Annotated in this window: 101 protein-coding genes, 1 tRNA gene and 1 pseudogene (2 of these 103 cut by a window edge); 35 read left to right on the top strand and 68 right to left on the bottom strand. The window is 62.4% G+C overall.

Translation table 11 applies throughout. The features are described from left to right. The 19 genes from ACN9MX_RS19460 to ACN9MX_RS19370 all read right to left on the bottom strand — a co-directional run. Nucleotides 1-326, bottom strand: partial view of an MFS transporter gene (locus tag ACN9MX_RS19460; RefSeq protein WP_363830366.1) — the 5' portion only. 1,414 nt of this gene lie to the left of the window's left edge; only the first 326 of its 1,740 coding nucleotides appear in the window; its start codon is at nucleotides 324-326; its stop codon lies off the left edge, out of view. Then, on the bottom strand, nucleotides 326-1,078 hold the full coding sequence (locus tag ACN9MX_RS19455; RefSeq protein ID WP_363737024.1) for an FkbM family methyltransferase: 753 nt from the start codon (nucleotides 1,076-1,078) through the stop codon (nucleotides 326-328). Before ACN9MX_RS19455 ends, ACN9MX_RS19460 begins: the two co-directional genes overlap by 1 nt. Then, nucleotides 1,075-2,214: a glycosyltransferase family 4 protein gene (locus ACN9MX_RS19450; protein WP_363830364.1), complete on the bottom strand. Its 1,140-nt coding sequence runs from the start codon at nucleotides 2,212-2,214 to the stop codon at nucleotides 1,075-1,077. Before ACN9MX_RS19450 ends, ACN9MX_RS19455 begins: the two co-directional genes overlap by 4 nt. After that, complete coding sequence (locus ACN9MX_RS19445) at nucleotides 2,211-3,524, bottom strand: hypothetical protein (protein ID WP_363830462.1); 1,314 nt, start codon at nucleotides 3,522-3,524, stop codon at nucleotides 2,211-2,213. Before ACN9MX_RS19445 ends, ACN9MX_RS19450 begins: the two co-directional genes overlap by 4 nt. Nucleotides 3,525-3,526: 2 nt before the next feature. Beyond that, nucleotides 3,527-4,279 (bottom strand): class I SAM-dependent methyltransferase, encoded by a 753-nt coding sequence (locus ACN9MX_RS19440; RefSeq protein WP_363830361.1) that lies wholly within the window; start codon nucleotides 4,277-4,279, stop codon nucleotides 3,527-3,529. 134 nt (nucleotides 4,280-4,413) lie between these two features. Continuing rightward, complete coding sequence (locus ACN9MX_RS19435) at nucleotides 4,414-5,547, bottom strand: glycosyltransferase (protein WP_363830358.1); 1,134 nt, start codon at nucleotides 5,545-5,547, stop codon at nucleotides 4,414-4,416. Nucleotides 5,548-5,562: 15 nt separating this feature from the next. Beyond that, nucleotides 5,563-6,852, bottom strand: coding sequence for a sugar transferase (locus tag ACN9MX_RS19430; RefSeq protein ID WP_414714657.1), 1,290 nt, complete (start codon nucleotides 6,850-6,852; stop codon nucleotides 5,563-5,565). A gap of 175 nt (nucleotides 6,853-7,027) precedes the next feature. Then, nucleotides 7,028-8,923, bottom strand: coding sequence for an XrtA/PEP-CTERM system amidotransferase (locus ACN9MX_RS19425; protein WP_363830352.1), 1,896 nt, complete (start codon nucleotides 8,921-8,923; stop codon nucleotides 7,028-7,030). Between the two features lie 10 nt (nucleotides 8,924-8,933). Next, on the bottom strand, nucleotides 8,934-10,454 hold the full coding sequence (xrtA, locus tag ACN9MX_RS19420; RefSeq protein WP_363830349.1) for an exosortase A: 1,521 nt from the start codon (nucleotides 10,452-10,454) through the stop codon (nucleotides 8,934-8,936). Beyond that, a complete protein-coding gene (locus tag ACN9MX_RS19415) occupies nucleotides 10,454-11,683 on the bottom strand; it encodes a TIGR03087 family PEP-CTERM/XrtA system glycosyltransferase (RefSeq protein WP_363830346.1) in 1,230 nt (409 codons plus the stop codon). Before ACN9MX_RS19415 ends, xrtA begins: the two co-directional genes overlap by 1 nt. After that, complete coding sequence (locus ACN9MX_RS19410; protein WP_363830343.1) at nucleotides 11,680-12,741, bottom strand: FemAB family XrtA/PEP-CTERM system-associated protein; 1,062 nt, start codon at nucleotides 12,739-12,741, stop codon at nucleotides 11,680-11,682. The genes ACN9MX_RS19415 and ACN9MX_RS19410 overlap by 4 nt, the downstream gene beginning before the upstream one ends. Then, nucleotides 12,738-13,583 carry an XrtA system polysaccharide deacetylase gene (locus ACN9MX_RS19405; protein ID WP_363830341.1) on the bottom strand — a complete coding sequence of 282 codons (846 nt, stop codon included), beginning with the start codon at nucleotides 13,581-13,583 and terminating at the stop codon, nucleotides 12,738-12,740. The genes ACN9MX_RS19410 and ACN9MX_RS19405 overlap by 4 nt, the downstream gene beginning before the upstream one ends. Nucleotides 13,584-13,591: 8 nt before the next feature. Continuing rightward, nucleotides 13,592-14,827 (bottom strand): XrtA/PEP-CTERM system-associated ATPase, encoded by a 1,236-nt coding sequence (locus ACN9MX_RS19400; protein ID WP_363830339.1) that lies wholly within the window; start codon nucleotides 14,825-14,827, stop codon nucleotides 13,592-13,594. A gap of 30 nt (nucleotides 14,828-14,857) precedes the next feature. Then, a complete protein-coding gene (locus ACN9MX_RS19395; protein ID WP_363830336.1) occupies nucleotides 14,858-16,444 on the bottom strand; it encodes a hypothetical protein in 1,587 nt (528 codons plus the stop codon). Beyond that, nucleotides 16,441-17,376, bottom strand: coding sequence for a P-loop NTPase (locus ACN9MX_RS19390; protein ID WP_363756379.1), 936 nt, complete (start codon nucleotides 17,374-17,376; stop codon nucleotides 16,441-16,443). Before ACN9MX_RS19390 ends, ACN9MX_RS19395 begins: the two co-directional genes overlap by 4 nt. 13 nt (nucleotides 17,377-17,389) lie before the next feature. Further along, on the bottom strand, nucleotides 17,390-18,901 hold the full coding sequence (locus ACN9MX_RS19385; protein WP_363830334.1) for an XrtA system polysaccharide chain length determinant: 1,512 nt from the start codon (nucleotides 18,899-18,901) through the stop codon (nucleotides 17,390-17,392). Between the two features lies 1 nt (nucleotide 18,902). After that, nucleotides 18,903-19,547, bottom strand: coding sequence for an XrtA/PEP-CTERM system exopolysaccharide export protein (locus ACN9MX_RS19380; protein ID WP_133654088.1), 645 nt, complete (start codon nucleotides 19,545-19,547; stop codon nucleotides 18,903-18,905). Nucleotides 19,548-19,693: 146 nt separating this feature from the next. After that, a complete protein-coding gene (locus tag ACN9MX_RS19375; RefSeq protein ID WP_363830331.1) occupies nucleotides 19,694-20,926 on the bottom strand; it encodes a pyridoxal-dependent decarboxylase, exosortase A system-associated in 1,233 nt (410 codons plus the stop codon). Beyond that, complete coding sequence (locus ACN9MX_RS19370; RefSeq protein ID WP_363830328.1) at nucleotides 20,923-22,473, bottom strand: acyl-CoA ligase (AMP-forming), exosortase A system-associated; 1,551 nt, start codon at nucleotides 22,471-22,473, stop codon at nucleotides 20,923-20,925. Before ACN9MX_RS19370 ends, ACN9MX_RS19375 begins: the two co-directional genes overlap by 4 nt. 49 nt (nucleotides 22,474-22,522) lie before the next feature. On the opposite strand from ACN9MX_RS19370, the gene ACN9MX_RS19365 reads away from it, so the two are divergent. Together ACN9MX_RS19365 and ACN9MX_RS19360 are read left to right on the top strand one after the other, a co-directional pair. Next, a complete protein-coding gene (locus ACN9MX_RS19365) occupies nucleotides 22,523-23,530 on the top strand; it encodes a GNAT family N-acetyltransferase (protein WP_363830327.1) in 1,008 nt (335 codons plus the stop codon). Between the two features lie 28 nt (nucleotides 23,531-23,558). Continuing rightward, nucleotides 23,559-23,849: an acyl carrier protein gene (locus ACN9MX_RS19360; protein WP_363830324.1), complete on the top strand. Its 291-nt coding sequence runs from the start codon at nucleotides 23,559-23,561 to the stop codon at nucleotides 23,847-23,849. Nucleotides 23,850-24,064: 215 nt separating this feature from the next. Here the strand turns inward: ACN9MX_RS19360 and trxB are convergent, their stop codons facing one another. The 23 genes from trxB to ACN9MX_RS19245 form a co-directional block, all read right to left on the bottom strand. Beyond that, on the bottom strand, nucleotides 24,065-25,027 hold the full coding sequence (trxB, locus tag ACN9MX_RS19355; RefSeq protein WP_363737045.1) for a thioredoxin-disulfide reductase: 963 nt from the start codon (nucleotides 25,025-25,027) through the stop codon (nucleotides 24,065-24,067). A 117-nt stretch (nucleotides 25,028-25,144) separates the two neighbouring features. Then, nucleotides 25,145-25,882, bottom strand: coding sequence for a peptidase (locus tag ACN9MX_RS19350; RefSeq protein ID WP_363737046.1), 738 nt, complete (start codon nucleotides 25,880-25,882; stop codon nucleotides 25,145-25,147). 24 nt (nucleotides 25,883-25,906) lie between these two features. Next, nucleotides 25,907-26,776, bottom strand: a complete 870-nt coding sequence (locus tag ACN9MX_RS19345) for a transglutaminase family protein (RefSeq protein ID WP_363737047.1) — start codon at nucleotides 26,774-26,776, stop codon at nucleotides 25,907-25,909. Nucleotides 26,777-26,789: 13 nt separating this feature from the next. Further along, nucleotides 26,790-27,722, bottom strand: a complete 933-nt coding sequence (locus ACN9MX_RS19340) for an alpha-E domain-containing protein (protein WP_363737048.1) — start codon at nucleotides 27,720-27,722, stop codon at nucleotides 26,790-26,792. A gap of 43 nt (nucleotides 27,723-27,765) precedes the next feature. Further along, complete coding sequence (locus tag ACN9MX_RS19335; RefSeq protein ID WP_363737049.1) at nucleotides 27,766-29,175, bottom strand: circularly permuted type 2 ATP-grasp protein; 1,410 nt, start codon at nucleotides 29,173-29,175, stop codon at nucleotides 27,766-27,768. 113 nt (nucleotides 29,176-29,288) lie between these two features. Next, a tRNA-Met gene (locus tag ACN9MX_RS19330) sits at nucleotides 29,289-29,365 on the bottom strand. Nucleotides 29,366-29,471: 106 nt separating this feature from the next. Further along, nucleotides 29,472-30,233, bottom strand: a complete 762-nt coding sequence (locus tag ACN9MX_RS19325) for a prepilin peptidase (RefSeq protein ID WP_363830321.1) — start codon at nucleotides 30,231-30,233, stop codon at nucleotides 29,472-29,474. Next, entirely contained in the window at nucleotides 30,230-30,952 is a 723-nt protein-coding gene (gene gspN, locus ACN9MX_RS19320) for a type II secretion system protein N (protein ID WP_363830319.1), read from the bottom strand. Before gspN ends, ACN9MX_RS19325 begins: the two co-directional genes overlap by 4 nt. Further along, on the bottom strand, nucleotides 30,949-31,434 hold the full coding sequence (locus ACN9MX_RS19315) for a type II secretion system protein M (RefSeq protein WP_363737052.1): 486 nt from the start codon (nucleotides 31,432-31,434) through the stop codon (nucleotides 30,949-30,951). The genes gspN and ACN9MX_RS19315 overlap by 4 nt, the downstream gene beginning before the upstream one ends. Continuing rightward, a complete protein-coding gene (gspL, locus tag ACN9MX_RS19310; protein ID WP_363756371.1) occupies nucleotides 31,431-32,543 on the bottom strand; it encodes a type II secretion system protein GspL in 1,113 nt (370 codons plus the stop codon). The genes ACN9MX_RS19315 and gspL overlap by 4 nt, the downstream gene beginning before the upstream one ends. Then, nucleotides 32,540-33,529, bottom strand: a complete 990-nt coding sequence (gspK, locus tag ACN9MX_RS19305) for a type II secretion system minor pseudopilin GspK (RefSeq protein WP_363830316.1) — start codon at nucleotides 33,527-33,529, stop codon at nucleotides 32,540-32,542. Before gspK ends, gspL begins: the two co-directional genes overlap by 4 nt. After that, on the bottom strand, nucleotides 33,522-34,259 hold the full coding sequence (gene gspJ / locus ACN9MX_RS19300) for a type II secretion system minor pseudopilin GspJ (protein WP_363830313.1): 738 nt from the start codon (nucleotides 34,257-34,259) through the stop codon (nucleotides 33,522-33,524). Before gspJ ends, gspK begins: the two co-directional genes overlap by 8 nt. After that, nucleotides 34,256-34,648 carry a type II secretion system minor pseudopilin GspI gene (gene gspI, locus ACN9MX_RS19295; RefSeq protein WP_363737056.1) on the bottom strand — a complete coding sequence of 131 codons (393 nt, stop codon included), beginning with the start codon at nucleotides 34,646-34,648 and terminating at the stop codon, nucleotides 34,256-34,258. The genes gspJ and gspI overlap by 4 nt, the downstream gene beginning before the upstream one ends. Beyond that, a complete protein-coding gene (locus ACN9MX_RS19290) occupies nucleotides 34,641-35,090 on the bottom strand; it encodes a GspH/FimT family pseudopilin (protein WP_414714654.1) in 450 nt (149 codons plus the stop codon). Before ACN9MX_RS19290 ends, gspI begins: the two co-directional genes overlap by 8 nt. A gap of 25 nt (nucleotides 35,091-35,115) precedes the next feature. Continuing rightward, the gene (gene gspG, locus ACN9MX_RS19285; protein ID WP_363830461.1) at nucleotides 35,116-35,667 is read right to left on the bottom strand and encodes a type II secretion system major pseudopilin GspG; all 552 of its coding nucleotides are present in this window, start codon (nucleotides 35,665-35,667) and stop codon (nucleotides 35,116-35,118) included. Nucleotides 35,668-35,707: 40 nt separating this feature from the next. Next, the gene (gene gspF / locus ACN9MX_RS19280; RefSeq protein WP_363830308.1) at nucleotides 35,708-36,925 is read right to left on the bottom strand and encodes a type II secretion system inner membrane protein GspF; all 1,218 of its coding nucleotides are present in this window, start codon (nucleotides 36,923-36,925) and stop codon (nucleotides 35,708-35,710) included. After that, the gene (gene gspE / locus ACN9MX_RS19275) at nucleotides 36,918-38,462 is read right to left on the bottom strand and encodes a type II secretion system ATPase GspE (protein ID WP_363737059.1); all 1,545 of its coding nucleotides are present in this window, start codon (nucleotides 38,460-38,462) and stop codon (nucleotides 36,918-36,920) included. Before gspE ends, gspF begins: the two co-directional genes overlap by 8 nt. Before the next feature lie 24 nt (nucleotides 38,463-38,486). After that, nucleotides 38,487-40,661 carry a type II secretion system secretin GspD gene (gene gspD / locus ACN9MX_RS19270; RefSeq protein ID WP_363830305.1) on the bottom strand — a complete coding sequence of 725 codons (2,175 nt, stop codon included), beginning with the start codon at nucleotides 40,659-40,661 and terminating at the stop codon, nucleotides 38,487-38,489. Next, nucleotides 40,658-41,488, bottom strand: coding sequence for a type II secretion system protein N (locus ACN9MX_RS19265; RefSeq protein WP_363830303.1), 831 nt, complete (start codon nucleotides 41,486-41,488; stop codon nucleotides 40,658-40,660). The genes gspD and ACN9MX_RS19265 overlap by 4 nt, the downstream gene beginning before the upstream one ends. A 235-nt stretch (nucleotides 41,489-41,723) precedes the next feature. Next, nucleotides 41,724-43,106, bottom strand: a complete 1,383-nt coding sequence (locus ACN9MX_RS19260; protein ID WP_363737062.1) for a sensor histidine kinase — start codon at nucleotides 43,104-43,106, stop codon at nucleotides 41,724-41,726. Next, nucleotides 43,106-44,203: a hypothetical protein gene (locus ACN9MX_RS19255; RefSeq protein ID WP_363830300.1), complete on the bottom strand. Its 1,098-nt coding sequence runs from the start codon at nucleotides 44,201-44,203 to the stop codon at nucleotides 43,106-43,108. The genes ACN9MX_RS19260 and ACN9MX_RS19255 overlap by 1 nt, the downstream gene beginning before the upstream one ends. 46 nt (nucleotides 44,204-44,249) lie before the next feature. Then, nucleotides 44,250-45,416: a hypothetical protein gene (locus ACN9MX_RS19250; protein WP_363830298.1), complete on the bottom strand. Its 1,167-nt coding sequence runs from the start codon at nucleotides 45,414-45,416 to the stop codon at nucleotides 44,250-44,252. A gap of 78 nt (nucleotides 45,417-45,494) precedes the next feature. Next, on the bottom strand, nucleotides 45,495-45,797 hold the full coding sequence (locus ACN9MX_RS19245; protein WP_133653981.1) for an Hpt domain-containing protein: 303 nt from the start codon (nucleotides 45,795-45,797) through the stop codon (nucleotides 45,495-45,497). Between the two features lie 80 nt (nucleotides 45,798-45,877). Here ACN9MX_RS19245 and ACN9MX_RS19240 point away from each other — a divergent pair, with 80 nt between their 5' ends. Continuing rightward, a complete protein-coding gene (locus ACN9MX_RS19240; protein ID WP_426387683.1) occupies nucleotides 45,878-48,550 on the top strand; it encodes a hypothetical protein in 2,673 nt (890 codons plus the stop codon). 72 nt (nucleotides 48,551-48,622) lie between these two features. On the opposite strand, the gene ACN9MX_RS19235 is transcribed toward ACN9MX_RS19240, so the two are convergent. The 3 genes from ACN9MX_RS19235 to ACN9MX_RS19225 form a co-directional block, all read right to left on the bottom strand. Continuing rightward, nucleotides 48,623-48,895 carry a DUF4242 domain-containing protein gene (locus ACN9MX_RS19235; protein ID WP_363830292.1) on the bottom strand — a complete coding sequence of 91 codons (273 nt, stop codon included), beginning with the start codon at nucleotides 48,893-48,895 and terminating at the stop codon, nucleotides 48,623-48,625. Nucleotides 48,896-48,986: 91 nt separating this feature from the next. Then, the gene (locus ACN9MX_RS19230) at nucleotides 48,987-49,712 is read right to left on the bottom strand and encodes an extensin family protein (protein WP_363830290.1); all 726 of its coding nucleotides are present in this window, start codon (nucleotides 49,710-49,712) and stop codon (nucleotides 48,987-48,989) included. Nucleotides 49,713-49,715: 3 nt separating this feature from the next. Further along, entirely contained in the window at nucleotides 49,716-50,477 is a 762-nt protein-coding gene (locus tag ACN9MX_RS19225; RefSeq protein WP_363737432.1) for an NUDIX hydrolase, read from the bottom strand. 249 nt (nucleotides 50,478-50,726) lie between these two features. On the opposite strand from ACN9MX_RS19225, the pseudogene ACN9MX_RS19220 reads away from it, so the two are divergent. The 6 genes and pseudogenes from ACN9MX_RS19220 to ACN9MX_RS19195 form a co-directional block, all read left to right on the top strand. Further along, nucleotides 50,727-50,873 (top strand): annotated as a pseudogene (locus tag ACN9MX_RS19220) (IS110 family transposase); the annotation flags it as partial. Between the two features lie 200 nt (nucleotides 50,874-51,073). Then, nucleotides 51,074-52,513 carry a CHAD domain-containing protein gene (locus tag ACN9MX_RS19215; protein ID WP_363830288.1) on the top strand — a complete coding sequence of 480 codons (1,440 nt, stop codon included), beginning with the start codon at nucleotides 51,074-51,076 and terminating at the stop codon, nucleotides 52,511-52,513. Between the two features lie 137 nt (nucleotides 52,514-52,650). After that, complete coding sequence (locus tag ACN9MX_RS19210) at nucleotides 52,651-53,760, top strand: endonuclease/exonuclease/phosphatase family protein (protein ID WP_363830285.1); 1,110 nt, start codon at nucleotides 52,651-52,653, stop codon at nucleotides 53,758-53,760. A 308-nt stretch (nucleotides 53,761-54,068) separates the two neighbouring features. After that, nucleotides 54,069-54,923 carry a hypothetical protein gene (locus ACN9MX_RS19205; protein ID WP_363830282.1) on the top strand — a complete coding sequence of 285 codons (855 nt, stop codon included), beginning with the start codon at nucleotides 54,069-54,071 and terminating at the stop codon, nucleotides 54,921-54,923. A gap of 46 nt (nucleotides 54,924-54,969) precedes the next feature. Next, nucleotides 54,970-55,770 carry a YncE family protein gene (locus ACN9MX_RS19200; protein ID WP_363830280.1) on the top strand — a complete coding sequence of 267 codons (801 nt, stop codon included), beginning with the start codon at nucleotides 54,970-54,972 and terminating at the stop codon, nucleotides 55,768-55,770. 134 nt (nucleotides 55,771-55,904) lie between these two features. Next, complete coding sequence (locus ACN9MX_RS19195) at nucleotides 55,905-56,309, top strand: DUF5110 domain-containing protein (protein WP_363830278.1); 405 nt, start codon at nucleotides 55,905-55,907, stop codon at nucleotides 56,307-56,309. 204 nt (nucleotides 56,310-56,513) lie between these two features. Here the strand turns inward: ACN9MX_RS19195 and ACN9MX_RS19190 are convergent, their stop codons facing one another. From ACN9MX_RS19190 to ACN9MX_RS19175, 4 genes are read right to left on the bottom strand one after another with little or no spacing between them, the layout of a single operon-like run. Then, nucleotides 56,514-56,951, bottom strand: a complete 438-nt coding sequence (locus ACN9MX_RS19190; protein ID WP_363830275.1) for a hypothetical protein — start codon at nucleotides 56,949-56,951, stop codon at nucleotides 56,514-56,516. Continuing rightward, nucleotides 56,908-57,876 (bottom strand): glycoside hydrolase family 32 protein, encoded by a 969-nt coding sequence (locus ACN9MX_RS19185; protein WP_414714653.1) that lies wholly within the window; start codon nucleotides 57,874-57,876, stop codon nucleotides 56,908-56,910. The genes ACN9MX_RS19190 and ACN9MX_RS19185 overlap by 44 nt, the downstream gene beginning before the upstream one ends. Next, the gene (locus ACN9MX_RS19180) at nucleotides 57,873-59,261 is read right to left on the bottom strand and encodes a sugar porter family MFS transporter (RefSeq protein WP_363830272.1); all 1,389 of its coding nucleotides are present in this window, start codon (nucleotides 59,259-59,261) and stop codon (nucleotides 57,873-57,875) included. Before ACN9MX_RS19180 ends, ACN9MX_RS19185 begins: the two co-directional genes overlap by 4 nt. Continuing rightward, entirely contained in the window at nucleotides 59,254-60,234 is a 981-nt protein-coding gene (locus tag ACN9MX_RS19175; RefSeq protein WP_363830269.1) for an ROK family protein, read from the bottom strand. Before ACN9MX_RS19175 ends, ACN9MX_RS19180 begins: the two co-directional genes overlap by 8 nt. Before the next feature lie 676 nt (nucleotides 60,235-60,910). On the opposite strand from ACN9MX_RS19175, the gene ACN9MX_RS19170 reads away from it, so the two are divergent. After that, nucleotides 60,911-62,059, top strand: a complete 1,149-nt coding sequence (locus tag ACN9MX_RS19170; protein ID WP_363830266.1) for an ROK family transcriptional regulator — start codon at nucleotides 60,911-60,913, stop codon at nucleotides 62,057-62,059. Nucleotides 62,060-62,364: 305 nt separating this feature from the next. On the opposite strand, the gene ACN9MX_RS19165 is transcribed toward ACN9MX_RS19170, so the two are convergent. The 4 genes from ACN9MX_RS19165 to ptsP are packed head-to-tail and all read right to left on the bottom strand — an operon-like array spanning nucleotide 62,365 to nucleotide 68,893. Next, nucleotides 62,365-63,714 carry a carbohydrate porin gene (locus tag ACN9MX_RS19165; protein ID WP_363830263.1) on the bottom strand — a complete coding sequence of 450 codons (1,350 nt, stop codon included), beginning with the start codon at nucleotides 63,712-63,714 and terminating at the stop codon, nucleotides 62,365-62,367. Between the two features lie 42 nt (nucleotides 63,715-63,756). Next, a complete protein-coding gene (locus ACN9MX_RS19160; protein ID WP_363737080.1) occupies nucleotides 63,757-65,436 on the bottom strand; it encodes a PTS fructose transporter subunit IIC in 1,680 nt (559 codons plus the stop codon). Then, complete coding sequence (locus ACN9MX_RS19155) at nucleotides 65,433-66,380, bottom strand: 1-phosphofructokinase family hexose kinase (RefSeq protein WP_363830260.1); 948 nt, start codon at nucleotides 66,378-66,380, stop codon at nucleotides 65,433-65,435. Before ACN9MX_RS19155 ends, ACN9MX_RS19160 begins: the two co-directional genes overlap by 4 nt. Then, entirely contained in the window at nucleotides 66,380-68,893 is a 2,514-nt protein-coding gene (ptsP, locus tag ACN9MX_RS19150; RefSeq protein ID WP_363830257.1) for a phosphoenolpyruvate--protein phosphotransferase, read from the bottom strand. Before ptsP ends, ACN9MX_RS19155 begins: the two co-directional genes overlap by 1 nt. Nucleotides 68,894-69,026: 133 nt before the next feature. Here ptsP and ACN9MX_RS19145 point away from each other — a divergent pair, with 133 nt between their 5' ends. The 4 genes from ACN9MX_RS19145 (at nucleotide 69,027) to ACN9MX_RS19130 (ending at nucleotide 73,872) form a co-directional block, all read left to right on the top strand. Continuing rightward, the gene (locus tag ACN9MX_RS19145) at nucleotides 69,027-70,034 is read left to right on the top strand and encodes a LacI family DNA-binding transcriptional regulator (protein ID WP_363830254.1); all 1,008 of its coding nucleotides are present in this window, start codon (nucleotides 69,027-69,029) and stop codon (nucleotides 70,032-70,034) included. A gap of 4 nt (nucleotides 70,035-70,038) precedes the next feature. Next, nucleotides 70,039-70,878: a shikimate 5-dehydrogenase gene (locus ACN9MX_RS19140; protein ID WP_363737084.1), complete on the top strand. Its 840-nt coding sequence runs from the start codon at nucleotides 70,039-70,041 to the stop codon at nucleotides 70,876-70,878. Nucleotides 70,879-70,911: 33 nt separating this feature from the next. Then, nucleotides 70,912-71,922 carry a class 1 fructose-bisphosphatase gene (locus ACN9MX_RS19135; RefSeq protein ID WP_363830251.1) on the top strand — a complete coding sequence of 337 codons (1,011 nt, stop codon included), beginning with the start codon at nucleotides 70,912-70,914 and terminating at the stop codon, nucleotides 71,920-71,922. Nucleotides 71,923-72,255: 333 nt separating this feature from the next. Further along, the gene (locus tag ACN9MX_RS19130; RefSeq protein WP_363830248.1) at nucleotides 72,256-73,872 is read left to right on the top strand and encodes a glycoside hydrolase family 32 protein; all 1,617 of its coding nucleotides are present in this window, start codon (nucleotides 72,256-72,258) and stop codon (nucleotides 73,870-73,872) included. A gap of 268 nt (nucleotides 73,873-74,140) precedes the next feature. On the opposite strand, the gene ACN9MX_RS19125 is transcribed toward ACN9MX_RS19130, so the two are convergent. Continuing rightward, a complete protein-coding gene (locus ACN9MX_RS19125) occupies nucleotides 74,141-75,151 on the bottom strand; it encodes a GlxA family transcriptional regulator (protein WP_363830245.1) in 1,011 nt (336 codons plus the stop codon). 138 nt (nucleotides 75,152-75,289) lie between these two features. On the opposite strand from ACN9MX_RS19125, the gene ACN9MX_RS19120 reads away from it, so the two are divergent. The 4 genes from ACN9MX_RS19120 (at nucleotide 75,290) to ACN9MX_RS19105 (ending at nucleotide 77,826) form a co-directional block, all read left to right on the top strand. Further along, nucleotides 75,290-76,117, top strand: a complete 828-nt coding sequence (locus tag ACN9MX_RS19120) for an alpha/beta fold hydrolase (protein WP_363737087.1) — start codon at nucleotides 75,290-75,292, stop codon at nucleotides 76,115-76,117. A 110-nt stretch (nucleotides 76,118-76,227) separates the two neighbouring features. Beyond that, a complete protein-coding gene (locus ACN9MX_RS19115) occupies nucleotides 76,228-76,947 on the top strand; it encodes an SDR family NAD(P)-dependent oxidoreductase (protein WP_363830242.1) in 720 nt (239 codons plus the stop codon). A gap of 12 nt (nucleotides 76,948-76,959) precedes the next feature. Then, on the top strand, nucleotides 76,960-77,463 hold the full coding sequence (locus tag ACN9MX_RS19110; protein ID WP_363830239.1) for a hypothetical protein: 504 nt from the start codon (nucleotides 76,960-76,962) through the stop codon (nucleotides 77,461-77,463). A gap of 21 nt (nucleotides 77,464-77,484) precedes the next feature. After that, nucleotides 77,485-77,826, top strand: a complete 342-nt coding sequence (locus ACN9MX_RS19105; RefSeq protein ID WP_363830236.1) for a transposase — start codon at nucleotides 77,485-77,487, stop codon at nucleotides 77,824-77,826. 94 nt (nucleotides 77,827-77,920) lie between these two features. Here the strand turns inward: ACN9MX_RS19105 and ACN9MX_RS19100 are convergent, their stop codons facing one another. The 4 genes from ACN9MX_RS19100 to ACN9MX_RS19085 form a co-directional block, all read right to left on the bottom strand. Beyond that, nucleotides 77,921-79,528, bottom strand: a complete 1,608-nt coding sequence (locus tag ACN9MX_RS19100; RefSeq protein ID WP_363830233.1) for an alpha/beta hydrolase domain-containing protein — start codon at nucleotides 79,526-79,528, stop codon at nucleotides 77,921-77,923. A gap of 115 nt (nucleotides 79,529-79,643) precedes the next feature. Beyond that, complete coding sequence (locus tag ACN9MX_RS19095; RefSeq protein WP_426387681.1) at nucleotides 79,644-81,893, bottom strand: TonB-dependent receptor; 2,250 nt, start codon at nucleotides 81,891-81,893, stop codon at nucleotides 79,644-79,646. A gap of 805 nt (nucleotides 81,894-82,698) precedes the next feature. Beyond that, a complete protein-coding gene (locus ACN9MX_RS19090) occupies nucleotides 82,699-83,739 on the bottom strand; it encodes a WD40/YVTN/BNR-like repeat-containing protein (protein ID WP_363830227.1) in 1,041 nt (346 codons plus the stop codon). A gap of 117 nt (nucleotides 83,740-83,856) precedes the next feature. Next, nucleotides 83,857-84,372 carry a hypothetical protein gene (locus tag ACN9MX_RS19085; RefSeq protein WP_363830224.1) on the bottom strand — a complete coding sequence of 172 codons (516 nt, stop codon included), beginning with the start codon at nucleotides 84,370-84,372 and terminating at the stop codon, nucleotides 83,857-83,859. Between the two features lie 594 nt (nucleotides 84,373-84,966). On the opposite strand from ACN9MX_RS19085, the gene ACN9MX_RS19080 reads away from it, so the two are divergent. Together ACN9MX_RS19080 and ACN9MX_RS19075 are read left to right on the top strand one after the other, a co-directional pair. Further along, nucleotides 84,967-85,227, top strand: coding sequence for a hypothetical protein (locus ACN9MX_RS19080; protein ID WP_363830222.1), 261 nt, complete (start codon nucleotides 84,967-84,969; stop codon nucleotides 85,225-85,227). Nucleotides 85,228-85,447: 220 nt separating this feature from the next. Beyond that, nucleotides 85,448-85,891, top strand: a complete 444-nt coding sequence (locus ACN9MX_RS19075; RefSeq protein WP_363737096.1) for a hypothetical protein — start codon at nucleotides 85,448-85,450, stop codon at nucleotides 85,889-85,891. A gap of 50 nt (nucleotides 85,892-85,941) precedes the next feature. Here ACN9MX_RS19075 and ACN9MX_RS19070 read toward each other — a convergent pair whose 3' ends face one another. Next, entirely contained in the window at nucleotides 85,942-88,215 is a 2,274-nt protein-coding gene (locus ACN9MX_RS19070; RefSeq protein WP_363830219.1) for a TonB-dependent receptor, read from the bottom strand. Nucleotides 88,216-88,785: 570 nt separating this feature from the next. Continuing rightward, on the bottom strand, nucleotides 88,786-89,160 hold the full coding sequence (locus ACN9MX_RS19065; protein ID WP_363830218.1) for a DUF6152 family protein: 375 nt from the start codon (nucleotides 89,158-89,160) through the stop codon (nucleotides 88,786-88,788). Nucleotides 89,161-89,982: 822 nt separating this feature from the next. On the opposite strand from ACN9MX_RS19065, the gene ACN9MX_RS19060 reads away from it, so the two are divergent. From ACN9MX_RS19060 to ACN9MX_RS19045, 4 genes are all read left to right on the top strand, one after another. Then, the gene (locus ACN9MX_RS19060) at nucleotides 89,983-90,471 is read left to right on the top strand and encodes a DUF6644 family protein (protein WP_363737099.1); all 489 of its coding nucleotides are present in this window, start codon (nucleotides 89,983-89,985) and stop codon (nucleotides 90,469-90,471) included. A gap of 40 nt (nucleotides 90,472-90,511) precedes the next feature. After that, nucleotides 90,512-91,000: a DUF6644 family protein gene (locus ACN9MX_RS19055; RefSeq protein ID WP_363737100.1), complete on the top strand. Its 489-nt coding sequence runs from the start codon at nucleotides 90,512-90,514 to the stop codon at nucleotides 90,998-91,000. Nucleotides 91,001-91,248: 248 nt separating this feature from the next. Next, nucleotides 91,249-92,619 (top strand): aminotransferase, encoded by a 1,371-nt coding sequence (locus ACN9MX_RS19050; protein WP_363737101.1) that lies wholly within the window; start codon nucleotides 91,249-91,251, stop codon nucleotides 92,617-92,619. Between the two features lie 93 nt (nucleotides 92,620-92,712). Next, nucleotides 92,713-93,867, top strand: a complete 1,155-nt coding sequence (locus ACN9MX_RS19045; RefSeq protein ID WP_363830215.1) for an MFS transporter — start codon at nucleotides 92,713-92,715, stop codon at nucleotides 93,865-93,867. Nucleotides 93,868-94,091: 224 nt separating this feature from the next. On the opposite strand, the gene ACN9MX_RS19040 is transcribed toward ACN9MX_RS19045, so the two are convergent. Together ACN9MX_RS19040 and ACN9MX_RS19035 are read right to left on the bottom strand one after the other, a co-directional pair. Next, the gene (locus tag ACN9MX_RS19040) at nucleotides 94,092-94,895 is read right to left on the bottom strand and encodes an SDR family NAD(P)-dependent oxidoreductase (protein ID WP_363756310.1); all 804 of its coding nucleotides are present in this window, start codon (nucleotides 94,893-94,895) and stop codon (nucleotides 94,092-94,094) included. Beyond that, on the bottom strand, nucleotides 94,892-95,683 hold the full coding sequence (locus tag ACN9MX_RS19035) for a 2-keto-4-pentenoate hydratase (protein ID WP_363830212.1): 792 nt from the start codon (nucleotides 95,681-95,683) through the stop codon (nucleotides 94,892-94,894). The genes ACN9MX_RS19040 and ACN9MX_RS19035 overlap by 4 nt, the downstream gene beginning before the upstream one ends. Before the next feature lie 167 nt (nucleotides 95,684-95,850). Between ACN9MX_RS19035 and ACN9MX_RS19030 the strand changes: the two genes are divergently transcribed. The 7 genes from ACN9MX_RS19030 (at nucleotide 95,851) to ACN9MX_RS19000 (ending at nucleotide 102,573) form a co-directional block, all read left to right on the top strand. After that, nucleotides 95,851-97,368, top strand: coding sequence for an aldehyde dehydrogenase family protein (locus ACN9MX_RS19030; protein ID WP_363830209.1), 1,518 nt, complete (start codon nucleotides 95,851-95,853; stop codon nucleotides 97,366-97,368). A 34-nt stretch (nucleotides 97,369-97,402) separates the two neighbouring features. Continuing rightward, entirely contained in the window at nucleotides 97,403-97,885 is a 483-nt protein-coding gene (locus tag ACN9MX_RS19025; protein WP_363830206.1) for a VOC family protein, read from the top strand. Between the two features lie 128 nt (nucleotides 97,886-98,013). After that, nucleotides 98,014-98,622, top strand: coding sequence for an amino acid synthesis family protein (locus ACN9MX_RS19020; RefSeq protein ID WP_363737105.1), 609 nt, complete (start codon nucleotides 98,014-98,016; stop codon nucleotides 98,620-98,622). A 29-nt stretch (nucleotides 98,623-98,651) separates the two neighbouring features. Further along, the gene (locus ACN9MX_RS19015) at nucleotides 98,652-99,539 is read left to right on the top strand and encodes an alpha/beta fold hydrolase (protein WP_363737106.1); all 888 of its coding nucleotides are present in this window, start codon (nucleotides 98,652-98,654) and stop codon (nucleotides 99,537-99,539) included. A 73-nt stretch (nucleotides 99,540-99,612) separates the two neighbouring features. After that, nucleotides 99,613-101,169, top strand: coding sequence for an acetolactate synthase large subunit (locus tag ACN9MX_RS19010; RefSeq protein WP_363830203.1), 1,557 nt, complete (start codon nucleotides 99,613-99,615; stop codon nucleotides 101,167-101,169). After that, nucleotides 101,166-101,966, top strand: a complete 801-nt coding sequence (locus ACN9MX_RS19005; RefSeq protein ID WP_363830200.1) for an SDR family NAD(P)-dependent oxidoreductase — start codon at nucleotides 101,166-101,168, stop codon at nucleotides 101,964-101,966. The genes ACN9MX_RS19010 and ACN9MX_RS19005 overlap by 4 nt, the downstream gene beginning before the upstream one ends. A gap of 28 nt (nucleotides 101,967-101,994) precedes the next feature. After that, a complete protein-coding gene (locus tag ACN9MX_RS19000) occupies nucleotides 101,995-102,573 on the top strand; it encodes a cytochrome b (protein WP_363830198.1) in 579 nt (192 codons plus the stop codon). A 104-nt stretch (nucleotides 102,574-102,677) separates the two neighbouring features. Here ACN9MX_RS19000 and ACN9MX_RS18995 read toward each other — a convergent pair whose 3' ends face one another. Beyond that, nucleotides 102,678-103,052 (bottom strand): hypothetical protein, encoded by a 375-nt coding sequence (locus tag ACN9MX_RS18995; RefSeq protein WP_363737110.1) that lies wholly within the window; start codon nucleotides 103,050-103,052, stop codon nucleotides 102,678-102,680. Nucleotides 103,053-103,097: 45 nt separating this feature from the next. Further along, nucleotides 103,098-104,333 carry a helix-turn-helix domain-containing protein gene (locus ACN9MX_RS18990; protein ID WP_426387679.1) on the bottom strand — a complete coding sequence of 412 codons (1,236 nt, stop codon included), beginning with the start codon at nucleotides 104,331-104,333 and terminating at the stop codon, nucleotides 103,098-103,100. A 508-nt stretch (nucleotides 104,334-104,841) separates the two neighbouring features. On the opposite strand from ACN9MX_RS18990, the gene ACN9MX_RS18985 reads away from it, so the two are divergent. Then, nucleotides 104,842-106,050 carry an acyl-CoA dehydrogenase family protein gene (locus ACN9MX_RS18985; RefSeq protein WP_363756294.1) on the top strand — a complete coding sequence of 403 codons (1,209 nt, stop codon included), beginning with the start codon at nucleotides 104,842-104,844 and terminating at the stop codon, nucleotides 106,048-106,050. Between the two features lie 60 nt (nucleotides 106,051-106,110). Next, nucleotides 106,111-107,607, top strand: coding sequence for an NAD-dependent succinate-semialdehyde dehydrogenase (locus tag ACN9MX_RS18980; RefSeq protein WP_363830192.1), 1,497 nt, complete (start codon nucleotides 106,111-106,113; stop codon nucleotides 107,605-107,607). 237 nt (nucleotides 107,608-107,844) lie between these two features. On the opposite strand, the gene ACN9MX_RS18975 is transcribed toward ACN9MX_RS18980, so the two are convergent. Then, nucleotides 107,845-109,914 (bottom strand): TonB-dependent receptor, encoded by a 2,070-nt coding sequence (locus ACN9MX_RS18975; protein WP_414714652.1) that lies wholly within the window; start codon nucleotides 109,912-109,914, stop codon nucleotides 107,845-107,847. A gap of 445 nt (nucleotides 109,915-110,359) precedes the next feature. On the opposite strand from ACN9MX_RS18975, the gene ACN9MX_RS18970 reads away from it, so the two are divergent. Continuing rightward, nucleotides 110,360-111,310 (top strand): LysR family transcriptional regulator, encoded by a 951-nt coding sequence (locus ACN9MX_RS18970; protein ID WP_363830190.1) that lies wholly within the window; start codon nucleotides 110,360-110,362, stop codon nucleotides 111,308-111,310. 183 nt (nucleotides 111,311-111,493) lie between these two features. Next, complete coding sequence (locus tag ACN9MX_RS18965) at nucleotides 111,494-112,801, top strand: hypothetical protein (RefSeq protein ID WP_363830188.1); 1,308 nt, start codon at nucleotides 111,494-111,496, stop codon at nucleotides 112,799-112,801. Between the two features lie 102 nt (nucleotides 112,802-112,903). On the opposite strand, the gene ACN9MX_RS18960 is transcribed toward ACN9MX_RS18965, so the two are convergent. The 3 genes from ACN9MX_RS18960 to ACN9MX_RS18950 form a co-directional block, all read right to left on the bottom strand. Beyond that, the gene (locus ACN9MX_RS18960) at nucleotides 112,904-114,178 is read right to left on the bottom strand and encodes a hypothetical protein (RefSeq protein WP_363737117.1); all 1,275 of its coding nucleotides are present in this window, start codon (nucleotides 114,176-114,178) and stop codon (nucleotides 112,904-112,906) included. A gap of 82 nt (nucleotides 114,179-114,260) precedes the next feature. Further along, nucleotides 114,261-115,112, bottom strand: coding sequence for a hypothetical protein (locus ACN9MX_RS18955; protein WP_363737118.1), 852 nt, complete (start codon nucleotides 115,110-115,112; stop codon nucleotides 114,261-114,263). After that, nucleotides 115,102-115,343, bottom strand: the 3' portion of a protein-coding gene (locus ACN9MX_RS18950; protein ID WP_363737119.1) for a DUF6152 family protein. The gene runs 124 nt beyond the window's last position; 242 of the gene's 366 nt are visible here — the last part of the coding sequence; the start codon falls outside the window, past its right edge; it ends in the stop codon at nucleotides 115,102-115,104. The genes ACN9MX_RS18955 and ACN9MX_RS18950 overlap by 11 nt, the downstream gene beginning before the upstream one ends.

Genomic DNA, 115,343 nt, shown 5'->3' with positions numbered 1-115,343 from the left:
CGGGAAATGGAATAGTCCTGGAACAGCCAGTAATGGCCCGCCCATGCCACCAGACCGAATACCAGCACCAGCGGCACCATTGTCCGGGCGCGCGGCAGTGGCAGGCGCCAGCCCAGACCCTCCGCAAAGGGCGCGGCCAGCGTCAGCAGCAGCAACGCGCCAAGAAGCGCCGGAAAATCCTGGTCGAGGAACAGGATGACCGCCAGGCTGATCCCCTGCCTGTAGGTCACATGCCAGAGGAAGGTTGCGCCCAGCCAAAGCGTCAGCCCGATCGCCCCCGCAAGGAGCAGGCGAGTGGCACTGACCGGGCGCGCGGGAACGACCATCAGCCTTCCCGCGGCAACAGCGCCTGATTGACGAAAATCCCGTCCATCTCGACCAGAAGGGGAAAATGCCCCTTGTTGTTGGCGAAGAAGGCGGAGGGGAGGAAGCCGCGCTCCGCCACCCAGTCGATCATCGCGCGATAGCTGGTGCCACCCTCATAGATCGGCCGGACGCCGAGTTCCGTCTGCACGCCAGCCATGTCGCGAAGCACTTCGCCCGCACCTTCGCAGACGGACAGGTCATGCCCCTGGGTATCCATCTTCAGAAAGGGTCGGGCAAAGCCATGGGCGCGTTTCAGTTCCGGCAGCAGGCTTTCCAACCGGCGGCATTGCATGTCGACCGTGCGCGTCACCCTGTTGCGGTCGGCGAAAATGGCGTCCTGTTCCCCCGCCGGCTTCCTGAGCGAACTGAACTGGTCGGCCGCCATGATGTTGAAGCTGGCCATGCCATCGAAATCCGACAGGGCCATGTTGAACACATGCCATTGTCGGTCGGATGACGCATTCCGCTCCAGTTCGGAAAATATCTCGGGATTGGGCTCAAAGGACAATATCGTGCCACCGAAGCCCGCATCCTTGCGCAGCATCGTGGCATATTGACCGCGATTGGCGCCCACGTCGAACACGCAATCCACGGCAAAGGCGCCCAGGAAACGGCGCAGCGCCTGAATTTCCGGATATTGATGCACCCGCCCTGCCAGCGCCAGCCGCACCGCCAGCGCCCGATCACGCAGTTCCCGGATATAGCGGCTCATTTCCCGGTCACGCTGCGGTAGATGGCGATGGTGGCCAGGGCCATGTCCTTCCAATTGCCCATTGAATCTCCATAGGTCTGCGCCTGCGCGCCCAAAGCCTGCCTGATGGTCGCGCTTTCTACGAGGGGCAAGAGGGCTTGCGCAAGGGCGCGCGCATTGCCGGCCGGGCTTCTGACGGCCACTTCCTCCGGCAAGCTGGCGAACATGCCGACGTCGGACGTGACCATCGCCTTGCCATGGTGCAGGGCCGACAGGAAAGCGCCGCTGCTGTCGATATGTCGATAGGGGAAGACCAATATGTCCGCCTTTTTCATATGCGCGTCGAGCCGCTGTTCGGCAAGAAAGCCGAGATCGAGGATCAGTCGGTCGCCAAAGCCCGCAGCGTGGACGCTGTCCAGCAATGGGGCGATGTCCATGAAGGGCTTGCCCGCCAGAACCAGTTCGAAACCATGCCCTGCGCGCCAGAGCGACAGGCACGCCTCCAGCAGCAGGTCGACGCCTTTATACGGCCGGATAGTCCCGAAAAAGAGCAGGCGCGGCAGAACCGGGTCCGGTACTTGCGCCAGATCCTGCGGCCCGGCCGTTGCCAGTCGCATCGGCGGGTGCGGCGTCATATGGATGCGTCGGGGATCGACACCTTGACGTTCCAGCGCCTCCCTGGTCGTTCCCCCGTGCACGATCAGTGCATCGAACATGTCGAGCAGGCCGTGATACCCCCTGCCCTGCACCCCGGCATCGGCATGATAGGCATCGGCATTATGCACGGTGTGAACCAGTGCCGTGCCACCCTTCAACCGCCGCAGCATGATCCGGTCGGCAGGCGCGAGCGGCAGCCATTGCATATGCGCGACATCCGCACGCGTCAGCGGCGTCAGGTCGCCCAGCATGCAGCTCAGCCCATATTCCGCCGCCTTGAGCAGGCGGAAGGCCTGCCCTTCCCCCATGCGCAGGCGCAGAGCTTCGCTCCGACGGAAAAAGCGCGGCTCGTAACGATAGCCGTTCGGCGCAATCGCATCCGTGGCCCGCATCGGACGGCCAAGGAGGGCTACGTGCATGCCAGCCGCCGCCAGCGCCGCGCAAAGACTGTCGTCATAGCGTCCAGTGAAAAGCGACGGATCGCACATCGCGACCTTCATGCGCTCTTCCCTAGCAGATGCCGCAGGGAAAGGCCGTGGATGAACGCGGCGACAAACAGGGTCAGCGTGTAGAGGATCAGGAACAGCAGGTCGAACCGTTCCGGCGCGAATATCCTGGCCAACGGCACGCTGAGCAGCGAACCAGCGAGGAAGGGCAAGGACCGGCCAAGCAACAGCGTGAACCGTCCCAGCGCGCCTTGCACATAGACAGACACGCAGATCAGGGCTAGCGCCAGCAGCGCGCCGCCGATCAGCAGCAGTTCGACCCGGTCGATCGACGCGCGGCCATCGAACAGCTTTGCGAACAACCATTCGCCCAACAGGAGCAAGGCCGCCGAAGCACCGAACGCAAAGAAGAATGCCACCCCGAGCGCTCGCACCATCAACTGTCGCAGGCGACCTGTCTCCCCCGCATGAAAGGCGCGGGTGATGCGAGGTAATGCGGCCTCCACGGTCGCCCTGACCAGCATGGAAAGGGAACGCGACATCTTGAAGAAGAAGTCGAAGACCAGCATCGGCCGTGCATCAAGGGTTGCGGCGGCGATGGTGAAATAAGGCGCGTTATAGGCGAGGATTTCGGAAATGGTGAAGGCGGCCGAGGCGCCGATGTCCCGCAGATAATGGCGCCTGACATGGCCGCCACCGACCCCGAAGGACAGCCAGTGCCGCGTCTCCATGCCGAGGCGTCGATGCACCAGGGCGATGGCATAGCCGATCACCACCATACTGACGCAAAGTTGCAGAGCAACAGAGGCACGCGGGTCCAGTCCTTGCAGGATGAACAGCAGCAGCGCGATGGTCATCACCCGGCGCAGGCAATCCAGCGCTTCCCAGAGGAAATTGCCGTCCACCGCCGCAAGCGCCCTTTTGGCGAGCAGCGCGGGCAGGTTGAGACAGGCCGACAGGAAGAAGAGCAGGAAAAGCAGCGGCATGCCCGTGTGCAATCCGCCGATCGCCAGCGCGACCAGCAAAATCGCGAAACCGCCGAGGATCAGCAGGCCGAGGAAAAGGAACAGGACGCCCATTTCCTCCAGGCGGAAGCCCCCCGCCTCATCCTGACCCAAGCCCAGCCAATGCCGGCGCAGGCGGGCATAGATGATGCTGGTGAGGCCGAACTCGGCGGAAATGGTGAAATTGCCGAACGCGACCAGCAGCAGGAAGGACTGGAACTCACGCAGAGGCAGGGCGCGCACGAAGACATAGGTGACGGCAAAGCCCCAGACCAGCGTCAGCCCGACATTGGCCAGCTTGATAAGGGCAAGGATGCGCGCCGACCCCTCCATCCGGGCGAGCGCGCTGCCGGGCGGCATGCTCACCGGGCGCCGGTCGCGAGCGGCTTGCGGGCGCGGAACAGCCGGTCGTCCAGTGCATAAAAATACCGCGTATCAGCATCGATGGCGCTGGCGTCGATCTCCTCCAGATCAAAGCCCGCGCCCCGGATGCGGTCGGCAAAATCCAGGCCATATTGCCGCACATGGTCCCACTGGCCAAAACGCCGCTCGCGTTCGCGCGGCGGCATGTCGAAGCTGCCGTCCTCGGTCGGCCTGTCCCATAATGGCACGATCAACCAGGCTTCTCCACCGGGCTTCAGCGCGCGATGGATGTTGCGCAGCACGGCATGATCGTCGGGAACATGCTCCATCACATGGCTGGCGTAGAAGAGGTCGTAGCGATCGCTGGCATCAAGCGCCATCAGGTCGACGCGCTGCATGTTCGGCACATGGTAGCGGCCGGGATCGAGATCCGCGGGCGTATAATCGGCGGCGGTGGAAAAGCGGCGTACCAGACTGCCTTCATTCGGCGCCATGTGCAGCACAGCGCCCTGTTCCGGCACGGTCAGCACATGGCCCGCGATCAGATGGTTCATCAGCCGTTCGCGCGGGGAAGCGCCGCAGTTCGGACATCCCCATTCGGCATTGTCACCATAACGGAAAAATCCCACCACCGCCTGCCCGCAGGCCGGGCAGCCCCGGTTCGCCCGCGCGCCCAGAGCCCTGCGCACGGCCAACAGGCTGCGGGTCAGATGCTTGCCGGCGGCTTTCGCCACCCGCTGGAAAGTGATCACGCCTTGGCTCCAAAAAGCAGTTGGCACCGGCCTATACAATATGCCGCCATTTTGGCGAGCGATTCATTCCGTGCGCTGCTGATCCTTTGGCCCGTCGTCCACGCAGGGCGCACCAATGGGCGGGGAAGCACCGATCAGCGCGACTTGGCTGGATTCCAGATCGTCACGGTACGCCCCGTCATCGCCTTCACGACGCCCTGCAATGTCGCGAAATAGGCGATCACGATATCCACTATCGCCGCAAACGGTCCGCCCCTGGAACGCAGCCCCCGCCACAGGATGAACACGCCAGCCAGACCGCAGACCATGTAGAGCGTCGGCGAAATCCGCATCGCCAACGTTCCCGCCGCAACGATGCCCGTCAGGATAAAGATCCCGCCAAACCACCGCACGATCTTGCGCGAGGCATATTTGAATCTGTCGATCGCGCGCATCCGTCGCAACTGCGGCCGCAAATGGCTGTGGGTATGCCAGGCGCGGGCTGCAATGCGGACCTTACGGCGATATTCGTCACCGCGCGCCGCCACCAGCCTTTCGCGGGCGATCACGTCCTTCGCTTTCACCAGCCGCTTGCCCGCGAAGACGACCGCCATCGACACGGTCAGATCGTCCAGCACGCTGTCAGGGAATTCCGGATAAAGCGTGCGCCTGATGGAGAAGATCGAGCCGTCGGCCCCCAGCACATTGCCGGTGCGCGATTCCTCGTCTTTCAACCATTCCTCGATCCGCCAGTAGAGCGACCCGACCGAAGCTGTGGCGCTGTCCCCATCGCCCATATAGTGCAGCGACCCCAGCACGCCACCGATCTCCGGATCGGCATAACGCGCCAGCAGATTCTCAATCGCATCGGCGTCCAGCGTCACATTGGCGTCGGTGAAGATCAGCACATTGCCCTTCGCCCGCGCCGCCAGCAGCTTCATGCCATGCGCCTTGCCGCTGCGGCCCGGACCGCGCAGCAACGTCACCAGATCGCCCTGCGCCGCGATCAGCGCGGCAGTCTCATCCGAGGAACCATCGTCGAAGGCGAGAATTTCAAGCTTTGGGTAGCGCGCCTTCAGCATCGCCAGATTGGCCAGCTTTTCCGGCATCGCCCCTGCCTCATTATAGGCGCAGAAAAGCAGCGAGGCGGACGGCGCCGGCCCTGCCACCGGCTTTTCCGGCCGGGTGGGCAGCAGGCGCAGAACCAGCGGATAGAAGAGGAACGGCCATGCCACCGCCGTCAGAGACAACAGCAGCGCCAGGGTCGCGATCAGATCGGTCCGGTCCATCAATAGGCCCACCTCTCAATAAGCCTTGTGATGCACGAGCACGCCAATGGTCGCGACGATGATGCGCAGGTCACGCCAGATCGACCATTTGGTGACATATTCCAGGTCCGACTGAAGCCGGTCGATCAGATCCTGATGATCATCGGTAGAACCGCGATGACCGCGCACCTGCGCCAGCCCGGTCATGCCCGGCTTGATGCAATGCCGCTCCCAATAGCGCTCGTCCACTTCCCAATAGAGGCTGTCACCGGCCTTGGCGGCGGCGGCGTGAGGGCGCGGGCCGACGATGCTCATGTCGCCGCGCAGGACATTGAACAGTTGCGGCAGCTCATCGATGCTGGTCTTGCGCAGAAAACGGCCCACGGCCGTCACCCTATCGTCGTCGCGCGTGGTCAACTTGTCGGCCTTCCGGTCGCTTGCCTCCGTCCGCATCGAACGGAATTTGTAGATGTTGAACGGCCGGGCATCCCGCCCGATCCGCGGCTGGCGGAAGATGACCGGACCGGGACTGGTCAGTTTCACGGCCAGCGCAGCGGCGATCAGCACCGGGGACAGCGCAATGGTTGCCGCCGTCGCGACGATGATGTCGAAGAATCGTTTGATGAGGCGGTCGCGAAACTGGAACGGCCCGCCCGCGACGATGATCGTCGGCTGGCCGTCGAACTCATCCACCCGCGCGGGGGCAAAACGCAGCAGTTCCGGCACCACTATCTCGCCCCGCGCGGACAGGGACTTCAGGGCCACCGACCAGTCGTCCATTCGATCCATCGGGCAGGCGACGATCACCCGTTCCGCCATGCCGACGGCGGCGGCCAGCCTGGCGGCCATGTCGGCATCATGCCCCTTTGGATGCAGGCCGGCAGCGGCGGCCTCGATCAAATGCATGTGCGGACCGGTATCGATCGCCACCCCGTCCATGATGACCACGGTCAGATGCGGCACCTCACCCAGCAGATGGGCGCTCAGCCGCCCGATGGCGAGCCGCACGGTCGCCACGCCGGCCGCCGATATCCCCAACCCGACGATGAAGGTCAGACGCGAAAGCTGCTCCGCGATCTTGCCCAGATAGACGATCAACAGCATCAGCATCGCCGCCTGCGCCAAGGCCATCAACCCCTGGAAAATGCCGCGCCGCAGGTTTTCCAGCATATGGATGCCATAGGCGCCGCCCTGCACCCCCAGCAGCACATAGATCGGCGCGATCATCGCGAACATGACGATGCCGTGCGGCTTGCCCGGTTCGCCCAGCCATGCGCCCAGCACCAGATAATTGGCGAGCAGGAAGGACAGGAAAAGTCCCGCCATGTCCCCCAGCAGACACAGCAGGTACAGGCGCACCCGCAATATTTCCTTGGAGACTGTCACTTATGGACCCTGATCAGCTTGGCGTGTCCGTCCCGTTGGCACTGCTTCGCACGGCTTGCAAGGATTTGATCGGCCACCCGCCCGGCGCGCAGCCCCGTCATAGGGCGATCCCGCATCAGAGGCTGAACAATCGCATCAAAGCCTTGTCCAGCATCAGCAATTGCCACAGCAGCCGCCCATGATCGGCCAGCCCTGATTTATGGTCCGCCGCCGCCTTCCCCAGCACCCGCGGATCGAACCACCCCGTCCGGGCCAGAGCGGAGCCGCCCGCGATCGCCGTCGCTTCACCCGCCAGCGGGCCGCGAAACCATGCGCTGATCGGGGTCACGAAGCCCATTTTCGGGCGATAGAGTATGTCCTGCGGCAGGAAGGGCTCCATCGCCTTCTTCATCAGATATTTGCCGCTGTTCCCGCGAATCCTTTGCGCCACGGGCAGGCGGGCGGCGAACTCGACCAGCCGGTGATCCAGCAGGGGCTCCCGCGCTTCCAGGCTGACGGCCATGCTCATCCGGTCGGTCTTGGTCAGGATGTCGCCGGGCAGCCAGATGCGCATGTCCGCATATTGCGCGCGGTCGAGCGGATCGCGTGCCGGCGCCTGCGCCATCGTCCTGATATAGCGATCCTCCGCCCGATAGGCGCCGAGGCGGGTCTTCATATCCTGGCTGAACAGTCGCTGCCGCAGGGCATGGGGCGTCACCCCGACTGACGCGGCATAGGCTTCCCCGCCCTCCCCCGCCAGTTCGAGCAGGGTCGATTTGGCCCGCAGGGGCCGGGGAGCCCAGTCCGCCTTGGGATACCAGCGCCCCAGGGTTCCGAACAAGGGCTGCCGCACCGAAGCGGGGATCAGACCGCGCAGTCGCTCCCCCTGCATCTGGAAACGATGCCGCCGATAGCCGGCAAAGGCCTCATCCGCACCATCTCCGGAAAGGGCCACCGTCACCTTCTCTCGCGCCAGTTCACACACCCGATAGGTCGGCAGCGCCGAGGCATCGGCGAAGGGTTCGTCGAAATGGAGCGCCAATGTGTCGATCAGCCCATAATCATCCGGCGACACGATGCGGGTGCGATGATCGGTGGCAAAGCGCCGCGCAACCCTGTCGGCATAGGCGGTTTCATCCAGTTCCTTGACGTCGAAGCCGATGGTGCAGGTCCTGACCGCCTGTTTCGACGCCTCCGCCATCAGCGCGACGACGCTGCTGCTGTCCACCCCACCCGAGAGGAAGGCGCCCAGCGGCACGTCCGCCACCATGCGGGATCGCACCGCCTGCCGCATCAGCGCGACCAGTTCCTCCTCCAGCGCCTCCGGCTTCGCGCTGCTGCGATCGGCAAAGCTGATGTCCCAGTAGCGCTGCGGTTGCGGCAGGGGCCGGCCACGCACGATGCGGAGCGTCTCGCCCGCGCCCAGCTTCCGCACGCCGGCCACCATGCAGGCGTCATCGGGCACATAGCCAAAAGCAAGATAATCCTCGACCGCAGACAGGTCCGGAGCGCGCCGCAAAAGCGGATGGGCGAGCAGGCTCTTGAGTTCCGATCCGAAGATCAGGCTGCCGTCCGACAGCAGCGCATAATGGAGCGGCTTCACGCCAAGCCTGTCGCGCACCAGCCAGAGCGCCTGCGCCCGCGCATCGAACAGGGCGAAGGCGAACATGCCATTGAACTTCTCGACGCAGGCCTCGCCCCATTGGCGATAGCCGTGCAGGATGACTTCCGTATCGCTATGCGTGCGGAAGACATGGCCCTTGGCCTCCAGTTCGGCGCGCACCTCCCGGAAATTGTAGATTTCGCCGTTGAAGACGACGGCCAAGCTGTCATCCTCCGTCAGCATAGGTTGCGCGCCGCTGCCCAGGTCGATGATCGAGAGGCGCAGATGGCCCAGCCCAATGCCCGGCGCGGTCCAGATGCCGCTGTCGTCCGGTCCGCGCCAGGGCATGGCATCCAGCATCAGCCCGACCCGCGCCGGATCGACCGGCTTGGCTGTTTCAAGATGGAAAATGCCCGCTATTCCGCACATTCGACGGGTCTTAGCGGGTTCGGAGGCTGCGGTCAGCCAAATCCTTCACATCGCCCAAATCATGAAGGAAGGAGGCGATGGCGGCATCCGAAGGGCGCCCGGCCCGTTCCTCCGCCGAAACCAGCACCGCGGCGGCGCGCTGGTCGCGACCCAGGATGCGCGCCTTCATCGTCTCCAGCTTGACCAGATGAGCGCTTCCCGTGGGCTGGCCGTTGCCCACGACATAGAAGCTGACCACATGGCGCACCGTCCGGCCGGGCCCGGTGATCTGCTCACCCCGCGCGCCGTCGGGCGCCGCGGCGGGCTGCGACCAGGTCCATCCGCTATCTGCTCCGGCGGCGCCCTGACCGAAACCGACCAGTTCGCGCCCCTCATCCTGCCGGTCGAAGGTCGCGATGGCGAGATCGACGACCTGCCCTACCGCGTTGCCATATCTTGCCATCGCCAGATAATCGGCGCCATCGAAGCGCGGCCGCCATGAAGAAAGCGGCGGCTCATCGACCCGCGTCCAGCCCTTCACGTCCGGCATGACGGGCGGACTGGCAAGCGGCGCGCCGGCCATGCCGCTCGTCGCCAGCCATAGCGGCGCGGCCACGATCATGGCCAGCGCGCCGCCGGCGAGGATGCCGGGCGAAGAATGGCCTTCACCGCGCAATCGTTCGGGATCGAACCAGGGATCGCCGGGCTGCCGGTCGAAAAATGGCCAGGCGGCTGCCATCACGATCGTCATGATGATGGCGAAGAACAGCCAGCCATAAACCACATGATCGAAACCGGCCGCCGCATCGATGGTGGTCACTTCAGCGACGAAGATGGTGGCGAAGGCACGCACCCCGTTGGCCAATATGGACAGGGAGAGCGCGCCCGCCATGAAAATGATCCGTCGCCGCCAGCTGGTGAAGCAGACATTGCAGACCAATAGGCCATAGGCCGTCATGGCGATCACGAATTTCGCGCCGGAGCAGGCCTCCGCCACCTCGAAATAGCCATTGGGCGTGGTGATGAAGATGCCCTGCATCTGCGCCGGAACGCCGGTCAGATGGAGCAGGACCATGCTGATATGCGCGGTCAGCAATTGGAGAGGGGCGACGATTTCCTCACCGAAGGGGACCATGAAAAAGGCGTAGAACAGCGGAAAGAGCAACGCCCGCGTCACGGCGGGGCCCAGCAAGGCGATCACCGAACCCTGCAACATCAGGATCAGCGCGCCGTGGCGCACCACGGCCACGCCCGCCGCAGCGCCCAGCATCCAGGAAAATACGCCCAGCCCCAGCCAGAGCAGCCCCGGCGCCCAGGCCGACGGCTCCAGCCGGCGCAGGCCCGGCAAACGCTGCTGCACCAGCCATGCGACCAGGATGGGGATGAACAGGCAATGCCCGTAGGTCGATGCGGTCCACCAGATCGCCATCATGCCCAGCAGGTCGCGGTGGAACAACGCCAGGATCGTGCCGGCAATGATGGCAAGCGCGGTCAGATGACCACGCCAGCCTGACAGCTTTACCTCCCGCCGTATTTGAAGCGCGTCTTCCATCACGCGGCCCTCGCGTCGTCGGCTTCCGACGATCCGAACAGCAGGTCCGGCAGATTCGCCAGCGTCGCGGACCAGCGGTAGCGCTCCTCCATCCGCGATCGTGCCGCACGGCCGAGGCGCGCGGCATGGGCCGGATCGGCGAGCAGAGCAAGGATCTTCCCCGCTTCCTGCGCGGGGTCAGCGGCAATCAGCAGATGCTCGCCATCGCGGGCGTCAATCCCTTCGGCAGCCTGGGGCGACGCGAGGACGGGCCGCGCCATGGCCATCGCCTCCAGCACCTTGTTCTGGATACCCCGCGCGATCCGCAGCGGCGCCACCACCACGTCGGCCGCCGCCAGCCAGCCGCGAACATCAGGCACGGCGCCGGTCACGATCACGCCGGGCAAAGCCGCCAGCGCCTGCACCGATTTCGTCGGATTGCGGCCGACAATGACGAAAATCGCTTCCGGACAGCGGGCACGGATCGCGGGCAGGGTTTCGCGGGCGAAGCTCTCCACCGCCTCCACATTGGGACGATAGTCCATCTGGCCGGTGAAGACGAGCAGCCGCCCCTCGGGCCGATCGACGGCGGGGAAATCCGCTGCGGGATCGAAGAAATCCAGCGCGACGCCATTATCGATGCCGACGATGCGATCCGGCCCCAGACCGCTTGCACGCCGGAACAGCTCCGCCTCCGCCTCGCTCACAAAGGCGCAGAGGTCGGCGCGCTCCGCCACCTGCCGCTCGAAGTTCAGCAGCATGCGTCCTTCGCGCCGGTTGATCCACGCCATGGGACCGGAGCCTTGTGCGCCATAAGCGGCATATTTGGCCGAATCGAGATCCACGAAATCCATGACGAAGCGCACGCCGTCCGCCAGCACCGGCACGAAATGCGCCATCTGCGCCGAATAGGTAACCACCGCCGCGATAGGCCGCTCCGCCAGCGTCGTCGCGACCCATCGATGCAGGTCGGGATGATCGAACAATGAAACCAGCAGGGGCTGGCGCTGCACCAGCCCCTTGAGGCCAGCCAGGATGCGCGAGCGGTCGCGCATCAGCACATATTGGCTGGCGGCGATCTTCGCCATGTCGGCGGCAAAGCCCATGTCCCGCGCATCGTCGGCAAAGCAGCCGACGTGGACGGGCGCGACCTCCGCCATCCGCTTGAGCAGATGAAAGGACCGAATCTTGTCGCCCCGGTCCGGCGGGAAGGGGATGCGATGGCAGAGGAAGAGAATGTCTCCCCTCATCCCAACCCTCGCGCGATAAGCGGCCCGATGAGGTTGGCGACCGGCAAGGGCAGCTTCTTCCAGAGGTCGACCCGCCGCTGATTGTGCGGGCTGTTGGGATTGATGTCCCGCCGCTCGCCCGTGGACGACCAGCTATGATAGGAAAGCGGAACAGGGTCGAAGCCGAAGCTCTTCTTCCAGGCCGCCTGGCCGCTGCCTGTCTTGGAACGGCCGAAGTCGAAGATGCGCATGCCCCGCGCGCGGCCATGGCCCATCAGTCGGTAATACATGAGTTCGTTCGATCGCAGCCGCCGCGCGTCCGCGATACCCCCGCCCCAGAAGGGCATGACCCGCCCCTGATGATAGAGGGTCAGCACCGCCGAAACCGGCCGATCGCCGTCATGAACGACCAATATATCGGCATCCTCGCCAAAGGCCGCCAGCACCTCGCGGAACAGCCGCGCCGGGAAGACCGGTGTGCCGAGATTGCGCACGCTTTCCGAATAGACCCGGTAATGCGCCTGCCGATGTCGCGCTTCCCGCCCGATCTCGACGCGCAGCGCATCGTTGGCGAGCGCCTTGCGCAGTTCCGCCCGATGCTTGCGCGGCACGGCGAGCAGTTCCGCCTCATCGTCCGCCGCGATAGGCCGCGCAAAGCCAAGATGGCTGTCCTCATGCAGCGTCCAGTCACTGCCCGGCACCGGTCCGCCGCGAATTTCGACCGAGGCGATGCCGCCGTCCCGCGCCATGCCCTCGCAGGCTGCCGCCAGCGCAGGCACTGCCGCCGGGTCGCTGGCGAGAATCCCTCCATCGACGGCAAAGCCCGAAGACACCAGGGCCTGGCCGAACAGGGCGCTCTTCACATGATGCAGCGGCAGCAGCCCGACCACCTCCCCGGAAGGAGCCACGGCGGCCAGCATATGTGCCCGATTGCCCGTCCCCCGCTCCACGCCCGTCAACCAGGCGGGCCGGTGAAAGGGCGTCCCCGCCGGATGCGCCATCACGAAGTCATCCGCTGCCGCCCGCTGCGCCGGATCGGCGAGATTCAACGTCGTGACGAGCATCTCCCCCGCCATCATGCTGCCCGCTCCACTTCCTGCGCCGCCAGCGCATCCACGCGGGTCCAGGAAAAGTCCCGCGTCAGGCGGCGCAGCTTGGCCGCCATGACCGACAGATTGCTGTAATGCCGCACCCGCGAGCGCAAGGGCGCGCCGTCGACGCGCGGCTGGTCAGGGTCGATTTCCCAGGGATGAAAATAGATGATCGCCGGTCGACCTTCCCGCTGGTTCACCTGCCGGATAGCCCAGCGCGAAAAACCATAGGGTAGCAGCCGGAAGAAGCCGCCGCCGCCAGCCGCCAGCGTCCGACCGGCAAACTTCGCGGTGGTCACGGGCAATTCGACGAGCGGCGATCCCTTGACCGGCCTCCAGGCGAAGCGGGGCGATTCGGGCCAGCCATAATGATCATGCCGGATCGGCGCGACGCTGCTGGAATAAGTATAGCCTTCCTCCGCCAGCACCTCATGGGCCCAGGGGTTGCGCCGGTCGATGGAAAAGCTGGGCGCGCGATAACCGGTCACCGCCTGACCGGTCGCATCCTCCAATATCGCCCGCGACCTGCGCAGATCAGCGCGGAATTGCGCTCCGTCGAAGGTGAAGACCCGCTTATGGTCATAGCCATGGCTGGCGACCTCATGCCCCGCCGTGACAATGCGCCGCATCAGCGCCGGATAGCGCTCCGCCACCCAGCCGAGCGTGAAGAAGGTCGCGTGGACCCCTGCCTCCTCGAACAGCGCCAGCACCGCATCGGTATTGTGCTCGACCCGATGGGCCAGACTGGCCCAATCCTCGCGCCGGATCGTATGCTCAAAGGCGCCGACCTGGAACCAGTCCTCGACGTCGACGGATAGGGCGTTCCGCATGAGTCCGGTCAGGCGGCGGCGCTTTGCTGCGCCTCGCCCAGCCTTTCCTCGCGCTCGACCCACTCGACGAGCAGCGTCAGTACCCGGCGCAGTGCCGTGTCCTGTTCCGTCACCCGGAATTCCAGCGTGGAAAGCCGTTCCTCGACGAGGGCGAAGCAATCCTTGAGCGCTTCGGGATCGACGCTCGGCGCGCTGCGGGCAAAGTCGTTCTCAGCCCGAAGCGTGTCGATCTCGGCTCGCAGAGAGGCGATCTCGTCCAGCAGGTGCATGGACGGATCGGGCCGGGCGGCGCGCAGCGCGTCGACCTCTGCGCGCAAGGCCGCGACCTCCTCGGACACGATCGGATCGGCCGCAACAGGCGCAGCGGCAGGCATGTCCGCCAGCTCCTCCGCCTCGTCCAGCACGTTGCGCGCCATCGGTTCGGGGGTCACGTCCGTGTCCGCACCCATGTCATTCACCACCGCATATACCACCTCAGCATCGATCACCGAAAGCTGGTCGAGCGCGCCCAGCAGCAAAACGCGGCTGACCAGCACGTTGATCCGGCGAGGCACGCCGCCCGTTGCGGCATAGATGGCGGCGAAAGCCTCCGCCGTGAATTGCGGGTCGCCCTGCCATCCGGCCAGCGACAGGCGATGCAGGATATAGGGTTCGACCTCCCGCCGCATCATCGGTTCCAGATGATGGGTGGCGATCACGCGCTGGCGAAGCTGCTCCAGTTCCGATGATTTCAGCAGATCGCGAAATTCCGGCTGGCCCAGCAGGAAAATCTGCAACAGCGACTGCCCACCCAATTGGAAATTGGAGAGCATCCGCAATTCCTCAATGGCCGAGATTGGCAGATTCTGCGCTTCGTCCACGATCAGCAGCGACCGCTTGCCGGCCCGTGCCTGCGCATGGAGAAAAGCCTCGATCTGCCTCAGTATCTGCGCCTTGGGCATGCCGTCCACGCCCAGGCCGAAGCTCTGCGCGGCAAGGCGCAGCATGTCGTCGCCCTCCACCTGGGTAGAGACGACCTTCACCGCCGTCAGCCGCGAAGGATCGATGGTATTCATGAGGTGACCGACCAGCGTCGTCTTGCCCGCGCCGATGTCGCCGGTGATGACGATGAAGCCCTCCCCCTGGGCCAGGCCATAGCCCAGATAGGACAGCGCCTTGCGGTGCGTCGCGCTCTCGAAATAGAAATGCGGGTCCGGCGTCAGCTGGAACGGGCGTCCCTGCAATCCGTAGAACTGATCGTACATATCTATCTCTCCACCCGACGGGGCATTGGCTTAAAATGTGTATCGAAGGCCAAGCTGGCCCATGGCGTTGATGACGGCGTCCAGCTTGTCCGCCTTGGCGCTGTCCACGCCGACGGAGGCGGACGCCTGAAGATTGCGCGTGACGAGCCGGTAATAGCTGGCGAAGGCGCCCAGGTTCAGCACATCCAGCCGGTTGCCGCTGGCGTCGAAATAATTGGCGTAGACGGCCGTATCGATACTGGAATGGCTGTCCATCCGGTAGGTGAGAGAGGCGTTGCCGTACCAGTTCTGGTCCCTCGTGCCGCGCACCAGCACGGTTTCGCCCGAAGGCGTCACGAATTTGCGTTGCGAATAGCCAAGGCCCACGCCCAAGCCCCAGGGTCCGCGTTCCGCGGCGAACTGCGCGGCGACGCCGCGATAGCGGAAATTGGCGCCGGTGATACCCGCCAGCGCGTCGTTGAAGCACTGGCCGCCGCCAGTGGTCGAGAAAGCGCAGCCAGTGAAATCGCCCGTGAAGGGATTGCGCACGACATTGAGGTTGCTGCCCGAGAGCGCCGCCACATCGGAGGTGATGACCCGTCCGAAGCTGTCGATGCCGTCGAACACCACCAGGGCAAAGGACTTGTCGCGTCCCTGCCAGATGAAGCTGCCGGAATAGGTCATGCCGCCGTAGCGTTCGCCCACGCGCGCGGTCAGCGACGTGCGGTGGCTGGGCCGCCAGAGGACGCCGACATCCCAGATGATGTCGTCGAAATCATAGATGAGCTGGCGGGACGAACTGCCGTCCGTGACATAGCGGCCGCCGGAGGAAATCACCGGCACGCCGTTGGCGTCCAGCAAGGGCGAATGCTGGCTTATCTCCATCTTCTCATAGCCGACGCCGCCAATCAGGGCGAGCGTGGGCGACACCGGCAGGGTCGCGTCAAGCCGCGCCCATTTATCTTCAAACCGCTGGTCGAGCTGGCTCGCATCCTCCCGGCTGTAGCCGGCGCTGGCGACAAGGCCCAGCGGCATCCACACCCCCGGCCCGACGCCGACAGAACCCATCAGGTCATGGGTGGTCGATTCCGCAAATCCTCTGCCCAGCGGCGCGCCGGGGAAGTCGACATTCACGTCGTCCTCGACCCGCGCATAGCCCAGCCGGTAGGAGGCGCTGACGTCCAGATCGCCCAGCCGCGTGACATAGGACGGGCCGACATAGCCGGCATAGACCTGGCTGCTATAGCCGTTATTGCGCACCGAAGCGCCGGAAAACCCGTCTGTACGGACCCGCGTCGCCAATCCACCTGCATTCAGCGTCAGCCCGCGCGCCAGGGCATATTGGCCACTGACGATACCGCTGATGATATCCTGATCGCTGAGGTTTTCGCCCCAGCCGAAGCTGTGCGCATATTGCACGTCCGCCGCTGCTTCCAGCCGTCGGGTCTGCACGCTGGCCGTCACGCCCGCGGTGACGTTGGTATAGGTCAGCACGTCGCCGCCGCCCTGGATCGGCGCGACCACGACCTGGTCGACACCCAGATAGGGGGAGACGTCGACCTTGCGCTCCTCATCGCGTGCAAGCGCGGGCGAGGCCAGGGCCATCCCCGCGAGAAGAAGGGCAATGCGGGAGATCATGAGCCACCATGCTCCGCATCATGGCCATATGCGTGATAGCTACCGAAACGCCGTCCGCCGCTGGCGAAGTTCACACCGTTCAGGAGCAGCTTCACCTGGGACGCGCCCTTGAGCAGACCGGCCGCGTCGCGCAGCGCGCTTTCGGTCGTCCTGTCCGCGCGCACGACCAGCAGCGCGATGGCGGCGTGGCTCGCCAGCACCGCCGCCGGGGATGCGGCCAGCAAAGGGGGCGAATCGAACAGGATGATGCGGTCGGGGCGTCCCTCGGTCAGCCGGTTGAGCAGCATTTCCGTCCGCGCGGAAGCGAGATATTCGGTGTCGTTATTGCTCCGCTGCCCGGCAGGAAGCACGGACAGGGACGGGATATCGGTGCGCAGCACGATATCCTCTATGGCGATGGCCGGATCGGCCAGCGCGTCCATCAGGCCCGGCCCCGCCGTCAGACCCAGCGCCTCAGGGATGGCAGGCTTGCCGAAATCGGCGTCGACCAACAGGATCTCGCGCTCCTTCTCCGCAGCGAGGCTGAGCGCCAGATTGATCGCGCAGAAGCTCTTGCCTTCGCCACTATGCGCGGAGCAGATCAGCACCCGGTTTCCGCGGTTGTTGCCCGCCAGTTCCGCCAGCAGGTCACGCTTGAGCAGCCGGAATTCCTCGCTCATCGCGGTAACCGGACCGTCGGGCAGCAGATAGCCCGCCTCGACCAGCGCGATGCGGTCGATCGGCTGGACCGGCCCGGTCCAGTCCGGCGCGCGATGGCCGGGGACAGGCGTGTCCACGGCAAGGGCCGCAGGTTGTGCGACCTCCACCACCGGTTCGCCCGCCGGAACCTCGACCGCTGGCGCCGCGCGCCCACGCAGGGCCGCACTGAAATCGTAGATCTCGGTCGCCCGCTCGATCAGCGATCCGCCGGAAAGGGACTTGTGCTTGTTCATTTCCAGTCCCTCCTCAGGCCAACCCGCGCTGGACGAATTCGATGACGATCAGCAGCAGGCACAGCGCCGCCAGGCCGCCGCTGGCGCCTGCGAACCACTTCATCCGCTGCCTTTCCATCGCGAGTTGCGCCGCGTTGACGGTCTGGCTGATCGATCCGATCACGGCGACGCCCAGCGCCTTTTCCAGCCGCGCCGCATTGGGGAAGCCGCCCTTGAGCTGGGCCACGGCAAAGGCCGTGCCGACGCCCGCGCCCAGTCCCAGGATCAGCACCCCCAGCAACAGCAGCGGCCGGTTGGGTGCGGCGGGAGCGGTCGGCAGGCTGGGCGGATTGATCACGCGGAACTGGACCGATCCGGTTTCCGACTTCACATCGCCGCGCAGGCGGATTTCCTCGCGGTCGGCCAGCAACTTGTCATATTGGGTCTTGAGCACCTGATAGTCGCGGTCGAGCCGTTCCTGCTCGGCGGCGAGGCCGGGCTCATCGGTCTGGCGCGAAGCCATGGCGTTGAGGTCGGCCTGCAACTGCGCCTTGCGGGCGGACAGCCCCTGCACCGTCGCGGCGCGTTCCGCCTGCATTGACCTGATCGAGAGATAGGCGGGATTGGGAGTGCTGCCCACGCTGCCGCCGCCCTGACCGCGCAGCAGGTCCACCTGCCGCTGGGCCGCGATCACGTCGGGATGGCTGTTGGTGAAGCCGCGCGCCCGCATCGACGCAAGATCCGCCTGCGCCTGCGCCAGGGCCGAAGGACCGCCCGAAGCGCCGACGCCCGGCAAGGTCTGCGGCGTGCCGGCAAGCTGCCCGTTCATCGCCGCCAGCGCGCTCTGCGCCTGCACGAGCTGCGAATCGATGCTGTTGATCTCCGACCGGGCGGCGTCCATGCGCTGGCCGATCGACCCCGCGCCCGGCAGCATGCCCGCATAGCGCTGCTCAAAGTCCACGCGGCGCTGTTCGGCGGCGGCAAGCTGCTTGCCCCGCGCCGCCAGTTGCTGGTCGAGGAAGGCGAGGCTCTGGCTCGTCTCCACCTTGTCGGAGGAAAGGTTGGTTTCCTGGAAGATGTCGACCAGCTTCTGCACGATCTGCTGCGAAATGCGCGCATTTGCGCCATCCGACAGGCCGGAGTCGGCCCAGGTGGCGCTGATGTCGATCATGCTGGGGTCAAGCTGGGCCATCACCGTGATGTTCTCGCGCAGCCTGGTGATCTTCGCTGCCAGGTCACGCGGCCCGTCAACCGTCCGGTTGAGGTCCGTTTCCTTGACCACCCGTTCCAGATTGGCGGTGCTGGCCAGCGTCTGGCGCAGGCGATCCAGATCCTGCTGCGCCTGGACCTGGGTGATGCCCACCTTGTCCTCCAGCAGCGACTGGGTGTTCACATAGACCCGCGCCTTGGATTCATAGCTGTTGGGGATGAGCGCCACGCCCAGCCAGCCGAGCAGGCACACGCCCCATGCCACCCCCAGCGCCAGCCAGCGGCGGAGCCAGAGCCCATACAGGATGACCAGCAGTTCGTCGACCAGCGCCGCCATGTCAGAACATGCTTTCGGGAATGATGATGACGTCGCCGGGCGCCAGCATGACGTTCGCCTTGCTGTCCCCGCGCTTCAGCAGGTCGCCGATGCGGACCTGATATTCCTGCTGCTTGCCGTTTTCCTTGTTGTAGCGGACCAGCTTTGCCTTGTTGCCCGCCGCATATTCGCTGAGGCCGCCGACCGAGATCATCGCGTCGAGCAGCGTCATGTTGGCGCGATAGGGGATGGAGGCGGGTTTCTCCGTCGCGCCGACGATCCGCACCTGCTGGCTGAAGGTGCCGGAGAAATTGTTGACGATCACCGACACCAGCGGATTTTCGATATATTTGCCGAGCGCGACCTTCAGGTCGTCAGCCAGTTGCCTGGGGGTCTTGCCGACCGCGGGCATGTCGGAAATAAGCGGGGTGGTGATGCGTCCGTCGGGTCGCACCTGCACCTTCGCGCCCAGGTCCGGATTGCGCCAGACGAAGATGGTGAGGTCGTCGAGCGGCCCGATCACATATTCCTCGCCCGGCCCCTCCTGCGTCGAAACGAAGGACGCCGGGGGCAGATTGGGCGCGCTCCCGCCCGAAGCGCAGCCCGAAAGAGCCAGGACCGGCAGTGATACGCCGATCATCGCGCGGGAAACCGACAGGAAACGCATAGATTCAACCCCTTTTGCGGCCACACCGACAGCCGCCAAAGGGGGGCGCCGGCAACCGTCAAGCACTCAGCTTCGACGGCCTTCTTGCCCACAAAGGGTAAAAATAGCGTTAGGAGTTAAGTTATTGGCAAATCAGTTCATTAAAATCAGCCGACGAGCAGTTCCAAAGGCGCCGGATGTCCAAGAAATGCGGCCGGGCTGGCCGAGGCACCATAAGCGCCCGCAAGGAAGATCGCGATAAGATCGCCCTCCTCCACCGGTGGCAGCGCGACCTTGTCCCCCAGCCTGTCGATGGGCGTGCACAGGCAGCCCACGACCGTCACGGCTTCCTCCGCCGGAGCTTCCCCGAAGCGATTGGCGACGGCGATGGGATAGTTGCGACGGACGACCGTACCGAAATTGCCGCTCGCCGCGAGCTGATGATGCAGCCCCCCATCGACGACGACGAAGGTTTCGCCCTGGCTTTTCTTCACATCGACTATGCGGGTGAGGTAGACACCCGCCTCGCCCACCAGCCATCGGCCCAGTTCCATGGCGAAGGCGCTATCCTTCAATATGTCCGCGCGTCCGTCGAGCAGCCTGGCCAGCGCATCACCGATGGGGCGGATATCCAGCCGTTCGTCGCCGGGGAAATAGGGAATGCCGAAGCCGCCGCCCAGATTGACCAGCGGCGGCGCGACGCCCACGCTGTCGGACAGGCGAGTGGCGAGATCGATGGTGGCGGCCTGCGTTTCGATCAATGCCTGCGCGCCCAGAGCCTGGCTGCCGGTGAAGATATGCCAGCCGCGCCATTCGCCCCCGGCATCGATCACCCAGCGCGCCAGCGCGGCCGCCCGCTCCGCATCCACGCCGAAGGGTTTGGCGCCGCCGCCCATGCGCATGCCCGACCCCTTGAGGTCGAAATCCGGGTTCACCCGCACCGCCAGCTTCGGCGTCCTGCCGCGCTGCCCGGCAAGGGCGATGGCCCTTCGCGCCTCACCCTCCGATTCCAGGTTGATGGTCGCGCCGCTGTCGATGGCGGCGATCAGTTCATCGTCGCGCTTTCCCGGTCCGGCAAAGCTGATATGGGCGGCGTCCATCCCCGCCTCCAGCGCCCGCGCCAGTTCCCCGCCCGACGCCACGTCGAAGCCGTCGACCAGCTTCGCCATGCGCTCCAGCAGGGGCAGGTAGGGATTGGCCTTCACTGCATAATGGAGCGACAGCATGGCGGGCATGGCGGCGCGGAACGCCCGAACCTGCCCCTCCATTATGCCCATGTCATAGACGAACAGGGGCGTGTCGCCAGCCTCCCCGACCAGGCTCCCCGCGCCGCAGCCGCCGATCAGCAACATGCCCTCCTCGCCCGTGAAGAAGGGCGGGACCGGTCCCATCGGCTTCATGCGGCAAATTCCTTCGCCAGCGCGACGCGGTCGATCTTGCCATTGGGATTGCGGGGGAATTCGGGAAGCATGACGATCTCGCGCGGTTGCATGAAATTGGGAAGCTCCTGCCGAAGCCGGCCCTCCACCTGCGCCTTTAGCTCCGGCGAAGCGGTGCGCAACAGCAACAACACAGCCTGTCCCAGCCGCTCGTCCCGGACGCCCAGCGCCACCGCCTCTGCAATGCCGTCCACGGCGACGGCGGCTTCCTCTATCTCCGTCGGGCTGATGCGGTTGCCAGCCGACTTGATCATCGCATCATCGCGTCCGACGAAATAGAGCAGGCCCCCAGCATCCCTCCGCACCGTGTCGCCCGACCATACCGCCATGCCGCCATAGCGGGAAGCGGGCGGCGCGGGCCGGAATCGCTCCCCCGTGCGCACGGGGTCGCGCCAATAGCCCTGCGCCACCAGCGGCCCGCAATGCACCAGTTCGCCGGGCTCATCGTCGCCCGCAATCGAGCCGTCCGGGCGGACGACCAATATCTCCGCATGGGGAATCGCCGATCCCATGCTGTCGGGATGGCTGGCCACCAGCGCGGGCGGCAAATAAGTGGAGCGGAACGCCTCTGTCAGCCCGTACATGGGATAGAGGTCCGCCCTTGGAAACAGCGCCCGCAGCTTCGCCACCAACGGCCGCGTCAGCGCCCCGCCACTATTGGTGAGCCGCCTGAGCTTTACCGCCACATCGGCGGGCCAGTCCAGTTCGACCAGTTGCACCCAGAGCGGCGGCACCCCGGCCAAGGTGGTGATGTCCCGCCGGTCCACCGACTTCACCACGTCGCGCGGCGTCAGATAATCGAGCGGAAAGACGCACCCGCCGGCGCACCAGGTCGAAAACAACTGGTTCTGCCCATAATCGAAGCTGAAGGGGAGCACGCAAAGCGTCCGGTCCTCCGCCGTCAGCTTCAGATATTCCGCCACCGACACGGCCCCCAGCCAGAGATTGGAGTGGCTCAGCATCACGCCCTTGGGCCGCCCGGTCGATCCGCTGGTATAGAGGATCGCGGCCAGTTCGTCCGGCGCGGCGTGGGACGGCCCCAATATCTCCCCGCCGCTCATCGCGCAGGCCGCATCATCCTCCCGGTGCAGGTCGCATCCCTCCGGCACGTCGTCCGGCGTCAGCGTCGCCAGACGGCTGGCGGTTCCGATCAGCAGCGACGCGCCGCTATCGGCCAATATATGCGCGACCTGCGCATGTTTGAGCAGCGGGTTGACCGGCACATGCACGAGCCCGGCGCGGGGCGCGGCGAGCGGCATCAGCGCCGCGACCGGGCCCTTGGCGATCCAGCTTGCGACTCGGGCGCCCCTTTCCAGTCCGAATCCGGCCAGCCATGCCGCCAGCCGCCCCAATGTCGCTTCCAGCTCGGCATAGCTGTGCGTGCCGGACCGGCCGTCCAGCGCGGGCCGCGCCGGGTCGCCGCGCAGCAGCAGATGGTCGATCGGCCGGACCTGCGCGCCGTCGATCGTCGGGGCCGCAATCGGCGCGGGGGAATCGCTTAACTCCATCTCCAGACTTTTTTCCTAAACGCGATGCTGTCGCCGGGGAGATAATGGTTTGCTGGTCGCAAGGGAATATCGCAGCGTCGAACAAGCGCGCCGCGCGTTGGGTTCAGCGCTCGACCGCGCCTGCACGCCGTTGCTGTTCGACCGCATCGACTGGTTCGAATCGCTCCATGCGCATTGCTTTCCGACGACCGGCGTCCGCATCTTCCAGGCGTTGGAGGGGGAGTGCCAGGCATGGTTGTTCCTGCTTTCCCCCGGCGCGGGACGGCTGAGCGCTCTTGCCAACTGGTACAGTTTCGACTGGCGTCCGGTCTTCCTTGGCCCTTCGGACGAGTCGGTCCGACGCCGCCTGGTCGAAGTCATCGCCCAGTCCCTGTTGACGGACAGTGCCCAGGTCGACCTCTATCCCGTTACGTCCGCGTCGGACATGCTGCTCGACGCCTTTCGCCGCGCAGGCTGGTTCAGCGTCCGGCGGCCGATGGGCGGACGGCATATATTGCACCTGAACGGTCGAACCTTCGACGAATATTGGGCGCAGAGGCCCGGGCGCCTGCGTACGCTGATAGCGCGCAAGAAGCGTGCGAGCCGCTTCACCCTCAGCATCGCGGACCGGCTGACCGAGGCGTTGTGGCGCGACTATGCCGCCGTGCAGGAACGAAGCTGGAAGAAGCCCGAAGCCGATCTGCGCTTTCTGCATGCGCTGGCGCAGCGGGAAAGCGACGCGGGCACGCTCCGCCTGGGCTTCGCCCGGCTGGAGGGTCAGCCGGTGGCGACCCAGCTCTGGACGGTGGAGAACGGCACCGCGCTGATCCACAAGCTGGCGCATGACCAGGCGTTCGACGGGGCATCCCCCGGCAGCCTGCTCAGCCATGCGATGTTCAGCCACGCCATCGATCAGGATCATGTCGCGACGATCGACTATGGAACCGGCGACAATGGCTACAAGACCGATTGGATGGAGGAGCGCGAAACGCTCTACCGGCTTGATTTCTTCAATCCCAGAAGGGCGTCAATCTGGCTCCCCGCCGCGCGGGCGGCCATTTCCGCGCTTGTAGGCTAGCGGCGGAACGACTAGGTAGGCCCCCATCATGCGGGCGGACAATGCACAACCGGTCGACCGGACCATGGATATCGAAATGATGATGCGCGCCTTGCTGCGCGATGTGCTGGCCCTGTCGCAGGAGCGGGTCGATGCGTTCGATGCGGACACGCCGCTTTTCGGCGCGCTGCCGGAACTGGATTCCATGGCCGTCGCAGGCCTGCTTACCGAAATGGAAGACCGCTTCGGCATCCTGATCGAGGATGAGGATATAGACGGCGACACGTTCGAGACGTTCGGATCGCTTGTTGCCTTTGCGCGGGCGAAGACGGGGGCCTGAGTTCCCGGTTTGGCGGCCAAATTCGGAGGCCGTCCTGATTTAATGGAAACGCGCCCCGCTCCTGCGAAGGCATTCGAACGAGACGAGTGGCTCGTAAGAGCCCGGTTCCGCCCTCAGTGAATCATCGCATCGTCTGAACTGGGCTCCTGCCTTCGCAGGAGCCCGCTGTGCCTCATGACGACAACTGGCCAATTACCGCCAGCGGAAGAACCGCCCTATTCCGCCGCGACGGCCTCAAAATCGGCTTCGGCCAGGAACTTTTCCACGTCCAGCGCGGCCATGCAGCCCATGCCCGCGGCGGTCACGGCCTGGCGATAGACCTTGTCGCTGACGTCGCCCGCCGCGAACACGCCAGGAACAGCGGTCCTCGTCGTGCCTTTTTCCACCAGCAGATAGCCTTCATCCATCGGCAATTTGTCGACGAACAGCTCGGTGGCGGGCTGATGGCCGATGGCGACGAAAGCGCCATCCGTCTCTATATGCGACCTGTGGCCGGTCACCGTGTCGACCAGGTCGACGCCGACCAGACCCTCCGGATTGCCGCCGCCGACGAAACGCTCCACCGCCTGGTTCCAAAGCACCTTGATGTTCGGATGCGCGAACAGGCGCTGCTGGAGGATCTTTTCCGCCCGCAACGAGTCGCGGCGGTGGATCAGCGTGACGTCATGGCTGTGGTTGGTGAGGTAGAGCGCCTCCTCCACCGCGGTATTGCCGCCACCGATCACCACCACCTTCTTGCCGCGATAGAAGAAACCGTCACAGGTCGCGCAGGCCGAAACGCCCTTGCCCTGCAAGAGCTGCTCGCCCTCGGTGCCCAGCCATTTGGCCTGGGCGCCGGTGGCGATCACCAGGCTGTCGGCATAATAGAGCGTGCCGCTGTCGCCCTTCAGGCGGAAGGGCCGCTCCGAAAGGTCCACGTCGACGATCTGGTCATACATCATCTGCGCGCCGACATGCTCCGCCTGCGCCTGCATCTGTTCCATCAGCCAGGGCCCCTGGATCACGTCGCGGAAACCCGGATAATTTTCGACGTCGGTCGTGATCGTCAACTGGCCACCCGGCTGCATGCCCTGGACCACGATCGGCGCGAGCCCCGCGCGCGCGCCATAGATGGCGGCGGACAGGCCGGCCGGGCCGGAACCGAGGATCAGCATGCGGGTCGAATGGGTGGCGGTCATGAATGTCTTTCCGGCTGCGATTCGTCTGTCGGGATGAGATAGGCCAAGCGACCGGAGGCGCAAGCGATGGATTTGCTTGACGGGCGAGAAGCTGAACCTTGGCGGGCGCCAGTCCCGTCAGTCGAGGACGTTGGGCAAATCCTCGAACCCCTTGCGCAGCGCGGCCGACCAACTGTGCGAGAGAAGCTGGAATTCCTCATTGTCCGCCTCGATCCGGGTCCGCACGCGGAAGTCGTAGGCATCCCGCTCGATCACCGTGAGGTCCAGCGGCATCCCCACCGACAGGTTGGAGCGCAGGGTCGAATCCATCGACACCAGCACTGCCTTGGTCGCATCCTCCAGGCTGGTTTCGCGCTTCACGATGCGATCCAGGATCGGCTTGCCATATTTATGCTCGCCGATCTGGAAGAAGGGCGTGTCCTCCGTCGCCTCGATGAAATTGCCTGCCGAATAGATGAGGTAGAGCCGCGGCTTGCCACCCCTGCGCTGGCCGGCGATCAGGATGGAGGCGTCCGCCGCCGCGCCCTGCATCTCTATGGTGCTGCGATAGCGACCCTGCATCGTGCACATCGCCTCCCCCACGATCTGCGCGACGCGGTGCATGGTGGAGCAGTTGAGGATCGTTTCCACGTCCGGGTCCAGCGCCGCATCCTTGATCGCGCGGCTCAGCATCGCCTTCACCCCCTGGGTGATCGACAGATTGCCCGAACACATCATGGTGATCGCGCGCTCGCCCGGCACGCTGTAGGTGAAGCTCTTGCGGAAGCGGGCAATATTGTCCATCCCCGCATTGGTGCGGGTGTCGGACAGCATGACCAGCCCCTGGTCGACCCGCACCGCCACACAATAAGTCATTGCCCCAAGGGCTCCTGTCGTCGTTCAACCCTGCGTGGTGGTCTGCGCACCTTGTTGCTGCTGCCGCTGGAGCTGCCGCTCCTCCACCCCGTCCTCCGCCTGCGCGATCCGGACGTCCGCGTCAATCCAGATATCGCCCGCCACAGTCACGGAACCGCGTATCGGCGCGGCCTCGTCCGCATCCAGCCCGCAGGCGAGACGCAGATAGCGCTCCGTCACGCAGACCCGGTTGGAAGGATCGAATCCCACCCAGCCCAGTTCGGGCACCAGCGCCTCCGCCCAGCCATGGGTCTCGTGCAGCACATCGCCCTCATCGGCCAGCAGATAGCCGGACACGTAGCGCGCCGGAATGCCCATCGCCCGCGCGCCGGCGATGAACACCTGCGCATGGTCCTGACAGACCCCGGCACCCAGCGCGAAAGCCTCCGCCGCCGTGGTGTCGGCGGTCGTCACGCCGGCGCGATAGGCCACGGCATCGCTGACGGCGGCCGACAGCGCATGAAGCCGCGCCAGCGGCCCGTCCTCGTCCGGCAGGGACAGCGCCATCGCCCGGATTTCCGGTGATGTCCCGGTCAGCCGCGTCTCCCGCAGGAAATAGCGCGGGTTCACCGGGCAGCCGAGCCAGCCCACCACGCCATGACCCTCCCGCGTTTCCACCAGTCCTTCCGCGACGATGACGGCATTGTCCATCCGGTCGTGCCGAACCCAGATCGCCTCCATCTCGCCATAGCTGTTGCGGCGGAAACCGGTCAGCGGCTCCTCATTGACGCTCACCTGCCAGTCGAGCACCTTCTGCGTCGGCGTATCGACGGGCATCAGCTTCAACCGCATCGCCACCCGCCCGGCCGCAGCCTCATAGCGATAGACGGTCTGGTGACGGACGAGCAGTTTCATGCGCGCCCTCCCCTCAGCCGAAATGATAGGCCTGGGCGATCTCCACGCCCAGCCGGTTGGTGTTCATCAGGCCATTCTGCACCGTTTCATGCAGGCCTGCCCGGAAGATTTCGCCGCTGTCCAGCTGCTCCAGATCGGCCACCATCTGGCGCACGGTGTCGTGGCAGGCCGATCGCGCGTCATGCCATCCCGCCAGGCGGTTCAGCCGATAGGCAAGCTGGTCATAGCAATAGGCGACACTGCGCGGGAACAGGCGGTTCAGCATCAGGAAATCCGTGATCTGCCAGGGCGTATAGGTACCGCCATAGACATGGTGAAAGGCCCGCGCGCCCGACAGCGCGTACAGCACCGACGTCCATTGATAATGGTCGCGATTGCCGCCCACGACCTCCGTCTCCGGCAGCAGCACATAATATTTGACGTCCAGCAGGCGCAGCGTCATCTGCGCCCGTTCCAGCGCGGAGCCGGCACGCAGGAAATCATGCCCCTCATTGCGGAGCTGCCCGGAATGCGCCGCGCCGCGGAAGGTCATTACCCGCGTCTTGACCCAGTCGATCAGCGCCGGAAGCTGCTGCCGCGCCTCCGCCACGTCATAGCTGTCGAGCTTGCGCCAGCCTTCGTTCAGCGCCTCCCACATGTCCTGCGTCAGCATGGTACGGGCCGATTTGGCGTTGGCGCGGGCCTTGAGCAGGCAGGAACGGATGGAGGAAGGATTGTCGATGTCGAGCATCAGGAAGGCGATGGCGTCGCTCTCCGTCACCGGCGCGCCTTCGGGGAAATGATTGAGCGCTCCGGTCGCCCGCACCACCGAGCGCCACTCTTCGCGATGATGCGCGCCAGGCAGGATGGCCATGCGCTGCCCCATGGTCAACAGACGCGCGGTGGCCTCTGCCCGCTCCATATAACGGGCCATCCAGAAGAGATTCTCCGCGGTCCGGCTCAGCATGCGAGAGATTTCCGATCAGATATGGACATGAATGCGCGCATCATCAGTCCTGCAAAACCCAGGTGTCCTTCACCCCGCCCCCCTGGCTGGAGTTCACCACCAGCGATCCTTCGGTCAGCGCCACCCGCGTCAATCCGCCGGGCACCAGCCTGAGTTGCTTGCCCACCAGGCAATAGGGCCGGAAATCCGCATGCCGCCCCACAACCGCCGCCGGTCCCAATGTCGGCACGGTCGACAGGTCGAGGGTCGGCTGGGCGATGAACTCGCCCGGATTGGCACGGATGCGGTCGGCATAGGCCGCGATCTCGTCCCTGGTCGATTTCGGCCCGATCAGCATGCCGTAGCCGCCCGATCCATGAACCTCCTTGGCCACCAGTTCGTGCAGATTTTCCAGCACATAGGCGCATTCGTCCGGCTTACCGCATTGCCAGGTCTGGATATTGTCCAGGATCGGCTGCTCGCCCAGATAGAAGCGGATCATGTCCGGCACGTAGATGTACACGGCCTTGTCGTCCGCGATCCCCGATCCCGGCGCCGACGCCAGCGTCACCCCGCCATTGCGGTAGACATTGAAGATGCCGGGCACGCCCAGCAGGCTGTCCGCCCGAAACACCAGTGGATCGATATATTCATCGTCAATGCGCCGGTAGATGACATCGACAGCCTTTGGCCCCAGCGTGGTCTTCATCCAGACCCGGTCATCGTCGACGAACAGGTCCGCCGGCTCCACCAGTTCCACGCCCATCAGGTCCGCAAGGAAGCTGTGCTCATAATAGGCGCTGTTGAGCGAACCGGGCGTCAGCACCACCACCACCGGATCGCCCCTGCAGGCGGGCGGCGCGACTTCCTTCAGGCTTTTCAGCAATTCGGCCGGATAGTCATCGACCGGCGCGACCACGCCCTGGGCAAAGAGTTCCGGGAACATGCGAGTCATGATCTCGCGATTTTCCAGCATGTAGGACACGCCGGAGGGAGTGCGGCAATTATCCTCCAGCACCTCGAACCGCGCTGGCCCGGTGCGGACGATGTCGATGCCAACGATATGGCTGTACACCTTTCCCGGCGGGGTGAAATCGGCCATTTCCGCCAGATAGGCGCTGTTCTGGTAGATGATGTCCGCGGGCATGATCCCCGCCTTCACAATCTCGCCGCGATGATAGACATCGTGGAGAAAGGCGTTGAGCGCCCGCGCCCGTTGCCGAATGCCCTTGTCCAGCACGCGCCATTCCTGGGCCATGAAGATGCGGGGCAGCAGGTCGAAGGGGATCAGCCGTTCCGGATCGCCCCCCTCGCCATAGACGGCAAAGGTGATGCCGATGCGCCGGAATATCGCCTCCGCCTCATCCATTCGACGATTGAGCCCGGCAATGCCGGTTCGCTCCACCCAATTCTGCACTTCCGCGTAGCAGGGGCGTATCGAACCATCCGGCTCAAACATTTCGTGGAAGGGCAAAGTATCGATCCTCCCTCAGCCGACAATCGGCTGGTTGTGCGTTGCAACATTAGTGCAACAGGGAAGGACGAATGCAAGCGGAAAATCCGCTTGGGAACGACAGTCTGTAAAGGTGGTAGCGGAGGAGGGACTTGAACCCCCGACACGCGGATTATGATTCCGCTGCTCTAACCAGCTGAGCTACTCCGCCCCATGGGCTGTCCGCCGGGCGGCGCCCTGCGGTGAGGCGGCGCTATAAGCAGAGCAGGCTGATGGGTCAACGGGGTTTCACGGCATCGCGAAATTTCTCTTGCCGGTTATCTGCCCGCGCTGGTGAGGACAGTTGCGAGCCACCATCCCGGCACTGCCGCGATGGCGAGGAAAGTCCCCAGCGGCAGGCGCGTCGCGCCATCGATCCTCCTGCCCGTCGCCATGACCGCGCCGACCGCCAGCAGCCCCCCGCTCGCGGCAAGCAGCAGGATGAACGGCAAGGCCTGCCAGCCGAACCAGGCGCCCAGTCCGCCCAGCAGCTTGGCATCGCCCAGGCCCAGCCCGTCGCGCCCACGAAATCGCCGATATCCGAACGCGATCAGCAACAGCGTCAGATAGCCGGTCATTGCGCCGATCGCCCGCCCTGCCATCGTCGTGTCGGTGACCCATGGCCCGATGGTGAAGCCCAGGAAGGCCAATGGCAGGGTCAACCCGTCGGGCAGCCAGAAATGCCGCCTGTCGAGCACCGCCAGCGTCAGGAGGAGCCAGCCCAGCATGGCCCACCCCACCCCACCCGGATCGGGCGAAAAGCCCAGGGCAAGCGCGCCGATGATCGCGCATCCCGCCTCCACCCGGCCATGCAGCGGGTCGATGGGGGCGCCGCAGCTCCGGCACCGGCCGCGCTGAACCAGCGCGCTCACCATCGGCACGAGATCGACGACGCCAAGGACCCGCCCGCAGCCGTCGCAGGCCGAGCGACCACGCAGCACGCCGCGCCCTTGCGGCCAGCGCAGGATGATCGTCGCGAGGAAACTCCCGGCTATTGCCCCCGCCGTCGCGCCCAGCAGGGCAGGAAAGGCCTGGATCACAGCGTTCCTTCGATCTTCAGCACGCGCGTGCCGCCAGCATCGACAAAGCCCGCGCTGGCCAATGCCTCGCCCAGGGCAGCATCGGCGGTTTCCACCCGCATTTCCGCCAGGTAACGACCCGATCGCCAGATGCGCAGATTGACCTTTTCCAACCCCGACTGGCTGACGAGCGGCAGCAGCAGCGCATCGCCATCACAACTGGCCACGCCCGACAGGCCCTGGGACAGGTTGAGTCCCGGAAACTGACCCGCCATCTGCGCCCGGACCCGCCCCTCCGCATGGCCGCAACGGTCGCCGGAGAACCATGCCGACACGTCTTCCATGACGAAGCTGCTCACCGGCAGAGGCGCGAAGGTCCGGCCCAGCGGCACGGCGCCTGTCACATCGTCGATCCCCATGCGCCCGAAGCCGACCGTCAGCGCGCCGCTCAGATCATCCGCCACGCCGTTGCGGCGCCAGACGTCGAACCGCGCCCGCCCCACCAGCAACGACAGGGGAGACAGGCCAGCATGGACGGACCCCAGCGATACCGTGCCCAGCATCAACTGGTCGAGCCTGCCGCTCCACACCGTGCCGCGCACCTCCCGCGCCGCCACGCCCAGCCGCTCCAGACCTGTCATGCCGAGCGCGATGCGCATGGGAAGGAAGATTAGGAAGCCCAATGCGAACAGAGCGATGAGCGCGATGCGCATCGGCCGCGAAAGATGGAGCCCCATCATTGCCCGCCCCGAACCAGCACGGCCTGCACCGAGACGCTGCCCGCCGTCGCGGCCGGCCGCGCGCTCATCGTTTCGACTCGGATGCCCCGCGCTTCCAATGCGGCGAGCCACGACAGCAGCGCAACCGGGCGGACGGAGGCGATAGCCATGTCGACGCGGTCCGCGCCCTGCGCCTGCGCGCGTTCCAGCGTCAACCCGGCCTCGCCAGCGCTCTGGCCGATGAACTGCTCCAGCGGCACGGCCGTATCGATCGGCCCCGCCGTGCGTGGCAGCGACTTCAGCAACGTCACCTTCGCGCGGATGGCGGCGTTGCGGTCCGTCGCCTCCCGCAAGGCATCGCGCACCGAACGCTGCGCCGCGGCGAGTGGCCGCGCTATGCCGAGCCAAAGGATCACCGCCGCCAGCAGCGCGAACATCACGCCCAGCATCCACTGTTCGCGAGGGCTTCGTTCACCCCACAAGACCCGTAACCGTTCCATCATGATTGCACCGTGATATCCGCCAGCATCCGTCCGCCGGGCTCCTGCGAAGGCGTGGCGGTGATCGTGAAACCTTCCGCCTGGAGTGCGAGCAGTACCATGTTGATATCTTCCACTTTCGCCGCGGCCAGCGTGGCGCGGATCATGCCGTCGTTATCACGCGACAGCGCGGTCAGCGACACGCCCGGCGCGTCCTGCATCGCACTGAGCAGCCCTGCCACCGGCGCCGTGAAGGCATAGGCCCCCGCTCCTCGCGCCGCGAGCCGGCGCTCCATCTCCGCCTCCGCCTGGTCGAGGTCGGTGGCACCGGGCACGACCTGCCGGGCAAGCGCCAGACTTTCCGCATCGAGACTGTTTGCGGCGACATGCTGTCGCGCAGTCCCGATCAGCGCCATCAGCAAACTGACGAACAGGATGAGCCCACTCCACAGCATGATCCGGGCAATCCTTCGCTTGTCGAACGGCCGTCTCACCCGTTTGGCAAAGTCGCCCTGCCGCAGATCGATCGGTGGCCGCTCCAGCGCCGCAACCGCCAGCGCATCAATCTGAGCAGCGGGCACATCCCGCACAACGGCTTTACCTATCAGTTCCGGCAAGACCAGGTCACCCGCCAGCACCAGATCGGTCCCGCGCAGCACTGCTTCGCCGCCGATCATGCCGCGTTCAAACCCCTCTTGCGGTTCCGGCAGCAGCAGCGGGGCGGGCACCATGATGTCGGGGTCGAGCCCATGGTGCTGCGCCCAGAGCAGCCAGTGCTGCATGTCCGCGCGCGCCGCGACGGCGATGCAGTGCGGGCGCGCCGGATCCTCATTCTCATCGGCGGCGGCGAAAAGCTGGTCTGCGGGCACGATAGCGCCGGCGAGCGCCGCTAACCGCGCCGCCGCGCGCCCCTGACGGGGAGCAAGATCGGGATATTCGATCCAGTTCAGCGTCACTAGCGCGGCAGGCGGCACCAGCAACACGATCGCGTCATCGGGCAGCGCGGTGAGGCCGCAGGCCGCCAGCCAGTTCGCGCCCGTTCCGCTCTGGACGACGGCGCCTTCCACCACCCGCATCCACAACGGCTCGCCCTGTTGCGGCAGGGCGACGATCAATCCTTCCCGCACGCTCATGCGCCGCTGCTCCCGCTACGGCGGATCAATTTAGCCGGGCTCTGCCGCGCATCGATCAGTGCCCATTCCACCACCTCTGTCCCCCCGACATTCACCGACACGTCCACTCTGAAAAACCCTGTCGTCAATTTGACCTGCTGCCCAACCTCTTCCAGCGGGCTGATCCCCTGGCTCGCCAGAGGAGCCCAGAACTGCACGGTGCTGCCGTAGCCTTCCGCAGGCCGCTGCGCCAGCAATTGCCGTGCCTGCGCCACGCTAAGCTGGCCCTGGAGCATCATCGCGAACAGGGGCGCCTGATCCGGCAGCAGCGTGTTGATATTGATCGGCGACAGATCGGCCGTCGGCAGGGCGCAGACCCATGGCCGCACCACATCATAGATTGCAGGCGTCACGCCATTCACCGCGCGCAGCTCACTAGCGTCGACCATGAAGCGGTTGGAGGTGCGATAGGGCCGTGGCGCCCGCGCATAGGTCTCATCCTCCGCGCCGCCGGGCTGGGGCACGCTGTCAGTGTCGATCCAGTCGGCGAGCGAGGCGGCGGCGACCTGTGCCTGCCGGGCGTCGATCCCCAATGCCTGCAGCAAAGCCTGAAATTGCGACACGCCGACCGGACGGACCTTCAGGTTCGCCTCATTCTCGCCCGCGACCACGCTGTTGAGGTTGAAGCAATTGCCGCCATCGGTGACGCGCGCGATCGCCGTGCCGCCCGGCATCGGGATCGCCTGCGGCGTACCCATCCAGTTCCCCGCCAGCGTCGTCTTGCCCGGATTGGCCGTCACCAGATCGCCGATCCGCAGGCGCGCGATCTCGATCCCCGCATCGGCAAAGGCGCGGGCCTGATCGATCGCGCCGCCATTGCCGGTCATCCGCGTGGCCAGCGCCAGCCGCTCCAGCGCGGTCGATGCGACCACCGCCATCACCGCCACCAGCAGCAACACGGTCAACAGCGCCGCGCCGCGCTCGCCCGCCTTTCCGCGATCAGCCATTGGCCGGCACCCCTTCCAGCCTTTCGGCCGGGCCCGGTCCGACCAGGAAGCGCAACGTCACCGGCGATTCGCCCGTCCGCCTCACCGTCATTTCCACGGCGCGGGGCATCAGGTCAGGCTGTGTCGGCACCCATTGGTCGCGCCAGTCGCCGCTGGCGTCGCGAAAGCGGAGCGCGACATCTTCGACCTGCGTGAGCAGTGCGGCCGGCTCATCGCCCGCCGCGCCATCCACCTGTGCATAAGTGCGCCGTTCCAGCCGCCCCTGCCGCACCCAATATTCGACCTTCTGGAGCGAGGGACGCGGCAGGTCGCCCAGATTGTCCCAGCCACCCCGTACGAACTGGAGGACGGGCAGGTTCTCCCCCTCCCGATGCGACCAGAAAGCAGGCGCCAGCGTGCCCGCTTCGGTGCGGCTGATGCGGGGCACCGCCTGCCCCAGATCGGCCGCCAGCGCGCCGCTTGCCCGCTGCACCGCCGCCATGTCGTCGAGCCGCAGCTTGATCTGCGCCTGAGCCGACACGCTGTTGCCCAGCAGCAGCACCCCCGCCGCCGCCAGCATGGCGAAGATCATCAAGGCGACGAGCAGTTCGATCAGCGTGAAGCCGTGTTCGGCGGAACGCTTCAGGGGCGTGAAGCCGTATTCGGCGGAGCGGTTCAGGAAAGTGAAGCCGTGTTCGGCGGAACCCCCAAAAGACTCGAAGCCGTGCTCGGCGGAAACGGCCCGTCTCATTGCACTGCCCGCACGAAGCTCAGCACCACGGGGGACGAGCCCGCCTGCCCGTTTACCGTCAGGTCGACCCGGAGCAGGCGCCTGTCATTGGTCGCCCTGACCGCCCGCGTCCAATGCCAGCGCCGACCGCCATTGTCGACGTCGCCCTCTTCACTGCCAAGCGAAGGCGGTGCGGGATCGGTCTGCACCTCCACCATCAGGTTGCGCGCGACGATCTGGCCCATTGCCTTGCTGTCGAGGTCGGCGGCGGTGTGCAGGGTCACGCCCTGCAGGCGGACGAGCGCGAGGGCGGCGAGGCTGAACACCGCCAGCGCCACCAGCATTTCGAGCAGGGTGAAGCCCCGCTCCGCGGTAGGCGGCGTCGCAAGGACGAGGCGCGACCTAGCCACCGACCGCGACCTTACCGGCCATGTCGACCGAAATCGACACCCGCTCCCCCTCGCGGGCGAGGGTCACGGTCATCGGATCGGTCGGAAGTCCCGTTCCGTCAAAGCCGATCTGCTGCCGTCCATCCTTGCCGACCAGCGCGCGCGTTCCGGCCTTCCAACTGACGGTGACGAAGGGCTTGTCCTCCAGCCCAACCCATTGGCCGCCGTCGCGGCGCTGAAAGCCGTAGCCCGAAGCCGAAACCCACACCCCCATGGGACGCGCAGTGACGACCGCTTCGTCGCGCGCCGCGGCAAGGCGAGCGGCGAAGCGGTCGGCATCCTCGATCACCCGGCCGCGGGGGTCGGGGATCGCCAGCACCACCACGGCTGAAATGAAGCCGATGATCGTCAGCACGACCATCAGTTCGATCAGCGTGAAGCCGTGTTCGGCGGGACGCCTCAAGGAACCGAAGCCATGCTGCGGGCGATCAAAGATCGCTGGAATAGATGTCGGCATTTTCATTGTCGCCACCCGGCTGTCCGTCCGCCCCCAGCGAACTGATGTCGAACGCGCCCTTCCGCCCCGGCACGGCATAGGTATAGGGACGTCCCCAGGGATCGTTGGGCAGCTTCTTGATATAGCCCCCGCGCCTGTAACGCTGCGGCTGGGTAAGCGAGGCCGGGGGAATGAGGAGCGCCTGCAACCCGTCGGTCGCGGACGGATAGGTCAGGTTGTCGAGCCGATATTGTTCCAGTGCCTGCTCAATGGTGGCGATGTCGGCCTTCGCCTTTTCTACGCGCGCCGTATCCGTGGCCGGAATGACGTTGATCGCCACGATGGTGGCAAGCAGGCCGATGATGACGATCACGACCATCAGTTCGACCAGAGTGAAGCCGTGTTCGGCGGAACGTTTGGGGGACGTGAAGCCGTGTTCTGCGGAACGCTTCAGGGACGTGAAGCCGTGTTCGGCGGAACGTCTCGAAGACTCGAGGCCATGTTCGCCCCTTGCGCAGTCACGCTCCTGCCTTCGCAGGAGCATGTCGCACTTCAACGTCTTCAGATTACGCATATTCACTCCTTCAGGCCCCGGTAAGGCTCTGCAATTGCAGGATGGGCAGCAGGATGGACAGGATGATGACGGCGACAATGCCGCCCATCGCTATGATGATCAGCGGCTCCAGCATGGCGAGCGCGGCCGAGGTGAAGCTGTCGAACTCCCGCTCCAGATAATCGGCTGCCCGCTCCAGCATGGTGTCCAGCCGCCCCGCGCTTTCCCCGCTGGCCGTGAGGTAGACGAGCAGCGGCGGGAACACCCCTGCCCGTCGCAGCGCCGCCGACAGGCTGCCGCCACCGCGAATGGCCTCCACAATCTCCTCCGAAGCCTGCCGCAGCACCCGGTTGTGCACCGTCTGGGTCGTGAGCGACAAGCCCTCCATCAACGGCAGGCGGCTCGCCACCATGGTCGAGAGCGTGCGTGCCATCCGCGCTGCGTGCAGGTCGCGGATCAACCGCCCCAGCAATGGGAGGCGCAGCAGCACCGAATCGAAACGATAGCGGAAGCTCTCCACCTTCAGCGCGCGCCAAAGGCCGAAGGCGGCCAGCCCCAGCAGGATCGCCAGCAGCCACCAATAGCCCGCCAGGAAGGCCGAAATCCCCATCACCATGCGGGTGAGCAGCGGCAGTTGCTGGCCCACCGTATCGAACTGTTCCACCACCTTGGGCACGACGAAGATCATCAGCGCCGCGACCACGCACACCGCAAAGGCAGCGAGCACGGAAGGATAGGCGATGGCGGTCAGCACCTTCGATCGGATCACCGCCTGCCGCTCCATCAGGTCGGACAGGCGCTCCATGATCGTGGGCAGGCTGCCTGAACTCTCGCCCGCTGAAACCATCGCGCGATAGAGCGGCGGAAAGCTCCTCGGCTCGGCGCCCAGGGCATCGGCCAGCCGACGCCCCTCCAGCACGCCCGAATGCACCTTGCCAACAATCGCCTGGACATGCGCCTGCTCGCTCTGCCGCCCGATGGTGCGGAGCGACTCCTCCAGCGGACTGACCTGGATCAGCGTCGACAATTGCCGGGTGAACAGCGTCAGTTCCTTGGCGGAGAGGCGGGGCGCCCGGAAGGACAGCCCTGTCCGTCTGCGCGCCTTCTCCATCGCGCCAGCCTCGATCCGCACGATGAACAGCTTGCGCGAGTCCAGCTTCGCCCGCGCGTCCTCGACCGTCTCAGCCTTGATCGCGCCGCTGCGCTCCCGTCCGGCGGGGTCGATGGCGATATAGTCGAACTCAGCCATCGGCGATGGTTTCCACCTCGCCCGCGTCGCGCCGCGACACGCGGATCGCCTCCTCCGCCGTGGTCTGGCCGTCGCGCACCAGCGCCCGCGCGGCCGAGCCCAGATTGGGCGCGTTCAGAAAGGCGTGGCGCGCGATCAGCGATTCATCGCCGCCATCGTTGATGAGCCGCCGGATGGTGTCGTCCACCCTGATCGCCTCGAACACCCCGATCCGGCCCTTGTAGCCGGTGCCGTTGCACGCCTCGCACCCGCGCGCGCGGTAGATGATCGTGCCCGGATCGAAGCCCAGCAGCGCGCTGGCCGACTTGTCCGCCTGCACGGGTTCGCGGCACTTCTGGCAAAGCCGACGCACCAGCCTCTGCGCGATGACGGCGCGCAGGGTGGAAGCCAGCAGGAACGGTTCCACCCGCATGTCGCGCATCCGCGTGATCGCGCCCACTGCATCATTGGTATGGACGGTGGACAGCACCAGATGCCCGGTCAGGGAGGCCTGCACGGCGATCTCCGCCGTTTCCCGGTCGCGGATTTCGCCGACCATGACCACATCGGGGTCCTGTCGCAGGATCGCCCTCAGCCCCGCCGCGAAGGTCAGGCCGACCTTCGCATTGACCTGCGTCTGTCCGACGCCGTCGATCGCATATTCGACCGGGTCTTCGACCGTCAGGATATTGCGCGTGCCGTCATTGAGCTGCCGCAGGCCCGCATAGAGCGTCGTCGTCTTGCCCGACCCGGTCGGTCCGGTGACGAGGATGATGCCGTTCGGCTCCTGCAACCCGTCCCGGAAAATCCGGTCCGCCGCCCCGGCCATGCCGAGCAGGTCGAGGTTCATGCCCGCATTCTCCTTGTCCAGGATACGCAGCACCACCCGCTCCCCCGCCCGGCTGGGCAGGGTCGACACGCGCACATCGAGCAGTTTCCCGCCCAGCGTCAACCCGATCCGCCCGTCCTGCGGCACGCGCCGCTCGGCTATGTCGAGCCGCGCCATCACCTTGATGCGGCTGACGACGACGGGCGCGACATGCGGCGGCATGCGCAGCGTCTCGCGCAGCACGCCGTCGATGCGCATCCGCACGATCAGCCCGGTTTCATAGGGTTCGATATGGATGTCCGACACGCCCTGCCGCGCCGCTTCCGCAATGATGCCGTTGATGAGGCGGATGGCGGGGGCATCGTCGGCGCTGTCGAGCAGGTCGTCGGCGGTCGGGATATCCGCGGCCAATATGTCCAGCTCGTCCGCCCCGACCTCGAGCGATCCGGCCATGGCGGCGGCGCTGCCCTCCATCGCATAATGATCCGACAGATGCCGGTCGAATTGCGCGGCATCGACGAAGCGCACGTCGAAGCTGCGCGCCAGATGCCGCCGCACTTCCAGCAGCACCCGCGGATCGCTGCCCTCGCGCACGGCGATGGTCAGCCTTTCCCCCTCCGGCGGCAGCATCACGACGCCATGCTTGCGGGCGAAGACATAGGGTATGTCCACCGCTCGCGGCGCGACATGCGGGGGGATATCGGCCGTCACGATCAGCGGCTCATTCATATCCACCTCCGTTCGGAAAGCCCCTCACCGCTTCGCTCCGCTGGCAGGAATCTCGACGGGCCGCACCACGCCGCTCGACTGGCGGGCGGTCGGCTCGATGATCTCGGCAGGCGGCTGCACCACCGCATCGCCCGGCTGGGGCGCGGCGGCGGGCGGCGTCGCGCCCATATAGTCGCGCACCAGCTCGTCTATGCCCGGTTCCTGGTCCGGATTGCGCTGCAACTGCATGCCGCGAATATAGCCGTAGCGCTGCTGCGTCAGTTTCTGCGCATCTTCCTTGGACCGAAGGATGGTGGGGCGGATGAAGACCATGAGGTTGGTCTTGGTCCGGCTCTTGCTGCGCGACTTGAACAGTTCGCCAAGGCCGGGAATATCGGACAGCAGCGGAATGCGCTCGATCGTCTTGCGCTCATTGTCGTCCAGCAGGCCGCCAAGCGCCAGTATCTCGCCATCGTCGACCGTCACGGTCGTCTCTATCTCGCGCTTGTTGATGATGAGGTCGCTGTCCTTGTTCGACACCGGGCCGGCGACGCTGGACACCTCCTGCTTCAGGAACAGCTTGATCGCGCCGCCGGTGTTGATCTGCGGCTTCACCTCCAGCTTGATGCCGACATCCTGCCTCTGGACAGTGCGGAACTGGTTGTCGAAATTCTGGGAGAGCGCCTCGCCCGTGGTCACCGGCACCTGCTGGCCGACCAGGATCGACGCCTTCTGATTGTCCAGCGTCATCACCGAGGGCGTGGACAGGATGTTGCTGTCGGTGTCGGATTTGACGGCATTGATGATCGCGCCGAATATCCCGTTCCTGCCGAGCGATGTCGCCACGCCGCCGAAGCCGCCGGTCGCATTCATCAGGCTGTCGACGGCCGCCTGTTGCAGCGTCGTCTCCAGATCGCTGTTATTATGGGAAGTGGTGGTCGTGACAGTGCCGTTGGCCGAAGTTTCGACCGTGGTATCATTGCCTAGTTCGCGCGCGGCAACCGCCCCCGCCAGCGTCAGGATATTGGGCTGCGCATTGGAATAGTTGGTCGCCGCAAAACCGGTCTTGGTGCTGCCGATCAGGAACTGCACGCCCAGCTTCTTGGCGGCGGCGTCGCTGATCTCGACAATGATCGCCTCCACCAGCACCTGTTCGCGCCGCGTGTCGATCTGGCGGATCGTCTCGCCCAGCATTCGCTGCACATCGCTGTTGGCCGCGACGATGATTGCATTGGCGCCTTCATAGCGCGTGACGATGGCGGGGCCACGCGACGAGATGCCGTTGCTGCCCCCGCCGCCCGAACCGGCTGCGGCGGCAGGCATTGCAGAGGGCGCGTTCCCGGCAGCAGGGGTGGAGGCGGTCACGGGCGAGGCAGTTGCCTGCCCGACCAGTTGCTGCAACACCGGCAGCAGTTTTTCCGCGTCGGCATGTTCCAGCCAATAGACGCGGATTTCGGTCCCGCTCGCCGCCTGCCTGTCAAGATCGCGCGCCATCTGCGCCAGCCGCGCCACCGTCCCGGCATCCCCCCGGATCGCGACGGCGTTGCTGCTGTCGATGGGCACGATCGTCGCCGGCTTCGCCGCCCCCTCGCCGCCTGTCGTCACCAGCGCCTGCAGGGATGTCGCGATCTCCCGCGCTCCGGCATTTTTCAGCATGACCGTGGTGGTCGAGGCAGTATCTCGGTCGATCCGCGCGATCACCTGCCGGATGCGCCCGATATTGTCGGCATAGTCGGCCACGACCACGCTGTTGCCCGCCCGGTTCGCCGTCACCGAGCCATCCTTGCTGACAAGCGGCCGCAGCGTTTCCAGCGCGCTCGCCGCGTCGATGGAGCGCAGGCGGAACACCTCCGTCACGAACTGGTTGCGATTGGCCGCCCGGCCCACGGCGCTGGGCTGGCCCGCCGCGCCATCGGCCGGCTGGATGCGATAGGCGCCGCCGGGCGCCGGCACCGCCACCAGGCCGTTCGCGCGCAGGGTGGACAGGAATATCTCGAAATATTCGGACCGGGACAGGGGGCGGTCAGTCACGACGGACACCTTCCCCGACACGCGATTGTCGATGATGAAGGTCCGCCCGGTCACCCGTGCCGCATCCTGGATGAAGGCGCGGATGTCAGCGTCGCGCACGTTCAGCGTCTGCTGCGCCATGACCGGCGATGCGATGGGAGCCGCCAGCGCGAGGGCCATGGCGACGGTAAGAAGCGGTTTTCTGGTCATTGGCCTTGCAGTGTCAGGTTGATCGTGGCGGGCGAGGCCCCGCGTTCGACGGTCAGGGAAATGCGCGCGCCGGGCAGGATCTTGCCCTGCAGCGCCTGGAGATCGCTCATCGATCCGATCGGCTGGCCATCGACCTGGGTGACGATATCGCCGGGCTGGAAGCCCGCCTGTTGAAAGCCCGGCCCCCTGGCCGACAGGATCAGGCCGGTGACGCGTCCATTCTGCATTCGCGGGGTGAAGCCGACGTCGCGCTTCACCATGTCGGCACCTGGATTGTCCATGCCCACGATTGGGGAAGCCGGCATTCCGGCAGGCGCTCCGCCATCCGGGGCGGCGGTCGGGGCCGGTTGGGACTGGTCGAGGAAAAGCTGTTCCTCCGCCCCGCCGCGATCGATGGTGATATGGTCGAAGGCGACGGCCTTCAGCACCACGCCGGGCATGATCTCTTCCCCCACGGCGAAGCTGTTCTGCACGCCGTCCGGGCCCGCGACGATCGCGGACCCCAGCCCGGACCCTTCGTTCAGGCGAATGCCGTAAACGGTGAGCGCCAGCGAAGTCACGACGCCGCCGCCCGACTGTTGCAGGCCACCGCGATAAAAGGGATCGAAGCTGGAAAACAGGGCCTGCCGCTCCGCGACGGGGAGGAAATGGGCCTGTCGCCCTTCCCACGGACCAAAACTGCCAACCGGCGTCAGCACCGCCCAGAGCAATCGGGCGCATTGCAACGCCAGCAGGCCAAGCAACAGCTTCTCGACGACCGACAGCCAGTTGATAGGCGGCAGGCGATTGCCCAGGTTCCGGATAGTATCGCTGAAAGCCTCACGCATGCGCGTCGTTCATCCCCCTTGATATCGGCGCTGCTAGAAAATATGTCTTACTACTGGATGACATTATTGTGACGCTTTGAAGACAATCGCAACGATCGAAGCGACGGCGCTTGCATTTCGAGCGGCCAGCACCCCACCAAATGAGATCGCCCAAAGCGCCGGAGGTGATCGGACAACCATATGCCAGCGGACCTATTTCCTGATCAGCGATCGGTTCCGGTCGCGCCGAAACCGCCTATCCCTGCAATGCGGGAAGCAGCAGGATGAAGCGGGCGCCGCCTTCGGGGGCGTCGTCGATGCGGATGTCGCCGCCCATGGCCCGCGCCAGACGCCGCGAAATGTAAAGGCCAAGACCGCTGCCGCCCGCATCGCTGCGGCCCAGCCGCTCGAACTTGTCAAAGACGCGCTCGCGACTGTCGACGGCTATCCCGCCTCCCTGATCCTGCACGGCGATCCAGGCCTGGCCGCCGGACCGGCCCGTCTCTATCCGCACGGTCGATCCCTCGGGCGCATAGCGCACCGCATTGCCGACCAGGTTCATGAGGATCTGCAAGGCCCGGCGAAACTCCCCTACGGCAGGCTCCGCTGCATCCAGCGCGGGTGGCAGAATGTCGATTTCCCGATCCCGCGCCTTGACCAGGAACAGACCCGCGGCGCGGCGTCCGATGTCGGCCAGGTCGACTTCCTCCGCGATCACGCTGAAATCGGGCCGGTCGATCGCCTGCAGGTCCGCCAGATCATCGATCAGCGCCATCAGATGGCGCCCCGCCGCCGAAATATCATGGGCGTAGCCCAGATAGTCCGGCCGCAGCGCCCCCTCCAGTTGCGCGGCGATCGAATCCGCATTGGCGATGATCCGCCCCAGGGGACGGCGCAGGGAACGATCAAGCCTTTTCCCGAATTCGGCGGGATAGAATAGCAGCGGCTCCGGCGTGGCGAGCGGCGCCGACACGGCGCGGTCCATGGGCAGCGCCTTGCCCCGGTAACCCGCCAGTTGCCCGGCAAGGTCGAACATCGGAAAGCCCGACAGAATGAAGCGCTGCGCGGGGTCGCTCGTCAATCCGGCTACCTGGTCGCGAAAGGCGCGCCGCTGCGCAAAACCGCGCAGGATGGCGAGATCGCCGTCCGAGTCGGCACGCAGTTCGAAATAGCTGGTGAAGCGGCTGCCCGGCACCGGCGGCGCGGTGGGAAGCGTTCCTTCGCTGCCCAAACCCTCCAGCACGATCTGGAAGCGCAGCTGCGTGTCGATCTGCCATGTCCAGCCGTCCGACAGGGCGGCGATGTCGGTCTCCCGCCGCGCCAGGTCGAGCGGGGGCGCCACTGCTTGCCGCTCATGCCAATCGATGATGGCAAGCTGTACCCGTTCGTCTTCGGGCCTGGCGCGCACCCACATGTCGATGTCGCCGCGCTCCGCCGCCGCGACCACGGGGCGGGACAGGGCGATGCCCAGATGCGTCGCCAGTCGCGCCATCGCCGCCAATTGCGGGATCGCCAGCGCGCTGCCGATGTCGCCACCCGCCTCCTGTTGCAAGGAAAGCAAGGGCGCGTCCGCACTCAGCAGCCGACCGTCCGAGGCGACGGTGGCCCGGATGACGGCGGGATGCGCCGGCATGTTCATCAACCGGCGATCCGCCGCAGATGATCGAGCTTCGCGCGCAGCGCTGCCGGTGCGCGCAGGGCGCCCACTGCCGCGTCGGCCTGGGCCACGCTCAGTTCCTGATAGCGCATGGCTTCCCCGACGATGGTCGCGTCCGACAGGGATGGCCGCACCGGCCGCAGCGCCAGCAGCAATTGCCGGTAATCGCTGTCCGATCCGCCGAGCGCGCGGCAAAGAGCAGCGACCTGCCCCACTGGCCCCATGACCAGTATGTCGGCGACCTGCGCGCTCGCCATCCGCAATCTTCGCCCGGCGAGCGCGGCGAACAGCAGGAAATGCCTGTGCTGCAGCGCGGCCGCCATCAGTTCAGGCGCATCGGCATGGGTGTCCAGTTGACGGACCAGCCTGTCCGCCGCCGCGATTGGCCCCGTCGCTTCATCATGCCGGGCCAGTTGGCGCTGCGCTGCGGCTTCGACCACGGGCAGCACCGCTTCCACCTCGATCAGGCCGCTCCGCTGGGCGATGGCTGCAAGGCAGGCAGCGGCGGTCCACAGCAATTCCGCGAAAAAGCCGGCGGGCAGATCAGGCTGCATCGGCTGATCCTCCGCCGCGGTCAGCAGCCAGCGCCCCTCCGCCAGCATCAGTGCGGCCAGCGCCTCACCCAGGGCCGGGTCGCCCGCTGCGAACAGCGGCTCCACCTCCGATTCGCTGCCCACGCCGCCATCGGGACCACCAAACTGGCGCAGCATCAGGCTGATCCCGCCGCGCATCTGCATATGGGCGAGCAGCGGCGGCGCCAGCAGTGTCGGTTGCGCGCACAGGGTCGGCCAGCAGACGGGTTGCGGCCAAGGCGCCAGCGCAGCCGCAATTTCCGGCGTTTCCTCCAGCGCCAGGCGCAATCCGATCTCGATGGCGGTCAGGCATCCGCCCAGATGCCGCCGGGTCTCCGCCACCAGCGCGTCATGCCGTTCCCGTCCGTCATCGGGAAAGAAAAACGCCAGATCAATGGCATGGCCGACGGGCACGGCGGACAAGCCCGCCATGACTTGCGCCATTGGCCAGCAGTCCGCCTGGGTCGGTCCGATCAGGGACGAAAAGGCGCTCATGCCGGCCAGCATAATGGCACGTCGTTAAAATGCACTAAACCGTAACGGGCAAAATCGTTCAATTCCGGCGGAGCAGGACCATCGTTCCCACCGACGCGATGGCGCACAGCATCGCCAGGTCGAACGTCAGCGCGAGCGCCCCGGCGAGCGACGCCAACAGCAGGGGTAAGAGCGCGCTGGCGGGCGTGAAGATCATCCATGGGCGAGCTGGTCCCGCCTTCTGCCAGCGATCCGCCATCTGGATGATCGCCAGCAGCAGCGCCAGATAGGTCGCGATCGTTCCTTCTCCCGCGAGAGCGATCCCCCCCAGAACAAAAGCCGGCACGATAAAGGCGATCCAGCCGACAGGCAGCGGCCGCAGCGCCATCTCGTCCAGCCGGTCAGCGGTCTCCGCCAGCAGCAGCGACGCCAGCAGCAGGCAGAAGCCGGTGCCCGTCCAGAGCAGTTCGATCGGCACCAGCGCGATCGCCCCCAACGCCATGGCGGCAATCCGCACCTGCAATGCCGGAACCTGCATGCGCATCAGCGCCGGACTGATCAGCCGGGCGGCGGGGCCCAGCAGATAATGTTCGGCTGCACCCCGGACACGCCGGAGCCGCGGTCCGCTGGCAAGCACCGCCTGCGCCGCCAGATCCGCCTGCTCCTGCGTTTCCACCAGCGCGACGCGGCCTTCCATCAGGTCGTCCTGCGGCACGGTGATCCGGCGCGCGCCGGCCTGCACCGCGCCCCGTACCAGCGTCAGCGCCAGATCCCAGTCCCCGATCATGTCGAGCGTGTTGAACAACAGGTCCGGACTGACCCGGACGAGCCCGGCCCAGCGTTGTCCGGCGTCGATCCGTTCGAAGGGAGCGCTGGCCCGACTGTCGTCCGTCACCAGCAGGGCGTCGCCCTGCTGCGCCGCCATGGCTTCGAAATAGTCCTGCCCGATGATTGCGCCGTCCGCGACCAGCAGGGCGTCAGCGTCGCGGGGGGCATCGCGCACCATCGACACCATGTCGCGGACCAGTGCGATGGCGATGCCGTCAGCCGACAGCCGGTCGACGGCCTGCGACAGGGCGGGCGTGATGACGCTGACCAGGATCATCACCCGGTCGGCCCCTGCGCGCACGGCCTGCCGCGCCTGATATTCCACCAGCGTCTGTCCGGCGAAGTGCAGGCCGGCGCGAAGCGATCCGGCCGAATCGCCGCCAGCCCGGCTCGCGCTGAGAATAGCCGCAAAAGTCATGCGTGATGAAACCGACCCGATCCTTGTTTAGCCCACCTTGTTACAAGGCGGACGCGATCGCGCAAGCGGACTGACGCGTCAACCTTGCATGAGATCGTCGAGAGCGGCGCGCAACCGCCGCAATATGCGCGGATCCCCCGGCGCGGCGTCGGCCGCTTCATCAGCCATCGCCATCAGGGCGGTCAGGCCGAAACTCGCGGCCAGCCCCTTCAGCCGCCATGCGGCGAGCTGCCAGTTCGCGTCGCAGCGCGAACGCCCCAGCAGATCGACCTGCCGCTCCGCGCTTTCGATGAAGGCGACGCGCAGATCCTCGATCAGCGGTCTGTCGTCGCCGACAGCGGCGGCAAGAGCGGCATTCAGGGCGCCTGGATCATAGGACATGGGGTCAACGCTATCTGGCTTGCGTTAAGTTTTGGTAACAGGGCATTTTCGTACGCGCAAAAGCTGCTAGGATGGCTCGCATGAATGGGGGCAGCACAATCGTCGAATTCTGGCGGGACAAGGAAGCACCGGCCGATGACACGGCGCAGGCGGACGACACCCTGCTATTGAAACAGGCCGTTCTGGACCTGGAGGATGAGGCCATGGCCGCAGAGGGCGACGGGCATGGTATGCCGGCCGCAGCCTGGGCCTTCCTCGTCGCCGGCCTTGGCTGGACCGGCTTTGCCGGCTGGGCGACGCTGTCGTCGGGGCAATGGCGCGCCGGGCCCGCGGCATGGCCGGGACTGGTTGCGACCATCATGGTCCCGCTTATCCTGCTGGGTGTCTGTTACCTGCTGCTTTTGCGGAACAGCCGCGGCGAATCCCGCCGCTATCTCGACACCGCCCGCGCCCTCAGGACCGAAGCGGAACTGCTGGAGCGGCGGGTTGCGCGAATCGCCAGCCAGCTCCAGACCGCACGCCAGACCATGCAGGACCAGGCGGAACTGCTCGACAGCTATGGTGCGGCCGCCAGCAGCAATATGGAGGCGTCGGCCGAGCTGATCGCGAGCCGCGCCCACAGCACCGCCGAACGCGCCGAAGCGGCCGAACGGGCCGGACTGGCGCTTGTCCAGCGCATGGAAGCGCTGGCCACCTCGATCCCGGCGTTGGAGGATCGCGCGACGCGCATGTCGGCCCAGATCGTCGACAATGGCCACGCGCTGGCGGAACGCATCGACATGCTGGAAGCGCGGCTGCATGCGCTGGGCGAGGTTTCCGACGATGCCCGCAGCCGGACGCTGTCCGCGACCAAGAGCCTGTCCAGCCAGCTCACGGAACTTCAGGAGGCCACGCGCTCGGCGACGCAGGAAGTGACCGGCATGGCGGATCTCGCTTCCGGCCGGATCGAGGCGACGACCCTGAGCGCGCGCAAGGCGATGGAGGAGAGCTGGCTCGACATCGAACAGAAGTCGATCGTGCTGAGTGGCCTCACCGAGCGGACCAAGTCGGAAATAGCGGAGACCACCCAGTCGGTCATCGCCCTGCTGACGCAGGAACTGAACCGCGTCGAGATCGACGTGCTGCACCGCCTGGAAACCACGCATGGGCGCGCCCAGGAAACCATGGCGGCGGTCGACGCCAATCTGACCGCGCAGGCCACATCGCTCAAGGCCCTTATAGAAGGTGCGCAGGCCGGGATTGCAGCTACCAGCCAGTCCGCCCTCTCCACCCTGGCCCGCGATGCCGAAACCGTGGAGGCCGAGCTGCGCCAGCGAGTGGAAGCGGCCGTGGCACAGACCCATGAGGGCATCAGGCTGACGGACGAGGGCATCATCCACCACACGGAGGCGCTGGAGGCGCTCATCGCCCGGTCGCGCGACAGCATCGCCGCCATCGGGGATGAAACCGTCGCCAACCTTGCGGATCATGTGGGTGAGATCGAAAGTCGCCTGCACCTGATCAATAATCTGGTCGAGGGCCAGCGCACGCTTGTCTCCGGCCTGCAGCGCAGCCTGGACGAGGCGGTCGATTCTGCGCAGTCCCGCTTTGCCGCGATGGAAGAGTCTGCTCTCGCCCGCAATGAGCGGCTGACCGAAGCGCTATCGCGCCTGACGGCCGAAACGCAGCGCATCGACGCCGCCCTGGCGGCGGGCGGGCTGACCGCCGAAAAGCTGATAGGCAGCGCAGAAACGCTGATGGTCGCGCTTGATTCCAGCGTCCGCGAACTTGACGAAACCTTCCCTGCGGCGCTCCAGCGCTTCGACGGCAGGATCGAAACCAGCCGCACCCTGCTCGACAGTGCCGCGCCGGAGATCGAGCGGCTGGAGGCCATATCCGAGGCGCTGCTCGGCCGGACCCAGGAGGCGGAGGAGTTGCTCCGCGGCCAGGGACGCCGCCTGTCCGAATGGCTGGAAAGCACGCAAAGCGGCGTCGATGCCAATCGCGAATTGGTGGAAAAGCTGCGCACCGCGCTCGACAATGCGCATCAGGACGCGACCCGCATCACCGAAGGCGCGGGGCCACTGCTCGTCACGGCGTTGCTCCGCGTCAAGGACACGGCCGACCAGGCGGCCGAACGCGCCCGCCAGGCGTTGAGCCGCGCCATTCCCGAAGCGGCAAACGCGCTTGCCGACGCCAGTGAACAGGCCATGCAGCGCGCGATCGACGAAAAGGTCACGGCCCAGATCGAAATGGTCGCCAGGGTGGCGGAGGAAGCCGTCAAGGCCGCCCATCAGGCCTCCGACCGCCTGACCCGCCAGCTCCTGACCATCGCAGACACCAGCGCCAGCCTGGAGGCGCGGATAGAGGAGGCCGATCGCGTCGCCGAAGACCGCGACCGCGACCATTTCGCGCGACGGTCCGCGCTGATCATCGAATCGCTCAACAGCACGGCGATCGATGTTTCGAAGATACTCTCCAATGATGTGACGGATTCGGCCTGGTCAGCCTATCTGAAGGGCGACCGCGGCGTCTTCACCCGCCGCGCCGTCAAATTGCTCGACGCGGGCGAATCCCGCGAAATTGCCCTGCATTACGACAATGATCCTGAATTTCAGGAACATGTGAATCGCTACATCCACGACTTCGAATCGATGCTGCGGATCATCCTGTCGGCCCGTGACGGCAATGCGCTGGGCGTGGCGATCCTGTCGTCCGACATGGGCAAGCTCTATGTCGCGCTGGCGCAGGCGATCGAAAGGCTGCGGCAATAGGGGTTATCCTGCCTCATGCTCAAGCGAAGGAGCATGAGGCGCTTACCATCGCCACCCCTTTCGCCAGACAGATTAGTCGGCCGTTGTCGGATCGATCGTCGCGTATATTCGGGCAATGCTGTTTGCGGGGAAACCCGCCATTTCGGCATGCTGGCGGATCAATTCCTCGCTCGGCGCACGATAGATGCAGTAGATCCTGTCGTCCGTCACATAACTATGGACCCATTGGATATCCGGGCCGAGCTGGCGCAACACATTGCAGGATCCCTGCGCCGCGCCCTTGAGCTGCTCACCCGATAACTGGCCGACGCCAGGCATGTCCCGTTCGATCACGAATTGCGGCATGACGTCCTCCCTTTCCGAAAAGACGCGCGGATCATAGGCGCTTCGCGCGCCGATTTCGAGGACGATATCGGGTTAGGACCGGCCTGGAACCTCAACGGCAGGCGCGCCCACCCCACGCGCCACGTTCCGCCTGATCAAGATGCAGGTGATCGCGGTGGGCCGCATTGTAATCGGGCGACAGGACGGTCGAAAGCAGGCCGCAGGCGCCGTCACGAACCTCATGCAGAAATTCTGCTTCCTTCCCCTCGCCCCTCCAGTCAGCCGCAACGCCGATCCGGCGGCCGTCCGTCAGGATGAAGCCCGCCACGTCAATGGCATCGGCCGTTGCATGCTCGCTGAAATCCCCGGCGCTGCGGCCATAGAGCCGACGGCAGCTATAGGCGCCGAAATGCGTGATCCGGCGCACGGCACGGCCGAAATAGCGCTGAGCGGCTGGCTGGACGACCTGCCATTCCCAGACCTTGAGGCCGGCAGCAACCGGACAGGAGGGCGCTACCGCCGCCGGTTCCAGCATGATCGCGTCCCTGGCGGGCGCCAGCCGCACTGCATCGGCATAGGCGCACTGGTCCTTGCCTCCCCGCTTCATGCGCGCATAGGCGACCCCCGCCCGGTCGAGCAGAGCCCGGCATTCGGCGGGATGCGCGGTCAGCAGGGCAAGCTTGCGCCCGGTGAACAGGCCGACCGGCTGGGCCAGATCAAGGGGCGTCCACGGCACATTCTGAGGCTGGCGACCGACATAGGCATAGCCGATCAGGCAAATGCTCAGGATTGCCCCGATCTGGACAAGGCGGCGCAAAAAGAGGTGAAGCCGGCGCATGCCTCAAGCACGCCGGACAGTCCCCATTGGTTCCGACGTAACCGGATAGCCCAGATGATCGGGAATGCAGAGATGCCGCTCCCCTTCTCTTTCCTCAAACCAGGGCGTGACCGTCTGGACCGGAATCGACAAGGCATGCGCCGACAGATCATCGAAGCCGTTGAATTGAGCCAGCCGTTCCAGATTGCGGCGGGTGGGGAAGATGATCCGCCCCTCCCCCCGGTCGCAGCGAGCGATCGTGTCCGCCGCGCTGCTCCAGAAAAGTTGCACATTTTCGGTGGCGTCCACGCTCGCATTCTGTCCTTCCGGCGCCCGTGCAATATAGAAGCGGGTGTCGAAAACGCGCTGCGCGTGCTCCAGTCGCGCGGGGTGCCAGCGGGCGAAGGGCACCAGCCGATCCAGCGCAATCTCCAGCCCATGCTCGTCAAGCATGTCGCCAAAGGCCATCCCCGCCGCAAGCGCCTGCCGCATGAGGGGGAGCCGATCCGGCGGCGGAGGAGATGTGAAGCCTATGGCAAGGCCGCTTTCCTCCAGGGTTTCCCGAACGGCGGCTATCCGCGCCGCTGCCTCATCCACAGGCAGTCCACCTGCGATCCTTTCGGCAAGCGCATGGTCGCCGGCATCCACGGCCCCACCGGGAAAGACCAGTGCCCCTGCGGCAAAGGCCATGCTCGACGCCCGTTCCATCATCAGGATTTCCGCGGCCGCGCCCGGCCGGTCGCGCAGGATCACCACGGTCGAGGCAGCGCGGCTCTCAGGAAGCATATCTGTCATGAAACCGCCAATAGGCATCCAAATCGCTGGCGGTAAAGTCCCTTGCGTCAACCCCTTGGCCCGACATCGTATGATGCTGATTGCGCCGATCTGGCGCACGGAGGGGGAGCAGATGGCAGAAGGTACATCTTGGCGAAAGCGGAGCTTCCAGATCTGTGAACGGATCGCGCGGGGTCGGTTCTGTACAATCGGACGATGTCACGGGCGAAGATGGAGCAACTTCTGTGCGAGCAGGATTCCTGCATCATTGCGATGGAAGCCTGAGCGACCAGCCATTTCTGGGGCCGCCATGCTCAATCACTCGGGCATGAGGTCCGCTTGATCCTGCCAATCTACGTCAAACCATTCGTCAAACGGCAAAGGAACAATGCTGCCGATGCCGCAGCCGATCCGGCCGAACATGCACCACGTTGCCGCCTTGAGCCGGATAGCCTTCAACGGCAAACCAATCCATGTTAACCACTTTTCATAAGCGGAAAGCGGTCAGGGCCGAGCTGCGCATCTTTCATGCTCCCTCGTCCGTTGCGCAATGGCTCATGAAGCGCTCACGAACGGCCCGGTGGGCATCGGATCAAGGGAGTGCCGCAATGCCGGTCGAGACGGAACTCAAACTGCAACTCGAACCCGACGCCATCCCCTTTCTGGAGGCGAGCGACCTTCTGGGCAAGGCGGCACCCGTGGTCAGACAGCGCTCGCTCTATTTCGACACGCCCGATCAGAAGCTTCGCGCCCATGCCATGTCATTGCGCATCCGCCGCGCGGGCCGGAGCAGGACCCAGACCCTCAAAGGCTGCGAAGGTCAGGCTGCTGGCCTGTTCGAACGATCGGAATGGGAAATGCCTGTCAAGGACGACCAGCCCAAGGTCGAGGGACTGAAGCCCCTGATCGACGCACTCGGCAAGGAGGTGAACGGCCTGGGCGTCATCTTCGAGGTACGGAATGAACGGCGGACATGGCATTTGCGGTCGGGCGGATCGGACGTCGAACTGGTTCTCGATCATGGCGCGGCTGTGGTTGCAGGGCGGACAAGCGCGATCAACGAAATGGAGCTGGAACTCAAATCCGGACAGCCCGCCGATCTGTTTCGGCTCGCCCGGCAGATCGACGCCATCGTCCCCGTTCGCCTGGGCGTTCAGAGCAAGGCGGAACGCGGCTATGATCTGCTCGGCCCGGCACGCGCCGCGTTCAAGGCGGAGGCGCTGTCGCTCGCCAAAGACGCCAGCGTTGCTGATGCATTCAGGGCCATCGTCCATGGCTGTCTGCGGCAATATCGGCTGAACGAGACGCTGTTTCTGGAAGCGCCCAATCCCGCCGCCCTGCATCAGGCGCGGGTCGGGCTGCGGCGGCTGCGCTCGGCATTCACGATCTTCAAGCCGGTCCTGGAACGCGCGAGGGCCGAGCGCTTCAAGACCCGGCTGCGCGACCTTTCCGCGGTGCTGGGGGATGCGCGCAATCTCGACGTCCTCAAGGAGAAGCCTTTACCGCAAGCAGCGTTGAGCAGGATCGAGGATGCACGGAAAGCCGCCTATGAAAAGGTGGAGCGGCGACTGCATGCCGCCGAAAGCCGCGCCTTGATGCTGGATCTGATCGAATGGCTGGGTGACGACGGCTGGTTCACCAACCATGAACTGGCGGACAGGCCCGCCATCGGTTTTGCGGAGGACAGGCTTGGGCGGTTGCGGCGGCGCATCAAGAAGGACGGTCGCCATCTCGCCCGTGGATCGGACAGTAAGCGGCATGAGGTGCGCAAGGATGCGAAGAAGCTCCGCTACGCTTCGGAATTTTTCGCCCATCTGTTCGACACGCCCAAACAGCAAAGACGTCACGGGAAATTCCTGAAGACGATGGAAAAACTGCAGGACGATCTCGGCGCCCTCAACGACCTCGCAACCGCTGACGAGATCATCGACAAGCTGGGCATCGACAAGTCCAGCACTCAGCATATCCATGCCGATCGCCACGCTCTGATCCGGCACGCCAGCAAGGCATGGGAAGACTTGATCGACCTGAAACGCTTCTGGCGCTGATCCGGCCGCTCAAACAGGCATGCTCCGCATCGCCGGGACTACCCATGTAGAAAGATGAATATTCATTATACTGCCATAAGAACGAAATCGCCACGACCCAATGTTTGGGTAGCTGCCCTTCAAACTTGGGGGGCGCCATGTTCAAAACATCTTTCACAATCCTGTTCGCCTTTATAGGCGCGCTGTCGCCTATCGGCATAGGCGAAACAGGGCTCAGGGACCAGGCAGTCGCGGCAGACACTGTCAGGGTCGAGAGACCAGACAATGTGCTGTCGGTCATGACATATAATATCAAGGGACTGCCCTGGCCGATCGCGCTCGACCGGAATGACGCCCTGGATCGGATTGGCGAGCGATTGGCAATGATGCGCCGTGATCGATGCCAGCCGCACATCGTCCTGATGCAGGAGGTTTTCTCCTCCAAGGCTGCGGAAGTGGCTGCCGTGGCCGGTTACCGGCATGCCGTAATGGGTCCCGATTCAGCCCTGCGCACGACGATGGCCATGGACGGTATCGACAGGCGCTATATCAAGGCCGCCCGCTGGGACCGGGGCGAAAATATGGGCAAGTCTCTGAACAGCGGCCTCATGATCCTTTCGGATTATCCTGTCCTCGGGATTGAGCGCATGGCCTTTCCGGACTTTGCCTGTGCCGGTTTTGACTGCCTTGCCAATAAGGGCGTGTTGATCGTCCATCTGAACATTCCCGGCGTCGGGCGAGTCAGCGTCGTCAATGCCCATCTGAACGCCCGTTCGGCGGCGATGGTGCCTGTTGCGCGATCGCAACAGGCCTTTGCCCGTCAGGTCGATCTGATGGCAGGTTTCGTTGCCCGGCATGTGCCGCAGGGACAGGCCATGATCCTGGGTGGGGACATGAATATCGGCAGCGACCGGCAACGCCAGGCCAGTTTCTTTACCGCCTTCGCGCGATCCGGCTTATCCTTCATCACGCCTGCCCTGGGCGGTGCAAGCCAGGCGCTCGCGCACGGCCAGCTGGGTGAAGGCACTATGCGGCGGGACCTGTTACACGCCGCCCGCCACGGCAAGGACTGGCTGTTCGGCCGCGACGCGAGCGGCGCGGCCCTGCCCGTTCGGCGGGCGCAAGTGCCCTTCGGCAACGAAGTGACAGGCGAACCGCTATCCGATCATTTTGGTTATGTGATCGATTATGCCCCGAAGAGGTACGGAGCGCATGAACTCATCCATTTTGCGGAGCGCGGCGAACTCCCAGGACTGGGAGGCCGCTGATGCGTACCCTATATTGCGGGTTCGCGGCGTCGCTCCTGCTGTCTGGAGGGGCCGCGCAGGCGCAGACCGCCGACATGAACGGAGCCTTTTTCCTCAAGCCCGGCCTCGCGCGTCTGATTTTGCCGCCTGCAACCAATATGAGCAGGCATTCAAGATTGCCGCGGCTGGCACGGGTTGCTGTCGACGATCGCACCCATGAAATCGCGATAGTCGTCCGGCGGCAGAAGCGGCGGTTCGTTGGAGGCAGATGGGGCGGTAGCGATCAACCCGTTTCATCCGCTGCCCTATCGCAAAGCCGCATGGTATTGATGACCTTTGAAGACCGCATTCCGCTGGCGGAGCGGCTGACTCTGAGGGCAGGTTTCCAGGGGATGAAGCTCAGCAATCGCGGCGCAAATGTCACTTCGCTCGGCAGCAATGAACGCCTTCTCACGCGCGACTGGTTCATGCCGCGGGTCGCCATAGGCTGGAGGCCGGGAGCGGATCTTGACCTGATGATCGACTATCGGGAAACATTGACCGGCTATGGCGAAACCGGCCGGACCGGGCCAATGGGACTGACCCGGGAGGATTTCAGGACATGGTCGCGGAATTTCAGGCCCGAACGGCACCGCCGCCTGCGCTTCGACGCGGATTGGCTGCCCGCAGCGGATCTGGGCGTGAAGGTAACGGCTTTTCAGGGGCGCCTCGACGATCGGCTGCTCTTTACCGACCGTGGATATATGCCGGTGGACGGCGGCTCCGCCCGCCTTCTGGGCGCCGCCGTCAGTATCAGTCATCGCCTCTCCTCAAAATGGCACTGGTCGATGCGCTATGGCGCGACGCAACTGAAGCGGACCGAAAACGGTTCCGCCACCGAACAAAGCATGACGGTCCAGGCTGGCTGGAACAGCGGCCCCTGGAGCGCGACGCTGAGCGGCACAAGAAGCAGCCGGCCCGCCCTGTGGCATGAAGCGACGGAATTGCGGGGGCCGATGCATGTCATGGGGGAGCTGCGGTACGAAATTGCCGGTCTTGATCGCACCCCGCTCAGCGTCGCGCTGCGCCTGACGGATTCCGACCGTCTTGCCAGCAATGCGCTGTTGCGCAATGACCTTTCGGGCATTGTGCATGCGACCGATCAGGCCCGTGGGCTGATGCTGAATGTCGCTTGCAACTGGTAAAACTGGCTGCCTACGGCAGCAGTCATTTCCCCATGGAGGGCAATATATGAAATGGCTCCTGCTTGCCGGCTTAGGCCTGTCGGTCCCCGCCCTCGCGCAGGAGGCATCTTCGCCGCCTGCCGAGCGGGTGAGCCTGCGCCTTTCCGCCCCCGAAGCCAATCAGGGCGCCGCGTCGGACGGCAGATTCGTCTATGCCATCGATAATGACCGGATCGGCAAATATCGCATCGATACCGGCAAGCGTGTTGCGCAATGGCAGGGGGATCGGCGACTGTTTCCCCATATGAACAGTTGTACCGTGGCCGGGCGGGAACTGGTATGCGCCGCATCCAACTATCCCGCCGTGCCGCAGACCAGCGCGGTCGAATTTTTCGACACGGCGACACTCCGTCATCTGCGAACCGTAAGCCTGGGTTTCGGCCCGGGGTCGCTCACGGTGCTTGATCGGCATAACGGCAAATGGTGGGCGGTATTCGCCAATTATGCAGGCAAGGGCGGAGAGCCGGGACGCGACACGCGCTACACGTTGCTGGTTCGCATGGACGACACCTTCCGTCAGGAAGCGGCATGGACCTTTCCGGCAGAGGTCCTGGCCCGTTTCGCCCCTTATAGCTGTTCGGGCGCAAGCTGGAGCAAGGATGGCAGGCTTTATGTGACCGGGCATGACCGGGCGGAAATGTACGAACTCGCCTTGCCCGAAGCGGGTTCGGTGCTGGAACTGCGCCGCACCGTCGCGATCGCGACGCCGGGCCAGGCGATCGATTGGGATCCGGTGCGCGCCGGCCGCCTCTGGTCGATCGACCGCGCGAAGAATGAAATGATCGCCAGCGAGATTCCAGGGGAATAGGATGAGCTTAACTTAGCCGCAAACCCGCCCACAAAGGCCGGACGACCTCAGGCGGCAACCTCATCACGCTCAAGGATGAGGGCGGGGCTTCTGCCCATACGCTTGAGGTCACGCCACGCCTCGACGAACTCCCGGTGTTCGTCCGGGGCGGAAGCATCATTCCGCGTCAGAAGCTGGTTCAGAGCACCGATGAGACGCCGACCGGCCCGCTGGATCTGGATGGGTCGGATTGCAGCGGCAGCCTGTATCTGGACGACGGCAAAAGCTTTGCTTACCGCAAGGGCTCTTTCGTCAGAAAAGCCCTCACCTGTTCTGTCGGGAAGGACGGCAGCGTTTCCATGACCATCGGGAAGAGCGAAGGGACCTTCCAACCCTGGTGGCGGGAGTTCAACGTTATCGTGCATGGGATGTCGCATCAGGCCGGGAAGGCGGTGCTCAAAGGCACAAAGTCTGGCGATCTTCCAATCGTCCGCGGCGATGAGGTGATTTCCGTGCTTATTCCTGCGCGCAAGGAGGAAAGGACGCTGATAATTGACTGAAACCGGCTCACTTCGGAGATGGTTTCCGACTGGCGTGGGTGCACCGCGTCCCGCCAGTCCGGTTTCCAACGTAAGGCGCCGACTGTGCTGAGTTGCTCAGCTTGAGGCAAGACCACAGCCAATGGCGGCTGACCGCCGGCGAGATCGTCATTTGCGAGGGTAAGGCACATGCCTGACCCTCGCTCGGAGACAAGATGATCAGGATTACATTTTGAACCGGACACCCAGACTGAAGTAACGTCCCTCGACCCTGAGATCGCGGGGGAAATACTGGGTCTCATTATAGTAGCGATAATTGTTGAACGGCTGGCCCAGGATGTTGCTCACATTGCCGACGATCGTAATCCCCTTGATCGCTTCGTAGGAAGCAGAAAAATCAAGGCGCGAAATGCCGCGGGTAATCTCCCCGGCATATTGATCCTCGTTCGAGTTGCGGTTGTAGCTGTTGATGTAGCTGGAGCGATGATTGTAGGACAGACGAGCCGACACCGGCCCCTTCTCGTAGAAGCCCGTCAGATTATAGGCCCATTTGGAAAGGCCGGTGATCCGCACCTGGCGCGCACCTTCCCCAAGGACGGTCGGTAGCGTGTTGGTCCCATCAAGATAGGTGACATTGGCCTGGACGCCGAAGCCGGAGAGCATACCGCCAGTCGTTGGCCCAGCCGATCCAGATGCGACGCGGATCGTCCTTGGGAAGGTCGTTCCAGGCAACGGCGGCGTAGAAATCGGCGCCATAGTCGGTCCAGACCGGTTCCCCGCCCCACCCCTCGACGGGAGTGAAGCGACGCCCATCAAAGTCGCCCACGAAATATTGGCCGCCAGAGCCGCCCCCGACCGCCTGGTCGCCAAGATTGATGCTGAGTACCCAGCGCTGTTCGCCCGGCTTCCCGCCTTCAACCGGAAGCAGATTGAGGTCGGGGCATTCCCAGTTGCGTCCCCGACCACCCGCTGGTCCGAAGCTGCTGGCGAAGGTCCATTGCTTGAGATTGGACGAAGTGAAAATGACCGCGCGATTTTCAAGCGCCATGACCGCGATCATCACCCATGACTTCGTCGGCTCGTGCCAGAAGACCTTGGGGTCGCGAAATTCGGGTGAACCGACGCTCAGCACCTCGCCATGCACGGTCCAGGTGCGGCCGCGATCATTGCTGTAGGCAAGATATTGGGACTGCAGCTTGGCCTTGGGATTATGTCCCGTGTAGATGGCGATCATTGGCGGCTTGCCGCCTTGGCCAAAACCACTGCTGTTCTTCCAGTCGATCACCGCACTGCCGGAGAAGGCCATGACATCAGCGGTTTCGGGGATCGCGACGGGCAATTCCTGCCAGGTTACCAGATCCCGGCTGACCGCATGACCCCAACTCATATGACCCCAGCGATCGCCATGTGGATTATATTGATAGAAGAGATGATACTCCCCTTCAAAATAGACCAGCCCGTTGGGGTCGTTCATCCAGTTCCGCTTGGGCGCGAAATGATAGGCCGGGCGGGGGTCGGCCCGCTGCGCTTCGGCCTGCACCGGGACCATCAGGGCCGCAGCCGTCAGCAGGGCAATCTTTCCGGTCATGCCTGTGCGCTCCCCAGGTCCATGTCCTCCAGCGCCACGCCGTTGGTTTCCGGCATGGCCTTCCACGTCCAGAAAAACTGAAGCAGCATCATTGCGCCGAAAAAAGCGAATACCCAGCCGCCGACGCTGGCTGCAAACACCGGAAAGGCCCAGGTGATCGCGGCGGCCATGACCCAATGGGTCGTGCTGCCGAGCGCCTGTCCCTTGCCGCGAACAGCACTCGGAAAGACCTCGGAGATAAACACCCAGATGACAGCGCCCTGGGACACGGCAAAGGCGGCGATGAAACCCAGCAGACCAACAAGGATCAGCGTACCGTCGGGATTGGCGCTTTCAAGCTGATAGCCGACGAGAAGCAGGGCGGCGGCACACAATATGGACCCGATGTACAAGAGCGGCTTGCGTCCGAAGCGGTCGATCAGGAAGAGCGCACCTATCGTGAAGAGCAGGTTGGTCCCGCCAATGGCGATGGACTGCAGCAAGGCACTGTCCGCGCCTGCGCCTGCCAGTTCGAAGACACGCGGCGCATAGTAGAGAAGCGCATTGATACCCGAAAGCTGATTGAACATGGCAATCGCGATGGCGCAGGCGACGGGACGGGCATAAGCTGGCTGGAACAGCTTGGGCGCCGCAGACCGATCGACACGTGCCTCAGCCTCCTGGATGTGGCGAAGTTCGCCGGCCGGATCAAGAAAGCCAAGCTTCCTCATGACACCGAGCGCCTGCGGTCCCCTGCCATTGATCGCCAGCCAGCGCGGGCTCTCAGGCAGCAAAACACTGACTACAAGGAAAAGGGCCGAGGGCAGGGTAACGATGCCGAACATCCACCGCCATGCGGTCTGCGCTGACACAAGGTTGGCAATCATGTAGTTGGACAGGAAGGCGATCAGGATGCCAAGGACGATATTAAGCTGGTTCATCGCGACCAGCCGCCCCCGGAACCGCGCCGGGGAAACTTCGGCGATATAGATCGGCGTCACGACGGACGCAGCGCCAATTGCCAACCCTCCCAGAAATCGGAAAGCCAGAAGCGTCAACCAGGAACCCGCAAGGCCCGTGCCAAGCGATGACACCACATAGCAGATTGCGACCGCCAGCATCACGGCCCGGCGCCCGAAGCGGTCGGCCGGCGCTCCAGCCACCAACGAACCGAGCACGGTGCCGATGAGAGCGGAAGCGACAGTAAAGCCCAACATGCCGTCGCTGAGGCCAAATCGTGCCTGCAGCGCCGAGGTCGTGCCTGAGATGACGGCCGTGTCGAAACCGAACAGGAGGCCGCCGAGCGCCGCGCCGGCCGCGCTCAAGATGATCGCGTTGGTGACCCGGGCATCACCTGCCTCGCCCGTCTGGTGAGCCGTGCGATCCGATACAGAGGGACTATGCAAATGCAGCTCCTGACAGAGAGGATTGGTTGGAGAATGATGGAAGTTCGACGGACCAGTGCATCGGCCACTGGCGTATCGCGGTCCGGTAGGCGAGCGCCAGCGCGCCCGTCAGACCCGCCGATGCTCCGGCTGTAGGCGCCACGACATAGTCGTTCATTTCCAGGGCACGCATGCTGGTGTCATAGCCAGCAAGCTTCGCGGTCAGGGCAGTCCGGACCCGCTCGTACATGCCCGGCGATTCCATGACGCCCCCACCGATGATGATGCGGTCCGGACGAACAACGTACGTCAACGTCGCACACAAGCCTGCAAGATAGTCGGCTTCGATCTCCCAGCCCGGGTGATCGATCGGCAGTTGTTCACCCGGCACACCCCAGCGCGCCCGCATCGCAGGGCCGCAAGCCAAGCCTTCCAGGCAGTCGCCGTGAAAAGGACAGATGCCTGGAAACAGCTCATCCCCTGCGGCGCGGGGCAACCGGATATGCCCCGCCTCGGGGTGATTGGCACCACCATGGGGAGCGCCGTCGATCAGCAGACCCACGCCAATGCCGGTTCCAACCGTCACATAACAGAAAGTATCGAGCCCCTGCCCGCTGCCGAACAGCCTTTCTCCGACCGCCGCACAGTTTACATCGGTATCGAGCGCCATCGGGGCGTCGATCATTTGGGAAAAATGACCAAGCAGATCGACATCCTGCCAGCCGACCTTGGGTGTGGACGTGATGCGGCCATAATCCCCGGCGACAGGGTTGAGCGACAGAGGGCCAAAGCTGCCGATCGAGAAAGCCGACAATGGACCAAGATCAGCACCGGCCTGCACAAAGAATCTGCTCGCGGCGGCGAGGGTATCAGCCGGAAGAGTTGTTGGAATCCGTTGCTGCCGAATAATACGCCCGTCGCGATCTGCGATGCCGCAGAGGAATTTCGTACCGCCGGCTTCAATGGCCCCCAGGAGGAGATTGTCATTCTGCATGATTTACTCGCACGGCAAGCCAACCCCTGCATGGTGAAGCATGGGCTGAAGCTTTAGGAATATAGGATTGATTGCGGGCATGCGGCGCCGCCCAGCGCGAGCCCAGAGACAGAACGCCGTCAAGGCACAATCTGCGAAAATCAAGTGGGTTAGCCGCCACGACCGTCCTCTTCCCTGCTGTGCAGCACGTATTCGTGCTTGCCCGTCACCACATGTGGCTCTCATTAAATCTACAAATGTGATTTAGTCTGTCAACCGCATTTTTGCGACGATGAAAGATATCGCGCTTCCCAAAAAAATGGGGGAGGATCTGAGCTGAAAGCCCTTATCCTCCCCCCTTACATTTCCAGCGTGCAGTCTGGAAACTGGGCACTTCCCGTCCGGTTCAGACGAGCTTTGTCGGGTTGGTCAGGCGCTCGCAACGGAAGAAAGGAGAGATTCACAGCCGCTGCGCGCCACGGGTCCGAACGAAGCCAAAAGACACGGAACTATGCTGCCCGACCTGTCATAGTCTGAAGCTCGAATCCCCACCTGACCCAATAAATCTATCAATGTGATTTAATGTGTCAAGCGAGTCTCGCGTTCGGTCGCCCTTGCCAATTACCTCAAGGCTGTTCCAAATCATCCATCCCTATCGCGCATCCTCTTGCTGCCGATACTTTGAGCGGAGTCGCAGGTGAACAAACGTGGCAGCAATGCAGTCGGTGTACGGCGGTATAATGAGCGCCTCATCCTTGCCACGGTAAGGCGACTGAACGGCGCCTCCAAGGCTGACCTTTCAAGGATTACCGGTCTGTCACCGCAAGCGGCCGTCCGCATTGTCGAAAGCCTTGCGAACGAAGGGCGCCTGATCAAAGCGGGAAAGCGGACAGGAGGAATGGGCCAGCCTTCGGTCATCTACCAGATCAACGGGGACAGCGGCTGCACGATCGGAGCCGAAATCGGTCGCGACAGGTTGGTATGCACCATGCTCGATTTTGATGGTCGCGTCATCGCATGCGAGAGCACAAGCGCGCCCTATCCCAGCCCAGCGAGTGCCGTGGAGCATATCCAATCCTTTGCGCGAAAATATATGCCGCAACTACGCAAGGAGCAGCGCGAAGGCTTTCTGGGCTTCGGAATCGCAATGCCCTGGTTCATCGGCGAATGGCGCGAAGAAGCGGGCATCGCGGCCCCGCAGGCCGCTGCCTGGGCGGCGCCGGGGCTGGAGGAGTTTTTCCAGAAGGAACTGGATGGCGCGGTTATCTTCGAAAATGACGGTAATGCAGGCGCCCTTGCCGAGTTCATGTCGGGATCGGGCGTGGGGCTGACCAATTTCCTCTATGTGCATATCGGGAATTTTGTCGGCGGCGGGCTGATCCTGAACGGGGAGATCAAGCGCGGCAAGAACGGCAATGCCGGTGCGCTCGCCTCCATGCCGATACCTCAAGGCACCGGCGTGGATTTCCTGTTGCACGCAGCATCCCTTTATCAAATGACGACCAGTACAGCCGAAGCAAACCCGGATTGGGAAGGCTGGATAGCCCGTTGCGCCGATGCGCTGGCTTTCATCATCATCAGCGCAAACAGCCTTCTTGACCTCGACGCTGTGGTCATCGGGGGAGGTCTTTCACAGGAAAAATTGCGCAACCTTGTGGGCCGCATCCACAGCAATATCCAACAGGCGGCTCCGCGGGACTTTTTCTGTCCGGAACTGAAAGTCGGAGAAAATGGCGGAAAAGCTCCTGCAATTGGTGCTGCCTTACTCCCCCTTTTCTCGACCTACGCCCCAAACCTCATATCCCTGCTAAAAAGCGATGCAACCCCGGCAGAGGTCGGTCCATGATGCTTGGCCAACAGATGACGATCGCGTCGTCCGTTAACCAAGATTCGTTTCAATGCAGATGCTTGAGGATCGGCGTGAAGACGCGGAGAATTGGCTATAACGAAAGCCTGGCTTCGCCGGCCTGCGGCTCAACGGGTCGCTTCGCGACGAACTGCTCAATGGCGAAGTGTTCTATAGGCTCGCCGCCGAGGCAAAGGTGCTGATCGATATCGGCATCCGGGTCCGATCTTTCATAGACCACAGGATAGAGACACTATCTACTCGGCCATTGCTGAACGCCTCGTCTCCGGTAGTGGCCAAATCCCCTATTTCCCCAGGAGACGCATTGCATCCAGGGTGAACTTAAACCCCAGGATGAAGGCATCCTTGATGTTCCGCCTACGCTCGGGCGCCCCGGTCTGGTCGGGATGCAAGATATATTGCAGGTTGGGCGACAGGCGGATCGCCGGATTGACCTGAAATCCATAGGCCAGTTCCATCATATACTGATGGCGGCGAATATCGGCACGCCCGCCTGAAGTAACCCGCGCAGCATTCATCCTCTGCATTGCAAGGTCGCTGAAACGCTGATCGTTGATGGCGAAGCCGATCGTGTCCTGATCGCGCCCGGCGAACGTGCCGGTCTGTACGATCCCCATGCCCAGATAGCGGCTTTCCTCAACCCGGCCGGACAGGTTGGTCATTGCCACGCCAAAGATGCTCAGCCCCCGCTGCGAGGCCAGGTCAGGGCGCGTGAGCATCTGATCGAAGCGGACATAGAGGCCTGACCGTCCGTTCCGCGTCGCCGCTGGCCGACCGGTCAGGATCGCGATACCCCCCTGATCATCACGCAGCGGATCGGCATAGTCGCCACGATCAAACCAACCGCCCAGAATATAATGTCCCGGCAGACGATCATCGGCAGAATCCCGACCATAGCTCAACTCCCAGGGCACGATCACCCCGGTCGCATTCTTCGTACTGAAATTGAATCCATGGTCGCTCGCGCGCTTGCGGTCGGGGTTCACTTCGTAGACGCCGGCATGCAGCATGACCTGCGGCGTCACATGCAGCTTGGCATGGGCCATCCAGCTCGATGCCGGGAAATAGGTGAAATTGCTGTTTTTGAAGACGAAGGTTGGATTGCCGCAGGCAGAATTGGTCTGGAAATGACAGTAAAGTGGCGAGTTGAGGAAATGGATGTTCGCCTGACTGCGCCCGGCCTCGACATCCAGACGCCCGTCGAAAAAGGTCTGTTGCCAGGTCAATATTGCCAGATGCGTATTCTGCGTGCCGTAGATTTCCTGCACCGACGTGTTGTTGCCGATGGCCATGGCAGCCAGATTCTTGCCGTGGCGATTGGTGACGGCAAAATGCAGCGTCGCGCCTCCGATGCCGATGATACTGTCAAGATCAAGGTCGGCACCGACATAGACCTGTCCGGCATGGGCCGCTTCGCGGCGAAGCCCGCCAGAAACATTCGCCGCCGCCTCACCTGTATAGCTAAGCGACAGCGTCACACCCTGCTCGGCCAGCGGCTGCCATGAGGCTGGAGCCTCCGACCGGGCGGGTGCTCGATCTCTGCCGGCTTCAGCCTGATCCTGCGCCAGTGTGACGGGCGCGGCAAAGGCCACGGCGCTCGCCACGCAGGCGGCACTCATCTTCCTGAAATACATTGAAACCCTCTCCAATTATGCTTTCGCTTAGGCGTCAGGCCTTCATTTGATTGCGGGGCGCTTGAGCATTCCGACCAGCAGCGCGCTCACGACAGTGCCGACCAATATGGCCAGCGCGTAGACACCTACATGCGTGACCGCGCCCGGAATCGGCAGCACGAACAGGCCGCCATGCGGCACCTTGAGTTCGACGCCCATTGCCATCGAGATGGCGCCAGTCACGGCTGATCCAGCCATCAGTGCCGGAATGACACGCAGCGGATCGCGTGCCGCAAAGGGGATCGCGCCTTCGGTGATAAATGCCAGGCCCAGGACCGCAGCCGCTGCTCCCGCTTCGCGCTCTTCAGGCGTGAAACGATTGCGGAACAGGCGAGTGGCGAGCGCGACGGCAAGCGGCGGCGTCATGCCAGCGGCCATGGTCGCGGCCATGGGCGTATAGACCTGACTGGCGATCAGGCCGACCGAGAAGGCATAGCCCGCCTTGTTGACCGGCCCGCCCATGTCGAATGCCGACATGGCGCCCAGGATGAGGCCGAGCATCAGCGCGCTCGATCCTTGCATGCCGCGCAGCCAGTCGGTCAGGAAGGCCAGCACCGCGGCGACCGGTGTGCCCACGGCATAGAGCATCAGTAGCCCGGTCAGCAATGTGCCGAGCAACGGCAAGATCAGGACCGGCTTCAATCCCTGCAAATTCTTGGGAAGCCGGATGCGACGATTGAGCCAGTCGACGCCATAGCCAGCAATGAAGCCGGCAACGATGCCTCCCAGAAAGCCGGCCCCCAGATTGGCAGCCAGCAGGCCGCCGATCATGCCCGGTGCGATGCCGGGACGATCCGCAACCGAATAGGCAATATAGCCCGCCAGCGCCGGCACCATCAGCATGAAGCCGCCCTTGGCGCCGATTTCGAACAGGGCATGCGCCAATGTACCTTGGGCAGCCGCATCATTGGCGTGGATGCCACCCAGCGCGAAGGCGAGCGCGATCAGCAGCCCGCCTGACACCACGAAGGGCAGCATGAAGGACACCCCGGTCATCAGATGCTTGTAGGGACCGGCGCGCTTCGCGGCCGCCGCGTCGCCCGACGGGGCCATAGCCGCTTCCCCGCCCTGCACGGTGGCCTCCGCCAATGCCCGCTCGATCAGCTTCGCACCGCCGGTGATGGCAGGCTTGGTGTTGCCCGCAAACACGCGCTTTCCAGCGAAACGGCTGCGGTCGACCTCCCGATCGGCGGCGATCAGAACGACATCGGCGGCGGCGATCTCCTCGGCGGTCAGGGGATTGCCTGCCCCGACCGAGCCTTGCGTCTCGACGCGGATGGGATAGCCAAGCTGCCGTGCGCCTTCGGTCAACCCTTCGGCCGCCATGAAGGTATGAGCGATGCCGGTCGGGCAGGATGTGATCGCGACGATGCGGGGCTTGGTCGCAGCCGAGGCCGGCTCCCCACCGCCAGCCAGAGCGGCGACGGGATCGGCCAGCACCGCCTCCAGGGTAAGACGGCGATGCGGTCGGGTTTCGGCGGCGCTATCGACGCCTTCCGGACCAACGAGGAGAAAATCGCCCTCGGCATCGCCAGGCAACGGGTTGACAACGCCCTGCGCGGTCCGCAGTTCGATCTCGATGACGCGCCCCTGGGCGCGGGCAGCCTTGCGCAGCGCTTCACCAGCAAGGACGCCGGCAACGCCGGACTCGCCGGCCTCCACCACCGCGAAAATCCTGCTCATTGCTTCTCTCCCATGAGAATTTCCGTCTCGACGCTGGCAGCGAGCGCCTCGATCCTGTCCCTGGCGGGCAGATGCGGACCCGCACATCCCAGTTTGCCGACGGCAAAGGCGGTCGACAGGCGGGCGATACGATCCAGTCCCGCCTCCTCGATCAGAGCCGCCGCCAGACCGGCAACCATGGCGTCGCCTGCGCCGACCGTGCTTTCCACATTGTTCGCCCTCAGGCCCGCGCGCAGCAGTTCCGATCGGGTCAGGAACAATGCCCCCTGTGCGCCCATCGATACGGCAATCAGGTCGACACCGCGATCCAGCAACCCCGTGGCGACCTCTATGATCTGATGTGGGGCATCAATCGGGCTGCCATGCCATTCCGCCAGTTCATGCAGATTGGGTTTCACGATATTGGGCAGGACGGCGCCATCCAGTGCATGGCGCAGGGCAGGGCCGCTGCTGTCGAGCAGAACGATCGCGCCCCGGCCACGCAACATGACGATGAGGCGGGCATAGATATCGGGCGGACATCCGGGCGGAAGGCTGCCCGACAGGATGACGAGATCGCCGGCCTGCACCTGCGCATCGAGGGTCGCGATGACGGCATCGACGCCGGCCGGAGCCACGGCGGTGCCTTCCATGTTGATGTCGGTCGTGCCATGGGCGTCGACCAGCTTCAGGTTGACCCGCGTGCTGCCAGCATGGCGCTGGCAACGGTCGATGATCGACTTGGCGGCAAACAGGGCGTCGAAGGGTGCGACATTTTCGCTGCCCAACAGCCCCATGACCGTCGACGGCACGCCCCAGTCGGCAAGGCAACTGGCAGTGTTGATCCCCTTGCCCCCGGCATCCAGCCTCATCGAACGGGCGCGATGCACCTCACCGGGAATGAGCCGATCAAGCATGACCGTCTGGTCGATCGCGGGGTTGAGCGTCAGGGTGAAGACGGCCATCACGCACCCTCCCCGTCCAGCGCGCGCACATCGGCGGCGCTTGTCGCATCAAGGGCACGGGCGGCGAGCGCCTGAAGTGCGCCAAGGCTGCTTGCGCGGATGCGTGCCTTCACGGCGGGAATGTCGCGCGGCGTCATGGACAGTTCGTGGACGCCAAGCCCGGTCAGCAGTGCCGCGCCCAGCGGGTCCCCCGCTATGCCGCCGCAGACGCCGACCCAGCGGTCGTGCCTGCGTGCACCCTCGACCGTCATGGCGATCAGGCGGAGCACGGCCGGATGCAGGCTGTCGGCCTCGCTCGCCAGTTCCGGGTTCTGCCGGTCGATGGCGAGCGCATATTGGGTGAGGTCGTTGGTGCCGATCGAGAAGAAATCGGCATGGGCGGCAAGCTTATGGGCCTGGACGGCGGCGGCGGGCACTTCGATCATGATGCCGATGGGGACGAGGGGCGCGTCCAGTTCCGCCCGGATCGCTTCGCAGCGTTCGCGCAGCGCGATGAGTTCGGATGCCGAGGTGATCATCGGGAACATGATCGACAGGTCGCCGCCCCCTTTTGCTGCGCGATAGAGGGCGCGCAGTTGCGGCTCCAGCAGGTCGGGGCGACGCAGCAGCAGGCGCGCGCCGCGCACGCCGAGGAAGGGATTTTCCTCCCTGGGCAGATCAAGATGCGGCACCTGCTTGTCACCGCCGATGTCGAGCGCGCGCACGATCAGCGGCCGATCGCCCAGCGCGCCGATCATCGCGCGATAAATGGCGCATTGCTCCTCTTCGCCGGGGCTGTCGCCGCGTTCGAGGAACAGGAATTCCGTGCGCATGAGGCCCACCCCTTCCCCGCCCTGCGCCAGCGCGAAGGCGACCTGATCGGGCCGGTTCACATTGGCGCCGATAGCCAGTTCATGACCGTCCAGCGTGCGGGCAGGAAGGGCGCGTTCCGCCTCCTCGGCCGCGCGCCTCGCGGCGATGTCGGCGATCCAGGCACGGGCGGAAGCGATATCCTCCGCCGAAGGATCGAGCCAGATGCGGCCGCTGTCGCCGTCGACGATCGCGGTGGTCCCGGCCGCCTGCGCCAGCAGATCAGCGCCACCAGCCACCACAGAAGGCAGACCGAGCGTGCGCGCCAGAATCGCACTGTGGGAAGTCGGACCGCCCAGCGCGGTGGCAATGCCCGCCACCCGGCTGATGTCGAGCGTCGCGGTGTCCGACGGCGACAGGTCCGTCGCGACCAGCACGCATGGCTGTTCCGGCAGATCGGCCAATGTGCCCACGCTCAGGCCCGGATCGATATGGGCTAGCACGCGCCGGCCGACGTCGTGCAAGTCGGCAGCACGTGCAGCCAGCACTGGATTGCCCAGTGCGGAAAGCTGTCCTGCCATGCGGTCGATCGCCTGATGCCAGGACCAGGCTACGCCATGACCTTCGACCATCAACTGGCAGGTAAGGGTGATGAGATCGGTATCGTCCAGCAATCCGGCCTGCGCCGCAAAGATCGCGGCCTCCCCCGCACCCAGACGCCGGGTGGTGTCGTCGACCAGTGCCTTCATCTGCGCCCGCGTGCGGACCAGCGCATCGTTGAGCAGCGCGCCGCCGGCAACGAGATCGACCGGCTGGTCCGGCACATCCAGTTCCGCCGCAGCAAGAACATGGACCGGGCCGATCGCCAGACCGGGGCTGGCCGCGACCCCAGCAATCATGGCTGGAGCATTTTCGTGATTGCTGACCGGCTTCCAGCCGCGCACAGGTGCCTTCGCCTTTTCGGCGGCACGGGCGGCATCTGCCTTTTCGCGGGCGGTGAGGCCAGTGACGGTACGCATGAACCGGTCCAGCGCCTGCCGGTCACTTGCCGAAATGGTCGCGCGGTCGCCTGCCTTAAGTCCCAGTTGCAGCAGCGAGACGAGGCTGCGCGGATCGGCAATGTCCCCATCATGGCGGATGCGTATGGGCGTAGCCAAGGTCTTGGCTGCTTCCGCCCAGGCTGAGGCGGGCCGGGCATGCAGACCTGCCGGATAGTCGATCGTCCATTCGATCCGTTCGGCCAGATCCTCTGCGACGGGCCGGGCTTCGCCGGAGTTGGCGTCCTCATGGAGGGCAGCGGCAATATCCGCCGGATCGTCGGTGGCGAGCAGGGTCGCCAGCCGCGCCTCATCCTGAATCAGGCGCGTGAGGCGGCGGAGAATCGCGATATGACTGTCGGAACTGGCAGCGATGCCGACGACGAGATGGGCGCGCTGGCCAGGATTCCACTCGATCCCCTCGCGCAGTTGCAGGACCACGATCCCGTCGCGGCGCACCAGCCCCTTGTCCTCGCCCAGGCCATGTGGAATGGCAACGCCCGATCCCAGATAGGTGTTCGCCACCGCCTCCCGTCGCACCATGCTCTGTTCGTAGCCGGGCGCGACGCAGCCCGCAGCGACCAATATCTGGCCGGCCTGCAGGATCGCAGCCTCCTTGTCGGATGTCCGCGCGTCGATGCGGATCAGGTCTTCATGACGAAGCGCATTCAAGGGTTCGGCAATCATAGCTCTTTGGCATCCTCTCTCTTCCTCTTAAGAAAACGTTTTCTCATGATTCTGTCAATACACTTGCAATATCCCCACATAGTCGGCCATATTCTGGGCAGAATTTAGAGAGGATGAGGAAAACGATTTTCCCATGACAGCCGGTATCAAGGATGTTGCGCGAGTCGCCGAGGTATCGCCGGCCACTGTCTCCCGGGTGCTTTCCGGGCGGGCGGTTGATCCAGCCATGCGCGACAGGGTGCTGGCGGCGGTTACGACAACAGGCTACCGTCCCAATCTTGCAGCGCGTCGGCTACGGTCGCGCCACAGCAACACGATCGGCCTCATCGTGGCGGATATCCGCAATCCCTTCTTCACCGCCGTGTCGCGCACGGTCGAGGATATCGCCTATGAACGAGGTCTGCGGGTCATATTGTGCAATACGGATGAAGATCCCGCCAAGGAGGCGATGTATCTCCAGTTGATGCAGGAAGAACGGGTAACGGGGGTGATCCTGGCGCCTACCCGGCAAGGTGCGGAGAAGGTATCGCGGGCCAAGGCAGAGCATCCCATCATCCTGATCGATCGCGTAGCCGCGACAACGACGGATTGCGTCGTCCTCGACAATGAAGCGATGGCAGGCGCCCTGGTTACCCATTTACATGCACAGGGCTTCACTTCGATTACCGGCCTGTTCGGCGCGGCCAGCACTACCGGCGCCGAACGGCGCGCCGGCTTTGAGCAAGCCGCCCGTACGATTGGTATCCACACGCAGTCGCTCTCCGTGCCTCATGGCGAAGGTGAAGCAGAAAAACTGGTCAGTGCTCTGCTGCAGGCTCCCGATCGCCCCGAAGCCATCGTCGCGAGCAATGGCGTGATGCTGATGTCGGTGCTGCGAGCCGCTCGTTTTCTGGGCCTGAGCGTCCCCAAAGACTTTGCCCTGGCGGGGTTCGACAATGATAGCTGGACAGAATTTGCAGCGGATGGGCTGAGCGTTATCGAACAACCGGTGGAGGAGATCGGACGCTCGGCCATGGCTATGCTGCTCGACCGGCTCGACCATCCGAACGCCGCCGCTCGCAAGGTCGTCCTGAGCGGACGGCTCATCGCTCGCGGATCCACGATGCGGCGCGACACATCACTAAGCCACAATGGGGACTGAGGACATGAAACCGCCAATCGGCAGAGACACCAGATTGTGCATGTCGCTGTCAGGTCGCCCCGGAAACGCCGGATCACGCTTCCACAATCGCCTCTACGAGATCCTGGGACTGGACTATGTCTATAAAAGTTTCAGTACGCAGGATCTGGCTGCAGCGATCGGTGGCGTCCGCGCATTGGACATCCGCGGCTGCGCCATCTCCATGCCGTTCAAGGAAGTGGTCATTCCCCTGATCGATGAGCTTGAAGCTTCCGCTCGCGTGATCGATAGCGTCAACACCATCGTCAACGACAGTGGCCGACTGACTGGCTACAACACGGATTATGTTGCGGTTCGCCAGTTATTGGAGAAGCGCATTGATAAACCGGTACCATTTCTGCTCCGCGGCAGCGGCGGAATGGCGAAGGCCGTCGCTGCCGCGCTCAAGGATGCAGGCTTCGTCGATGGGATGATCATCGCGCGTAACGAAATGGCCGGGCGGGCGATCGCAGACCAATATGGCTATCACTGGCACATGGATCCGCCGCAGGATGGCGCGCCGTTGCTGATCAATGTCACGCCATTGGGTATGGACGGCAAGGACAGCGCAGCTCTGGCCTTCAGTCAGGAGCAGATCGCCGCCTGCAGCATTGCCTTCGATGTCGTTGCCCAACCGGTCGACACGCCCTTCGTTCGCGCCGCAAGAGCCGCACGAAAGAATATCATCTCCGGTGGCGAAGTCATCGTGCTCCAGGCAGTCGAGCAATTTATTCTGTATACAGGCGTAAGGCCGGAAGCCGCCGATATCCATGAAGCAGCACGATATGCCCACGGTGCAGACGTTGCCGCAAGAATAGCTGATTAGCTCTCCTTCCCTCCCCCCATGCAAAGGCGCACCATGCAGGCCATCTCCCTCAGCCGTTTCCTGATCGAGCAGCAACGTCAGGCTCAGGCGTTGCCGGGAGAATTGCGCCTTCTCATCGAAACGGTCGCGCGCGCCTGCAAGACGATCAGTCATGCAGTATCCAAGGGCGCACTGGGCGAAGTCCTTGGCAGCCTTGGCAGCGAAAATGTTCAGGGTGAGGTTCAGAAAAAACTCGATGTCATTGCCAATGAGTTGCTGCTCGACGCCAATGAGTGGGGTGGCCATCTGGCAGCCATGGCGTCCGAGGAGATGGAGACCCTCTATCCCATTCCCAATCGCTTTCCGAAGGGCGAATATCTGCTGCTGTTTGATCCGATCGATGGCTCAAGCAACATTGATGTCGCCCTGAGCGTCGGCACGATCTTTTCTGTACTCAAGGCACCCGAAAATGCTTCAGGACGCGAGGTAACGGAGCAGGATTGTCTTCAATCCGGCATCCATCAGGTTGCAGCCGGCTATGCGATATATGGACCGCAAACGTTGCTGGTTCTGACGATCGGATCCGGCGTCTACGAATTCACTCTTGATCGCGAAATCGGCTCATGGCGGATGACCGATGGCCCCATGCAGATGCCGCAAGGCAATCGGGAGTTCGCCATCAACATGGCGCGCAGACGTCAATGGTCGCCGCAAATCAAGCGCTATGTCGAGGAACGTATTCAGGGTGCGGAAGGGCCGTTGGCCACGGACTATAATATGCGTTGGACCGCCTCCATGGTGGCCGACGTACACCGAATTCTGAAAAGAGGGGGCACCTTCCTTTACCCCAAAGATGCGCGCCCGGAAGGCGAGGCGAGGCTACGCCTCATGTATGAAGCAAATCCGATGGCTTTTCTGGTAGAACAGGCAGGCGGCGCAGCCATAGACGGTGACCAAAGGATCATGGAAATCTTGCCCACCAAATTGCACCAGCGGGTAGGAGTAATTCTGGGCGACAAGGCAGAAGTCGTTTCACTTCAGAGCGACCGAACAGCCGAAAACTAAAGCCGAGCCGACAACGCCGCGCCAGAGAAACCACGTAAATTCAATGGACTAGTTCCACAAGAGATGTCCATAAGTCGCCCCTTCCTGACGGCTTGACGCGATTAAATCACATATATAGATTTAATCGCAAGCGATCATGGAAAAGCATGATGCTGCACAGGAGGAAAAGGGTCATGAAGGCGTTTTCCGTCAGCCGCATCCAATTGGCGGGCACGCAGAGATTGCGAGCCCCTCCTTCGACCTGACTGCAATCAGGCATCGATGCGCTCCGCTCCAAGCGAGCGCGCCGACAACAGCCAGAAAATCAAAAAAGTTGGTGAGAGGAGTAGGCCAGTGGCGTTTACCCCCTTCTATTCACGCAGGCAAACGCTGCAAATGCTCGCTGCCTTTCCAATGCTTTCATCCTGCGGCAGCGAAGCAGAACCTGCAATTGGTGCAACGTCCGCGCCGAGTGGAGCTTCGAATTCTCCGGCCTTGCCAACGGAACCCGAAATAAACGGGCGACCAAGATATCACATCGCAGCCCCGCCAGGGGGCTGGATCAACGACCCACAGCGTCCTGTACGAATGGGCAATCGCTGGACTATGTGGGCCCTATTCAATCCGACCTATCCCACCGATGGCACCGAATGGCGCCGCTGGACCTCTCCCGATCTCGTCACTTGGCAGGATCAGGGTATCTCGATCCCACGCCACACAACAGCCTATGGAGACATCTGGACAGGCAGTGCCATTGTGGACGCTGCCAACACTGCCGGATTCGGCCCCGGTGCGCTGATAGCGCTCGTCACCATGCCTGCCGACAATGCAGCCGGGCAAAATCAATCCTGCGCACTCTGGTACTCTCTTGACGAGGGCACCAGCTTCACCTTTCACGACATCGTACTGCCCAACTTCCCAGGAAACAGGCAATTTCGCGACCCTACGGTTTTCTGGCACGAGATCAGCGGGCGTTGGGTCATGACGCTCTCGGAAGAAAGCAAGATCGGCATCTACACCTCGCCAGATCTGAAGCAGTGGACCTATTCAAGCGGATTTCTGTCAACGGTCGCCGGTGCCGTGATGGAATGCTCTCATCTCTTCAAGCTACATCTATACAATCCGGACGGCACGACCTCCTCGGACAAATGGGTTTTGCTGGTAGGTGGAGATGGAACAGCCTCCGAATTCACTGGCGGAACCTGCTATTGGGTCGGCGAATTCGATGGCGCGACCTTCACGACCGGCAATCCCGATGAACAATGGCTGGATGGCGGAGCCGATTTTTACGCGGCCGTTATCTGGACTGACCCGCAAGCTGCCGATCCCCTTACCCATGCATATTCGATCGGATGGATGAACAACTGGGCGTATGCCAACCGACTGCTACCGACTTACGATTACCGAGGTCAACTCAGTATTGTTCGAGAATTACGCCTACGGCTTCTTGACAACGTGCCACGGCTTTTCAGCACCCCTCTCCCAGCGCAGAATGACGTATTCACACATGCGGTTCATGGCACTGATCAGACGATTGCCGAAGGCAATAATTATATCTGGCCCGCAGATGCGGGCTCTCTCGCCGGCCGCATTGACCTCACCCTCACGCGCATCGGATCGAACTGGCCGTCAGGAGTGTGGCTATCCGTGCGCGGAGGCGGCGGCTATTTCACTCAAATAGGCCTCGAGCTAAGCGATAATAGAACTTTCATCAAACGCGACACCAGCGGCCCCGGTGCCCCCGACAGCGATGCCTGGCGTCAAAATCGATGCCTGCCGTGCGACTTCTCTGACGGCATTGCGAAGATCAGCCTCTTCATCGACGCGGGCTCTGTGGAGCTGTTCCTGAATGAGGGTGCAGCCACGTTGTCAGAACTGATCAATGCCCGAATTATTGACATAGCGCTGGACCTCAGCGCGTCAGGAGGCAGTGTTCGGGTATCACAAGTTTCATTATCGAATTCTGGTTGAATAACAATTTTTTACCGAAAATAAACACTTCCTGACAAAACTCATTTACATCTATTCCATTAGCCATTTTAACTTCACCCTGGCGGAATCCTACTGTTGTATCCCAGGCATGATGTAGCTGGGGGCTGAGGTGGTCCCCGTTATTTTCGGATAGGTGGCCCGCAGCATATGGCCCTGCTCATCGAGGCCGGGCAGATGACAGCATCCGGCTACGTGCCACACATCCCGATTTACTGCTTGCATCCGGCGGGGCGTCCACAGCCGCCATTCAGGCTACTTCCACCAGCGGGTACGACGACGAAAAGCGCTGGCGATATTCCTGGGGCGACAGGCCGGTGATCCGATGGAAGAGCTTACGGAACGCAGCGGCATCCTCATAGCCAACCTCCCACGCAATCTGATCGACGGTGCGCTTCGTGAACTCAAGCTGTTCGCGCGCTTTGCCGATGCGGATGTGCTGAACATATTCGACGGGCGTCTTGCCCGTAGCCGCCTTGAACCGCCGCTGGAAGGTACGCTCCTCCAGCCCAGCTTCGGCTGCCAAATCGGCGACCGAGATCGGACCCGCCCCCCTGCCCTGTAACCAGTGCTGCACCTTGAGGATTGGTTCGTCGCCATGCGTGAGCCGGGGCGCGAAGCTCGCATAATTCTTCTGTTCGCGCCCCGACGGATCGATCAGGAAGAAGCGCGCGGTCTCCATCATCACCGACGGACCCAGCAACCGCTCGACAATGCGCAAACCCAGTTCAGTCCAAGCCATCAGCCCGCCGGCCGTAATGATGTCACCCTCGTCGACCACCATCCGGTCAGCTTCAAGCGTGACATCGGGAAAGCGCGCCCTGAATTCCTCGGCAAAATACCAGTGCGTGGTCGCGGGACGCCCCGCGAGCAAACCGGTCGCGGCAAGCGCGAAAGCGCCGCCGCAATTCGACGCGAGGATGCTCCCTTGCGCGTGGCGGTCGAGCAGCCAGCGCGCATAGGGGACCGCTTCCTCGGCCTCGAGCAACTTGTGCAGGCTCCCCGGCGCGATGACGACGCCCGGCGAATTACCGCAAGGCTCTTCCGGATGGCTGTCGAAGCAACGAGCGAAGCCCCCGGCGTCCTGCAATCGCCAATGACTGACGCGGATCGGCGTACGACCGTGATCGACCGCAAAACGCCCTGCGACATGGAACAGGTCGGTAATCCCGTGGACCATACCGATCTGGCAGTCTGGATATAGCATCATTCCGACCTCGACCAGCGTGGGCGGCCCATCGGGCACCTTCAACTTCGGCATGACAGTTCTCCGATCGATCACTTGTCGGAATCGGCCCGCATATTGTCGGGTCCGCCAATCCCGCGCAAGCGACGCTGCGTCTATCTCTCCTTTCAACGGCGGACGATCCGTCTCTCACGAAGCGAAAGGAACCACGACATGACCACCATCGCCACCACCGACGGCACGCACATCTTCTACAAGGATTGGGGCCCGAAGGACGGGCAGCCGATCCTCTTCTCCCACGGCTGGCCGCTCAGCGCCGACGCCTGGGATGCCCAGATGGTGTTCTTCGCGAACCAAGGCTTCCGCACCATCGCCCACGACCGCCGCAGCCACGGCCGTTCGGACCAGGTCTGGGATAACAACACCATGGATCAATACGCCGACGACCTCGCCGAACTGATCGAGCAGCTCGACCTGAAGGACGTCATCCTCGTCGGTCACTCAACCGGTGGCGGCGAAGTCACCCGCTATATCGGGCGCCACGGCACGGATCGCGTCGCCAAGGTTGCACTGATAGGCGCAGTTCCCCCACTGATGCTCAAGACCGAAGCCAATCCGATCGGCCTACCGATCGAGATATTCGACGGAATCCGCAAGGGCACCTTTGACAACCGCCCGCAATTCTTCAAGGATCTGACGCTTCCCTTCTTCGGCTATAACCGCGAGGGCGCCAACGTCAGCGAAGCGGTGCGCGACGACTTCGTCCGGCAAGGCATGAACGGTGGCCTCAAGGGTCTGCTCGACAGCATCCGCGCCTTTTCGGAAAGCGACTTCAACGAGGATCTCAAGAAATTCGACAAGCCCACCCTCGTCCTCCACGGCGACGATGACCAGATCGTCCCGATCGACGCCTCGGCTCGCTCAACCGTCAAAATCGTCAAGCAGGCGGTGCTGAAGATCTACGAAGGCGCCGACCATGGCCTGACCGTCACTCACCAGGACCGGTTCAACGCCGACCTTCTCGACTTCATCAACAGCTGATAAGGAATAGGCGCGGTCCAAAGGGGACTGCGCCTCCTTCCGCAGGAGACGTCAGATGACCAAGCAGACTTTTCTCATCACCGGCGCATCGGACGGCATCGGCGCCGTCTATGCCGATCGCCTTGCCCGCCGCGGACACAACCTCATCCGTCGCGCGCCGGGCCGACAAGCTTGCCGACCTCGCCGCCCGCCTGACCAGCGAGACCGGCGTGTCGGTCGAAACCCTCTCGGCCGACCTCGCAAATGCCGACGACCTGAGCCGCGTCGAAGCACGCCTCCACAGCGACGAGGCAATCACAGGCCTGATCAACAATGCCGGCATCGCGGGCGAAACGACCTTCGTTGACGCCGACCCCGCCTATCTCACCGGGATGATCAACCTCAACATCCTCGCGGTGACACGCCTCTCGGCTGCGATCGCGCCACGTCTAGCGGAAACGGGATCGGGTGCGATCGTCAACATCACCTCGATCACTGCGCTGATGCCCGACGGCTTCACCGCCGTCTATCCAGCCAGCAAGGCCTATGTCCTCGCCTTCACCGAAGCGTTGCAGGTCGAACTTGGCGCGAAGGGAGTCCGCATCCAGGCGGTACTTCCGGGCATCACCCGCACCGCGATCTGGGACGAGGCGCAGCTTGCCAGCATACCGGCCGAAATGGTGATGGACGTAAACGACATGGTCGACGCCGCGCTTTCAGGCTTCGACAAGGGCGAGGTGATCACCATTCCCGCGCTTCCCGACATGGCCGATTACGAAGCCTATATCGCCGCCCGCTCGACGCTTCGTCCTTACCTTTCGCTGTCGCGCCCTGCGGCGCGCTACCTCTGAAGGAGACATGCCATGATCCTTGGATTGACCATAGCGCAGTTCACCATGCTCCATGTCGCGATCAGCTTCGTCGGCATCGGATCGGGCCTGATCGCCCTGCCCGCTTTCGCACGTGGCCGCGTGCTTCCGCGGGCAACCGGGATATTCCTCTGGACAACCCTGCTCACCAGCCTGACGGGTTTCCTCTTCCCGATCGTCGCTTTCACCCCCGCGCTCGGGGTCGGCATCTTTTCGACCCTAATCCTCGGGGTCGCCTTCTGGGCTTGGTATGTTCGCAAGCTCACAGGCAGCGCCTCATCGATCTACGCAGTCACCGCAACGATTGGCCTCTGGCTCAACCTGTTTGTGTTGGTGGTTCAATCTTTCCTGAAAATACCCACGCTCAATGCGCTGGCGCCGCATGGAAACGAGCCGCCGTTCGCAGCCGCCCAAGGCGTGTTGCTGATCGCGATGCTCAGCCTTGGCTATCGGGCCTTTAGGGCGAGCCGGCGTCTTCTGACAGTCAAATCCGTCTGACATCCGGCAAGGGCGGCCCACATGGTCGCCCTCGTCGCATCGATGTCGAGAAAGATCTCAGCCTGCATCGCCCCGCTGATCAAGGGTGTTGAGTTCGGTGCCTTGCTTGCCAACAACGCCTTCGACAGCAACGAGATCATCGCCGAACTCAACGAACGCGGCGCAAAGATCGTTATCTCGCAACACCCCCGCTGCGCCATTCTCATCGGGCTCGATACAGAGATGTATAAATGGCGGCATCTGATCGAAAAATTCTTCTGTAAACTCAAAGAGTTCGAACGCATCATCATGCGCGCATGCAAAACCGATCAGAGCTTTGAGGCCATGATCTACCTTGCCGCCGCCGTCATCAACTCGCCATGAAGCCCCACAGGCCTTGATATATGCGGCATAGGCAGAGGAGCGCAGATTTCTTCATTCTTGATAGACTATAGGCATCGATTGCCAACTTCGCCTTCTACTCGGGCTGTCGCGCGGCTGGCTCGAAATCTCCGGGCTGAGCAATGGCTTTCAATTCGTCACGGTCTTCCGGTAGCAAATAACCCTGTTTGACAGCGGCCTCCTTCGCTCCCTCATATTTTCTGAGATATGTACTGTACGACCCGTAAAGACGACGCAGCTTGGCGTGGTCATACGGCACCTTCGTGTCATAGATGATATCGCAGTGAGACTCCTGCTCGGTCCAATAAGTGGCAGAGGGAACGGCGATCCAAGGCGGTCGAACGCCGCCGATCATGTTCTGCGTCGTGGCATCCCGAAGGACGCCCTTCCCTTTCCTAACGACACGCGGCGCCCTGGGCATCGGTTTCCCTTCCCGCACCCACTTGTCCATGTCGTCCAGCAAGGCAGAGACAACCATCTCGGCCGGCTCGTCGTACAGCATCTGGCAGCGCGGCACATCGCCCTTGCCAACATCGGCAGCGACATCTTCGGTATGTTGGGTGCCATGATCCGCCAGTCGCAGATGCGGCATACCCGTCACTTCATAATAGCGCAGCATCGGTTGGTCCGTATCTGGCGGGAGGGTGATGCCTTCGATCGCGTCATGCATCAGCTCCGACTGGCTATAGACAGTGACGAAGGGCACATCACTCGGCATCTTGCGAGGCACACGGATGACGTCGCCGCCAACTTCCCCAAAGGCCATGCGACCGGTCATATAGGCGTCAATGAGCGGACGTCCATCGGGCATGCGCCATTGCTGATGACGCCCTTGGTCGAGATAATCCATCCACACCTGCGCAGTCACCGCCCAGCTGTCCACATAGACACGCTGCACGCGCAGCCCACTCATCGGACCATCGGCGAGGTTGGATTTGAGCAGCAGCGCCAGCCCAGCACCAATACCCTGAGACTGCGGCACAAACGGATCAGGCGCTCCGCCGCGTTTGAAGCGGGCCGGGTCGTAATAGGAGCCCAGCGGCGCATAACGGGCATAATCGAAACGCCGCATGAATTCGAAGTTCACGATCCCCGTATAGCGGTTGGGACGGCCCGTCGCCTCATACTCACCCGGCGGAAATTTGGGGTCCTCCGCTGGCTTGTTGATATTGAGGGTATAGCCCACATAGGCATAGCCTTTGCGCAGCAAATAGGCGCGAGTGAGTATCCAACCCGCGCCTCGTTCTCCAAACCAGCTGAAAGGCTCAATGACGACAGTGCCGTTGAATTTGGCCGGATCTTTCGGCTTCCGCACCAAGATGCGCGTAATATATGGTGCCTGGAACAGCGCCTCGCCCGCCGCCGTGATCGCCGGCGCGGTTCCGGACAGATAATACTCCTCCTCGATATACCCGGCCTTCTCGAGATCGCTATATTCGGTTCCTCTCCGCGTTGCGGACGACAGGGGCGGTTGGCCGGTGGACGGCACCGGCAACGCCGAAGGCATGGATGGGACTTCGGCCTGAGCGGGCGAAACTGCCGCCATCAGGGAGGCAGCGAGATAAATCGGCAGGACGGCCGAGCGATAGGCCCCCTTTTTGCGCCATAGGCACCGGACGACGGTTGACGTCATGACACTGCCACCATGCTTATGCCCTCTCTGAATGACCATATCGCCCCACATTCTGCCTCATGGGCTCCATGCGATGCCAATCCCGCATCAAATGAAGGCTGGCAGGGTCTTGCCCTACCAGCCCTCCGTCCAGGTACTACGGGATCCACCTGGACACCTCCACAGATCAGAATTTCAGACGATATTGCACGCCCAGCTGCCGGGGCCGGCTTACGGCCGCCCTGGGCAAGCGCTGTGCGCTGCCGTCCGCCAGGATCTCCTGACGCTCGAACCCCGAACTGTAGAGGTCGCCAAGGTTCAGGCGCTTGTCGAGCAGGTTCTTGCCGAAAAGCATGATTTCCGAAGAGCCGAAGCGCAGACCGAGATTGGCGTTCACGAAATTGAACGGGTGGCGGGTGAGGAAACCCCCTGCGCTATTCGCGACCTTGACCGAGCTTGTGTAGCTATAATCGCCGCTGACAAACAGGCTCATATTCGCGCCGATCTCATGCTCATAATTTGCCCCGACAGTCGCGGTCCATTCCGGAACCTGCACCAGACGCGTATCGGGCGCCTGATTGATGAGGCCCGGATCGATCAGCTTGCCGTTGGTATATCCAAGGCCAAGCTGGATGGTGAGCGGCAATTCGGCAACCGGCCGGCCCGAAATCTCAAGTTCGCCGCCACGGATCCGTGCCTTGCCGGCGTTGGCAATGAAGGAGAAGGTGCAGGTCGGCAGCGCAACCTGCTGCTGGATGTTGGACCAGTCGATCTGGAAGGCGGCTGCCGAAACGTTCAATCGCCCGAAACGGTTCTTCGCGCCGACCTCGTAACTCCACAAGGTATCGGACTTGTATTCCTGCACGTCATCCTGGGTGCGTCCGATCGCCGCCAGATCCCCTGAGCAGAAATCGGGAAGCCTGCCCTGCGATCCGCCCACCCGGAAGCCCTTGGCGGCCGAAGCATAGATGGTGCCATCCGTGCCGATCTTGTAGGAAGCAACCGCTTTGGGAACAAAGCCCTGCTGCCGGCTGCGTCGCTCCGGCGCGAAGTCGCCGCCCGGCGCGTTGAAAATGCCCTGGCTCAGCACCGCATCGGCCTTTTGCTTGATCCAGTAATGGCGCAAACCCAGGGTCACGGTGAGCCGTGGGACCACCTCATAATAGAGTTCACCGAAGATGGCGCTATTATCTTCATGCGCGGGGTAGCGCTGGTTCGTCACATAGGGCGGATCGAAGCCGGCTGCGCCGAGTTCCGGCACGATAACCGCCGGCTGGTAAAAGCTGGTATATTTATGCTGGTAGAAGACGCCCACCGTTCCGGACAGATGCGGCAATAGCGCGCCTTCGTCGAAGGACAGACGCGTTTCCTGCGTGAAACGGCGGTCGCGCGAGATATTGTCCGTGAAAAGCGCAGGATTGCCGGCATCGACCCCTAGCGAGTTTTCGATGAAGAAGTTGGTACCTTCGGTATTGTCTTCGCGCTCATAGGTCTTGCGGGCAAAATAGCTTGTGGACGATATGACGGAAAAGCCGTCGCCCGCATATTTGAGCGCGAGCGATCCCAGGCCCCAACGGTCTTTGGAGAATTCCTGAACATCCCGGTCGCGATCGAGGGTATAGGTTTGCGGCTGATAGCCTGGCAACGGCGCATAAGCCGCCGGGAAGCCATGCAGATCGCTGCTCTGCCCGATCCCGCTCAGCGTCGCTTCGATCGAATCAGACAGCTTGAAGCGTGCCGAGATCGATCCGGAATAGGTGTCGTTGCGGCCCTGCCCGCCTTTCGTGGTGAAGTCCCCCGCGCCATCGGGAAAACGGCGACTGACAAAACCTGATTCGCGCAAATAGCCAAAGGCCATGTTGAGCGCCACGCGATCGGGAACGAGCACGACGTCCGCCCGCGCATTGCCATCGAAGTCGAAGCCGCCACCCTTCGTTCCACCCCCTTGCGCCTGGACGACATAGCTATTGTCGTTGAGCGATGGCTCGCGGGTAATGAAGCGCAGATTGCCGCCCATGGAACTGGCACCGAACAAAGTGCCCTGCGGTCCCTTCAGCACTTCGATCCGGTCCAGATTGAGGACCTGCGGACTGATCGATGCCGGCACAGGAGTATCGTTGATATAATAGGCGGTCGTGTTGGAACCGGCAACGCCGCGAATAACGGTCTGACGGCCACCTACGAAGCCAACCGACGAAAAATCGGTACCTTGACCATATTGAAAGGTCAGGTTGGGAATTTTCGTCGCATAGTCGGCGAACGTCTGGATATTCTGCTTCTGCAGATAATCGGATGAATAGGCGGTGATCGATGCGGGAACGTCCGTGAGCGTTTCTTCCTTGCGCCGGGCCGTCACAACAATCGCCTCGGCGTCCGTTTTCGCCCGCTGCGCTTGCGGCTCCTCCTGGGCGTGGAGAACCGCCGGACATATTGCCATGGTAGCGGATGCAGACGCCGTCAAGGCTATTGCCTGGCGCACCGCCCAATGTTTCCCCGATGTGGAATTATATTTCATAACAACCCTCCCTGCATGTTGTCGCGGCAGTAAATATTTGGATTGCGACGGTTCAGACAATCGGCGAAATCGCCAGCGATTGTTCCTGCTGCTCAACATATAGTGGCAAGATTTAATCCCGCTCTGTTTGATAATATTTGATACGGTTATTTCTAATTTTGAATTTTTCCGTAATCCAAAATCAATAGCCTCAATGAGGCGGTATCATTCAACTGCCCGATCCGACAAAGGTGCACCGAACGCCGCTCCACTGTCCAATATGCGCAGACCTTTCCTGCCTCCTTGGAGCCACGCGTCGGACATTCGACATTGCCCGCCTGCTCGCACGCCCGGCAAAACCAGGACGCATCTATCGATAGACGGACACTATCGATGCTTTTTACTAAGAGTCAACAGAATGTCAATTTTATCTATCATTGTTGCATAAATGATGCGTCTCGCCTTGTTCCTTGGCTGTGCTGCATTTCCGGCGAGCACGCACTGGCTGCACGACAGCCCCTGTCGAAACCGCAAGCCAGCGCACAGCCTGGTTGAAGTCTTCAGCAAGGTGGGAGTGCGCGATCAGGGAACCCTGGCATCAATCGATGTCGAGACCGAGCGAACAGCCCGGCAATCAAGACAGTCGTTCACGCAGCTGCCCGCCCGCCATCGCTGACGGGCAGGGTCCCGGTATGGGGGACAAGGCCCGGCCGTCACCAATGTCGCAGTCGGCGATCCTTGGCTCCTGCTATTTCGCCGTCACCAGCGATTGGTGCGCAGCCTTTATCTGAGCGACGGCGGGGGTCCAGAGAACGTCAGCGATTTCGCTGAAATCGCGCCATTGCTTGAGCCAGCTGAAGCCGCCATTTTCGGACGTGAACAAATGACCATATTTGGTACCCGCGACGATCTGGCGATCGTTCCAGGGATTGACGGAAATGGCCCAGAAGCAGGAATTGGGCTGCTGGGGAAGAGGCAGAACCTCCCAGCTTTCTCCAGCGTCGCGGGAAATCAGCAGCTTGCTTGTCGTGCCAGGCGTACCATCGGAAATGCTGAGATACAGCACATTCTCGCTCGCCGATGGCTTGTTGAGGGCGCGAACATAGTAGAGCCCGAAAGCCTCGCTCGCCAGAATCCCGGACCAGCTTTGGCCATCATCGAAGCTGCGGTAGACGGCATTGACGCTCGCCACGACCACGACCTTCCGGCCGTGGTTCGGCAGGACCGTAATATTGTGGATGTCGGAATTGAAATCCCACAACAGACGGTCATCCAGCCGGGCCCAGGTTTCGCCGCCATTGTTGCTGTGAAACAGCCCTCCCTCCTCGAGCCCGAACCACAATTTGTTGCGATCAGTCGGGTCATAGGCGAACGCCAGCAGCCGCGGCCGATTGACGCCGGCACAAAATTCGGGGATTTCGACTGGCGCCCGCAACCAGGTCTGGCCGCCATCCTCGGTGCGCCACAACGCGGCGCGCGACGGTGCCCCGGTACCAACAAAAATCCGATCGGCGTCATTGGGATCGACCGCAACTTTCCAGACCGTTTCCCCGTCAAAGGGCGATGCGATCCGTTCCCACTTTCCACCCGTGTCGGTGCTGATGCATAGCCCGATGTCCGTTCCGGCGTAGATCGTCTCCGGTGACGTCGGACTGACGCTTAATGAGCGGGTGATCGCATCGAATTCGAGCTGTTGGCCCACGCCGAGGCGATTCCAGCTTTTGCCATCATCCGCGCTGCGAATGATCGCTTGCCCGACCGTCGCCACTAATATCGTTCCGTTGCTCATTTTACTACCTTTCAAATGCCTGCGCCGTGGCGACCACTCGGCTGTCCAAATCCTTGGACCACAGCATCCAGATCTTTCGGCTCACCAAGTTATCGATGACGTCGTTGCGACGTTCGATCACTTCGTGTCCGGCTGAAGCTGGAGGGACGCCTTGCCCTCAGCGTCCACCTTGGTCTGGTTATTCTCGCAGACAAACTCCCCGATCTTGTAATCGGTCTTCTTGTACTGGAACGTGAAACTATAGGGCCGACTGAGATATTCCGGATCCTCGATCATGACCTTGTTCTCGAGCAGGGTCGGCGATGACCGCCTCAGCCTTTCGGTAATCTTCATGTTTATACTGTGAGGTACATTGAAGAAGAGGACGTCGGGTCGCACGCGCGAGGTTTCAATCACTAGCGTGTCGCCGTCCCAGCGCGCGACCGAATAGCCATTGTAGGAGGGCTCCGTATCATCGGCCGGCGGCATCTTCTCGCCGATATGCACCCTGCGGGTCTGGGAGAGAAATTCGGCAAGCACGACCAGTCGCTTTGCATCCTGCATGATCTCGATCGGGTAAATCGCACCCATGATCGAGGGCATGCCCTCCGGCAGGCATTTCGTGCTCGAATTGGCGATCGGTGTGCCCGCCACGTCAGCCGCGTGGAGCCTGTTGAGTAACGTCGCGTATTGACCCGCGAATGGCTCCTTCAGGGGAAACGGTCCGCCAGGTGGCGGAGGATGGTCGGGATCAGTCCCGTACCAGTCGTCAGGATAGCGCTGCCAGGTTCCCGAGAAATCCGGCCGGCCATCAGAAGTCCGGGGGCCGTCGCGGTCAGCCTGATCCTTCGATAGTCCGCCACAGGCCGCGGTCAGCAGGACGAGTGACAAAAAGGAAACTTGCCAGATCTTCACAGCCGATCCTCCACCAGGCCGCCACAGCAAATCGCAGAAAGATCGCAACCCGCGCCGCTTTGTATCCGCAACATCGAAGCTCTCCCCAATCCAGACGCATATCCGCCATTTTCAGGACGCGAAGAGGCTGGATCGCCCGGCGACTCCCCGCATCATTCATATTTACCGTTATGGCAACACATCGGCATTATGCAAGACTATTGTTGCGTAATGTAAACCTCAAGCTTATATGGGCGAAGAGGTTCAATCCCTGATGCGGCCCCGGTTGCAGGTTCCAGACGATTTGCAGCAAAGTGGTGCAACATCTTGGGGTTCGAAGAGAAGGATTGACAAATGCGCAGGTTTGTAACGGCTTCCGTGTTTCCGACATTGATGGTTCTGGCTTTCACCGGCTGCTCCGGAAAGACGAGCGACAATGAGACGGACGCTACCGCCAGTTCCACGCCTGCTGCCAAGCCAGTCCAGATGTCGAGCGAACTCGACAAGTTCATGAACAGACCAATCAACCCGGCCGAGGACGGCGTCGTCAATTTCGATGAGCGCAGCGGCGATGGCGGCGCGAGCACCAGACAGGACGACCAGAACGCCAAATAAGTAGGCGGTTGGTTTCAAAAGGCGCTTTCACATTGCTGGTGGGGAAACAAACATGCGGCATGCCATCTCTTTCGTTGCCCTCGCTGTCTTGGCAGGCCCCCTGGTGGGGCTGGGTGGGTGCTCGGACAAGGCCCCGGTTGAGGCAAGCTCCAATCAGACGACGGCCTCATCCCAAAACGAGGCCGAACCCTTCGATACATCCTTTACGATCAAGCAATTGATGAACGCGACGGTCGATCCGGCGGCCGACGGCCTTTGGGAATCCGTCGCGACCGTTTCGGACGAGAAGGGCGTGGTGAAGCGCGAGCCGCGCACAGCCGAGGAATGGGATGCCGTTCGACGCCATGCGGTGACACTGATCGAAGCGATGAATCTCGTGATGATGAAGGGGCGGCACGCAGCCCCGGCTGGCATTGTCCGACCGTCGGGCGAACTCAGCACGGCACAGATCGACGGCCTGCTCGCCAGCGATCATGAAACGCTGGTGTCCTTCGCCCAGAATATGCAGAGGACAACGAGGACCGCGCTGGCAGCCATCGACCGGCGGGATCCGGTCGCCCTTTTTGAGGCTGGCAGCGAGATCGACCGTGCGTGCGAAGGGTGCCATATGACCTTTTGGTATCCCGATGGCGGCGATCCGCGGCTGCAGCATCTCAAGAAATGAGACGGCCTGTCAGCCCACGCGTGAAGCCTTCGCTCAGCGTGCCTGCCGCCTCATCGTCGTCCGAAGGGTATCCGCAGCGTCACCCCATAGGTTGCCGGCGGCGCATAGATTGACGTCGTGCCCAATATGCCAAGGTTCAGCGCGTACGCACGGAACGCCTTGTTAAAGACGTTCTTGCCCCATGCGGTCAACGCAATCCCTGTCGCCCGATCCGTATAGGTGAGCGATGCGTTGGTCACGTTATAGGCTTTCTGGAGAGATGACAGGCCATTGGTGACTTCCAGATATTGGTCGTCATACCAGGCACCGTCGATCTGGCCCGCCACATTGCCGCCGCCCAGATCCACATTGTAGCGCAGCAGATAATTCAGGCTGAAACGCGGCGCATTGGGAAATTGCGCGCCCACAATCGTTTTCTGGGGAAAATCACAGAGAAAGAAACCGCCCTGGTTCGCACAATATTGCGAGTCCGGCGCTCCAGGGAAGAACTCAGGACCCACCTGCGTACCGGTCGCCGGAATGCTGTCGACATGCGATGTTTGCCATGTCGCGCCGAGAACCGCGTCAAAGCGCCGCGAAGGAGACCAGAAAGCCTCAAGCTCCGCGCCGGTCGAATGGGCATCGCTGTTATAGACGTGCGGTACGCCACCGGCGAGGGAGAAGGCCTGATAGTCATTGTAAATATAGTGAAACAGCGTGCCGTTGAGACGCAGCCTGCGATCCAGCAGCGATGCTTTGAAACCCGCTTCCAAACTGTTGAGCGTTTCGGGCCGATGCTTGAAATCGAGTGGCTGGATGTTCGACGAAAGCGACCAGTTCCCGCCCTTGATGCCACGGTTCCACGAGGCATAGACGAGCAGGTCGGGCGTTGCCTGAAAATTAAGCGAGACGCGCGCCGCCCAGCCGTCGAACCTGTCCCGATTGACCCCGGGCACGATCGCGGCCAGCCCCTCGCCGGTGAACAGCGTAACCGGATTGGGATTGATCGAAGGATCGACGAGAATAGCGCTATAATCGATCGACTTGCGATCAGACGAAAAGCGTCCTCCCAGGGTGAGCGTCAATCGCTCGGCAAGTGTCAGATCGCCCTGCGCGAATACCGACCAGTTGCGGGATCTGATGCTATAGGGCTGTTGGACGGTTGGCGTCGCGAACGCGCCGTTGGCCGCTAGGGCGAGGTCAATGACGGGGGCACCCGTGATATTGTGGTAGCCCTGATATTTCATGTCGAGAAAATAGCCGCCGAGCTGCCATTTGAAACGGTCGGCTTCTCCGCTCAGCCGCAATTCCTGAGAGAATTGGTGAAAATCCATGGCTGTGTCGACATTCACGGTGAGAAGCGGCGTGGCATCTCCATCCTCTGCATAGACCTGCTTGAGTTGAAGATAATTCGTGATGGACGTGAGGGTAAGGCCATCGCCCGCCTTCCAGTTGAAGTCCGCCTGATAGTCATTCACATGTCGATCGAGGTTGCCACGACGCTCTCCGAAATGCTCCCAGGGCGAGGCTGGCTGACCTGTCAGACCGTTGATCACGCCCCCCGTTCCATCGCTCAGCCCGGCGGCGTCGGTATGGCAGTAGCCGTTGGCCTCCGCATCGCAATTTTCGAAAACATAACCACCGGTCGCGACGTGATTGTCCTCCGAATGTTTGTACCAAAGGCCAAGCGTCGCTTCCGGCGAGAGATCATATTGGAGATTGACCCGCGCCGCCCATCCATTGCGACCGCCCAGATCCTGGCCGCTGCCCGACAATATGGTCCCGTCGGCAAGGACAGTGTCACGCGACTTTATGTAGCCATGAGCCTTGTCGATCCGTCCTGCGACACGGACCCTCAATCCGGTCGCCAATGCCCCGCCGATCGCCCCCTCGATTGCCCGGCTCTCGAAACGACCATAGTCCCCCTGGACATAGCCGTTGAAAGCATCCTCGCTCGCGTCGTTGCTGATATAATGGATGAGACCGCCGGTTGCGTTGCGGCCAAAAAGCGTGCCCTGAGGACCGCGCAGCACTTCAATCCGTTTGACGTCGAAAAGTTGCCCTGAAATGGCGTTCATCGAAGCGACATAGGCGTTGTCCTGGTAGACGGCGACCGGCGCTTCGAGATTGTCCGTGAAATTGTTCTGCGAGATGCCGCGCAAGCTGAAGATGGTGAGCTTGGGCGACCAGGCATTGACGTGGAGAGCCGGGATTTGTTGCGTGATCTGCGTGGTGTCGCGAATGTTCAGGCGCGCAATCTGCTCGCCGGAAAATGCGCTGACGGAGAGCGGCACCTTCTGCAGATTCTCGCCGCGCTTGTTAGCGGTGACGACAATATCGCCCATTGCGGCCCCGTCCCTGGCAGCGCCTTGATTGCTTCCTTTCTCGGCAACCTGAGCTTGGCCCGCAGGAGCGGCGAGAATGGCGCAAAGTCCGAAAAACCATGCCAAGGTGCGGTATGACGTAGTGTTAGAGAAGTGCATAAATTTCCCCCTACTGTTCAAGGCCGATCTTCCGCTTGAAGCTGTCCTCTGCTGTATGCCTCGTGCGGAAGGGCGTCATTTCCGTTCCGTCGAATAGATTGCTATTCGGTCTTCAGGCCCAGTATTCCGTCTCTCTCCATCACAGTTTTTTTGTTCTCGCAGACAAATTCTGTGATTCTATATTCGTGTATCTCACGCCTATATTTGATAATGAATATAAGGCCTTGATAGACACTTGGGATCTTCGATTGTGATATCGATCTGCAAAATATCCGACCCGATAAGGTGAAGGCGCTCGACGATCTTCATGGTCCCGCCATGCGGGATATCCTCGTAGCGAACCTCCGCGATTTCTTGACCAGCGATCGGTTCCGATCGCGTGGAAATCGCTCTAAAGATTGCGCGGCTCTGCTCGCATCTTTGTGGCCTGCTTCACCAGGCGGCGAGCAATCGGCCGTCCGGAACCTTGACCTTCGCCAGCATCCCACCCGTTTGCCCGTTCTTGAGAGGATGCATGGCCACGCGCACGCGCTCGCCCGCCTTGATCGTGTTGAATTTCCAACCTGCATGGCGCATCAATGCTGGACTGCTGCACTCCAGCGTATAGCGAACCGTCTTTCCATTGACCGGCACGTCGAGCATCACGAAGGCATGCGGGTTCGTCCATTCGAACTTGCCCACCTCACCCTGCAGGACGACGGTCTTGGTCTGGTCGAACATTGCAAAGGAATGATGGGCGGAAGCGGGCGCACTGATCACCCCCAGAATTGCGAGAGCAAGTACAGATCGCGCGATTTTCACACTCATCTTCATTCTCCTGAAAGAGCTTGTTTAGCCTGCTGGTCTTTTCATGCCATTGATCGCCAACCGCGACATCGACGCAAGAGCGGCGCCAAAGCGCGACGGTATCGTGAAGCTCGAACGATTGTCTCGCAAAACCAACCGGCTTTCCATCTTCATATGTCGTCCGCCCCCTATCGCTGGCTGTGGCCGGCTCCTCGCTTATGCCAATTGCAGAACGCCAGATAACATTCACGAATCGGATGACGCCGAATCGGATGCTCAATTTAGGTAACTAATATCCGTATTAACGCAATACTGTTGCGTTATATGAACGGTAACGAACATCGCGCGCGGCGTGACAACCTTGATTGTCAATGAAAGAAAATACCTGTTTATCAATGTATTGATTCAATTTCCGTGAGCCAAAGGATGTTCGTTGGCACACCCGCATCGATCGGCCTGGAAAACGGGATATTTTCACCAAACAGTCTATCAAGCTCTACAACAATCATCTATTATTCGAGCGATTTGTTGCGCTGCTGGTGCACCGGAACGACGCATTATAACGCGCAATTCCGGACCGCAGGAAAGGCGCGGCCGTTTTCAACGCCACCAATCGGGAGAAGCTCATGCCAATTGCTGGAAGTTTTGAGCGGTGAATGTGTCGCAGGCGACATGGCCGCTGCACCAAGGCCGCCCGGTCGATCCACGCGTCCGGATCCGCGTTAGCGTCGTGTGGAATGCCGGGCGGACGCAGGAGTGTGCCGGCCAGCATTCGGTCCCCCCAATGTGTGCGCGGCAAGATACGCGGACGTCCCAGCCGCGATACCATCAGGAGAATGACAGATGAGCCTTCAGAGCTTTGCAACATGGCTCTACGCCACCCCGCTGGCAACAACGATCCGTGACGAGCCGTGGATCATTCCTTCGGTCCAGAGCGTCCATATTCTCGCCATAGCGGTGGTTGTCGGATCGGCCCTGGTATCGGACCTGCGACTTGCAGGCGTGCTGGCGACCGACACGCTCCCCAATGTCGTCGTGCGTCGTTATCTGCGCTGGATGTGGGTGGCCCTTGCCGTCCTGCTCGCGACAGGCTCACTCATGGCAATCGGCGAACCGGACCGCGTGCTGACGAATTTCACCTTCTGGCTCAAAATGGGGCTGGTGGTCGTCGCATGCCTTCTCACCTGGTATTTTCGGCGTCCACTCCTCCATCCCGAGTTTCAACTCGACAGCGCGAGATGGCGCCCTCTTGTGAAGCCCGCCGCCTGGCTGTCGCTGGCCATCTGGATCTGCGTCATCTTTTGTGGGCGCTGGATCGCCTACACGATCTGAACGCCCCTTTTTCAACCCCATTCTACCGGAAGGATCTGCCGTGGATCTGATTACCATCTTCCAGAAACTGGAGGAGACACCGCTAGCCCTGGCGATCAAGGAAGGCGACAACAGCTTCCCGTGGATTGAATCGGTCCATGTTCTCGCCATCGTCCTGGTCGTCGGAACCATTGCGATCGTTGATCTTCGCCTGATCGGCTATGCCTCGCATCGCCGCGGAGCACGGCAACTGATCGTCGAACTGCTGCCTTACACCTGGGCGGCTTTCCTGCTCGCGGTCGTGACAGGATCGCTGCTCTTCATTTCCAACGCGGTCAAATATTCTGAGAACCCCATCTTCCTCGTCAAGATGGGGTTGCTCGTCGCGGCCGGCGTCAACATGGCCATATTCCACATGGGCGCCTATCGGAAAATCGCCGACTGGAACGATGCGCTGCCGCCGCCGGCCTCAGCGCGTTTCGCAGGCGCAAGTTCGCTTGCCCTCTGGATTGCCGTCGTCATTTGCGGCCGTTGGATCGGTTTTATCTGAAAATAGCAGGCTCGCGGCCTTATTGTTGATGTTTGGTAACACTAATCCGATTTTTCGATCAACTGTTGCGTATAGATCAGAATAGGCATATGCAGTGGAGGCAGCCCCGTCTACAGGGCGCGGACAAGCCTCGCGGGTGTTCGCTTGCCGCCACCGACAGGGCTTTGGGACGAAAGGATCACGCATGAAATGTCGACCTTGGCCCCTGACCCGACGTCTTCTTCAACAGCATTTTCAGGATGCCGCTCATGACACTTGACATTCAACGCGCTGGCCAGATCGATCAGGCCACCCATTTCCATCCCTTCACCTGGATCGAGGATCTCAAGCGGGACGGGCCCAACGTCATGACCGAGGGCAAGGGCGTTCGGATCAAGGATATTCACGGCAATGAATATCTCGACGGCATGGCGGGCCTGTGGTGCGTCAACCTGGGCTATGGTTGTGAAGAAGTTACGGAAGCGATCGCCGCGCAAAGCAAGCGCCTGTCTTTCTTCCACGCCTTCAACGGCATGTCGACCGATGTCGTCATCGAGGCAGCCGACGAGTTGCTCAAGCGTGCCCCCGTCCCCATGGCACGCGTCTTCTTTGGCGCGTCCGGCAGCGACGCGAACGAGACGCAGATCAAACTTATCTGGTATTATAACAACCTTCTGGGCCGTCCCAACAAGAAGAAGATCATTGCGCGCTGGAACGCCTATCACGGCTCCGGTGTGATGACCTCGAGCCTCACCGGCCTTCCCAGCATGCACAATCTGTTCGATCTGCCCATCGGCCCAATCCTGCATGTCACCGCGCCGCACCATTACCGCAAGGCGGCCGAAGGCCAGTCCGAACGTGATTTCTCGCGCGCGCTCGCGGCAGAACTTGAGGAACTGATCGCCCGAGAAGGCGCGGATACGATCGCCGCCTTCTTCGCCGAACCTGTCATGGGCGCGGGCGGCCTCATCGCGCCGCCCGAAGGTTATTTCGAAGAGATCGTCCCGATCCTCAAGCGCCACGACATCCTTCTGGTCCTTGATGAAGTCGTCTCCGGCTTCGGACGCCTCGGCACTTACTGGGGTAGCCAGACCTTCAATGTCGAGCCGGACCTGATCACTTCGGCCAAGGGCGTGACGAGCGGCTATTTTCCGATGTCTGCCTGCTTCATCTCACCAAAGATATGGGATGTAATTGAATCAAGCTCTCCCAAAGCGGGCCTGTTCGCTCACGGATACACCTATTCCGCCCATCCCGTTGGCGCTGCGGCGGCATTGGCAGCGCTCAAGGCGATCGATGACAGGAAAGTCGTCGAGAACGTCGCTGAAGTCGGACCCTATCTCCATAGGTCGATGAAAGCCGCCTTCAGAGACGATCCGCTCGTTGGTGAAATCCGCGGCGTGGGCCTCATGATCGGCATCGAACTGGTCAGGGACAAGGCGACCAAGGAGGCCTTCCCGGCTTCCGACCGTGTGGGTCGCCGCGTACTGCAGGCGGCCGCGAAGGAAGGACTCATAACCCGCGCCCTGGGCGACACCCTTGTCTTCGCGCCGCCGCTCGTCATCAACCATGCGGAAATCGACGAGCTGGTGCAGAAGTTCAAGCAGGCTGTCGAGGCGGTCCGCGGCACCGTCGCCTGATTGAAGACCGGAATGCGGTCGAGCGGCTCCTCAGCCGCTCGCCCTTTCCTGTATTCGGACATCGTTTCTGGAGAGGCTCGAAGACATATGAAAATGAGCTCGGCGGAATCAGCCAGCGTGCGCACTTCAGTGCACTGCCTAAGTGCTGGAGGCCTTGCCGCGAGTGTCCTGATCGGAATCGTTGGTGCCTGGACCATCCTGATCACGCCGGGCCTCCTTGCGGTCGTGGCCGTGCAGGGCGCGCTCAGCGATCAGCAGCTTGGATATGTCGCTGCCTGGGAAATCAATGCGATGGCCGTCACAATCGGCCTCAGCACCTTCCTGCTTCCGCGCTGGGACTGGCGGCTGTGTGTCGCGGTCGGCCTTACCTTCATCATCGCCGGCAATGTCGCGACCGCGTTCAGCGCCGGCTATGCAGCGATCACATTGACGCGAACGATCGCGGGCGCTGGAGAAGGCATTGCCGTGGGTTTTGCTTTCGCGGCGTTCGGTCGCGCCGAAAATCCTGATCGTGCCTTTTCCATCTATCTCGTCACCGGCGCGCTCGCCGGAGCAATTGCCCTGCTTTACCTGCCAAGTTGGCAGGAAAGCGTTGGCACCCGAACCTTGTTCCTTGCGAATGGCGCGCTTGGCGTGCTTACCCTAGGCGGCCTGTTCTGGTTTCCGCACGGCCGTGTCGCTGCCGACGACCCCAGAGCCACGGCGCTTTGTAACCGGCGCCTCGCTTTCCTGGCGCTGATCGGCGTGTTCTTCTATTTCGGCGCAATCAGCGCGATGTGGAGCTATGCGGAACGCATCGGTCAGGCCAGCGGCCTTGACGCCCACCAGATCGCGCGCGGTCTCTCTTACGGAACCTTTGCAGGCATGGGTGGGGCGGCTCTGGCGGGTTTGACGCCCCGACGCCTTGGCCGGATAGGACCCCTTCTTGTGAGCGGCGTCGTTTCCATCATCAGCTTCCGGCTGCTGGACGGCAGGCTGACGCCGCACATTTTCATCATTGCCATGGTGCTGCTGCTCTTTGCCTGGAACTATGCCCAACCGCTTCTTTCAGGCGTCTGCTCCGATGCCGACCCGCGCGGCCGCATAGTCTGCGCCATGGGATCGATCCAGACGTTCGGGATGGGCTTTGGCCCGGCAGCCGTTGCCGCGACGCTGGGATCAGGGAACTTTTCCCTCGCCGTGTGGGGAAGCTGCGCCGTGCTCGGGGCCAGCCTTCTTCTGGTGGTCAGCGCTATTCGTACAAGCTGACCTTTAAACAGCTACCCACCTTGGCAGGATTATTACTACCGGTTGAGCATTCCGATGTGGAACCGCGCGCAACGCCTGCCTGCCAAGACCCCGATCCGCCTGAGCGCCGCAAACCATTAGGGTCAGGCAGAAGGAGCATTGCCAGGGATCAGCATATGACCAAAGGCGCGCCTGCTTTGTGCCAGGGGGATCGGCGGATCGAAGACGATCCGCCGGAGAGCCGCTCAGAGGAAAACAGCGCGAGACAGGCCGCCATCCACCGCAATGGATTCGCCGGTGATGCCACTGGCGAGCTGCGACGCCAGGAACACGATCGGATCGGCAACTTCCTCCACCTCGAGCATGCGGCGCAGTGCGGCAGGCCCGGCTGCCTCCCGCTCGACGATCGCTTCAAAGGTCGTGCCTTCCTCATCGGCCATCTCGCGGAACCAGCTTTCGACGTGCTCGGTGCGCGTGACGCCGGGATGGATGATATTGGCCGTTATACCATCTTGGCCGACTTCGTCCGATAGCGTCTTGGTGAAATGCACGAGCGCGGTGTTACGCATGCCGCTCAGCGCTTCGGTGCAGCGCGCTGTAAGGCCGCCGACATTGACAATGCGTCCCCACTGGGCCTTGCGCATGTGCGGCACGCTCGCCTTGCACATCCGGAAATACCCCATCAGCTTCGTGTTCAGGTCAAGAAGCAGCGCATCTTCATCGGCTTCCTCGATGGCATTACGCACCAGGCCGCCGGGCGCCGCGGCGCAATTGACAAGGATATGCAAGCCGCCAAAGAGACGCACGGTCTCGTCGACGGCCGCCTGGACCGACCCCTTGTCGGTCGTATCGACCGCGATCGCCGCGATCTCGCCCCCCGTATCAGCCCGAAGTTCTCCGGCCGCCGCGTCCAGCGCGGCCTTTGTGCGGGCGGCAATCACCACCTTGACGCCCGCTCGCGCCAACTTGCGGGCGGTCTCCTTGCCGATGCCGACACTGCCGCCGGTGATGATGGCAACCTTGCCTGACAAACCAAGATCGATGCTCATTCGTCTCTCCCTTTCAATGGCGCGCGCGCGATGGTCACGGATACAGATCCAAGACCGCCAAAGTCGGCCAGGATTTCTTCTTCGGATTCAAGATCGGTAATGCCGGTGGCACTGCCGCTCGCCACCAATTGCCCACGGGTCAGGCGCTGGCCGCGGCGAGCAAGCCAGTTGGCGAGCCAGGTGACGGAGCGAAGCGGATTGCCCAGCACCGCCGCGGTCGAACCACGAACCGGATCGCGACCCTTGCAATATAGATTCACAGGAATATCGGAAAAGCGCTCGTCCCAGCCCGAGGCAAGACGGGATCCCACGATGAGCAGTTCGGCATTGCTGTTGTCGGCGACGAGCTGCGCGACTGTTACATCGTCATCGTCGTAGCGCGACGCGCAAAGCTCAATACCCGCGAACAGACCGGAAATGCGTCGTGCGATATCGCTCTCGGACAGGGGGGCAGAGCCGACGGGAAAATCCTCGCCGATCTCGACTATGAGCTCGGCTTCGGCGAAGCGCTGATAGGAGACGGAATCGATCCGAACAGGCGATTGCATGAAATCGCGGCTCCGCAGTCCACCGGCGATGGGCTCGCTCGTCCCCATTGCATGCTGCGCCGCAGAGGTCGTCAAACCGACCTTGTAGCCCCCCAGGGACTCGCCCAGCGCCGCAAGGGTTTCAGACTGGATTGCATAAGCTTCGTCCAAAGAGAAGGGGGCGACGGGTCGCGCTGCCAATCCCTCGCCCAGACGGGCCTTGACCAGTCTCTGCACAACATCGCGCGATGCGGTTTCCACAATGCACTCCAGTTCAGTGTTCCCAGGCCGCCTACATGCCTCCATTGTCTATTCAATGCAACATTCATGCTCAAAAACTATCTATTGTTCAGCTAAACAAGATGATGTAGGTATTGCATCAACACGAACAGGAGGGCCCTCCCACGGGCCCCGGTTGGAGCATCAGGATGACGGCACTTTCCTCCATTCAAACACCCCGCGTGGTTGCAGCGCGACTCAGCGAGTCGCTGAGCAAGGCCCCTCGCCAGCTTTTTATCGGCGGCAAGCATGTGGACGCCCTGTCCGGCCGTACGTTTGCAACGACCAACCCGGCTACCGGCGAGGAACTGTGCCAAGTCGCCCATGCCGGACCGGAAGACGTCGATCTGGCGGTCAAGGCGGCGCGGCGCGCGTTCGAGGATCCGGCATGGCGCCGGATGAGCGCCATGGACCGTTCGATGCTACTTTATCGTCTCGCCGACCTGATCGAGCGGGACGCCCATGAGCTGGCGGTCCTCGAATGCCTGGACAATGGCAAGCCCGCGACCCTGACGCGGCTTGTTGAAATCGAAGGCTCGATCAAGACCTTCCGTTACTTCGCGGGCTGGCCCTCGAAGTTCGGCGGAGAGACTCTCCCCGTTTCACCGCGGGGCGGCCTTCAGATCCTTAACTACACGACGCGTGAACCGGTTGGCGTGGCCGCATTGATCGTGCCGTGGAATTATCCCATGTCGATGGCGGCCTGGAAGATTGCACCGGCGGTGGCGGCCGGCTGCGCCGTCGTGCTCAAGCCTGCGGAGCAGACGCCGCTCACGGCGCTGCGTCTTGCCGAACTGGCGCTCGAAGCAGGCTTTCCGGCGGGCATCATCAACGTCGTGACCGGTTTTGGTGACGCGGGCGCGGCGCTGGTCGAACATCCCGGGGTCGACAAGGTCGCTTTCACCGGTTCAACCGAGGTGGGCAAGGCTATAGTGCGGGCCTCCACGGGCAATCTCAAGAAGGTTTCCCTGGAACTGGGCGGCAAATCGCCCCAGATCGTCCTGCCAGATGCCGATCTGAGCGCGGCGGCGGCGTCGATCGCGCAAGGCATTTTCTTCAACCAGGGGCAAACCTGCACGGCCGGTTCGCGCCTCTATGCTCATGAGGCTGTCTATGACGAGCTCGTGGAAGCGATCGCCGGCCATGCCCGCTCACTCAAGATCGGCAATGGCCTGGACGAAGACGTCAATTTCGGTCCGCTGATCTCCGAGGAACAGTGGAACCAGGTCAGCGGCTATGTCGAGATCGGCGTGAACGAAGGCGCGCGCGTGCTGACAGGCGGTGCCCGTCCATCCGGGCTGGATAATGGCTATTTCTTCGAGCCCACCATCCTGGGCGATGCGCAAGCGGGTATGCGCGTGGTGCGTGAAGAGATATTCGGACCGGTTCTGAGCGCCTTGTCGTGGAAGGATGCGGATCAGTTGATCGCTGAAGCCAATAATTCGGACTTCGGTCTTTCTGCCGGTATCTGGACCAATGATATCAAGAGCGCTCACCGCATCGCCGGTGCCGTGAAGGCCGGCTCGGTGTGGATCAACTGCTTCAATCTCGTCGATCCTGCAACGCCGTTCGGCGGCTTCAAGCAGTCAGGCTGGGGCCGCGAACATGGCCGGCAGGCGATGGAACTCTACAGCGAAACCAAGAGCGTCTGGGTCAACCTGACCTGAGACGAAGTCCATGGAGACACAGAAGGAAGCTCTCATGTTCACTCCTAAAATCCGGCGCATCGCGCACCTCGTCCTCTATGTGAAAGATCCGGAAGCCTCCGCTGCCTGGTACAAGGACGTGCTCGGTATGGAGGTTGTCACCCGCATCAACGGCGGTCCCTATGAAGGCGGCATATTCCTCACCTTCGGGGTTCATGATCATGACATCGCACTTTTCCCCGCTCCTCCCGGCGCCACCAAGGGGCTGGAATTCGAGCATGTGGCTCTGGAGCTCGATAGTCAGCATAGCCTGGAGGATCTTCGCCGGGTCTATGCCACCTTCATCGAAAAGAAGGTGCGAATTCATGAAATTCTGAACCATGGAGTATCGGTGGGCATATATTTCCATGATCCCGATGGACATATGCTCGAAGTCGTCGCCCAGGTCGTCGCCCCTGCAGGTGGCGCGGCGATCGAGGAACTGGGCCGAAATGAAGGCCAAGCCGATCCGTTCGAGCTTTCTCCGCTCTACGACTAGCCCCGCCGCGCGCCGTCGCCCTCCTTCGCCGAGGCCGAGAGGCAAGCCTATCGCAGCGATACAGGCTGCCCACGTCCATGTCCGCGCGACAATATCATCGATCACAACAGGAAGGAATCATCGTTACCATGTCCGAGCGCCCGAGCAATTTCAACGGCCTGCACATTCGCAAGTGGTTCACCTATGAGGAAGAAACGCTGGCCATCGAAACTGGCCGGCTGGCCGATGGCGAACCGGTGGTCAAGATCGTGGTCGCCGCCGCCATCGCCAATCCCCATGCAGGAAAGTTCACCAATTCCTTCGACGAGGTGATCGCCGCATCCGAGCATCTGGGCATCGAATTCGGCCGCCGCATCCAGGAGCGCCTCGCCGGCCGAAAGGTCGAAAGCTATGGCAAGGCCGCCATTGTCGGTGCCAATGGCGAATATGAACATGGCAATGCATTCCTGACGACGAACTTCGCCAATCCCGTCCGCGAAGCCGTGGGCGGCGCAGAGGCGTGGGTACCCTCCACCGGAAAGCGCGGCGGTCCGGGTACCGAGATCGACATTCCGCTCGCCCACAAGGATGCGCTATATGTGCGCTCGCACTATGATACCTTCTCTGTCAGCTTCGGCGATGCGCCGAGCCCCGATGAAGTCGTCATCGCGATGGCAGTCGCCACTCGAGGCCGTCTGCACCCGCGCCTGGGTGGCCTCACTTCGGCTGAGGCCGTCGGCAAGGACGGCCTTCGCTGATTCCCCTCATCAGGTGATGGAATAAAACCATGCGAGAGACCGCGCCAGTCGCACCGCAGCCCCTTCCAGGCGAGCGTGTCGCCTTTCACGAGGGGAACGGCATCAAGCTTCGCGTCCGGGAATGGGGCGCCAAGGACGCCCCTGCCCTCGTGCTCCTGCACGGATTGCGAGGCTTTTCGGGGACCTGGCGCGGTCTCGCCGAACATCTGGCCGAGGATTATCGCCTCATCGCCATCGATCAGCGAGGTCGGGGCGAAAGCGATTGGGACCCGGGCCGAAACTATTATACCGATGCTTATCTGGACGACCTTGAGGCAGTGGTGGAAACGCTCGGTCTCCAGCGCTTCGCACTTCTAGGCCATTCGATGGGGGGGACCACGGCATATGTCTATGCGGCCAAGCACCCCGACCGCCTGTTCGCACTCATCATCGAGGACATTGCGCCTGGCGCCTCCATCCAGGGCGAAGGGGCTGAACGGATCAAGGCCGAAATGGCTGCACTACCGTCTGATTTCGAGAATTGGGACGCCGCTCGGGCTTATTGGCGCTCGGCACGGCCGACCGTCTCCACCGAAGCCCTTGAGCAGCGCCTTGCAGAGAGTCTGCGGGAAGCCCCCGATGGCAGGATCGCCTGGCAATATGATGCAAAAGGGATCAGCGAGACGCGCCTCCATCCCGATCCCCTGCGCGTCGTAGATCTCTGGCCGGTGATCGAGCGTATCGACACGCCGACATTGATCATTCGCGGAGAGCGTTCGGACTTCTGCGCGATGGAGGCTGTAACGGAAATGCAGCGCCGAAACGCGTATATCCAGTCGCTGACCGTCGCAGGCGCAAGCCACTATGTCCATGATGATGCGCCCGCTGCCTTCGTTCGGCACGTAAGGCGCTTTCTGTCCGCAACGCTGCGACCGTGACATTTGGTGCCGCGTGAATCGCCATGCGGTAATCTGAAAATTTTCCAGGCGAAATGAGAAGTTGGAGGAAATTGTGGCCGCAACAAATGGTGCGCATCTGCTGCTTGAAACGGCGCGCGATCTCGGCGTGGAAATCTGCTTCGCCAATCCCGGCACGACCGAGCTGACGCTCGTCGACGCGCTGGACAGTGTTCCCGAAATCCGGCCGGTGCTGGGCCTGTTCGAAGGCGTCTGCACCGGCGCGGCTGACGGCTATTCCCGTGTATCGGGCAAAACCGCCCTCACGCTTCTCCATCTTGGGCCGGGCTTTGCAAACGGGATTGCAAACCTCCACAATGCGCGCCGCGCCCGCTCTTCGATCATCAACCTGATCGGCGACCACGCGACGTGGCATTTGCCGTATGACGCGCCGCTCACCTCGGATATCGAATCCCTTGCCAGGCCGGTGTCCCAGGCGGTCATCCGCCTGGCCGATGTCGCGACCCTCAGCGCCGACGTGACCCATGCCGTCGCGCTGGCGATGAGTGCGCCGGGCAGCATCGTCACGCTCATCGCACCCACGGACATCATGGACGCACCGGCCGCTGCCAACAGATCGCCTGCGCTCGCGGCCAGGGAACAGTATCGCATTCCGTCACCCGACGAGATCGCCGACCGGGCAAAGGCCATCCCGGCTGACGCGGATGTCATTTTCCTTTTGGGCGGTAGCGGCGCTCTGCACGAAGGCGCGATCCGGGCCGCAGGGCGCGTGGCCGACAAGATCGGCGCACGGCTGCTCATGGAATCTTATCCGCGCATCGTTGATCTCGGCGGCGATCTGCCCCGCCTCGAACGTCTCGCCTATTTTCCCCAGGATGTGATCGCCCAGCTCGGCGATGCAACGATCGTCCTGGTCGGCGCAAAGACGCCGGTCAGCTATTTCGGCTATGAGGGACAACCGAGCCAGCTCGTCAGCGATGAGAAGCTGGTGATCCTTGCCGAGGACAATGAGTGCGGCGCCACCGCGCTGGAACTGCTTTACGAGCGTCTGAAGGAGCGCTCGTCTTCCCCTTCCAGCCCTCCGCCTTCCGCTCGAATCCGCAGCAACGACCTCACGCCAGACGAAATTGTCGAAGAACTGATCGTGCAGTTGCCCGAAGGCGCTATCATTTCCCTTGAAGGATCGACGCTGGGCGGCCCGTTCCTGCGCGAATCCTACCGTGCGGCGCGCCATCGCGTGATGACGAACACGGGCGGTGCGATCGGCCAGGGGCTTCCCTGCGCGGTAGGTGCCTCGCTGGGTGCGCCTGGCGCACGAATCGTCTCCCTGCAATCCGACGGAAGCGCCCAATATACGTTGCAGTCTCTCTGGACGATGGCTCGCGAGAACCTCCCCATCATCATCGTCATGGCCGCCAATCACCGCTACGGGATCCTGCAGACCGAACTGAAGCGGGCCGATGCTGACCTTAGCCTGCCCGCGATCGAGACGCTCACGCGCCTCGATAATCCCAAGACAGACTGGACGGCGCTGGCGCAAGGCTATGGCGTGGCAGCGATCCGGGCGACCAACTCGCAGGAATTCGCCGCAGCACTGAAGCGGGGGTTTTCGCATGACGGTCCCCTCCTCATTCAGGCCGAACTGCCATGAGCCACCTGCAACGGGATACCGATGTCCCCGTCGCCCTCATAACAGGGGGCAGCGGCGGCATAGGCTATGCGATTGCCGCGGTTCTAGCGCGCAAGACATTTGCCGTCGTCATCACGGCCCGCGACATGCAAAGGCTGGAAGACGCCGCCAGCCGGCTCAGGAAGAATAGCCAGGGTGTGATCGAGGCCCTGCATTCCGACGCGACCGATCAGAACTCTGTCGACCACCTGATCGCATCCGTCCTCGAGCGTTTCGGTCGTATCGACCTGCTGGTCAACTGCGCCGCCAGTACATCGAGCGTCTCGGGCGATGTCGCACAGATCGAGGTCGATGCCATTCTCGATGACCTCAATACCAAGGTCTGCGGCTATCTGCGCTACACCCGCGCCGTGACGCCCGCCATGACCAGCCAGCAGGCGGGACGGATCGTCAATATCGGCGGTCTGACCGGCCGTAATTCGGATACGTTGAGCGGGATGCGCAACGTCGCGGTTACGCATATGACCAAGGCCCTTTCCGATGCCTTGGGACCCAAGGGCATCACGGTCAACGCGCTTCACCCCGGCATCGTCCGGACCCCCCATCTTGACGAGCTCTTCGAAGAACTGGCCCATGACGGCCAATGCACGGTAGAGGATGTCGCAGAGGACTTCATCTCGCGCATTCCGCTGCGGCGCGTCATCGATGCCGAGGAGATCGGCGATGTCGTAGCCTTCCTGGCCTCCCCCGCCGGCGCTTCCATTACGGGCGAATCGATCGCCATCGACGGGGGTTTTTCGCGCGGCATTTATCTTTAACGGGGTCCACAAAACAGGAAGACAAGAGATGGAAGAGACGGAGCAGCCCAGGACTGGGGAAAGCGTAGTCGATCGTTACCCCCCCTCCCTCCGGCTCCTTCATTGGACGCGCGCCGTGCTGATCCTGGGCCTTATCATCGTGGGGTGGACCATGACGTCCCTTGCGGATGAAGTCCCCGCCAAATATGGCATCTTCTATCCTTGGCATAAATCCTTCGGACTGCTTGCCTTTCTCGTCGTTGTCGTCCAGCTCATCATACGCGCCCGGACGCCTGATTTGCCCGAACCGCCAGAGGCACTCACGCGCGGTGAGCGGTTTCTCGCCAAGTTCGTGCATCGTGCCATATATGTGCTTCTCGTGCTCGTGCCCGTGATGGGCTATTCCATGTCGAGCACCTATACGATGAGCGATGGCGTCTTTTTCTTCGGTACCAACCTGCCCGAATTGCTCCCGAAGAATGACAATTGGTTCGCCGTCTTCCAATGGCTTCACAAGGTGCTAGCCTATAGCTTGCTGGGATTGATTGCACTCCATGTCGCCGGCGCCATAAAACACCGCTTCTTCGATCGCACGCGTGCGGGCGATGTGCTGCACCGCATGCTTTGAACCGGAGAAACGATGGCCCAGCCTTCTGAACCTGGGCATGATCGCGGCCCTAAACCGGCCGCAATGTCACACGGCAATGAAGCATGGGCTACTGAGGGGCACCGTCATTGCGGCTCGACCTCCCTCAACCAGCTATCCGCTTCGTGGAATGCCGAGAAAATGACGCAATTTTCCATTTGCTTCAGAGTACGGTGCACTTGCATGCGCAAAAGCGCCTGAGGGATGACCATCGCATTGCGGCTGATCGGCCTGCCGATACACAGATCGACGAAACGCTTGTTCAGTTCAACGACTTCCTGGGATTGCGCACCCCATTCCGAAAGATCGTCCAACAGCGTAAAGGAGCTCCCGGCAGCCATCGCACGGTCAAGCGCCTCTTCGAAAATTGCTTGCGCTTGCAGAGCCTCCGCTACGGACCAGAAACCTTTGTAGCGCAAGTGAAGCCGCCGCGTAGCCGGGTCGAGTGTATAATGGAGCATCGGTCGGCCTTCCCTGAGAAATGCCTCGTCGGGCGTTGCAAGAGATCAGTCTGTCCCTCTGCGGCGCTCCGCGAGCGAAGCGGTCTGGGGGTCTGAATCGGGGAACTGCTGGTCTGGAAATTGACGGGTCCAAACATTTGTAGCCGTCAGGCGACGGGCGAGCAGCAATGCGCTGTCGACGTTCATGTTGCCGATCGAACGCACCCGGAACAGCGCTTCGAAGGGCCCCTGCCCTCCCAAGCGCTTTTGCAGTACCTCCAGCTGCCCCGGATCCGCACTGACCTCAGCCATCTGCATGACCGCCGCATCGCGGGTCCCCGCGATGACGAGGATGGCATTGCCCGAGGGCCCAGGCAGGCTCGCCATATAGCCGATATCGATCTGTGGTTTGGTCTCTCCATCGAACGGACCCCAATTGGCAATATAGTGCTTGCCTGTGGCCCGATCGATCAGCTCATCATAGGTCGCCCCGACTTCGAAGCCGGACGCCTCGAACAGCGGATCGCGCAATATCCCCAGACCACTGAGAAGCCCGACATAGATGACGTTCGATTTTCGCATGAGATCGGGATTCAAATGGGACATGGCGATGACGCTGGACCGAGGCTTGGCCCGATCGGCATTCTTCACCGCCGGAATGATGTCGTTCAAAGCGGAAGCAACGCTGATCGGCATGTAATTGAGATTGACGTCGGTGTAGCGCCCGAAGTCCTCGGGATGACTCATCAGATATATTTCAAGATCTTCCTTGGAATTGATCGAGAAGTCGCGCACAAGATGGATTACTCGCCCACGCGCCTGTTCGCCGATCAGGTAATGGTCGCCCGCCACCACCAGATTAGTGGCGTCATTTTCTGCGAACGGACGCCAGAGAAAACTGTCCGCCAATGGGGCAGATTGTCGATCGCGATGGTCCTTCCAGACCCAGAGCGCAATATTGAGCAGGGACACGAGAGCAATGATACAGAGCAGGCGTCGATGTTCCCGGACGGCGTGAACAGCCCGCCATGCCATCGCTGGCGGACGGGGTGGGTTTAACTCCGCGGGATCGCTCAGCAGGATGCGATATTCACCCTTTGGGATGATGAGGCGCGCGCCCGGACGGTCAGCGTAAACATCGTCCAGCTTGCCGCGCAGCCTGTGCATGTAGACCCGGACGGTCGAATCCTGCCCGCCGTCCTCGGGCGTGCGCTTCGCGAAAACGGCATGGAAGATCTCCATCTCTTTTGGCGCTTGTCCCGCCATCGTGCGTTCAAGCAGATAATCGAACAGCTTGACCATCGTATCTGATCGAGCCGAGGTGATTTTGGGCCTGACAAGCGCCGCCTCGTTGCAAAGCGCTTCGAATTCCTTGCCGGTTTCAGACGCCACGCATGCTACCCAGGTTTCTGAGCCGCTTGGTACCCTTTTCCGACACACCAATCTCCAGAAAGCTTTGGCTCGGCTTGGAATTTGAACCCTCCAGGTCGAAATCCACGGTGATCACGCCCTCCCCGGTTTCATCCGCGCACCAACCCCATCGCGCCTTTGCGGTAACAATATGAGGGAAATATCTAAGATTGTAAACTTTCCTGCTGCGGAGTGAGGGGAATGCAATTGCAGATGGGCATTTCGGCGGGTGCCAGCCCTGAGATGGTCGCGATGTTGGGGACGTTTACCGCAAACTCCCTTTGCCGCCCAGGCAGCGACGCGCAACAGTATTGCATTTCGTAAACAGTATGGCATAATATCGACATAGCGTTGCTATTTTTCAATTACGATCGAAACATATCAGCTAAAGAGGATTGCCATGGGCCACGCTGCGTTGCAGCCGTCGCGGAACGAAGCGAGCGACGATCTTGCCAATCTACTGCGCGAACGCGCCCGGAACCTCGTTCCGGTCCTTCGCGAGCGCGAAGCCGCCGCAAATGCCGGCGGCCAAGTTCCTCCTGAAACCATCGAGGATTTCGAGCAGGCCGGCTTTTTCAAGATTCTCCAGCCCGCCCGCTATGGCGGTTATGAATTGTCGCCCAAAATCTACTGCGATGTGACGCGCATCCTCGCAGAGGGCTGCATGAGCAGCGCCTGGGTCTATGGCGTTGTCGCCGTCCATAATTGGCAACTGGCCTTGTTCGACGAGCGGGCCGCGGAGGATGTCTGGGGGGAAGATAAATCGGTCCGCCTCAGCTCGTCGCAGATGCCGGCGGGTAAGGTGATGCGCGTCGAGGGCGGCTTTCGCCTCAGTGGCCATTGGGCCTTCTCCAGTGGATCAGCCCATTGCAAGTGGGTGATACTGGGCGGCATGGCGCCGGCAGGCGAAGGCGAAAAGCCCGAAGCGCTTCATTTCCTCGTTCCACGTCCCGATTACCGCATCGTCGAAAACTGGGACGTGATGGGCCTTCGCGCGACCGGCAGCAACGACATCGTCGTCGAGGACGTCTTTGTGCCCGAGTATCGCGCGATCAGCGAACATTCCATGTTCATGCTCGATTGTCCCGGCCATGTCGCACATCCCGCGCCCCTGTACAAAATCCCGTTCGCGCAGCTGTTCAACCGGACCGTCGCGATCACCTCATTGGGCGCTCTCAAGCGTGCAGTGGAAGTATTCATCGACAATACCCGCGCAAAACGTGCGACCTATACTGGCTTGCGACTGGCGAACGACCCCTCGATCCAGCAAGCCGTGGTGGAGGCCCAGCGTACGCTCGACGAGCTCGAACTCGTCCTCGATCGGGATCTGAACGAGTTGACACGCCGCGCTGAAAATAATGACTGGCCGATCGAACGGCGCGCCGAACTGGCCGTATCGACGACGATGACCGTGAGCCGTTGCGTCACGGAAGTCGACAAGCTGATGCAGTTTAGCGGCGGCAAGGCGATCTACAGGGGCAATGCCATGCAGCGTGCCTTCCTTGATATTCACTGCGCGCGTGCGCATGCGATGAATAATCCGCTCCCCTATGCCCGCAATCTCGCGGCCGTCTATTTCGGCTTTCCCAATGATTGCGAGGATGTCTGACGATCGCCGCCTGCCTTCGGCATGAGAAAGGCGCGCAATCCCAAGATTCGAGGTAATATCATGACCGTTACTGACGCGCTCCGGGCTGAATCAGGTCCCGCGCTCATCCCGTCGCTGCAGGGCATCGATCTTCTTCGTTCGGCCTCCTACATCGGTGGGAATTGGCTGACCGGGTCCAAATCCATCGCGGTCGACAACCCGGCCACTGGGGAGATCATCGGCCATGTGCCCGATCTTGGCGAGGCTGAAGCCACCGAAGCTGTCGATGCCGCCGAGAAAGCCTTTGCGGGATGGAAGACGCGCACAGGCAAGGAGCGCGGCAAGATCTTGCGGCGCTGGGGCGAGCTCATCACGGAAAACAAGGACAACCTTGCCCGCATCCTGACAGCCGAACAAGGCAAACCGCTCTCCGAGGCGCGGGACGAAGTGGACTATGCCGCATCCTATCTCGAATGGTTTGCCGAGGAGGCCCGTCGCATCGACGGCGATGTGCTGACACCCCACCGGTCCGATCGACGGATCATGGTGGTTCGCCAGCCCATCGGTGTCGTCGCTGCCATCACGCCTTGGAATTTTCCGCTCGCCATGATCACGCGCAAGGCGGGCCCAGCTTTGGCGGTCGGCTGCACCATGGTTCTGAAGCCCGCCGGCTTCACGCCCTTCTCCGCTCTGGCTTTGGCAAAGCTTGGCGAGGATGCCGGCATTCCTGCCGGCGTCTTTAACGTCATCACCGGGAACGCGCAGGCGATCGGCAACGTCCTCACCAGCGATCAGCGGGTGCGCAAGCTCACTTTCACGGGCTCCACCGCGGTGGGCAAGAGGCTGGCCGCGCAGTGCATGCAGACGGTCAAGCGCCTGTCCCTTGAACTGGGCGGCAACGCGCCCTTCATCGTTTTCGATGATGCTGATCTCGATGCCGCGGTCGAAGGCGCCCTCGTCTCCAAGTTCCGCAATACTGGCCAGACCTGTGTCTGCACCAACCGCTTCCTCGTTCAGGACGGCATCTATGATGAATTTGCGCGAAAACTGGCAGCGCGTGTTGGCCAGTTTGTCGTGGGTGATGGCCTTGCCGGACCCAGCGACCAGGGGCCGCTTATCAATGATCAGGCGGTCGCCGATGTCGCGGCCCATGTGGCGGATGCAGTGAAGCGCGGCGCCAGGATCCTGACGGGCGGTGACAGGATCAAGGGCGGAGGCTCGTTCTTTGCGCCTACCGTCCTGATCGATGTATCCCATGATGCTCTCATGTGCAGCGAAGAGACATTTGGTCCTCTCGCTGGCCTGATACGATTCAAGGACGAGGCTGAAGCGATCAAGCTTGCCAATGACACCACGGCAGGCCTCGCATCCTATCTGTTCACGCGCGATCTGGAGCGTATCTGGCGTGTTTCGGAAGGACTGGAATATGGCATGGTCGGGGTCAACACCGGCCTGATCTCCACCGAGATTGCGCCTTTCGGCGGCGTCAAGGAGTCGGGCTTTGGCCGCGAAGGCTCGAAATATGGGGTCGACGACTATCTGGAGATGAAGACGATCTGCCTTTCCGTCGGCAACTGATCGCCCGGCCCTTAAGTCAGCCCTGCCTTGCCGCGCGCAAGGCGGGGCTTCCTCCTTCCCACGATCCGCTGAATTCGCACCGTCGAAGGATTCTTGACCTGCACCCTCTCATCAGCAAGTTCATTCTCATTCCTCCCCGTTCCGATGTGATCCTTCTCCCGCATGGCTTTGTTCGGCGCGCCGAGGAGCAAGAGATCGGCCCTCCGAAGAACAGGAAGACATCCTCCTGTAAAATTTTCAGAAACTGTATTTTACGCCCAGACGTAACGTTCGCGGCTCTACGACACGGCTCAGCCGTCCTTCGACAGGCCCGGCATCGTAGCCAGGAATATAGGACTCGTAATAATAGGCGATGTCTTTGTCTCGACTGTTCAGAACGTTGAGAAGTTCGCCGTAAATTTCGAGATTGCGGGGTTTCCATGCCACCCTGGCGTTAACCACCGTGCTCCCTTTATCGCGAACGCTGTTGTCCTCGATCAGCGCATAGGGGCCGAGATGGCGAAGACGCGCGCTTGCAACCCACCCCTTGAATACCGCTGACACGCCCGCCGACGCGGCGTTTTCGAAAGCGTTGGGAATATGGTCGCCATTGTCGTAGCGCGAATGGCTTGCCGTGTAATTGCCGTCGATAGCGAGCCATGGGGTCGGCCGCCAAAAGGCCACCAGTTCGTAGCCGCGACGCCGACTGGCGCCTGTTGGCTCCACCGCATTGGAATCGCCGACAAACCGCAACTCGCTGCCGACATCGAGCCAGAAATAGGTTGCCGTCAGGCTGAACGGCCCATGCTGGAGCCGAGCACCGATCTCCTTGCCGGTGCCTCGCACCAGCACCGGGACAGGCGACGCGCTATTGACCGCGCCGCGGACGTCATTCGAATGAAAACCGCGCCCCAGATTGACGTAGAATTCGAGGATTGGCGCGGGGGAATAGGCAAGCGCGATTTTCGGAGAAACAAGGGTTGCGTGCCCGCTTCCTTCTCCCAGAGCCAGGGCTTCGGCATCCTTCGCACGTACCGAGTAACCATAATGATCGCCACGTAGCCCGGCGATCACGCGAAGGCCGGGCAACGGCCGGAGTGTCGCTTCACCGAACAGCGCGAGCGATCCCTCCTTCACGCGGTAGACGCCGAGGGATTTGACGAAGCGCCGCTGATCAGTGTGGTGCACACCAACAGTACCAATGTCGTCGAAACGATTCTCCGTTCCCACCGTCAGGTCGAGCCAGGGCAGCAGTGTCAAATCCTTGCGCGCATCCAGACCGACAATGAAACGCTTGTCGAACTGATCAATCTGGGCGCTGCTGCCATCTGCGTTGGCATAGGTGGGATTGGAGGTCATCTCCCAATCATAGAATTGCCCATGGAGATTGGCCGACCACCCGTTGCCGCTTGCGCGGACAGCAGCCACCAACCGCGTCGTTCGTCCCCTCGCCGAGGGGTCCGGAGAACAAAAGACATCCGCGCATGACGCCGATCCGACGATCCGTTCCGGAATCTGTTCCGTCGGCCGCCAAGTGGCGTGATAGGCGTGCAGCGTAAAATCCAGCCTGCCAAAGCCCGTAGTGACGAGATATTTGCCGAAGCCCGAAAGATGTCGGAGCTTCTCCGCTTCCTGCCATGGCCCATCATACATCTTGTACTGGCCAACGAGCGTTAAGCTGTTCCCGCCAACATCGATCGAGCCGCCTCCGGCAAGACGCCGCCAGCCATAAGACCCCCCCTCTATCGATACCCATGGCGCGGCATAGCGATCGATCGTCGTCAGATAGGCCGCGCCCGCAAGGGCAAAATCACCTCCGTCGGCTCGATAGGGACCTTTTCGATAATCTTCGCGGTCGACGATTTCGGGAATCAGCCCGTTAAGATCGAGATAGCCCTGCCCATGACCGTGCGAACGCAGGTTCATCTGAACGCCATCGATATAGGTCGTGAAATCCGACCCATGGTCGAGGTTGAAGCCACGCAGGAAATATTGATTGGCCTTGCCGCTTCCGGAATGCTGGGCCGCGATCATGCCTGGAACCGATTCGAGCAGTTCGGCAACCCTGACCAGCGGACGGATGAGAAGGTCGGAGCCAGAGACGCTGCCTTCACTCGCCGCTCCAGCGGAGCCGATCTTGTTCTCGCCGCGACCGAAGACCACGATCGCGCTTCCGTCTCGATCCCCGGACTTGTCCTGCTCGCTCGGGGCCCCTTCATCCCTCAAGGGCGAGAGAGCCGCTTGGGTATCCTCTTCATGGGCAAAAGCAGGCAGGGCAGCCACCGCCAATGCAGCGGAGGCGAAAATGGGAAGTTGCGAATGTTTCAATGATCACCTGTCAGCGCGTGGTCGAAGCCTTTCCTACTTTGCTGCAGCAACCGCACGCGTCTCGTTGTTTACGGTTTGTAACGGTGTCGATCGCGTTTCCCTCTTGCACAAGTTCGGAGGAAATCGTCGCACCCACCCGCGATCTGAAGGCGATTTTTGCCCGTTATCCGCAACAGATGCTTGCTGCTGAGGGAACTGTTACCTACAGTAAACTCTCAAAAAACGAGAGGCACCAGCCCGGCGGCCCGGTTTGCAAGAGAGGAGATTGCACGGCGTGACTCTGAGTAACAACTGAAACAATCTCTCGGATGCCACGATCGCAATGTCGCCGAGAGAGTCTGCAAGGAATCGGCGAACCGCACGCATTGAGCGCTATTCGCTCACGAGGACACCCGGCGCAACTCAATGAAATATTCAGCATTGCAAGAGGACAGAAGGTTTTAAGATGGACGACAAGCTGGATATCGGCAACGCGATCGCAATGATGTCGTTTGCGGCGGTAGTGAGCTCCGGCAGCTTTTCTGCCGCTGCCAAGACATTGGGCTATTCCAAGGCCGCGGTCAGCCGGCAGATCTCGCGGCTCGAGGCGACGATCGGATTGAAGTTGCTCGATCGCACTACTCGTACCGTGACGCTGACGCCGTCAGGCAAGGAGATGTACGCCCGCTGCGCGCGGATCGTCGACGAGGTGAGCGAGGCCAATCAGGTCATCTCCGGAATGCTGTCAAAGCCTCGTGGCGATCTGAAGGTGAATGCGCCCGTTGTCGCTTCCCTTTTCAACGTCACCCAAATCATTCCGCGATTCTTGCAGGAATATCCGGACGTCCGGCTGATCATGAACCTGTCGGACACGAGGGCCGATCTGCTCAAGGGCAAGTTCGACGTCGCCTTCTGGGTGGGGGACACCTATGATCCAGATCTGGATTCGGTAAAGCTGCGCGATTATGAAATGGCCCTGGTAGCTTCGGCCGATTATCTGGACGCAAACGGCAGGCCGGCTTCCGCCGCAGATCTCAAGGAGCATCCGTGCATCCTGGAAACTCACTTGTCCAAGCTTGGCGAGTGGCGGTTATCGTCCGACGAGATCGTTTCCGTCAGCCGCGGCTCGCTCGCATCCAACAGCGTCAGGATGACGCGGGAAGCAACCTTGGCGGGAATGGGTATTTCCTATCTTCCGCGGTTCCTTATCGAGGATGACATCAGTTCCGGCGCTCTGGAGGTCATTCTTTCCGACATTGTTTCCGAACGGCTGCCGCTCTACCTCATCTTCCCCAAGGGCAGTTATCAGCTCGCAAAAGTCAAAGCTTTTGTCGATTTTTTCTCGCAGGAGATCATGACCACTGCCAAAGCCAAGAGGAAACGGAAAAGCGGCATACCCCTGGCACGGGCCATATAGCTGATTTTGATGTCGATAGTCTTTGCACCTGCAGTGTTACACGATCCCATGAACTCTCCCTCTCCCAAGGTGAGGAGAAGAGTGCTCTTTTCAGGCGTGTCTCCGCATCCCCCGGCGTGGAATTCGGCGCTGATGGCTGCGCAATTATGAAACGCGGCGCGATCGAGGGTAGCGGACAAGCATTTGAAAAGCTCCATCCCCTTCGGCCCGGCTGACGTGGAATTGAAACGGCTCCTAGCCGAACGGGCCGCGCAATTTCGAGCGACCCTGATAGGGGAGAGCCGTTCCGCAACTCTCGTCCACTTGTTTGACTATCTGCTCGAAAGGTCTGGCGATCCGCGCCCACCCAAGGAGATCGAAGTCGCGATGGCGGTGTTCGGCAAAAGCGCCGAGTTCGACACCTCCCAGGACTCGACCGTGCGGGTCCATGTCCACCGCCTTCGCCAGCGGCTCGAAAGTTGCAATGCCGGAAAGAGCGGCCCATTGCTGCAAATCCCCAAGGGGGAATATCGTCTGCTGTTGGCCGATGGGCCCGAAAGCCTGGATGACGCCGCCACGTTTCCCGACCTGCGGAGACCTCACTCCAGGCAAAAGTGGTTATGGGCGGCAATCGCAATCTGTTCTTTGGCTACCCTGGCGCTGTGGACGACATTGTTCCTGGCCAGTGGCCGTGGAAGTCCAGTCAACCTGCCCCTCAGCCAAACCTCTTTCTGGAAACCCGTCGCGACACACAAGCGATTGCCGCTAATCGCGGCGGGTGATTTCTATATGGTCGTCGAGAGCGGACAGGATGGCAAAATCGAACGCCTTTCCATGCGCCCGACAATCCGCTCCGGGCGCGACCTTGACAATTATCTGACAATGCATCCCGATCAATACAGCAAGTTGCGGGACCGTGATATCCGCCGTGTCCCGGCGAAAGTTGCGACAGGCGCTGCGGCGCTTCTGCCGCTGATCGCATCAGTGCGAGCCGACGGAGGCATGCCCGATATTGTTCCAGTCTCTCAGATTTCCCAAGAAACCATCGATTCAGACGATATCATCTACATTGAGCACTTCTCAGAGCTGGGCATGCTGAGATCTGCTGTGCTCGGCCAGTCCCGCTTTGCGCCTGGTCCTGATCCTGACGAGGTAACGGACCTGCCCTCCGGCAGAATTTTCAGGGTGCGCCCAGCTATCGAGAAATCCTTCGATGAAAATATGCCGTCCAGCGACCCCTATGGCTATGATTATGGCTATATCGCCAGCTATCCTGGGCCCTCCGGCAACCAGATACTTGTGATTTCAGGTATTGATGATACGGCGCTGTCTCAAATGGTCAAGCTTGTATCAGACAAACGACAACTCGATCTGCTGTCACGCAAGACTGGCGGCGCGAAAGCGTTTGAAGCGCTCTATCAGATTCGCACGGCAGGTGGACTGATATTCGACACCAGCATCGTGATCGCACGGGCCTTGGATGCCGGCACACGCAAAGCGCCCTCTTCCTAGAGCATGTTCAAGTTGACCGTTACGGTCGACGGCTCGGAAAATGCGGTATCAAAAGACCAGAGCGTTTCCGCTCATAGTGACAACGCTCGAGGGCGCGCCCGATTATTCATCACGCTTCGTTTTGTCCCACATCCGTTGTGAATCGATTGGCCTCGCAATCAGCAACCTGCTGCCATAGCTTCGATTGAACATCGTGCGGACTTGGTAGAGAGCTTCGAAGGACCGCAAGTTTCCGCCAAGGCGCTGGCGCAACTCCTCCACCATTTTTGCGTCCATGACGACATTGGCCATCTGCGCGGCACCGGCATCTCCCGTTCCTGACAGGATCAGTATCTGGTTACCGGAAGGGCCAGGATAGCTGGCGACATAACCATAATCTCGCCGGGGGACAATCCTGTCGTCCAGCAAATAGGGACTGTCGGACAGGAATCGCCGCCCGGACAATGTGTCGATCAGCTCATAACAGGTCGTACCACAACGGAACTTCGAAGCCTGAAACAACGGATTGCTCAGCAAAGGAGAAATTGCATCAAGCGCCCCGAGATAGATGATTCCGGACGACCTCAGCATATCGGGATTGAGTTCGGATGTTGTAACCGGCCGCGACGACACATTTGCAAGAAAAGATGAAATATGGCTAACCGGGCTCAAAACATCTGAACTTACCGAATAGAGATCTTCATTATTAAAGATGTTCCGCATCTCCACATTTTTTGCGATATACGCATAAAATGTATCGGATGATTCTATCGAAAGATCCTGCACAACCTCATCGGAGTTATCCGATTTCTGCTTTCTCACAAACATGAAATAGTCGCCCATGACGATTAATGGAGGATTTTTCTCTCCACTAAAAGAGCGCCAAAGTTCTGAACGGCCAAGGGAATCACCCGAGCCCAGGACATGGCTGAAATACAGCAGGGCCAGCAGGGCATTTATGAGCAATAATAGCGATAGGGCTGCCGCTATCAGACCGAGACCTTGGCGGGGCACTCCCGATGACTCGGCAACCGGTGTGGCTTCCTCGCCCCCAATGCTGGGCGTTTCGAGGACAAGACCATATTCACCCTGCCGAATGGTCAGGCGTGCACCGGGTTTGTCGACATAGAAGAGGTCCAGTTTCTTGCGCAGTCGATAGACGCCGACCCGGACCCTGGAACCCTGATGCCCCGGTTCACTCGAACCCTCCTGAAACACCTCTTCGGCAATTTCCGCTTCTCTGGGCCGGCGCCCTCCGATGGACTGCTGCAACAGAAAATCGAAAAGCCGAAGCAAGGTATCCGATCGGTTCGAGGCGATAAAGCTCCGCACCCGGCGACCTTCTTCCGCCAAAGCGCGGGCCATTACCTCGGAAACTGAGCTATCTTCGATCGTCATTCACCATTTCGTCTGGCGCTCGCCTGTTCCTCGGTAGGCTACCCGGATTTCGACCGAAATCAAACGCCATGCCCTCGGCTGCTCATTTGAGACCCATGGATACGGTGCCGTCCGAGTTGATCACGTCGAGCCGGTGATCGCACACATATTCAGGAATTCGATAGGCGCGGTTGCGCTTATACTCCCAGCTGAAACTATATGGTGTCTTGAGATATTCCGGATCCTCGACGGAGACATCCAGCCGCAGCATATCGGGTGCGATCAGGCGATATCGCTCGGTAATCGTCATCGCATCGCTGTGAGGAATATCGTAGAACTGGAGGTCCTTCTGCACGCCGCGCGTTTCGACGACCAGCATGTCCCCTTCCCAGTGGCCAGACGAGAAACCGAAATAGGACGGTGCTAGATCGTCGGGGGCGGGGAAAGGCGCATCGAGATAGATGCGGCGCGTCTGCATGAAAAGCTCCGCCAGCACGGTGATCTGCCCCGGATTTTGCAGGATCTGGATAGGATAAATCCCCTCCATGATGCCAGGCGTGCCCTCGGGAAGGCAACGCGTGCTGGCGTCGACCAGAGGTGTGCCCGCTGTCAGCCCGGCTTGACGCTTGTTGCGAATGGCTCTCCACTCGCTTGCATAGGGCTCTTTCAACTCTGGGCCCTTGCCAGGCGGCGGCGTCAGCTTTGTTTCGTCATCGTCCAGAAACGGGCCGGGATACCGTTCCCAGACACCTGAGATGTCCGGCTCTGCCTTCACGCTCGCGACTGCCGCCGGCCTGGCGGGCATGGGCGCAGCAAGTGCGACGCCGCCGCATACCCATGTCAGCGTGGCGGTCAATGCGAAAGTCAGCCCACCTGGATGGCCTAAACGCATCAGCTGTTCCGTTCTTCCTCGCTTGGCTTGCCCCTTGGGAGGCATCTGGTGTTCACCACGCATCCAGTTTGCTCCCATTGGGCAGGGTGGCGACCTTCAGTGCGCCGCCGGGCTTGCCATTGCGCAGCGGGTAGAAGCTGACGTTGATCCTGTCCCCCGGTTTCAGCGAATTGAACTTCCAGCCCGTCTTTGACATGTTGGACGGACTGCCGCATTCCAGCGTGTAAGTGGTCTCATCCTTTTTAATGACCACGAATACATGCGGGTTTGCCCATTGAAATTGCGCGACGGACA

Source organism: Sphingobium sp. R-21 (assembly GCF_049913335.1).
Taxonomy (GTDB): domain Bacteria; phylum Pseudomonadota; class Alphaproteobacteria; order Sphingomonadales; family Sphingomonadaceae; genus Sphingobium.
Note: the sequence above shows the minus strand (reverse complement) of the source record. Positions and strands in the feature narration are given on the sequence as shown.

Bases quoted from the DNA above. Each gene is read 5' to 3' on its own strand.
- ACN9MX_RS19455 (WP_363737024.1), bottom strand. From the start codon at position 1,078: ATGAGCCGCTATATCCGGGAACTGCGTGATCGGGCGCTGGCGGTGCGG.
- ACN9MX_RS19080 (WP_363830222.1), top strand. From the start codon at position 84,967: ATGCGCAGGTTTGTAACGGCTTCCGTGTTTCCGACATTGATGGTTCTG.
- ACN9MX_RS19070 (WP_363830219.1), bottom strand. From the start codon at position 88,215: ATGGGCGATATTGTCGTCACCGCTAACAAGCGCGGCGAGAATCTGCAG.
- ACN9MX_RS18980 (WP_363830192.1), top strand. From the start codon at position 106,111: ATGACCGTTACTGACGCGCTCCGGGCTGAATCAGGTCCCGCGCTCATC.
- ACN9MX_RS19160 (WP_363737080.1), bottom strand. From the start codon at position 65,436: ATGAGCAGGATTTTCGCGGTGGTGGAGGCCGGCGAGTCCGGCGTTGCC.
- gspG (WP_363830461.1), bottom strand. From the start codon at position 35,667: ATGCTCCTGCGAAGGCAGGAGCGTGACTGCGCAAGGGGCGAACATGGC.
- ACN9MX_RS19015 (WP_363737106.1), top strand. From the start codon at position 98,652: ATGCGAGAGACCGCGCCAGTCGCACCGCAGCCCCTTCCAGGCGAGCGT.
- ACN9MX_RS19375 (WP_363830331.1), bottom strand. From the start codon at position 20,926: ATGAAGCCGATGGGACCGGTCCCGCCCTTCTTCACGGGCGAGGAGGGC.
- gspE (WP_363737059.1), bottom strand. From the start codon at position 38,462: ATGAATGAGCCGCTGATCGTGACGGCCGATATCCCCCCGCATGTCGCG.
- ACN9MX_RS19185 (WP_414714653.1), bottom strand. From the start codon at position 57,876: ATGACCGGAAAGATTGCCCTGCTGACGGCTGCGGCCCTGATGGTCCCG.
- ACN9MX_RS19215 (WP_363830288.1), top strand. From the start codon at position 51,074: ATGCCGGTCGAGACGGAACTCAAACTGCAACTCGAACCCGACGCCATC.
- ACN9MX_RS18960 (WP_363737117.1), bottom strand. From the start codon at position 114,178: ATGACGATCGAAGATAGCTCAGTTTCCGAGGTAATGGCCCGCGCTTTG.
- xrtA (WP_363830349.1), bottom strand. From the start codon at position 10,454: ATGGAAGACGCGCTTCAAATACGGCGGGAGGTAAAGCTGTCAGGCTGG.
- ACN9MX_RS19435 (WP_363830358.1), bottom strand. From the start codon at position 5,547: ATGGACCGGACCGATCTGATCGCGACCCTGGCGCTGCTGTTGTCTCTG.
- ACN9MX_RS19400 (WP_363830339.1), bottom strand. From the start codon at position 14,827: ATGTACGATCAGTTCTACGGATTGCAGGGACGCCCGTTCCAGCTGACG.
- ACN9MX_RS19240 (WP_426387683.1), top strand. From the start codon at position 45,878: ATGAATGGGGGCAGCACAATCGTCGAATTCTGGCGGGACAAGGAAGCA.
- gspK (WP_363830316.1), bottom strand. From the start codon at position 33,529: ATGGCTGATCGCGGAAAGGCGGGCGAGCGCGGCGCGGCGCTGTTGACC.
- ACN9MX_RS19385 (WP_363830334.1), bottom strand. From the start codon at position 18,901: ATGGCGGCGCTGGTCGACGAACTGCTGGTCATCCTGTATGGGCTCTGG.
- ACN9MX_RS19425 (WP_363830352.1), bottom strand. From the start codon at position 8,923: ATGTGCGGAATAGCGGGCATTTTCCATCTTGAAACAGCCAAGCCGGTC.
- ACN9MX_RS19345 (WP_363737047.1), bottom strand. From the start codon at position 26,776: ATGAAACTGCTCGTCCGTCACCAGACCGTCTATCGCTATGAGGCTGCG.
- ACN9MX_RS19415 (WP_363830346.1), bottom strand. From the start codon at position 11,683: ATGAGGGGAGACATTCTCTTCCTCTGCCATCGCATCCCCTTCCCGCCG.
- ACN9MX_RS19100 (WP_363830233.1), bottom strand. From the start codon at position 79,528: ATGTGGGGCGATATGGTCATTCAGAGAGGGCATAAGCATGGTGGCAGT.
- ACN9MX_RS19005 (WP_363830200.1), top strand. From the start codon at position 101,166: ATGAGCCACCTGCAACGGGATACCGATGTCCCCGTCGCCCTCATAACA.
- ACN9MX_RS19210 (WP_363830285.1), top strand. From the start codon at position 52,651: ATGTTCAAAACATCTTTCACAATCCTGTTCGCCTTTATAGGCGCGCTG.
- ACN9MX_RS19000 (WP_363830198.1), top strand. From the start codon at position 101,995: ATGGAAGAGACGGAGCAGCCCAGGACTGGGGAAAGCGTAGTCGATCGT.
- ACN9MX_RS19390 (WP_363756379.1), bottom strand. From the start codon at position 17,376: ATGAACAAGCACAAGTCCCTTTCCGGCGGATCGCTGATCGAGCGGGCG.
- ACN9MX_RS19145 (WP_363830254.1), top strand. From the start codon at position 69,027: ATGACAGCCGGTATCAAGGATGTTGCGCGAGTCGCCGAGGTATCGCCG.
- ACN9MX_RS19075 (WP_363737096.1), top strand. From the start codon at position 85,448: ATGAACGCGACGGTCGATCCGGCGGCCGACGGCCTTTGGGAATCCGTC.
- ACN9MX_RS19410 (WP_363830343.1), bottom strand. From the start codon at position 12,741: ATGATGGCGGGGGAGATGCTCGTCACGACGTTGAATCTCGCCGATCCG.
- ACN9MX_RS19395 (WP_363830336.1), bottom strand. From the start codon at position 16,444: ATGATCTCCCGCATTGCCCTTCTTCTCGCGGGGATGGCCCTGGCCTCG.
- ACN9MX_RS19450 (WP_363830364.1), bottom strand. From the start codon at position 2,214: ATGAAGGTCGCGATGTGCGATCCGTCGCTTTTCACTGGACGCTATGAC.
- ACN9MX_RS19230 (WP_363830290.1), bottom strand. From the start codon at position 49,712: ATGCGCCGGCTTCACCTCTTTTTGCGCCGCCTTGTCCAGATCGGGGCA.
- ACN9MX_RS19205 (WP_363830282.1), top strand. From the start codon at position 54,069: ATGACCTTTGAAGACCGCATTCCGCTGGCGGAGCGGCTGACTCTGAGG.
- ACN9MX_RS18970 (WP_363830190.1), top strand. From the start codon at position 110,360: ATGGACGACAAGCTGGATATCGGCAACGCGATCGCAATGATGTCGTTT.
- ACN9MX_RS19155 (WP_363830260.1), bottom strand. From the start codon at position 66,380: ATGGCCGTCTTCACCCTGACGCTCAACCCCGCGATCGACCAGACGGTC.
- ACN9MX_RS19020 (WP_363737105.1), top strand. From the start codon at position 98,014: ATGTCCGAGCGCCCGAGCAATTTCAACGGCCTGCACATTCGCAAGTGG.
- ACN9MX_RS19430 (WP_414714657.1), bottom strand. From the start codon at position 6,852: ATGGCGGGACTTTTCCTGTCCTTCCTGCTCGCCAATTATCTGGTGCTG.
- ACN9MX_RS19250 (WP_363830298.1), bottom strand. From the start codon at position 45,416: ATGACTTTTGCGGCTATTCTCAGCGCGAGCCGGGCTGGCGGCGATTCG.
- ACN9MX_RS19255 (WP_363830300.1), bottom strand. From the start codon at position 44,203: ATGCTGGCCGGCATGAGCGCCTTTTCGTCCCTGATCGGACCGACCCAG.
- ACN9MX_RS19110 (WP_363830239.1), top strand. From the start codon at position 76,960: ATGATCCTTGGATTGACCATAGCGCAGTTCACCATGCTCCATGTCGCG.
- ACN9MX_RS19115 (WP_363830242.1), top strand. From the start codon at position 76,228: ATGCCGATCGCCTTGCCCGCCGCGGACACAACCTCATCCGTCGCGCGC.
- ACN9MX_RS19140 (WP_363737084.1), top strand. From the start codon at position 70,039: ATGAAACCGCCAATCGGCAGAGACACCAGATTGTGCATGTCGCTGTCA.
- ACN9MX_RS18990 (WP_426387679.1), bottom strand. From the start codon at position 104,333: ATGGTCAAGCTGTTCGATTATCTGCTTGAACGCACGATGGCGGGACAA.
- ACN9MX_RS18995 (WP_363737110.1), bottom strand. From the start codon at position 103,052: ATGCTCCATTATACACTCGACCCGGCTACGCGGCGGCTTCACTTGCGC.
- ACN9MX_RS19340 (WP_363737048.1), bottom strand. From the start codon at position 27,722: ATGCTGAGCCGGACCGCGGAGAATCTCTTCTGGATGGCCCGTTATATG.
- ACN9MX_RS19350 (WP_363737046.1), bottom strand. From the start codon at position 25,882: ATGACTTATTGTGTGGCGGTGCGGGTCGACCAGGGGCTGGTCATGCTG.
- ACN9MX_RS19045 (WP_363830215.1), top strand. From the start codon at position 92,713: ATGAGCTCGGCGGAATCAGCCAGCGTGCGCACTTCAGTGCACTGCCTA.
- trxB (WP_363737045.1), bottom strand. From the start codon at position 25,027: ATGACCGCCACCCATTCGACCCGCATGCTGATCCTCGGTTCCGGCCCG.
- ACN9MX_RS19360 (WP_363830324.1), top strand. From the start codon at position 23,559: ATGCGGGCGGACAATGCACAACCGGTCGACCGGACCATGGATATCGAA.
- ACN9MX_RS19125 (WP_363830245.1), bottom strand. From the start codon at position 75,151: ATGCCGAAGTTGAAGGTGCCCGATGGGCCGCCCACGCTGGTCGAGGTC.
- ACN9MX_RS19260 (WP_363737062.1), bottom strand. From the start codon at position 43,106: ATGAACATGCCGGCGCATCCCGCCGTCATCCGGGCCACCGTCGCCTCG.
- ACN9MX_RS19445 (WP_363830462.1), bottom strand. From the start codon at position 3,524: ATGCCGCCCGGCAGCGCGCTCGCCCGGATGGAGGGGTCGGCGCGCATC.
- ACN9MX_RS19095 (WP_426387681.1), bottom strand. From the start codon at position 81,893: ATGGCAATATGTCCGGCGGTTCTCCACGCCCAGGAGGAGCCGCAAGCG.
- gspD (WP_363830305.1), bottom strand. From the start codon at position 40,661: ATGACCAGAAAACCGCTTCTTACCGTCGCCATGGCCCTCGCGCTGGCG.
- gspL (WP_363756371.1), bottom strand. From the start codon at position 32,543: ATGAGCGTGCGGGAAGGATTGATCGTCGCCCTGCCGCAACAGGGCGAG.
- ACN9MX_RS19090 (WP_363830227.1), bottom strand. From the start codon at position 83,739: ATGAGCAACGGAACGATATTAGTGGCGACGGTCGGGCAAGCGATCATT.
- ACN9MX_RS18985 (WP_363756294.1), top strand. From the start codon at position 104,842: ATGGGCCACGCTGCGTTGCAGCCGTCGCGGAACGAAGCGAGCGACGAT.
- gspJ (WP_363830313.1), bottom strand. From the start codon at position 34,259: ATGAGACGGGCCGTTTCCGCCGAGCACGGCTTCGAGTCTTTTGGGGGT.
- ACN9MX_RS19065 (WP_363830218.1), bottom strand. From the start codon at position 89,160: ATGAGTGTGAAAATCGCGCGATCTGTACTTGCTCTCGCAATTCTGGGG.
- ACN9MX_RS19105 (WP_363830236.1), top strand. From the start codon at position 77,485: ATGGTCGCCCTCGTCGCATCGATGTCGAGAAAGATCTCAGCCTGCATC.
- ACN9MX_RS19060 (WP_363737099.1), top strand. From the start codon at position 89,983: ATGAGCCTTCAGAGCTTTGCAACATGGCTCTACGCCACCCCGCTGGCA.
- ACN9MX_RS19050 (WP_363737101.1), top strand. From the start codon at position 91,249: ATGACACTTGACATTCAACGCGCTGGCCAGATCGATCAGGCCACCCAT.
- ACN9MX_RS19225 (WP_363737432.1), bottom strand. From the start codon at position 50,477: ATGCTTCCTGAGAGCCGCGCTGCCTCGACCGTGGTGATCCTGCGCGAC.
- ACN9MX_RS19040 (WP_363756310.1), bottom strand. From the start codon at position 94,895: ATGAGCATCGATCTTGGTTTGTCAGGCAAGGTTGCCATCATCACCGGC.
- ACN9MX_RS19190 (WP_363830275.1), bottom strand. From the start codon at position 56,951: ATGCTCTCCGGCTTCGGCGTCCAGGCCAATGTCACCTATCTTGATGGG.
- ACN9MX_RS19405 (WP_363830341.1), bottom strand. From the start codon at position 13,583: ATGCGGAACGCCCTATCCGTCGACGTCGAGGACTGGTTCCAGGTCGGC.
- ACN9MX_RS19030 (WP_363830209.1), top strand. From the start codon at position 95,851: ATGACGGCACTTTCCTCCATTCAAACACCCCGCGTGGTTGCAGCGCGA.
- ACN9MX_RS18955 (WP_363737118.1), bottom strand. From the start codon at position 115,112: ATGCGTGGTGAACACCAGATGCCTCCCAAGGGGCAAGCCAAGCGAGGA.
- gspF (WP_363830308.1), bottom strand. From the start codon at position 36,925: ATGGCTGAGTTCGACTATATCGCCATCGACCCCGCCGGACGGGAGCGC.
- ACN9MX_RS19265 (WP_363830303.1), bottom strand. From the start codon at position 41,488: ATGCGTGAGGCTTTCAGCGATACTATCCGGAACCTGGGCAATCGCCTG.
- ACN9MX_RS19235 (WP_363830292.1), bottom strand. From the start codon at position 48,895: ATGCCGCAATTCGTGATCGAACGGGACATGCCTGGCGTCGGCCAGTTA.
- ACN9MX_RS19165 (WP_363830263.1), bottom strand. From the start codon at position 63,714: ATGTATTTCAGGAAGATGAGTGCCGCCTGCGTGGCGAGCGCCGTGGCC.
- ACN9MX_RS19135 (WP_363830251.1), top strand. From the start codon at position 70,912: ATGCAGGCCATCTCCCTCAGCCGTTTCCTGATCGAGCAGCAACGTCAG.
- ACN9MX_RS19025 (WP_363830206.1), top strand. From the start codon at position 97,403: ATGTTCACTCCTAAAATCCGGCGCATCGCGCACCTCGTCCTCTATGTG.
- ACN9MX_RS19200 (WP_363830280.1), top strand. From the start codon at position 54,970: ATGAAATGGCTCCTGCTTGCCGGCTTAGGCCTGTCGGTCCCCGCCCTC.
- ACN9MX_RS19380 (WP_133654088.1), bottom strand. From the start codon at position 19,547: ATGCGTTTCCTGTCGGTTTCCCGCGCGATGATCGGCGTATCACTGCCG.
- ACN9MX_RS19120 (WP_363737087.1), top strand. From the start codon at position 75,290: ATGACCACCATCGCCACCACCGACGGCACGCACATCTTCTACAAGGAT.
- ACN9MX_RS19370 (WP_363830328.1), bottom strand. From the start codon at position 22,473: ATGGAGTTAAGCGATTCCCCCGCGCCGATTGCGGCCCCGACGATCGAC.
- ACN9MX_RS19315 (WP_363737052.1), bottom strand. From the start codon at position 31,434: ATGATGGAACGGTTACGGGTCTTGTGGGGTGAACGAAGCCCTCGCGAA.
- ACN9MX_RS19245 (WP_133653981.1), bottom strand. From the start codon at position 45,797: ATGTCCTATGATCCAGGCGCCCTGAATGCCGCTCTTGCCGCCGCTGTC.
- gspN (WP_363830319.1), bottom strand. From the start codon at position 30,952: ATGATGGGGCTCCATCTTTCGCGGCCGATGCGCATCGCGCTCATCGCT.
- ptsP (WP_363830257.1), bottom strand. From the start codon at position 68,893: ATGATTGCCGAACCCTTGAATGCGCTTCGTCATGAAGACCTGATCCGC.
- ACN9MX_RS19175 (WP_363830269.1), bottom strand. From the start codon at position 60,234: ATGCAGAATGACAATCTCCTCCTGGGGGCCATTGAAGCCGGCGGTACG.